This window comes from Mesorhizobium sp. WSM4306 (genome assembly GCF_007003975.1).
In the GTDB taxonomy this organism is placed as follows: Bacteria; Pseudomonadota; Alphaproteobacteria; order Rhizobiales; family Rhizobiaceae; genus Mesorhizobium.
Genome location: NZ_VFTC01000007.1, coordinates 114,869 through 210,881 on the forward strand (window position 1 = coordinate 114,869; position 96,013 = coordinate 210,881).

The following is a 96,013-nucleotide window of genomic DNA, read 5'->3' on the forward strand; positions in this document are numbered from 1 at the left end:
CACCGCCGCTCTGCTGCACCGATGCCGACATCGATGCGATCATCGAGCGTACGCGCCGGACCCTCGACCAGACGCTGGACGATCCAGACGTCCGCCAGGCCCTGGCATGATGGCGGCGAAATATGTCGTGTCTCGAAATATCGCAGGGGCAGACGATTTCGCAATTTTGTGCCGCCTCCTTACGCCTTTTCGGCGAATCCAGCGCGGGGGAAGTGCCAGACTGCTGCGAAGACAAGGCCAGAAAGCCCGGATTTACGGGCCTTCAAAAAGGGCCGACGCCCCGGACAGCACGGAATTTTGTTCTGTTCAACACGTGCAATTCGGCCGCATGCAGAGGAGACCCGGTCTTGGCCAGGGGCTTTAGCGAATTCAAATACATGACCTTCGATGTGGTCGGCACGCTGATCGACTTCGAAGGCGGGATCACGACCTGCCTGGCGGAAATTGCCGCCGAGGCCGGCGTTTCGATCGATGGCGAGGAGGCGCTGGCCCTTTACCGGCAGGCCCGCTACATGCCCGATGCGAGCCTGTTTCCCGACGATCTCGTGCGTGTCTACACGGTCATCGCACCGCGTCTCGGCCTGCCTCCCGAGGAGAAATACGGCATGCGCCTGCGGGACTCCGCTAGTGTCTGGCAAGGCTTTCCTGACAGCGCGGCGGCATTGGCGGACCTTGGGAAGTCGTACCGATTGATCGCCATGACCAATGCCCGGCGCTGGGCGCTCGACCATTTCGAGAAGCAGCTCGGCTCGCCCTTCTTCGCCACCTTTACGGCCGATGATACTGGCACCGAGAAACCGGACCCGGCCTTCTTCCGGAAGGTTTTCGATTTCGTGGCCTCCCGGGGCGACAGCAAGGACAACATCCTCCACGTGGCGCAAAGCCAGTACCACGATATCGGCATATCCCGGGCGCTTGGCATGACCAATTGCTGGATCGAGCGCCGGCATGCCCAGAAGGGTTACGGCGGCACGATCGAGCCCGAGCGTTTCACCGCGCCTGACTACCACTTCACGTCAATGGCGGCCCTTGCCGCCGCCGTGCGGGAAAGCCTGAAGCAACGAACCTGAGCCCAAGCCCGGAAAAGCCGCAGCAAGACGAGCAACCCGGAAAAACAAACAGAAAGGGGAATGATATGACCGACAAAATCACGAACTGGACCAGCGCAGACGATGCCATGGTCGAAAACGCCATTCGGCGGGGCGCGAGCCGCCGCGAACTTCTCAAGATGCTGTTGGCCGGCGGCGCCGCGGTTGCCGCGGGCAGCCTGGTGCTCGGCCGCGCCACCCAGGCCGTCGCCGCCGAGCCGGTTTCCGGCGGAAATTTCAAGGCGGCCGGCTGGTCGTCATCGACCGCCGACACGCTCGATCCTGCAAAAGCGTCGCTCTCCACCGACTATGTGCGCTGCTGCTCGCTCTACAACCGCCTGACTTTCCTCGACAAGGATGGCGTCACGCAGATGGAGCTGGCCGAGAGCTTCGACAGCAAGGACGCCAAGACCTGGACCATTAAGCTGCGCAAGGGCGTCACGTTCCACGACGGCAAGGACCTCACCGCCGACGACGTCGTCTTCTCGCTGAAGCGTCATCTTGATCCGGCGGTCGGCTCCAAGGTCGCCAAGATCGCCGCCCAGATGTCCAGCTTCAAGGCGGTCGACAAATCGACCGTCGAAATCACGCTGGCCGACCCGAATGCCGACCTGCCGACCATCCTGGCGCTGCACCACTTCATGATCGTCCAGGATGGCACCACGGACTTCTCCAAGGGCAATGGCACCGGCGCCTTCGTGCTGCAAACGTTCGAACCGGGCGTGCGTTCGGTGGTCACCAAGAACAAGAACTACTGGAAGTCGGGCACGCCACATCTCGACTCCTTCGAGTTCATCGCCATCAGCGACGACAGCGCCCGCGTCAACGCTCTGCTTTCCGGCGACATCAATTTTGCCGCCTCGATCAATCCGCGCGCGATGAAGCTCATCGGCGGCCAGCAAGGCTTCGAATTGTCGAAGACGACCTCGGGCAACTACACCGACCTCAACATCCGGCTTGACATGGATCCAGGCAGCAAGGCCGACTTCGTTGCCGGCATGAAATACCTCGTCAACCGCGAGCAGATCGTCAAATCGGCATTGCGCGGCCTCGGCGAAATCGGCAACGACCAGCCTGTCTCGCCGGCAAACATCTTCCACAATGCCGACCTCAAACCGAAGGCTTTTGACCCGGACAAGGCGAAGTTCCACTTCCAAAAGGCGGGCCTGCTCGGACAGTCCATCCCGGTGGTCGCCTCCGATGCCGCGACGTCGTCGATCGACATGGCGGTGATCATCCAGGCCGCCGGTGCCGATATCGGCATGAAGCTCGATGTCCAGCGCGTGCCGTCCGACGGCTACTGGGACAATTACTGGCTCAAGGCGCCGGTCCATTTCGGCAACATCAATCCGCGCCCGACGCCCGACATCCTGTTCTCGCTCCTCTACGCCTCCAACGCGCCCTGGAACGAAAGCCAGTACAAGTCCGAGAAGTTCGACAAGCTGCTGGTCGAGGCGCGCGGCTCGCTCGACCAGGCCAAGCGCAAGGAAATCTACGGCCAGATGCAGACCATGGTCTCCGAGGAGGCCGGCACCATCATCCCGGCCTACATTTCCAACGTGGATGCTCTCTCCAGCAAGGTGAAGGGTTTGGAGGCGAACCCGCTCGGTGGCATGATGGGCTACGCAATGGCGGAATATCTCTGGCTCGAAGCCTGAGAGGCGCCTGCCAGGGACCGTCGGTCCCTGGCACCTATTGCGCAACATGGCTTGGCCGAACGCAACCGCAGGAGCGCTTCCATGACGTCTGGGGTTCTAAACCTCGTGCTGAAGCGGCTGGCGATCGCGGTCGTTACACTTCTGATCGTCCTTTTCGCCGTGTTTTTCGCCACCAGCATGCTGCCTGGCGACACCGCGTCGATCCTGCTCGGCCAGGCGGCTACACCCGAAGCCGTCGCCGGCCTGCGCGAGGCCATGCATCTCAACGATCCGGCAATCCTGCGCTTCCTGCGCTGGCTTCTCGGCCTGCTCCACGGCGATCTCGGCACTTCCTATGCCAACGAGATGCCGGTCACGGCGCTGATCGGCGGGCGCTTCGTCAACACCATGGAGCTCGCCGGCATCACCACGCTGCTCTCGGTGCCCCTGGCGCTGACGCTCGGCATCACCGCCGCCATGCTGCGCGGTTCGCTCTACGACCGCACCGTCACCATTCTTGCGATCGGCGTCATCTCGGTGCCGGAATTCATGGTCGCGACCCTCGCGGTCCTGCTTTTCGCCGTTTATCTCAAATGGCTGCCGGCGCTGTCCTCGGTCAATGAGGCGCATACGCTGACCGATCTCGTGCGCATCTATGCCATGCCGGTGATCACGCTGACCTTCGTCATCTCGGCTCAGATGATCCGCATGACCCGCGCCGCGGTGATCGAAACGCTGTCCACGCCTTACGTCGAGATGGCGCTGCTCAAAGGCGCCTCACGCGGCCGCATGGTGCTCAAGCACGCACTTCCCAATGCGCTCGGGCCGATCGTCAACGCGGTTGCGCTGTCGTTGTCCTATCTGGTCGGCGGCGTCATCATCGTGGAGACGATCTTCAACTATCCCGGCATCGCCAAGCTGATGGTCGATGCGGTCGCGACCCGCGACCTGCCGTTGATCCAGAGCTGCGCAATGATCTTCTGCCTCGGCTACCTCCTGCTCATCACGATCGCCGACATCATCGCCATCATGTCCAACCCGAGGCTCAGATGACGATGGCGCGCGTGGCAGCTTCCCGACGGTCCCTCCTGGGCCACAGCTACAATCTCGTGGGCGTCGTCGCCTCGCTGGTCATCCTGGCGTGGACGCTGATCGCCATCTTCGCGCCCACCATCATTCCCCATTCGATCGGCGACATCGTCGACGACGATTATTTCGGCCCGATGCGACAGGGCCTATGGCTCGGCTCGGACTATCTGGGACGCGACATGCTCTCGCGGGTGCTGATGGGTGCGCGCTACACCGTCGGCATATCGCTCGCCGCCGTCTGTATCGCCTGCTTTTCTGGCGTCGTGCTGGGGATGATCGCGGCCGTCACCGGCGGCTGGCTCGACACCTGCCTCAGCCGCTTCCTCGACGCCATGAACTCCATCCCCAGCAAGCTGTTCGGCCTTGTGGTCGTTGCCGCGGTCGGCTCGTCGATCCCAGCGCTGATCCTGACGCTCGCCGTCATCTACATACCGGGCGCCTATCGCTTCGCGCGGGCGCTCGCCGTCAACATCAACACCATGGACTTCATGACCGTCGCTCGCGTCCGCGGCGAAAGCACCGCCTATCTCATCGGATCAGAGATCCTGCCCAATATCATGCGCCCGGTGCTGGCCGACTTCGGCCTGCGCTTCGTCTTCATCGTGCTCTTGCTGTCCGGCCTGTCCTTCCTCGGGCTCGGCCTGCAGCCGCCGCTCGCCGACTGGGGCGCGCTGGTGCGCGAGAACATAGGCGGCCTGCCCTTCGCGGCTCCCGCTGTCATCGTTCCCTCGCTGGCGATCGCCAGCCTCACCATCAGCGTCAACCTGCTGATCGACAACCTGCCGCAGAAGATCAGGGACAGGGACGCATGACCAATCTCGTCGAGGTCAGGAACCTGAGGATCGAGGCAACGACCGACGCCGGTCGTGTCGTCGACATCATCAAGGGCGTCAGCCTCGACATCGCCGACGGCGAGATCGTCGCCCTGATCGGCGAGAGCGGCTCCGGCAAGACGACGATCGCGCTCTCACTGATGGGCTATGCGCGGCCTGGCTGCCGGATCACCGGCGGCGAGATCAATGTAAACGGCAAGAACATGGCCGCACTTACCGAAAAGCAGCGCGCCAAATTGCGTGGCACCGACATCGCCTATGTTCCGCAAAGTGCCGCCGCCTCCTTCAACCCTTCGTCCACCATCATGGAGCAGGTGATCGAGGTTACGCGCATCCACGGGCTGATGGCGCCCGAGCAGGCACGAAAGCGCGCGGTCGAGCTGTTCCGGGCGTTGTCGCTGCCGGACCCGGAAGGCATCGGCGCCCGTTATCCGCACCAGGTTTCAGGCGGGCAGTTACAGCGGCTGTCGGCGGCGATGGCGCTGATCGGCGATCCCAAGCTGATGATCTTCGACGAGCCGACGACGGCACTCGACGTGACGACGCAGATCGACGTGCTGAAGGCATTCAAGTCGGTCATGCGAGCCGGTGGGATAGCGGGTGTCTACGTTTCCCACGACCTCGCGGTCGTCGCCCAGATCGCCGATCGCATCGTTGTGCTGAAGGGCGGCGAAGTGCAGGAGGCCGGCACCACGGCCCAGATCCTTTCGGCTGCCCAGCACCCCTACACGCGCGAATTGCTGGCTGCCTTCGAGCCGAAACCCCGGCAAGCACATGCGGACGCGGATGCCGGCACGAAGGCGTTGCTGCGTATCGACGATGTGACCGCCGGCTATGGCTCGGTGCGGGCCGACGGACTGCCGCTTATCCGCGCTGTCAATTCCGTCAGCCTGGTCGTCGAGAAGGGGCGCAATCTTGGCGTCATCGGCGAATCCGGCTGCGGAAAATCGACGCTGGCGCGCGTCATCGCCGGCATCCATCCGGCGGCGGCCGGCGACATCGTCTTCGACGGCAGGCAACTGGAGCGCGCCGCAGGGAAGCGCAGCCAGAACCAGCTGCGCGAGATGCAGATCGTGTTCCAGTATGCCGATACCGCGCTCAATCCGGCCAAGCCTGTGGAGGACATCATCTCCCGGCCGCTGGCCTTCTATCATGGACTCGACCGGCAGGCGCGCTCGAAGCGCGTCGACGAACTGCTCGATATGGTTCGCCTGCCCAGGACGTTGCGCTACCGTCGCCCGTCGGAGCTCTCGGGAGGCCAGAAGCAGCGCGTGAACTTCGCGCGCGCTCTGGCGGCCGGACCCAAGCTCATCATCTGCGACGAAATCACCTCGGCGCTCGACACGGTGGTGGCGGCCGCCGTGATCGAACTGCTCAAGGAGCTGCAGCGCGAGTTGGATCTTTCCTACATTTTCATCAGCCACGACCTCTCCGTCGTCGAAGCGATCTGCGACGAAATCATGGTCATGTACAATGGCGAGCGGGTGGAGCAGATCACGCCCGACAGACTGAAGGCGCCCACCCACCCCTATTCGAAGCTTCTGTTCTCCTCCGTGCCGAAGCTCGATCCGACGTGGCTCGATGGTCTCGTCCGCGACCCCGAGCTGGTCAGCCAGTACGGCCATCGCTAATGCATGTCGCCCCGAAGTGTGCAGCGGTTCTGGGGCAACGACATGCATCAAAGCAAAAACTAAAGGCGGCAGAGCCTCACCTTGGAAACAGGCTGGGCAACGGCATATGCGCCTTGACGATGGGAGATTTCAGCACCACGAAGCTGAAACACTTGTCGATGCCGATATCCATGTCGGTGAGCCGCTCCACGATCGCCTGATATTCGGCAATCCCACCCGTGACGAATTTCAAGAGATAGTCGTAGCGGGCGGAAACGCGGTGGCATTCGACGGCCGCCTCAACTTTATCCACGGCGGCAAGGAAACGCGCGAAGTCGATCTGACGATGGTTCTTTAGCGTAATTTCAGTGAAGACGGTGAGCGTCCGTCCCAGCTTTGCGATGTCGATCTGCGCCGAATAGCGCACGATATAGCCTTCAGCCTGCAGCTTCTTTACCCGCATCAGGCATGGGCTGGGGGAGAGGCTGACCAGTTCCGCCAGCTCTACATTTGTGATGCGGCCGTTCTTCTGCAGCTCGTACAGAATCTTGATGTCAATCCGATCGAGCTTCATTGGCTAACGTGCTTCCTGTCAGGGCAAATCGGCCTGCCGCAGCCGGCTTTCACCCTGTCTACAATTGCGAGCAGAGCCGGTAGGCCTCATAGATCGACGAATAGATGTCCCGGCTGGCGACTGCGTCTCCAATGCGGTGCAGGACGAACGAACCAGCAGCCTGGGGACCATTGTCCGTTTTCGATTCCGTTCCGGTCATGAGTGCTATGTCGGTGACGCCGTTGTTGGCGGAGCGGCCCCGCAATTCCTGGTAGGTATCGTCCATGGGTACCGTACCGCGCTCGACAATGAGTTGGGCCGAGGTCATTTCCGTTTCCGCACCGGTGAGTTCATGCCGGAACGTGGCGGCGATCCCGTTGTCCTGGCGCGCTGCCTTGACCAGGCGCACATCGCTGACGACGCGGATGCCGCGTTCCGAGGCGCGTTTGCGGAAACTCACCCGGTCCGGATAGGGCGTCTCGATCGCCAGCGTGTCGTCCGCCATAGCCAGGCTGACCACGCGCCCCGGACGTGCAAGATGCAGGGCGCAGGAGACTGCCGCCTGGCGACCAGTCTCATCGTAGATGAGCACGTCGTCCTTCGCCGGCACGACCCCGGTCAGGACGTCCCAGACGCTGTCGCAATGCTCGGCGCCCTCCAGCCGTTCCATATCCGGAATGCCGCCGGTGGCGATGATGACCGCATCCGGTTTTGCGGCAAGGACGATTTCTGCGTCCGCATAGGTGTTGAGACGGACTTCCACACCCAGGCGAGTGAGCTCACCGGTACGCCAGTCGACTATGCCGATGAGATCCTTGCGATCGGAGGCCGAGGCCGCGACAAGCACCTGCCCACCGAGCTGCGGTCCAGCTTCAAGCAGGCTCACCTTGTGCCCGCGCTCGGCGGCGACCCTTGCCGCTTCCATGCCACCCGGTCCACCGCCGACCACGACCACACGTCTCGGCCTTTCGGCCCGGGCGATGGTATGGCTGATGATCGTTTCATGGCCGCTGGCCGGGTTGTGAATGCACTGCACCTTCTTGTACAGGCAGTAGGATGCGCCGACACACGGGCGAATGCGTTCTTCTTCGCCGCGCATCACCTTGTTGACGATATGGGAGTCGGCAATATGCGCCCGAGTCATGCCGACCAGGTCGACAAGGTTTTCGCGGATAGCATGCCGCGCAGTCGCTATCTCCCGGATGCCTGCAGCATGGATCACGGGCAGCCTGGTTTCCCGTTTGAACTGCCCGACCAGCGGCAGAAACGGCGCGCTCTTGGTGAACATGCCGGGCATGTTCTGCTCGGCCAGCGACAGATCGGTGTCCATTCGGCCGAATATGCAGTTGAAGAAGTCGACATGACCTTCCCGCTCGAACAGCCTGGCGAAGGCAAGGCATTCCTCGAAATCCGACCCGTCCTCGGACGCTTCGTCGATGACCAGTCGAATGCCGACAACGAAGTCGTCGCCAACCGCTTGGCGGATCGCCTCATGAACCATCAAGCCGAAGCGCGCGCGGTTTTCCAGTGAACCGCCGAAACCGTCCGTGCGTCTGTTGGTTCTGCGCGAGAGGAATTGCCCGATCAGATGGCCGCCGGTGACGGTTTCGACACCATCCAGATCGCCGTCCAGGCAGCGCCTGGCGGCACTGGCGTAGTCCTTGATGATCCGGTCGATGTCCGCGGTGTCCATCTCCTTCGGAAAATTCCGATTTCGCGTCTCGCGAACGCGTGACGGCGCCACGGGCGGCAGCCAGTTCCCGGCATAGGCGGTGGCACGCCGGCCAAGGTGTGAGACCTGGCACATGACGGCAGCGCCGTGGCGATGCACTCGCTGCGACAACGACTGGAGATGCGGGACGATGCGATCGCTCGAAAGGTCCAGCTGACCGCCGCCCCAACTCGAATCGGGCGAGGTCATCGCCGAGCCGCCCGCCATCGTCATCGCCAGGCCGCCGCGCGCTTTCTCTTCGTGGTAGCGCTGGTAGCGTTCTAGCGGCAGGCCGCCTTCGTCCAGCATCGAGGCATGGCTGGTACTGACGACACGGTTGCGCAGCGTTAGACCCTTCAGCCGAAATGGCTGAAGCAGAGGATCGCCGGATGTGCCGCCTGCTTGAGATGCCGCCATCTTCACGTCCTGCTCCGCCCCATTCATGAGGGTTATAGTTCGTCATTTGCGGAGCTGGAGAAAGCTTGAAAATTGTTGGGGTGGCTATACGCTGGGCGTATGGCTGGTTACGCAAAACTCGTTCCTTCCGCGCGCGGACTGCTGGTTTTCGAAGCGGCTGTCCGGTCGGGCAGTTTCACCGCTGCCGCGCGCGAATTCAACGTCACGCAACCATCGATCAGCCGCAGCATTGCGCAGCTCGAGGCCGATTTCGGTGTTCCTCTTTTCACGCGAGGTCCAACGGGATTGGCCCCGACGGCAGAAGGACGTGCCCTCTATTCGGCTGTGCGGGAGGGATTTGACGGCATCGCGGAGGTGATCCGGAGGATCAAGCAGAACAGCGCTGCAAAGCCGGTGGTGACCCTTTCACTTTCGAGTTCTCTGGCAACCTATTGGTTCGTTCCCAGGTTAGGGGCATTCAACACGAGATTTCCTGACGTCGACCTGAGGTTCGAACTGATCGCGGGCGTTCTGCGAGGACCAGCCGAGAATGTCGACCTTGCCACGAGAATCCTGGCCGATGACGACACCCACTATCACCACTGGGCATTCTCGCCGGAAATCATAGTTCCGGTATGCAGCCCATCCTATTTGTCGGCCCACGGTCGGTTGATCCATGCCGGAACCGGGGAAGGTCATGCCCTGCTTCACCTGACCGACGCCAAGGAGCGGTGGCTGGACGCATGGGGCAGTGTGGCGGACCGCAAGACCAGCAAGGCAAAGTGGCTCGAATTCTCGGACTACGCGGTCGTGCTTCAAGCCGCCATGAACGGGGAAGGCGTGGCGCTCGGCTGGCTCAGCAACGTTTCAAGGGCGTTGCTTCAGGGAACCCTTGTCCCGGCCTCGGACAGACAGATCAAGACAGGCCGGATCCATCAGCTGATTGCACCGCGCTCAAGGCCGGTACGGCCTGTCGTCTCCGACATCTGCGCGTGGATGATCGCCGAGATGCAAGCCGAATTGAAAGCGCTGCACCCGATATTGCGGCCGGACACCTTGTAGCGGGCGACAAGCGCAGCGCGCTCGTCGTTGACTACCTCGGAAACAGGCTGGGCAGCGGCATGTGCGCCTTGACGATCGGGGACTTCAGCACCACGAAGCTGAAATACTTGTCGATGCCGATATCCATGTCGGTCAGCCGTTCCATGATGGTCTGGTACTCGGCGATGCCGGCGGTCACGAATTTCATCAAATAGTCGTAGCCGCCCGACACGAGGTGGCATTCGATGACCTGGTCAATCTTCTCCACAACGGCGAGAAAGCGGGCGAAGTCCACCTGGCGATGGTTCTTCAAGGTGATTTCGGTGAACACGGTCAGCGTCTGGCCGAGCTTGCCGATATTGACCTGCGCGGAATAGCCTTCGATGTAGCCTTCCGACTGCAATTTCTTCACCCGCATGAGGCACGGGCTCGGCGACAGATGCACCAGATCAGCCAGTTCCACATTGGTGATGCGGCCGTTCTTCTGCAATTCGTGAAGAATCTTGATGTCGATCCGATCCAGTTTCATGGCCGTCTCCGCAGAACGCATGCCACAGCACAAAATGCTGCCTTGCTCATAGGCATTGACACTACCACAGCCCGTTGGCCTGTCCATCCAAGCGGACAGCGCTTTGAAACGCAGCGGCTCCCGATTTTGACCGGCCTGCCGGAATAAAATTCTGCTTCAGCTTCAACTGCGGCAGCGACTGCCTGCACAACGCGGTAGATTGGCGCGTCAAGGCAGAGAGACCATGCGCGCTCAATTGCAGCAAATCGAGACATCTGGCGAACTGCCACAGTCCGCGGACGCGGTGGTGATCGGCGGCGGCATCGTCGGCGTCTTCGCGGCCTATTATCTGGCCAGGCGCGGCATGCAGGTCGCTCTCGTCGAAAAGGGCCGCATCGGCGCCGAACAATCATCCAGGAACTGGGGATGGTGCCGCCAGCAGAACCGCGACGCCCGCGAGCTGCCAATGGCAACCCGAAGCCTCGATCTGTGGAACAGCTTCGCGGCGGAAACCGGCGAGGACACCGGCTTTCGGCGCTGTGGCCTGCTCTATCTCAGCAATGACGACGCGGAACTGGCCGGCTGGGCGCGCTGGCGTGACTTCGCCAAAACGGCCGGCGTCACCACGCACATGCTTGACGGCGCCGAAGCCAGCGAACGGGGCCGCGCCACGGGCCGGACCTGGAAAGGCGGCGTCTTCTCGCCGACCGACGGCACCGCCGATCCGTCGCGGGCCGCGCCCTCGGTCGCCCGCGCTATCCTCAAGCTCGGGAGCTCCGTGCACCAGAATTGCGCCGCGCGCGGTATAGAGACCGAGAGCGGGCGCCTGAGCGGCGTGGTCACCGAAAGCGGAACGATCCGGACGAAGCTGGCGGTCCTGGCCGGCGGCGCGTGGGCGTCCTCCTTCTGCCATCAGTTCGGCTTCCGCTTTCCGCAGGCGTCGGTCCGATCCTCCATCCTGTCCGTCTCGCCCGGCGCTGAGGGCCTGCCGGATGCGCTGCACACGGCACGGATTTCGGCCACGCGTCGCGGCGACGGCGGCTACACGCTCGCCATAAGCGGACGCGGCCGCGTGGACGTCACGCCGCAGCAGCTGCGCTTCTCGTCGCAGTTCCTGCCCATGTTCCTGAAGCGGTGGCGAAGCCTCGCGCCCGGCGGTCTGCAGGGCGTGCGCTCGGGCCACGAAACGCTCCGGCACTGGCGGCTCGACCAGCCGACGCCAATGGAGCGGATGCGCATCCTCGATCCGGCCCCGGACCAGGCGACCATCCGCCTGACCCACGCCCGGGCACTCGAGCTGCTGCCGGCACTGCGCCAGACCAGGATCTGCGCAGCCTGGGCCGGCTACATCGACAGCACGCCGGACGGCGTGCCTGCGATCGGCGAGATCCATAGTGTTCCGGGTTTCTTCCTGGCCGCCGGATTTTCGGGACACGGCTTCGGCATCGGACCCGGCGCCGGATACCTCGTCGCCGATCTGGTGACCGGGTCGCAACCGATCGTCGACCCGACGTCCTACGATCCTCGGCGCTTCGATGCTTCCGTGTGGGGGAAGGTCGCCGACTTCTAATCCAAAGTTCGGCATGTTCCGGCAGCCCTGCGGAGATCACTGTGGAACCGCATCAGCCGTCCCGCAGAAAAGCGCCGACGGGCGCCGGGCGGACAAGCGCTTGCTCGCGCAACCGGCCTACTGTAGCAGGCGTGCAGCCGGTCTGCGCCGCGATGAGTTCGACGGCGGCCAACTGACAATAGCGTCCCTGGCATCGCCCCATGCCGACGCGCGACAGCGATTTCACCCTGTTCGCTTCGCCGCCGCCGAAATCCACACTTTCGCGTACATCTCCGGCGGTCACGTTCTCGCAACGGCAGACGATCGCGTCGTCGGGGAGCGCCCGTGTCATCGCTGCCGGCCAGGGAAAGGCGCAAGCCAGGCCACGGGCAAAGCGCTCGAACCGCGCAAGCTTGCGCAGATCGGCGCCGGCGGACGGCGCTGGAAATCCAAGATCGGCAAGGCACGCCACTGCCGCCAGATGCCCCGCGATCTCCGCGCCGTCTGCTCCCAGAAGACGAACTCCATCGCCCGCGAGATAGACTCCGTCGCCAGCGCGCCCCATCTGGTCGGTCTTCGGCAGCCATTGCCGCCACCGCTCGTCATAGGTGAAGGCGCATCCCGCCAGGTCGGACAGATGCGTCTCCGCCCGCAGGTGCCAGCCCATGCCTATCATGTCGCAAGGAGTGCGGTGCTCCCGGCCGCCGGCGTCGCGCCAGCGCATCGCCGTGACACCTTTTTCGTCAGCCTCGATCCGCTCGAGCGTCACGCCCGCATGGTAACGGCCGCCGAGCCTTGCCCGCAGGGCCAGACCGCGCAGCGTGACGAGCGGCCGGGCGGCAAGCTGCCAGAGCCCCCGCATCTGCTGATGCCAGGGAGAAGTGTCCAGCACCGCCGCCACATCGGCTCCAGCTTTGACGAGCTGGGCGCCGACCAGCGTCAGCAAAGGCCCCGATCCGATCAGGACGGGGCGCCGCCCAAGCGCCACGCCCTGCGCCTTGAGCGCGATCTGCGCCGCGCCGAGGCTGTAGACGCCGGCGCTCTGCCAGCCCGGGACCGGAGCGACACGGTCGGACGCGCCGGTGGCAAGGATCAAGCGGTCATAGCTGACTAGCTGCACGCCGCCCTCCCCCAGCACGTGCAGTCGCCCGTTCTGCGCGGCGATAACCGAACTCGCCGCGCAATGGGTGAGCCGCCTCTCTTTGGCCAGCCAGTCGAACAGCGCATGCAGCGCGTCCGCCTTCGCCGCCTCCGACCCGTAGAGCTGCTTCGCGGTGCGGGTGAACCCGGCGGGCGGGCGGCGATAGATCTGTCCGCCTGCGCGCTGCCCTTCGTCGATCACCACCGGGTGGAGCCCGGCCTCCACAAGCGTCGCGGCGGCCCTTATGCCAGCCGGACCGGCGCCCACGATCACGATCCACGGCGGCGGGGTCTCGCTCACAGCCAGCTCTCCGATGGCATCGTGCGCAACCGCATGCCTTCGCTGAGAAGTGTCGAGCACGCCCGCAGGCGCGGTCCCTCGTCCTGCCATACCCAGCAATCCTGGCAGGCTCCCATCAGGCAGAAGCCAGCGCGCGGCTCGGCTCCGAACTCGGACTTTCGCAACGCGTGCCCTGACGCCAGCATGGCGGTCAGCACGGTGTCGCCCGCAAGCGCGCCGTGCATCTCACCGTCGAGAAAGAAATGCAGCTGCGCCCGGTGGCGTTCGGCCAGCCGGACGATGCGGCCGTCGATGATCATTCCGCGGCCTCTCGTACGGGGCGCGGACGCGGCAGTTCGGGGAACCGTTCGCAGACCGCATCGAACGCCGCCTGGACGCCTTCCGGCCCCGAGCGCCCCTTCATGCGGCGGAAGATCTCCGTCTTGGCGAAGAACCGCCAATGGATCGGCAAGTCCCTCAGTATGGCGGTGAGCCGGTCGTAAGCCAACGGCGTCCACTGCGCTTCGTAACCGTCGCGCTCCGGACCGAAATGGAAATGGCCGGCGGCCGGCTCCTGCCGCGCACGCAGTTGCCCCGTTGCCAGCTCGTCGATCTCGCCGCCACGGATGACGACGCCATAGTCGTGCTCGGCAGCTGTCGTCGAGACGTAGCCGCGCCGCACATCCTGTGCGACCCGCCAGGGTTCGCGTTGATGTGGATCGCCGCGTCCGCCGCCTCCGGCGGAGCGGATCTCAAGCACATCGCCGGGCTGCAGCACAGTGGTGTCAATGTTGCCCAGCCGCCGCTCGTGCTCGGTCCCTGGATTGACGATCATGTCCGACAGGCCGGCCGCCTTGCCGCCCAGCACGCCCCAGGGACGGAAGAAGCTGCGGTCGCGGTTGCGGGCCGTGATCCTGGAATCAGGAGCGAAGACGCGGAAGGCCATCTCTGTCGCCAGCCCGCCGCGCCAGCGGCCCGCGCCGCCACTGTCCCTGGCGAGCCCGTATTTCACGAATTCGACCGGAGTTTCGGTCTCGGTGATCTCGATCGGCGTGTTCTTGAGATAGGCTGCATCCGCGCCTGATCCATTGGTCCCATCGCGATGCGGCATCGCGCCGCCGCCGCCGACCACGGGGTTCACCGCCGTGATGACGGTCCGGCAGGTGCGCTCATCCGTGGTCATGACGTTAACGATGCAGTTGTTGCCGGCCGGCGCCGCGGGCAGGCGCTCAGGCATCACCTGCGAGAAGGCACCGAAGATGACCGACCGCAGTCGGGCGCAGGTGAGCGAGCGCATGCCTACGGCGGCGGGGTGTACCGGGTTCAGCACGGAGCCCCGGGGCGTGATGCAGGTAAACGGCCGGGTCAGGCCGGTGTTGAGCAGAATCTTGGGGTTGAGCGTATAGAGCACGTAGTAGACACCCACCAGCAGCATGGTGTGTCGCGGGTCGCCGCCGGAAGGCACGTTGAGCGAGGAACCGAGCTGCGGATCCGAGCCAGTGAAGTCGAGCACCGCCGCATCGCCCTTGATCGTCAGCGTCAGCTTCAGCCGGCACGGATTGGCCTCGACGGAATCCTCGTCGGCATAGTCGGCGAATTCCCATGTGCCGTCGGGCATGGCGCGAAGCACGTCGCGCGCCTGCGCTTCCGCCTGGTCGAGAAGCGCGGCAACGCCTTCGATGAAGCCGGCCTTGCCGAACTTCCGCACCATTGCCTGGATCTTGCGCTCGCCGGTGTTGAGCGCACCGACCAGCGCTTTGATGTCCCCGATGTTAAGGTCGGGCTTGCGCACATTGGTGCTCATGATCCGCAGGATCGACTCGTCGAAGATGCCCTCATTCACCAGCTTCATGGGCGGAAAGCGGATGCCTTCCTGATGGATTTCAGTCAGCGCCCGGCTGAGCGAAGCCGGCACCGCGCCACCCATGTCGGTGTTGTGGATATGGCCACCGGTCCAGGCGACGATGTCGCGGTCGACGAAGACCGGCTTCCACAGATGCGTGTCGGGCGCGTGCGTGGCGACGTGGCCCGAATAGGGATCGTTGGTGAAGGCGACATCTCCCGGCCGGTAGTCGTCGACCATCGCGATCGCACGGTGATACGAAAGCCCCGGATACCAGGTGGCGCCGAGTTCCATTGGCACGGCGAAGGTGGCGCCTGAACGGTCCATCAGCATCACGGTGAAGTCCTGCGTCTCCTTGACGAAGGCGGAGTGCGCGGTGCGGTGCAGCGTGTGCGCCATGTTCTCGGCGGCCGCGCGGGCATGGTTCGCCAGAACCTGAAGGTTTGTCCGGTCAAACATGGCGTCACTCCGCGAAGGTCAGCAGAAGATTGAGATGGCGGTCGACCCGCGCCTGCGCTCCCGCGGGAATGGCGAAGGTCGTGTCTTCCTGAACGACCACGGCAGGCCCGTGGAACGTGCTGCCCGGCACGAGGGTCTGCCGGTCGTGGAGGTCGACGGTCTCGACGCTCGCGCCCGTGTAGACGGGAAGACGGCGCGCCGGGATGGCCGGAGCGTCGATCTCGTCGGTCTCCGGGAGGGAGAGCTTCGGCCCCGCGCCCACTGCGGACAGCCGCACGTTCACGAGTTCGATCTCGCCATCAACGTCGTGGAAGTCGTAGAGCTGCTGATGGGTGAGATGGAAGGCCTTCGCGATGGTGGTCGCATCACCATCTGCCAACCATTGCGGCGACAGGACAACCTCGATCTCATAGCTCTGCCCGACATAGCGCATGTCGCAGGAGAAAGTGAGGTCCGCGGCCGCGTCGTGCCCCTGCGCCGCAAGCCAGTCGCGCCCCTCTTGCGCCAGCGCCTCGAAGGCCTTGCGAATTCCGGCGAGCGACACGCCCGAGAGCGGGGTGAAGATGGTGCGAATGAAATCCCCGCGCAAATCCGCCACCAGTCCGCCGAGCGCCGACACCACGCCGGGGCGGCGCGGCGCCATCACACGCTTCATGCCGAGTTCACGGGCAAGAAAAGCGCCGAGCATCGGCCCGCCACCGCCGAAAGGCATCAGCGTGAAGTCGCGCAAGTCGACGCCGGCGCGCGAGGCGAGCTTCTCGACCTCGACGAACATCTCCGACACCGCGATATCCAGGATCGCCTGCGCGGTCTGCTCGATGGGGCGGCCGAGCCGGGTGGCAAGCTCGCCGACCGCGCGATGCGCCAGGCCGGTATCGATTCTGAGCTGGCCATAGGCCATCTCGCTGTGACCGAGCCATCCGCACACCACCATGGCGTCCGTCACCGTCGGCCTCTCGCCGCCACGGCCGTAGCAGGCCGGTCCCGGCGTCGAACCGGCCGATTCCGGTCCGACCCGCAGCACCCCCTGCGCATCGACACTGGCGATCGAGCCGCCGCCGACACCGATCGAGCTGACCGACACGGAGGGGATATGGAGCGGAAATTCGCCGATCAGCTCGCCGGTGCCGAACTGCGCCTCGCCGCCGATGATGAGCGCGAAGTCCGCCGAGGTGCCGCCGATGTCGAGTGTAAGAACCTTGTCTTCGCCTGCCTGACGCGCCAGCCAGGAGGCGCCGATGACACCGGAGGCCGTTCCCGACAAAAGCATGTTCACGCAGGCGCGCTTGCCCTCGGCAGCGTTCATCAGGCCGCCATTCGACTTCGTCAGCATCGGACGCGCCGGTACGCCACGGCTTTTCAACCGCTGTTCCAGCGCCGTCAGATAGCCGGAGACGCGCGGATGGACATAGCCGTTGAGGATGGCGGTCGAGGTGCGCTCGTATTCGCGGATGACCGGCCAGACCTCGGCCGAGGAGAAGACGAAGAGGTCGGGCGCAAGACGCGCGATCGTCGCCTTCACGGATGCTTCCTGCGCGGCATTGCGCCAGGAATGGAGGAAGGACACGATGATCCCCAGCGCCCCGTTCGCTTTCGCCAATGCCACCGCCCTTTCCACCGCCGCCATGTCCGGCGCCCGGGATTCGCTGCCATCGGCACGCATGCGCGCCGGAATGCCGAAAACCATGTCGCGCGAGATCAGCGGGTCCGGCCGCGCGCAAAACAGCGAATACATGTCCGGCATGCGCAGCCGCGCCAGTTCGATAACGTCCTCAAAGCCGGCATTGGTGAACAGCGCGAGCGGTGCGCCCTTGCGCTGGATGATCGTGTTGATGCCAACCGTCGTACCGTGCACGAAGTGTGTCATACGGGTAGGATCAAAGCCTTCGCGTTCGGCCAGAAGCGTGAGGCCCGTCATCAGCTCGGCGCCCGGATCCTCCGGCGTCGTCAGCACTTTCAGCGAGGCGACGCGACCGGAGCGGGCTTCCAGCGCGCAGAAATCGATGAATGTGCCGCCGATATCGACGCCGACCTTCCAGTCGGTTTCGTTCCGCGCCTCGTTGGCCGCGATGACACCATCCATGATGCGTCCCTTCCTGTCTGCCAACCAAAGCTGACACGACAGGATGGCCAGGGTCCAAGACGTATGAAGAGGAACGATATAAGTCTTGCTTATGCCCTGGCACCGCCGAGCACGACGGAACAGGCGGTGCGGATCTGGTCGCGCATCATTTCATCGACCCGCGAGAGAGCCCTTGTGCGCGAGGTGAGCAGCGCGATCGGAAATTCCGGCCCATTCGCGAGCGGCCTAACGGCAAGCCCGGCAAACTGATGCCAGGGCAGCAGCGCGTCGACCAGGGCGACACCCAGGCCGGCCTGGACGAAGCCGACCGCCGAGATGGAGACGTCGATCTCGAGCGACGGCGAAAGCGCCACACCTTGCGCGCGGGCCGCGTGGGCCAACTCGTCGGCGGGGCGGGTGTTTCCGCGATAGGATATCAACTCTTCCCCGGCGAGATCGGCGAGGCTCAACTCGGTTTTCCCGGCCAATGCATGCCCGGCGGGCAGCAGGCAGGCGAAGCCGACGCTGCCGATCACCTCTGCATCGATATCGGGAGGCAGCCGGTCGTCCAACGCCACGCCGAGGCTGGCATCGCCGGCGCGCAGCATGTCGACGATCGCGGCGATCGGCGCGCTATGGGAACGCAGCAGAATATCGGGATGCTGCGCCCGGAAGCTGGTGAATGCGCGCGGCAAGATAGCCATGGCCGGCGGCGGCGAGGCCGCGACCCGCACCAGCCCCGTCCGGCCCAAACGCAGGTCTGTGGTCTTGCGGCGCAAGCCCTCCAGCCCCGCCGACAGCCTCTCGGCATCGGCGAAGATCTCAAGTGCCTCCGGGGTCGGCCGCAGCCGGCCCTTAACCCGCTCGAACAGCGTGAAGCCGAGTTCGTCCTCGGTGTGGAGCAGGATCTGGCTGAGCGCGGGCTGGGAGATGTTCAGCATCCGCGCCGCGGCGGTCACGGTGCCCGCGCGCATGACGGCGATGAACACTTCGAGCTGACGGGCACGCATCGCCACTCCATAGGCTAAGCTTATGGCTGTTGTCCAAACCCATCTTTGACGCAATGAAGCGGTGCCGACAAGATCGGCGCCTTCAGGGATTGTCCGCTCCGCGCTAGATGAGGATGACATTTGGTCGAATAGCCGTCATCTAGCTCTTTGTTGGAGCATGATCTCTGGACAAACGGAAACCGTTTGTCCGAGAAAACCGGTTCCCACTTTTCGGGATCATGCTCTAGGGAATAACCATGGATGTGATCGTGCTGGGCGGCGGACTGATGGGGACGGCTTCGGCCTATTTCCTCGCCCGGCGCGGCGCGCGCGTGACGCTGATCGAGCGCAATCGGGTCGGCACCGGAGCGACAGTCGCCTCCTTCGGCAACATCCGGCGCACGGGACGCCATCTGTCCCAGCTTCCGCTGGCCCACCGCTCGCTTCGACTGTGGGGCGAAGCCGAAAAGATGCTTGGCCGCGACGTCGAGTTCCGCGCCACCGGTCATGTCCGGCTGATCTTCGATGAAGGAAGCCTTGCCGACATGCGGGCCTATGCCCAAGCCGCGCAGCCCTGGGGCCTCGAGCTGGAAGAACTCGGCCCACGAGAGATTAGCGCCCGCTTTCCCGGCCTCGGCACCGACGCGATCGCCGCGTCATTTTCTCCGCATGACGGCAGCGGCAATCCGCGGCTGATCGCGCCGGCCTTTGCGGCGGCGGCCCACAAACTGGGGGCGCAAATCATCGAGGGAGCCGAGACCGAGAAGATCACCTATACCGGCTCCGGTTTCCTAATTACCAGTTCGAAGGGCTCATTCGCCTCGGAGTGCCTGCTCAACACCGCCGGAGCCTGGGGCGCGCGCATCGCCGCTGAGTTCGGCGAAGAAGTCCCGCTCGACGCCCGCGGTCCGCAAATGGGCGTGACCGAACCGCTGCCGCATCGGATCCTGCCGGTGGTCGGCATCTGGACCCGCGACAAGGACCATGGCGCCTATCTACGCCAGGTCGAGCGCGGCAACATCGTCTTCGGTGGCGCGGCAGAAAGGGTGAGGGTGGACCTCGATCCGGGCCATGCGCTCGCTGATCCCATGCGCCTCCCGTTGCAACTCCGCGCCGTCGCGCGGCTGCTCCCGGCAATCGCGAAGGTCGCGGTCATCCGCACCTGGTCCGGATGCGAGGGCTATGTTCGGGATATGCTGCCGGTCATGGGACGCTCAGCGACGACGCCAGGCCTGTTCCACGCCTTCGGCTTCAGCGGACATGGCTTCCAGCTCGGCCCGGGCGTGGGCGACGCCATGGCCGAGCTCATGACGACCGACCGTTGCGAAACACCACTCGACGATTTCAGGGTCGATCGCTTCGGCCGCGCCGCCTGGAGGGATTCGGCCGACGGCATGTGGACCAAGCCCACTGGATGAATGTGTCGAAATCCCACCGGTCCGCAACATCGAGTCCGAATGCGCTTTTGTAGAACCTGACCGACAGGTTCTCGTCCACCACCCGGATCATCGAGTGAATTGCTTTCGCCAAAGGAACCTCCAATCTGCCGGGTGTTCTCGGATGCCGCCGACGATGGCTCATTGGTGGCAAAAAGGGGTGGCAGCCGGTTACCACGTCAGGAAATTGGCGTAAGGCTGGTTCACGCACTAAGGTCCGATTGTAGTCACTGCAAATTGAGCGGAAAATGCGCTTCGGGTTGGTATCATATCGGCGAATGGGCCCAGAAGCCGCGCCAAAGCAACATCAAACGGGAGGTCTTCGCATGTGTAAGGTCTTTGCCGGGCAGGATCCGGAAGGGTATCGGCTAATCAATCGCTCAGTTCGAATAGGTGGCCATTCGACGAGCATCCAGCTCGAGGCCACTTTTTGGACCCTGTTGGACGAAATCGCCCATGGACAGGGGATGACGGCGCCGAAATTCCTCTCGACGCTTTACGATGAAGCGCTGGAGATCAACGGCCATATCCCGAACTTTGCCTCTATGCTGCGCACCACGTGCGCACTCTACCTGCGCAACAGGCAACCATTTGACAGCGACCGCTCGGAATTGACGAACAAGGCAGCCTGACACGGGCATGACTCAAAACGCCCGATCCCGTGTAGCAGCCGCCTGCTACCGACGACCCGAATTTTGGCGCTATGGGATAGGAATGGCGAACTTCACCGAGGCGGTGTAGAGTTCACCTCAAAAGAGGAACAAGCCGTACCAACGGCGACGCCAAGCGAATCTGGGAGGATTCATGGTTGAAATTATCTCCAAGCGGGATGGCCCGCGGCGCGAGGACGTACAAGTCAAGAGATTGATTGAGCAGAACCGCTCGACCATCGTTCGCCTTGCCGACCAGATCAGCGGCGGCGGCTATTCGGCTTCCAGGAAGCCGCGCCAGCAACCGAAGGCGGAAGGCCTGATCATCCATGTTGGCGCCAGTGCCGCGCCTGTGGCCGAAGCCAAGCCGTCCATCCAGGTCACCATCAACGGCCGCGTGATCTCGAAGGATCAGAACACGGGCCGCCAGCTTCACCATATCGGCGACGTCCGCAACCGGAATGGAGACCAGATCTTCGTGCTGGCAAAGAAGCAGAATGGCTTTTTCTCACCGGTCGACGAAACCATCGCCGAGGCGCTTGCCGGGTTGGATGGATCGCGGCTGACCGCGACTTATACCGAAGAGCAGCTTGCGGCCGATATCGGTGCGAAACTAGGAATCGACTAAGGACTGATATCCGGGCGTCGCTGTGCACGTCCTATCCGCGACAGCATACAGAAATGGCATACCCCAAAGGTACTGTGATGACTGAATGAAACACCCGAGCGGGCCCAATCCGATGAAAACCGATGCTCTTCCGACGCGTGCGTCGATGGCCACCGGGCAGCTGGTTCTAGACAAGATCGACTATGATGAGCGCGCCACCATGCGCGCGTGGGAGAGTTTTCTTTCCGACGAGCCGGCATGCGCTCGCGATCCGATCCACGTTCGCTCCCTGATCCACGATTCCTGGTATCGCAGCGCCACCGGCGGTATCAATGCGCAGGGCATCGAAGCACCGTTGAGCAGCGACCGTGACGAAATCGAATACCTGACCCGGGCCAATGCCGAGCTGCTTTCGGCGGCGCGGCGATCGTTCGCTTCCCTTGGCCAGTTGCTGGACGGCACGGGAGCAATGCTGGTGCTTGCCGACAGCGACGGCGTGCTGATCGATGCCATCGGCGACAAGAAGACGCTGCATGACGGCATGGACATTCATCTAGGCATCGGCGGCAAATGGAACGAGGACGCCGTCGGAACCAATGGCATCGGCACCGCGCTCTGGACGGGCGAACCGATTTTCGTCCACGCGGCCGAACATTTCTGCGCCGGCATCAAATCCTGGACCTGCGCCGGTGCGCCGATCCGCGATCCCCTGGATGGCAAGATCATCGGCGTCGTTGATCTGTCAGGCTATTCGCCGATCTTCCGGCCGCACAACACGGCGCTAGTTGCCGCCACCGCCCGGCAGATCGAAAAGGCACTCGCCGAACAGCAGCAGGAGCAGCGCACGCGCCTGCTCGAAGCCTTCATTTCCTCGGCGCCCAGCTACCGCCGGAAGGACGGGTTGGTCATCGTCGATCATCGCGGCCGGGCGATTTTCTGCAACAACGTGCCCAACGGCGACACGACGGAGATGATGGACGGCCCGATGGAACCCGGGCGCGGCCGTTGGCTTATGAACCTGCCGGCCTCCGGCTCGGAGACCGATCTCGCAAAGGCCCTGCCGGCGCATCTGCGTTCCTGCCATGTCACGCCGCTGAAGCTTGATGGCGACCTGCGTGGCGCGGCGCTGGTATTCCCTTCTATGCCCGCCGTTTCGAGCGTGATGGTGATTGACCGGCAGGCGGACAAACAGCTGCAGACGGCCGCCGCAATGATCGTCGGCGAAAGCGAAAAGCTGCTGGCTGCGGTCGATGTCGCCTCCCGCGTGGCGCGGTCGAACGGCGTCACCTCGCTGCTGATAGAAGGCGAAACGGGTGTTGGAAAAGAGCTGTTTGCGCGGCTTGTCCATGCCGGCAGCCGGCGCACGGATAATGACCCGTTCATCGCGATGAACTGCGGGGCGATAACCAAGGAATTGTTCGGCAGCGAACTGTTCGGGCACGTGGCCGGGGCCTTCACCGGGGCCTCGCGTGAGGGCAAGCCGGGCATCTTCGAAATGGCCAATGGCGGCGTGCTCAGCCTTGATGAAATCGGCGAGTTGCCGCTCGAGATCCAGCCGTTCCTGCTGCGTGTACTGGAAGAGCGTGTGGTCCATCGCATCGGCGACTCGAAGGGTCGACCGGTGGACGTCCGGCTTGTCGCCTCGACCAATCGCGACCTCAAGCAGGAAGTCGCTTCCGGGCGCTTCCGCAGCGACCTCTACTACCGCATTGGGGCGGTCTCGATTCATGTCCCGGCGCTGCGCGAGCGCGGCGACGACGTCCTGTTGCTGATCGAGCATTTCAATCGCCAGATCGCCGCGCTGGCCGGCAATGATCCGCTGGAATTTTCAAACGACGCGCTCGATGCGCTGCTGGCCTATCGCTGGCCGGGCAATGTCCGCGAGTTGAAAAACCTGGTCGAGCGTCTGCATGTGCTCGCGCGCGGCGGCACCGTTGAACTCCAGGATCTTCCCGGCGAAATCAGTGCGGGCAACCGCAACAACACGGCCATCCACAGCGACCATCCCGCAGCCATGCTCGAGGCACCGGTATGCACATTCGAGGATGCAGAACGCCAGGCGATCAAGAACGCGCTGGCGGCAGAGAGCGGCAATCTCAGCAAGGTCGCCGTCAGGCTCGGTATCTCGCGGCCGACGCTCTATCGCAAGCTCGGCCAATACGGCATTCGGCGGGGCTTCCTCTAGATCAGGCCTGCCACGGGCAAAAAAGCCCGCGGCATTCGCGCCACGGGCTCGGGAATGTTCGGCGACTGAGTTGCCCGGAAGCAGTGGTCGCCGGGATGATCAGGTCTTTACGACAGCACCAGTCACTTTCTCGGAGACATAGCCAAGGACATTGCCGATGATCAGCGAGATCACCACGGCGGTTGCGACCTTGATTATGCCGCTGGCACCTTCGCCATAGGCGGCGGCACCAAGCAGAAAAAGTGCGGCGGTCGTTGCGTAGCCATAGACCGCTGACGGAATGGCGCTGAGCAACGGCAGCTTGGCGGCGAGAATCAGGAGGACGATTGAAATACCGACGCAAATGCCGGCCATGATCGCCGTAACCCCGATGGACGTCAGTGCTATCAATGCGGCGGCCGCACAGATCGCCCCCCAGAGATTTGCAACCGCCGAATTCCTGAACCCGGCTTCCTTGCCGCTACAGTGATAAAAGCTGCCCCAGCCGACAAATACCGCCCAGATCAGCAGATAAGGACTGCCGATCGTGATTGCCGCCCATGTTGCAATGCCACCCATGATGCCGATGACCACGGCCAGTCCTGTAATAAGATCCATGTTGTCCTCCCGTTTTTCCAAACCTCGAAGCAAAGACATTCGTTTCAGGATCGCGCTTCGCTGACGTCCCCGACACGCAAAACGCCATGGCGTCCGCCACGGGGTTGAAGAAGATTTGCAGGCCGGATCCGGCAAGCAATCAGGCCGGCTGCGCCGCCGTTTCGGCCGTGCCGATTACGCCAGCGCGCAATGCCAGCCCGGCGGCGGCGGCGCCCAGGCAGGGCGCCACGATATAGAGCCAGAGCTGCGATAGCGCCGCTCCGCCAGAGAACAGAGCCGGACCGAGCGAGCGGGCCGGATTGACCGATGATCCGGACACAGCAATGCCGGCTAGATGGATCATGACCAGCGTCAGGCCGATCGCCAGACCAGCCAGAGGACCGGCGCCGCCTTCGGCGGTGGCGTGCAGGATCACCAGCAGAAACAGGAACGTGGCGATCGCCTCGAACAGGAAGGCCGAAGTTGCGGAATAGGCAGACCAGCCGTTCTGGGCAAAGCCATTTGCCGCCACGTCGTAGCCGCCGCCCTTGCCTTGCACGATCACGTAGAGCACCGCCGATGCAACGATCGCCCCCGCGCATTGCGCGACCACATAGCCGATGAGATCATTGGATTTCATTCGGCCGGCGACGAAGAAGCCGAGGCTTACCGCCGGATTGAGATGGGCGCCTGAAATGGGCCCAATCGAATAGGCCATCGCCACCACCGACAAGCCGAAGGCCATGGCGACGCCCAGGAGGCCGACTTCGGAGCGCATGAACAGAACCGTCGCGCAGCCGAAGAAAACCAGCGCGAAGGTTCCGATGAATTCACAGACGTATTTGTTCATATGTATCTCTCCCTCTGGATGATGGTGTGAACCGGACACCGCACGCGCCCGCGCGAAGTCCGGTTCAATGTTTCAGGGTACGATGACGCCGCGGCCGGTGAATCGCCGGTTCTTGAAATCGTCGAGCGCGGTGTTGATGCTGGCGAGGTTGTATTCGGTGTAGTGCATCTTCACCTTGCCGTCGGCGTTGAGTTCCATCAGTTCGACAAGCTCGGTGAAATTGCCGACCAGGCTGCCGCCGATGTTGATCTCCTCGATGACGAGGTGCGCGGTCGGCACGTTGATATTGCCGCCATAGCCGACGACGAACAGTTGCCCGCCCTTGCGCACCATTTTCCAGCAGATGTTCTCGACGCCGAGCTCGCCGACGAAGTCGATGACCACATGGGCCCCGCCGCCGGTGATCGCCTTCACCTCCTCGACGACATTTGGCCCGCCATCGAGAACGAAGTCGGCGCCGAGATCCTTGGCCAGCACGCGCGCGGCCGGCTCTCGGTCGACGGCAATGATGCGGCAGCCTGAAATCGCATGCAGGGATTGCAGCGCAATGTGCCCGAGCCCACCGATGCCGAGCAGGACGCAATAGCTGCCCGGCCGCAAAAGCTTCGCCGCTCGTTTGGCTGCCCGATAGGCGGTGATGCCGGCGTCGGCCAACGGCGCCACTTCGATCGGCGTGACATTGGCGTTCAGCTTGATCAGCGAGCGCTCGCTGGTGATGAAGTACTCGGCGAAACCGCCGTTCATGCCAAGGCCGGGGAACTGGCCATTGTCGCAGTACATGTCCTCGCCATGTCGGCAGTTGAGGCAAATGCCGCACGAGCGGAAGGGATGGCAGATCACGGCGTCACCACGCTTGACCGACCTGACGCCGCTGCCGACCTCCTCGACCCAACCGGCATTCTCGTGGCCCATGATGTAAGGCAAGAGGGTGCCTTCGGGATCCATGGTCGGTTTCCACACACCCTCGATGATGTGCAGGTCGGTGCGGCAGAGGCCGGCGGCGCCGACCCGCACGATGACCTCATCGGGGGAAGTGATCGTCGGGGCCTTGACCTCCTCGATCTTGAGCTGGACGTTCATCTTAGGGTCGTATTCGTAGAGTCTGGCAGCTTTCATCGTCGTATCCTTTCGACGTCGAGAATGTTCGGATTGCTTCAGGCGCGGCCGAGCTTTTCAGAGCCGCCGCCGCGAGCTGGGCCGGCTGTCGGGTCCTCGTCCTCGGCGAGATGGCCGATAAGCGTTTCGGTGGTCAGGATCAGCGTCGCCACCGAAGCTGCGTTGGCGAGTGCTGTGTAGGTGACGCGCACCGGATCGATGATCCCCGCCTCGAACATGTTCTGGTAGCTGCCGGCAGACGCGTTGTAGCCGTAGCCGCCGTTGATGCGCGTGACTTCCGCCACGACTGCTTCGGGATCGGCGCCGGCATTGGCGGCTATGCGCCAGAGCGGCCGCGACAGCACCGAGCGCACCAGGCGCACGCCTTCGGCGACGTCGCCGCCGACATCGGCCGCCACCTTGTCGAGCAGCGGTGCGATCTGGGCAAGCGCCGAGCCGCCGCCGGCGACCACGCCCTCCTCGGATGCGGCGCGCACCGCATTGAGCGAATCCTCGATGAGCTGAATGGTTCGCTTCTGCTCGACCGGCGTGACACCGCCGGCATAAAGAATCGCGGTGCCGCCAGAGAGCTTGGCCAGACGTTCGCGCAGCTTGTCCTGGTCGATGTTGGGCGGCGAGGCTTCATACTGCCGCTGCACCTGGGCGCGGCGCGATGCGATTGCGGCATGGTCGCCGCCGCCCCGAATGATCGAGGTGTAGGACGAACTGGTCTTCACCCGATCAGCCGTTCCGAGATCGTCTGCGGTGATGTCCTCCAGCCGACCGCCGAGGTCGCGAGCGATCACCTTGCCCCCGGTGATGATGGCCAGGTCCTCCATCATCGCCTTGCGCCAATGGCCGTATTCCGGCGGATGGACAACGAGGTATTTTCCAGGCCCCTGCTTACCGAGCAGTGTCACCACCACTTCCGGCGACATTTCCTCGGACACGATCAGCAGCGGTCGACCGTCCTCGTCGGCAATGCGGCGCGCCGCATCGAGCGCCTCGGGTTCCTTGATCTTGAGATCGGTCATCAGGATGTAGGGGCGGTCGAGAACAGCCTCCATCTTCTCCTGGTCGGTCACCATGTGGTGAGAGAGATAGCCGCGTTCGAAGGACATGCCCTCGACAACGTCGAGCGTGGTCTCGGTGGTGACGCTGAAGTCCGTGGTGATGACGCCTTCGGCTCCGACGCGCTGATGGGCTTCCGCCACCAGTGCGCCAAGCTTGGTGTTGGTCGCCGCGATGTTAGCGACCGAAGCCAGGATGCCGTTGCCCTTTGCCGGCTTGGCCGAAGCCTTGAGGGCGGCCACCACCGCGGCCACCGCAAGATCGATGCCCTTGCAGAGATCGACCGATTTGACGCCTCGCTCATTCGCCTCGATGCCACCCTGGATGAGCGCGTTGGCGAGCACGATGGCAGTCGTGGTCCCGTCGCCGGCGACCTCGTTGGTCTGCATCGACACTTCACGGACGACCTGCGCACCCATGTTTTCGAAGCGGTCGTGCAGTTCGATCTCGGAGGCAATGCTGACGCCGTCGCGGGTCACCATCGGCGTGCCGATCGGCCGGTCGATCATGGCGTTCATGCCTTTAGGGCCGAGCGTCGGCTCGACGGCAGCGGCCAGGCGAAAGACGCCGCGGGCAAGAGCCCGGCGGGCCTCGGAATTGTGAAGCATAATTTTGGGCATGATTCCTCCTTCCGCCTTACGGGCGGGTTGTTGGTTAGGGGCCTCGTGCGAGGGAGGCCGTTGTTGTCAGTTCAGCCTCAGGCGGTCGGCGCGGCTCGAGCCGGCACGCGATCCATGATGAAATCGACCAGCGTCGGTTCGCCGTCGATCACATCCAGTTCCTTGTATCGGGTCTGCTTGAGCCCCCGGCAAAGCGCGCCGTTGAACTCCATGTTGATGCGCACACCGCGCAGCTCGGCGAGGTGGGCACTGAGTGCGCTCGGCGGGATTTTCTGCCCTTCCCAGGTCACGAACACAGGGGCGTCGGCCCGGCGGTCGGGAAAACGCTCGAGCAGAGCCGCCCGGTACCGCGGCTGCTGTTTGGCCGCCTCGCCCGGTTCGAACCGCGCGACGTCGTATGCCGGCAGGTCCATCCCGATGATTTCGCGATCGGTCAGACCGTGCGCCTTGAGGCCGCGCAAGACTGCCTCCTGGCGCCGCTTGAATGCCTTCATCCTGAAGGTCTCACGCAAAGCGCCAAGATCCTGATCCTCGGCAAGCACGGCAAAAATGTCGCCGAAGGTCTTGCCGGCTTCCATGCCGCGATTGACCTCTTCCGCGAACATGTGATCGTGCAGCTTGACGCGATAGGCGGGCGCCCAGGAGAGCTGGTCGAGCGCCTTGCGGACGCCGTCTAGCATCAGGAAGGCAAAGTTGGGCGAGCACCAATAGGTCGGCAGGCGGAAGTCTATCTCCACGCTGCCATCGCCCGCCATCGCGGCCCGCTCGACGAAGCCCATCTCGGTAATCGGTTCGTCGAGCTCAGGGTCGTTGACCTCACCAAGGCGCCGCCAGAGTTCCTTCTCGCGGCTGCTGGAAACGCTGGCGGTTGCCATGGCCCCTACTCCGCCGCGATGCTGAAGGGCGAGCTGGCGAGTACCTTCTTCTTGGCCTCGACATCGATGTTGTAGAGACGCGCAGCGTTGAGGCCGAGGATCTTCTCCTTGATCTCGTCGGTCAGCTGCACACCGCGTTCCGCGGCGATGTCGTCCGGGATCTGATAGGCCCAGAATTTCTCGACCAGCCAGCGCGGCGTCCAGATCGCGTAGTCGGAACCGAACAGGATTTTCTCCGGCCCGATCCAGAACAGCAGTTCGGCGATCACCTCGCCGAAGTAGCGCGGGCGGGAATGGATGAAGGGCAGCGCCACGGCCAGGCCGCCATAGACGTTGGTTTCCTGCGTTGCGATCCAGCAGAAATCGTCGAGGCGCGGCAGGCCGCAATGCTCGACAATCCAGTTGAGGTTCTGGAAATCCGTCGCCGCGTGGTCGACGTCATGCACGTCGAAGGCATCCTTGCTGAGCGGGATGATGGTCGGACCCTTGTGGACGTGGATGTTCCTGATGCCGAGCTTGTCGCAGAGTTCGAAGCATTTGTAGGCATCGGGGTCAGTGAGCTTCCAGCCTTTGGAGGCGCCGTTCCATTCGGCCGTGTACATCTTCACGCCCTTGACGTCGTAGGTCTCCTTGAGGAAGTGGATGTACTCAAGCGCCTTCTCACCGTCGCGCGGATCGAAGGCGCCATTGACGATGAAACGCTCCGGATAGCGCTTGGCCACCTCGGCGTTGCGCTCGATCGTGTTGAAGCCGTTCTTGTAGAAGTCCTTGAGATAGGTCGACTGGACGATCGCCACATCATCGGGACCGTCGATGAACAGGTCGCGATAGAGGTCGTCGGCACTGTATTTCTCGAACTTCGACTTCTCCCACAACTGGTCCTTGGGGCTCAGGCCGGTGTGATAGGCATAGAAGCACTCGATGAACTGCTTGCCGTGGATGTTCTTCTGGTTCTCGGGGCTGCCGTCCCAGAAATGGGTGTGGCCGTCGACCACGAAAATATCCTTGCCTTCCGGTGTTCTAAACATTCTTCCCTCCGCAGGATGGCGTTGATCGGTTCGGCGCGCAGCACGTCGGCGGCGCGCCCATTTTTTGGCGCCTACTCGATGTATTCGAACATCTCGTCCATGTTGCCGAACAGGATCACCGTGTTGTCGTCGACACGAACCATGCGGCCGTAGTGGGTGGAGGTGTTGACCTCGAAGGTCTCGGCTGAAATTTCGCGGCCGAGGTATTCACCGATGGCGTCCATCTTGAAGATCAGTTTGCCGTCACCGTCGATGCGGATCAGCGCCGGCTGGTAGGTGATCGTCACCCCAGGCTTCTTGCCCATGAATTCAGCGATGGCCCTGGCTTCGACGGAGTCGTTCATGGTGACGCCGCACTGGTGCGAAATCGTCTGTTCGAAGGTGATGTCCTTCATCTCCTTGAAGATGTTGGAATGCGTGGCATCGCGTGCTGATAGTGACATGACAATTTCCCCTTTTTTCAGCGCTTGAGGCCGAGTTCGCCAAGGATCTGGCCAATCCGTTCGTCGGATTTGGCACGGACATCCGCGAACGCGACCGGCTTGGAATGCGGCATCGACCAGATCGGCTGCAGGCCGGTGGCTGCCTTGTCGGCGAGCGCGCCGTGTTTCTTGACCCAACCCTGGAAGAGCTTGCGGTTGGCGGCGCCATGCGTTTCGTCATTGGCGAGGAGGTGCATGAGGTCGATCGTGTTGGCGAGGTTGCGCTCATAGTCGGCTTCGGCCGCCGAAATCACCGCCGGTGTTATGAAGTCATGGTTGGCGGCGGCGATCTGCATCAGGAAGCCGGAGCGGAACACTTCGCCGACCAACGGCTCGAAGATGATGTTGATGGCGAAATACTGTTCGAGATAGTCGGTCGCGCCCATGATGGTTTCGATCGCTTCGCGCGTGCCTTGCCAGTTGTTGTCCTCGAGCCAGGTCTTCTTGCCGAGTTCGTCGTCCCAACCGGGAAGGTCCATGCCGATCTCGGCAAGGTAGAGCGTGATGTCCTGCGCAAGCCTGAGCTTGTAGGACGAGTTGGTCAGCGTCGCGTTGTTGATCATCTGGGTGTAGCCGTAACGCTGCGCCTGCATCAGCGAGGTACCAAGCCCGAATTCGGCATGCTTCCAGGCGCCGAGCTGGGCCTGAAGGATCTTGACCCAGGCCTTGTCGAAGGTCTTCGGTGCACCGGACTTGCGCGCATTGTTAATGACGCTCTGCACCATCGTCTCGATCTTCGACTGGCGCTGGTAGTGCGTGCGCTCCCATTCCTGATCGGGGGCGCGGAAGGCATGCCAGTTGGAGCTCTGCGCGGCGGTGTTCTGCTTGACGTAAGCGCCCTTGCCGTCGGCGAAGGAAATGATCCAGTCCTGGATCAGGTAACGCTCGGGATCGGGCTGCACGTCGACCGTCATGTCCTCATAGTGGGTGGCACGCTGGCCCTTCGGGTCGAAATACCGGTACTTCCGGCTGTCGGAGTCGGCAAAGATCGCCGCACCGGCGGCTCCTGATCCGACTGAACTCGAGGTTGCTGGCATAGTTCTCTCTCCCTTGTTGCAGTTGTGATTGGCTTTGCGTGGCCGCCCCTCAATGGGCCGGGGTTGCGCCTGCCGATGTGGTGAACTTGTCGAAGAAGATCCGCTCCGTTTCGAACCCGTTCATGAACAGGACCGGCTGAAGCGCATCGATCATCGGCGGCGGGCCGCAGGCATGGACATCGCCCTGCCCATCGACCGCCAATTGCTTGAGCGTGGCATCGACACTCTGGTGTATGAAGCCGCGTTCGCCTTGCCACTCGGCGTCATCGTTCGCGTGCGACAGCACGGGAATGAAACTGACCTCCGAATGTTGGCCGACAAGCTCGGCGATCCTGTCGAGATAGAACAGGTCGTTGCGCGTCCGGGCGCCGTAGAAGAAATAGACCGGACGTTTCTCGCCGCTTTTCAGATGGTCGTTGAGGATCGACCAGATCGGCGACATGCCCGAGCCGGCTCCGACCAAGATTAGGGGTCCTTGCCGTTCTTCCCTTCGGAAACAGGTTCCATAGGGTCCGACGACGGTGACCTCGGCTCCGACCTTAATGCCTCCGGAATCGAGTTCCCCGGAGAATTTTCCCTCAGGGTATTTTTTGATGATGAAGCAGAGTTTTTCGGTTTGGTCCGGCGTATTTGCCATGGAGAACGAGCGCGTAATCGTCTCCCCTTTTTGCGTGGTAACCGTGATGTCGACATATTGCCCCGCCCAGAACTTTATCGGGGAGCCGAGTTCGATCTCGATGCCGCGAATGTCGTGGGTCAAATGCTCGATCAGAGCAATCCGGCCCTTGAACGTCTTTACGGCGATGGCTTTCGCCAAAATCTCCTCGTCGTAGTTGAGAAGCTCGACTTCCAGATCGGAGTAGGCGATGCAGCGGCACAAAAGGACGTGGCCGCTCTCCTTCTCCATGTCGTTCAGTGCGAAGGTCGAGTATTTCAGCATGTCGGCTTCGCCGTCGAGCAACACGCTTTTGCAGGCCGAGCATTGCCCTTCCTTGCAGCCATGCGGCAGGGCGATTCCCTGGCGGAACGCGGCGTTGAGCACCGTTTCACCATGCTCGACCTCGAAATCGACGCCGACCGGGCTAAGTCTGACCGTGTGGGTTTCCGACATGCGGACCTCCAGTTGGATGAGCCGGGGGCGGGACGAACCCGCCCCCTTGGCCTGATCAGTTGCAGGGGGTGATAGTGAAGCCCTTGGCGTAGTCCGCCAGGTGCTTCTCGCGGTCCGCTGGCGACATGCCACGCAGCGCGTTCAGCGGCGATCCGAGCTTGTTGCCGCGCACGTCGTCAAGCGTCCACATCTCCTTGTCGTCAAAGCGCATATGCGGCTGCGGAACCAGCGTCTTGCCGTCGGAACGGACGAAGTTCAGGTCCTTGATCGCATCGGCCAGATCCCAGCCGTCATAGAGCGTCTCCCACTCGCGCTTGCCGCTGAAGCGGCCCATGGCAGGTGTCGGACGGCCCTGATACTCGTCGGCGAAGGCCACCGTCGCGGTCCACTTGTCGAGTTCGTGGGCGAAGGTGTGCAACTGGCCGTCGATCTCGCCGACCACCATGTCCTCGCGGATCAGGCAGGGAACGAGGCAGGACCAGCAGCGGTGCGGATAGACGTAGCCGACGTCGCTGTTGAACAGCAGCACCTTCTCGCCCTTGTGGCTGAGCTTGGCGTACCACTTCCAGAAATCGCCGAACTCAGCGTACCAGCCCGGATACTTGTGCTCGAACCACTCGAAGTCCTCGTCGGTCTGGGCTTCGATGCGCCAGAAGTTGACCGGCCAGCCGACCGCGAAGAACTGCCCGACCTTATGGACGTAGTTCTTCTTGGTGATGCGTTCCCAGGCAGCCTGGACGTCGTCGTGATGGACCTTGATGCCGTATTTCTCGAGCGGCAGCATGTAGGTGCGGTAGTAGTCCTCATAGATCCAGCGGTGCCACATTTCCGCGTAAGACTCCTTGTTCTTGTCGCGGTTGGTGGTGCCGTATTCGATGAAGGTGCCGATGGCGGCATCGACGATCGCGTGGTTCTGCCAGAAGGCGTAGCGCAGGTCGCGCTCGAGCAGCAGGTGGTTTTCCGGTTCCTTGAGCGCCGCCATCAGCAGGGAGTGGCCGTTGCCGATATGCCGGCTCTCGTCCGATTGCACCGACAGGAAGACGGTCGGAAGCGCATAGTCACCGTTGCGGGCGGCCTCCGAAGGCATGGCGACGAACAGCGTGTTGGTGAAAGCGGTTTCGGCCACCACGGTCAGGTACATGCAGGCGGCGGTCATGGTGTCGCCGGTGATGAAGCCTTCGGCGAACTGCCGGCCGATGGTGGTGGCGTAGCACTTTCCGAAGGCTTCTTCGGTGATGTCGAAGCCGGCCGGATCGATGTAGTTCTCCATATACCATTTCTTCAGGTTCATCTGGATCGTCGAGTGACGGAACTCGTCGATCATCTGCATGGTGAAGCCGGTTCTGAGTTCCTCGCCGGGCGCGATGCGGGCGACCATCGCCATCGAGCGCGCGGCGGAGATTTCCGGGAAGGGAATGATGGCCAGGAAGAGTTTCATCCACTCGACCCAGCGAGGTTCCACATTGCGGAACATGTCGCCGCGCAACGCTGCATCGAGCGCGCCATAGACACGGTTGTCCTTCTCTTCCTGCATTGGGAAATAGGACCGCAGGACCTGCTTCATCGGGTCGCGCGGCGTCTTGTTGATCTTGTAGTCGGTCGGAAACGTCATCGCTTCCTGGACGTAGGAAGGATTCCAGCCGAGGTCGGCGATCTTCTTGGTTGCTTCGCCCACGGAGATTCCGCGTTGCGAGGTGATCTTGTTGAGCGTCAGAGACGTCATCGTCATAAGCCTCCACCAGGTTGAGCCGCGGGTCCCTTGACCCCGGCATGAAGCGGCGCACGGCACCGCCAGTGAGAGTGCGAACGGCACGACAAAGGGTTGCGCATTCAGGCGCGACTCATGGTCCGGCCATTCAAGTGGATCGCGGCAAAGGTTTTCGAGGTGTCTGGCAGGGGGCCGCGAGACGCCAACCGCATTTTGCGATGGCGTATCGAAGCGGATGTACCTGTCCTGCTTCCTCCGGTCCTTCGTTCTTTTGGCACCGCGTCAAGCGCGATGGGCTTCTTATGCAAATAGGTAAAGCAATCGCCGTGCCAGTTTGAAAACAGGGGCCGTGAGCCACGCGCTGAGCGAAACCTCAGCCCGTTCCGCTCATAAACGCATGGGCAACTGTAGCGATATTTTACACATGTATATTACGAATGTAACATTTATGCATGTTTGCACTGCAATATATTCAGTTAGCTTCTGCAAAATAATCAAATTCTTTCGAGATCTATTCATTTTACGATCATTCTCTACTATCTAGAGGCAGGCGTTGGACGGGCGCGGTGCCAGAGAAAGATGATGCCGAACGACAAAGACAACCGGGGCTCAGCCCCGCCAATCTCCAACCAGGCCGACGGGGTGACCGGAGATCTGGTCAGGTTGATGCCGCGCGACCTGGTTTTCGTCATGCGTTTCATGGGCGAAAGCCAGTACCGGCTGCAAAGCCATTTCCAGGACTTCATCCGGGCCGAGCTTGCTGCCGGTGGCGTCACCCCGCAAACCCATCCGATGATCCATCTGTTCATCGAGAGCCATGCGATCCTGCTACGCGACTTCGTGTTTTCCGGCGTTTCGCTGACGCGCCAGTTCCGCGTCGACGAGATCGAGCGCCTCACCGGCGACACCACATCGATGATCCGCGTCGATATCTGGGATCAGCTCAAGAGCCACATCGAAACGGCCGAGAAGCAGTTCCAGTCGGAGCCTAAGCTGCTTTCGGCTTTCGAAAACCCGACCGGGCCGGCAGCCGGGGAGGACAAATGATGGCGGGTTCGGTGAACAGGCAAGCCACTACGCGAGAGGCGCTGCTCGAGCGCCGGCTGGCTCTTGTCGGAAACGTCTCGGCGCTCACCGCCGAAGCATTGCGGCTCAATCAGAAACTCGCTGGCCTCGAGATGGATCTGCTGCGCGTGGAACTGGAGATCGGCAGGAGCGGCGCCAGCGCGCAACTGGTGCAGGATTTGCATGAAGCGGAAGAGAGCGCCAAGGCGATCATGAACTCACGCGCGGCGTGTGAGACTCGCATCGCCACTGCCGAAGGCCAGATCGCGGATGTCGATCGCGAGCTTGCGGCGACAGTGAACGAAGACTGATGGGAGAGACACAAGTGAACCAGCAGACGATGCAAAACCTGACCCTGTTCGACCTGCTGGCACGCAGCTGGCGTCGACCGTCGGCGGTCGCTGATCTGTGCTTCAGCGCCGATGGTTCGACCGTTGCTTTCACATCCGTGGACGGAACCGTCGCCATAGCCGCGGTTGCTGACAGGGAACCGCCGGAGGCGCGCATCAGGGTAAGCGGCGATCTCGGCCAGACGACCATCCGCCCGCGCGAGAAGCCGCCGGTGCCGTTGATCGCCTCCGCGGTATTTGGCGAAGGCGATGCCCTCCTCGCCACCTATCTGGATTCCAGCTTCCTCATCGGAACGGCGGCCGGCAAAGCAGTGCATCTGACGGCTGACGGCGAAGCTGCGGAGACGCCGATCAAGATCGAAGGGCCCATCGTCGCCATCGATCATAGTGCCCGGACAGCCGTGACGGCGGTCAGCGACGGGCGCGATGTCTTCCTGTCCCGCGATCTCGGCGATGTGACGAAACTGGAACGCGGTGCAACATCGTCGACGGACGCACTGGCCTTCTCCCCCGGTGGACGCCGCCTCGCCTGCGGCTTGGGCAATGGGCTGTCGATCTGGGCGGTCGAAGGGCCTGCCAGCCTGATCCGAGACTTTGCCTTTCCGGCGCGCCCGACATCGATCCGTTGGAGCGGCGATGGCACATGGCTGGCCAGCGGGCTCGAAACGGGCGGCTTTGCCCTGATCAGCATCGCCGATGGTCTTAGCGGCGTCATCGCGGGATTTCCCTCGCCGGTCCGCACAGTGTGCTGGAGCCAGCCGGCGAACGCGCTGCTTGCCTCGGGTGCGTTCCGGATTGCCGGTTGGTCGATGACCGCACCGCCGCTTGACGGCGAAAGCGCCGGAGCACTGGAGACCGGTCGCGCCGGTCTCGTTCTGGTAGAAACGGCGGCGGCGCATCCGGAGAAGAAACTCGTCGCGGCGGGTTACGCCAACGGCCGGATCACCGTCGCCCAGATCGGCGGACGCGACGAGCTTCTCGTCCGGCCCTTGGGCAGTGGGGTAACCGCGCTTGCCTGGTCCGGCGACGGACGGCATCTGGCTGCGGGCATGGTCGACGGCACCGCGGCCATCATCACCTTTCCAGCGCAGATGTTCAAATAGCGGACGCGGTCCGCGTGAAAGAGGAGGATAGAATGCAGACCGAAATCACCACCGAGGAAGAGAGCAAGGACGCGTTCTTCGAACAACTCGCCAAATTGTCGGAAGAGATGGTCGCCAAGCACGGTAAGGATTTCAGCATGGGCGCGCTGGTGCTCGCTGCGCGCTGGATCGCCGAAAACCGGATTGGTCAATTGAAGACGAACTAGCGTCGGGGAGAGCCGGCGGATGTCGTGATCTACGCCCAGAACCTCGATTCCGGCGCGCGGAGGTGCGTCCCAGAGAAATGTTTGCGCCAGCCGACGCATTCGATCGCACAGCCAACGCCGTTAGGAAGCAAAACGGTCTCCTCTGGTGCTCGCCTACTGCGGAGCCGGTCTCGGAACCCAAATTGTGACAACCGTTCCGGCTATTCAAGTAGAAATATCCATTCGAACTTCTGAATATTGCTCTCGACAGAGCGTTTCTTAGGTTGTTTGGCTCACCAAGCGGTGGCATAAAATTCGTGGGCACCTTGGGGTACACGCCACAGATGGCACTTTTTCGTTATCTTAGTGATGACGCATTTCTGATCTTCTCACGCAAATTCCGGTTCCTCTACGAGGCGGCGTTGCTGGACACCTACGAGCGCTTCTTCTCTCGTGGAGCGTCCTTCCCCACCCCCCAGGAGGTCGTCCATGCAATCTACGATCTCATCAAGCGAATGCCCGAGCTACTTGCCGAGGGCGACGACGTTGGCGAAGGTCTGCCTGACCTAGTGTCTAAGCGTCGTCGGCGCCTGAAGTTCGCAGGCGAGGCGAACGAGGCTGCGGAGGCTGCGTTGCGGGTCGCGAGCGTTGCCTACCAGAAACTGCTCCAGACCGGTTGGCTCGAAGAGGAAGAATATGGGCTAAGGGTGACGGTAGATATGCCCATGGGAGCAAGCTTGGTCATGCAGCTCCTGTCCAGCCTGAAATCCGACGTGAGCCAGCGCTTCGGCGGCATCGTCGTCAACGTGAAGCAGAGTCTGGAACTAGCGGCGAGACTCCAGTCGGGCTCTTCCGGAAAGGAGGCCGTGGATGCTGCATATGCCGTGGTGCAGGCTAGAGAACAGGCCACCGCCTTTCTTAAAACGCTCAGGGCGATCCTATCCGACCTGAGGCGTATCCGCCGTACCATCATGGAATCACGGAGCATGCGCGAGAGAGTAGACGCCTATTTTCAGGAATTCATCGGCGAGTTGGTTCTGAAGGACTTCCAAGCGATCCACACTTTCAACCACCCCTTTAGGTTCAAGGATCATATCCTCGATCTTGCCCGCGACATTTCTCTCGATCCTGGAACCATGAGGACGATCGCTTCGGGGTATGTTGAGAACGGGATGGCCGATACACTTGAGAATGGGCTTAGAATAGCTGAGACCGATCTTCTATCGATCCAGGAGGTCTTTGATGGGATCGGCGAGATGTTCGATCGAATCGCCGTCTTCCGGCGGCAGCTAGAACAGCGTCTCCGGAACACGGTCAAGTATGCGGAGCAAGGAAGCAGTGGTATTTCAAGCCGGGCCTCGCAACTCGTGCGCCGGCTCCACAAGGTGATGGACCAGCGCCCCGCTCTCTCTGAATACGCGTGGGTTCCCCTGCCGGTCGAACCGATGGATACGCCATGGTCGGAAAGGCATCTCGCGCAACCGCGGCAACCCCGCAAGGCCTTGGAGTCAATGGCGGTTCCACCCAAATTGGTGGATCCATTGCTGGTGCTGCGCAAAAGGCTCAAGAAGGAGTACATGGAAAGAATCGTTCCAGACGAGATACGATTGCTCCAATGGCTGCATGAGAACGTCCCTCTTGCGGTGACGAAAGAGGCGCGCTTCCTTGAGATCGAAGACGTGGACTCATTCATTGCATTCGATGCGATCCGAAGGTTCACCAAGCCGGGCGATATTCCGCCCTCTATCGCGGTGGCGTTCGAGATCGTGGATGACGCTGACGGACCGCAGCACGATAGCGATTGGATCAGGTGCGGGAATTTCCTCATCCGGAGAAGGTCTGTCCCGGCTGGAGGCGTCGATGCTGGCTGAGTTCGAAGAAGTAGAGGCCCGATTCGGGGCGGACAAGGGCGCCGATCTTCGCAAGGCGTGCCGATACCTGCTGCGTCATCAATTCGTGTATTCGGGCGACCGGGGCGTGGCAACTATCTACGATGTAATTATGGATAGTCGCTTCAGAAGACTGATTGACGAATTCTTTGACTGCATCGGCTACCGCCTCCACCGCGAGCAAGAGGAACAGTGGGCCGGGATCGTGCTCTGTGACGAAGAGATGTCGTCAACGCCAAAAATGAAGGCTGATGAGACCATCGTTCTCCTGGTGGCGGCGGCTCACTGGCAGGACGAAGCGAACCAGGGCAACGTTGAGGAGCGCGCGACGGTCTTGACCACGTTCAACGTCCTTTACGAGAAGTACAGGGAAATGGCCGAAAGAGGCACAAAGATGCTGGTAGCCCAGTCAAGGTTCCAAGATATTCTCGAGGATCTTGCTGCCCGCAACCTGATCTGGCTTGGAGAGTTCGACCGCGCCCTCCAGGACCGGGAGGTAGTGGTCCGGCCGATAATCAAGCTTGTTTCCGGATCCGACGCGCTAAAGCGGATTGAGGAGCAGGTTGCGCTGGAAGATTACGAGCCTCGCCAGTTAGCACCCGCTGGGGAGAATGTCCAATGATGGAACTCGTGCACCTCGCGCTGGTGAACTGGCATGCGTTCAACGTCGAAGATATCCCGGTTTCTGGCCACGTCGGTTTCCTCGGTGAAAACGCCTCGGGCAAATCAACAATCCTCGACATGATCCAAGTGGTGCTCACCGGCGCCAGCGGACGGTACATGAACCTCAACCCAGTCGCTGGTGAGAGTCGCCGCAGAAGCGGTCCGAGACGCACGGTACAGGCGTACTGCCTCGGTGCCCATGGAGAGGGTGATTTTCGGCGCGAAGCCTGCCTTACCTACGTGACTATCAGTTTTCGCGACGCCGATGGAGTGAAGCCCGACTTGACGGTAGGCCTCGCCATGGAGGCGAGGAAGACACAGCCAGCAGAAACTGTACTCGGCCGTTTCGTCGTCCGCGGCAAAATATTGAAGACGACGGATTTCCTGCGTGAGCGGGAAGGACGGCAAGAATTCGCGCAATGGGAGGAAGTCAGGCAATCCCTGGAGAGGGAATGCGGTGGCGGCTTCGTGAATCATCGCGACAGCGCCACGGATCACATCCGCGAGTACATGCGCGACTTGGTTCCAAGATCGGCGCCGACCGCGGGAAACGCCGGCGCACTTGCAAAGGCGATTGTGAACGGCATGACTCTTAACCAAGGCCTATCCGCAACAGACTTCGTCAGGAGCTATATCCTCGAGGAATCCCCCATGAGGATTGGTGAACTGCGAGAGTCACTGAAGACTTATCGGCAAGTCAATCAGACCATCAAGAACATGCGTGAGCGCGCGAAGCGGCTGAAGGTGGTCAAAGCCCGTGCGGAAGAATTCAGAAATGCTCTCAACGAACACGACGAGGAGGATTGGATTAGTCGCAAGGCGAAGTATCTAGCGGCCTCGGCGGCAATGCGGGCACTTGAAGAAGAGATCAAGGAAGCCGAGGCATCTCTCCTAGCCGAGAGCGAGGAAATCACCGACCTGAACCACTCGATCACTGAAGCGAACCAGGATGTGCATCGCATCATAAAGCAGATCGAAGCGATCAAAGCGAGGACGGGCATCGACGATCTGAAGAAGATGGCAGAAAGCCATTCCTACTCCGCCACAGATTGCCTCAATCGGGTCTCCGAGCGAGTGAAGCACATGCAGCGGATCGCCGCGGCGGCCGAAGCACTCGGAAAGGGTGAAGTAAGCTCCCGCGAATTGGCCGCTCATGCCTCCGCGCTGGCCGAGGCCGTCAGGTGTGGCAATACAGAAGCCACGGCGGTCATCGAACAAGCCTTCCTGGCATCGCTCCCCGTCATCGCCGAGAGAATTGGGAGAGCGCGCAGCGAGGCGGAAGCGACTTTGCATACCAAAACTGAGGACGTCGGTAAGCTGTCTCGGTCTATCGAGGCGGCCGCTTCCGGTTCCCGGGATTCTCACCTCGGCGACCATACCCGCGAGTTGATGAGGCTCTTTCGAATGGCCGGGATGATTCCGAGAGCGCTTTGCGACATCATTGATCTTACGGACAAGGACTGGGCGCAAGCGGCTGAAGGTCTTCTCGGTCGGGACAGGGAGGCGATCTTCGTCGATCGCGATCACATCCACGGGGCAACGGCCATCCTGAGGGAAAATAGACGGGAGCTCCGCCAGGCGTCCTTGGTCAGCCTAAACAAGCTTGAGCGATACCAAGATCCGGCTCAAGCAGGTTGGTTCCCGTCTCTTTTCAGGTCCGATGACAAAGACGCGCTCGCCTTTCTGCAGCGCAGATATGGCAATGTGCGGCTGGCCCGCACCATGGAAGGATTCAATCAGCCCGGCCGCGCCGTTATGGCTGACGGCCTGTATGATGATGGGCTGGTACGGGGGACCCGACTGGAGGAAGCCTCCCGCCTCAAGATCGGCAAGACGGCCCAGGAGCAGCTGCTCCTCGAGCAGAAAAGGCGTTTGGAGGAATTGCAGGAGGAAATCGAAACCCTGTCCCAGCGCAGGCGCGTCCTTTCCGAGGTTGACCGCTCCGCTGCCATCTTGGCTTCGACTGCGGACGGCGAGACAGTAGTAGGCCTGCTTGCCAGGGCGCAGGATCAGGAGGGGTTGGCACAAGAGGCTCGGTCCAGATTGGAGGCCGTGGATCAGGGCGACCTGAAGCGCCTTTACGAACTTGAGGAGAAGAAGAAAGTTCAACAAGCCTACATTCAGGCCAGGAACGGCGAGCTCACGTCGATCCAGAAGAGGCAGGGAGCCTATCAGAAACAGGCCGAAACCGCGAGAAAGACGCTCGAGAGCCTTACAAGCCAAGAGGGATCGCGCCATTCGCGGAACCTCTCCCGCCGCCTGTTCCACTATAGTTGGCGCCTGACGGCCGCAGTGCCCGCCAACCGCAGGTATAGGGAGCGGATGGCGGATAAACAGATCCCAAGCTTTTCATCTGCCCGCTACGCAGCATTGGCCGGGATCCATCGTGCGATCGGACAGCGCGCGGAGGACCGCTCCAAGCAAGCTAGGGACAGAATGATGGAGGCCGACAGAGGCGTGCGAGCCGCCATGAGGAGCTACTTTGACATCGCCCCCTTGAGTTCTGTGGCTGGAGTAGAAAGCGACATCCTGAAGGACATCTTACCATGGGCAGAAGCCACGATTCGCGATATCGAAGAGAACGAGCTCACACGGCATGAAGCGTTGGCGGATGAGGCTTCCGAGCGGGTCTCATCCATCTTTCGTGGTGAGTTCGTCAACTCCCTCCATTCACGCATCTCTAAGCTGAAGAGAGATATCGACGCGCTGAACCATAGTTTGCGCAATCACACGTTCCACGGCGAGCGATATTCGTTCAGCAGGATGCAATTGGCCCAGTACTCGCCCATCCTGAAAGCTGTCGAGATTTACGTGACGTCCGAGGACGCACTAGATCTTTTATTCAAGGGCGAAATTCCCGAAGACTCTCCCCACAAGCCCGTGCTCGATGAGGTGAAGCGCATCCTGGAGGATCCCGACACCGACTTTGACAATTTTGAGGACTATAGGAACTTCTTCGTATTCGAGGTCCACATGGAAAACCTCGATACCGGGCACAAGACACGCTGGGAAACTCGGCGCGGAACGGGTTCCGGAGCCGAGCAACAAGTCCCGCTTTACGTTGCCATCGGTGCCTCGCTGGCTTCTGTTTACGGAACCGCCGAGGGAAGATTCGGATCGCGACTTGGAATGGCCCTTGCCGTCTTCGACGAAGCCTTTGCCAAGCTCGACGGCAAGAACCAGCGGCAGATGATGAAGTTCTATGAGAGCCTTGGCCTGCAGGTGATCGTGGCTGCGCCACCCGAGCGGCGGCCTTCCTTGCTCGGCTACATGCATGCCATCGTCGAGGTAGACAATATTGGCAACGGGCAGTCAGAGACGACCGTAGTTCAACTGAAGGAGAAGGCCCGCAAGGAACTGCTGCGGATCAACCCCGAGCTCATGGACGATGATGCGTTGCGCAGGATGGCAGCGGAGTGAGATTCACAGATCCAACCGCCCTTCTCTCTCATCTCCTGAACAGGCACGAGGATGGTCGAGCGGGCGCCCGCGCTTATCCGGACAACGGTGCTTTTTCGAGCATCGTCGAGGCCGACCGCTTTCGGAAGAAGTTGGAGGAGGCAAGTCGGGCGGGTGCGATCGAGCTACGGATGGATGAGGGGCGGCGAGCCGGCGAGGTCAAATTCGTGCGCATCGCTGACGCGGCGAGCCTGTATCGTTTCGTCGAACGAATTCCTTCCGGTCAGCGCTCGGCGTCAGCACTCGAGGACCTGTTTCGCCGCGCTGAGCTGTCTGCCCCGTTCGCTGAGTATGCGCGGGAGGCTGCCGGAGCCTGGTCCAGGAATCGGCGGTGGGCTGGCATTGCTCCCGGCGATATAGGTTCGCTCGAGCGTACGCTCACCCTCGCGCAAGCGATTTATAGACAGCAACACGTCGGACTGGACTATCGCACTTTTTCTAGGAGGGCTGTTTCTGACAGCAAGGCATTGGAGCGGCTGGAGGCAGCAGTCGCAAGGGTCCTGCGCGGCGTTGGCGCAGACATCCCGGAGGGCGCTACTCCCCGAGAGGCACTCGGTGCGATCGGGCTGGAAAAGGTGTCTCCTCCCCTCCTCCTTTCTGGCCCCATCGCCTTGAGAGCGGCCCAACCGGACGTTTCCTTCCTTGGCTTCCCGGCCGATGCAATCGATACCATCGCCTTCAGCCGGACGCCGGAATATGTCCTCGTGGTGGAGAACTACACGAGCTTCGTCAGGCATGTGACTGAGGCAGATCCGGATCGCCGAGGACTCGTCCTGTACGGAGGCGGCTATCCTTCCGCTGGAATTCAGAAAGCGTTCGGCTTGATTGCCCGTCGCTTCCCCGACGAGGTACCTTTTTACCACTGGTCCGACATCGACCCTGATGGCATCTGGATCTTCCTGACAGTTGAGAGAGCATTCGGTCGCAGGCTGCTCCCGCACCTCATGACCGTCGAGTTGGCCGAAATGCACGGTAGTCCGCCGGAGCAAACGGCTGGCAGAATTGCTAAGGCAGACCGATCGATTCTCTTTGAGCTGACCACGTACCTTTCAAAACCCGGTGCAAAACACTTGGAACAGGAGGAACTCGATCCTGTAGTTCCGCGCCTGTACGAAAGTACGCAGAGAGCCTCGTCACGTTGATCAATCTCTGTGCGGCCTCCAAATCGGCGTCGACATAATCGGTGAAGTCGCCACTCCCGCGGCCGTGTTCGTGAACATCGAAGGCGTCAACCATAGTCGGCAGTGTCTCGGTCACCATGTGCCCCGCGGGGGATATCTTTGAAACTCCGAAGCCTCTCAAGTTCTTCAGGCTCCATACGCGAGGCAGAGAGTTCCTCGTCGACGCGCGCGTAGAGTCGCGGGATGTCAATCAGACTCTGGTACGCCTTGGTGTCGACTTTAACGGTCTGCCGCTGGATCCGGTCACCCATACCGAACGACCATGAGGATGATGGCATCTGCTCCGCTAGCGCGAGAAGAAATTCTGGTTGTGAGAGGGCGGCGTCGGTCCAGGCCCGAACTTCGCGAACACCTTCAGTCCCGGCGAACCTTCGCCATTCGAAAAGGAGGGAGGCCATATCTTGAGTGCAGATCAATGAGCCGTCGTTCGCCGCGTCCCTCAATCGAGCAAGCGCAATGTTCTTGAACTCCCCCGCGACGGCTTCGCCGACAATCGGCTCGAAAACGCACCAAAACTGGCGGACTTAATGGTGGGCCCGGAGGGACTCGAACCCCCAACCAAGCGGTTATGAGCCGCCGGCTCTAACCATTGAGCTACAGGCCCCACGCGCGCTGGATTAGTGTTTTTCCTTACGCGGCACAAGGCTTTCCGGACGGGCTGGCCGAGATCGCCCAAATCAGCCCATATTCGCATCCTAGTCGGCAGGCGCGACTGGATCGCAGACCGAGGAGATTTTCATGACCAGACATCTTTTGCCGCTCGCACTTGCCGCGGCGATCGCTTTTCCGGCTATTGCCACCGCCGCCGATTCGCTGCCCCCGCCCCGCATCATCGTGTCGGGGGAAGGCCAGTCGACTGTAGCGCCGGACCTGGCGCTGCTGACGCTCAGCGTCATGCGCGAGGCTAAGACCGCACGCGCCGCACTCGACGCCAACAACGATGCCATGGCCGCCGTGATCGCGGCAATGAAGTCGGCCGGGGTCAAGGACCGCGACCTGCAAACCGCCGGCATCCAGATCAACCCGCGCTACAACTACACCAACAAGCCCGACGGCAGCCAGGAAGCCGAACTTGTCGCCTACCAGGTGACCAACACGCTCTCCGTACGCATCCGCGACATCGACAAGACCGGCGAGATTCTCGACAAGGCGGTGTCCCTCGGCGTCAACCAGGGCGGCGGCATCTCGTTCTCCAACGAGGATCCGAAGGCTGCCGTCGCCGAGGCCCGCAAGAAGGCGGTCGCCGACGCCATGACCAAGGCCAAGACGCTGGCCGAGGCTGCCGGCGTGAGCATCGGCCGGGTGCTGGAAATCACCGACCAGAACATCGCGCCGGCGCCGATGCCGATCAATGCCAAGGCCTTCGATGCGGCAGGCGCCGCGGTACCGGTGCAGGCCGGCGAGAATGCCTACGCGGTGCAGGTCACCGTCACCTTTGAGCTCAAGTAGGCTTATCCAAATCAGCAAAGGCCCGCGGCAGCTGCTGCGGGCCGAACTGGCCGCTATTTTAATTGGCACCAAATATGAAAAACCCCGGAGGACACGGTCCTTCGGGGTTTTCTTCGAGCCGCACCCTTCCGCGCTATGGGAAAGGGGGCTCCTGGCCGACCCTCGCAGAGGATCATGCCGCTATCACAGGCTGATCCTCGCAGAGGATCATGCCTCCAGACTGATCTTCATCGGCAGATCAGTCTCCTGCCTTAGCGATAAATAACCGGGCAACCGCGCTCATTGGCGAACACGACCACCACGCGATCGCCATACTGGCGGCCGGCGACCTTCACGACGCGGCGATTGACGTCGACGAGGCGGACGCGGTGCAGGCCCATGCGCTCGGCCTTGTCGAGGGCGCGCTCCGGCGAACAGCGGCGCCAATAGCGCTCGCGGCGAAAGCCTTCATCGTCGTCGCCGGTATAGACGCCGACGCGGCGGTCGTGGTTGTTGCCGAAGCCGAGATAGATCGAGTCCGCATGGGCGGGCACGGCGGTAAGCGTGCCGAGGGCTACGAGACCCGAAAGGGCCGCCGTTTTGATCGTGTTGAACATTGTCTTCTCTCCTTATTGAGGGCTGGCGCCCGTCTTCGTCGAACCGATGGGGGGAGAATGCTCCTTGCAATCTGAACTCTTTGCGAACCGGCCGTTCATTTTCGGTTAATCTGCCGGACAGGTCGAAAGCAACCTCCCCTTCCACGCTGCAAACGACTTGGAGTGTCAAAAACGTCCGGTCATCCCAGAACGGGCGGCGGCTACATCCGTTCCAGACGCTTGAGCATGAAGCCGAAAAGTGTGACGCGGTTTTCTCGGACAAACAGTGTTTGTCCAGACATCCTGCTCTATAACTTTGAATCTAGGGCTCGTCGTCGAGCATATAGTCGAAATAGTCGTCCGGCTCGGCAAGATCGGTCTCGCTGGCGCGGACGCGGCCGCGCATGGAAATGCCGGCCTCATGCACGGTCTCGGCACTTCCCGACACCAGCCTGTGCCACCAGTAGAGATCGTGGCCCTCGGCAACCAGCCGGTAGGCGCAGGTTTTTGGCAACCAGCTGATGGTGCGCACATTCTGCGGCGTCAGCCCGACGCAGTCCGGCACGCGCGCCAGCCGGTTGGCATAGTCCGAACAGCGGCAGGTTTGCCCGTCGAACAGACGGCAGCCGACTGATGTCCAGTAGATTTCGCCGGTATCTTCGTCCTCGAGTTTCGACAGGCAGCATTTACCGCATCCGTCGCAGAGCGATTCCCACTCGGCCGGCGTCATTGCTTCCAGCGTCTTGGTTTTCCAGAACGGGGTTTCCATCATGGGCTGAGATGTGGCCCTCGATGGCGGTGAGGTCAAGCTGTACCGCCGCCGCAAATGCCGCCCGCACCATACGAAAAACATGAAGTTGCCTTCAAAAGGCCGGTCAATCGTCCTTCGTTGTCGGTAATGCTCGCGAACCGGAACCAATCCGGCTGATGAAAGTTTGGGCAGGGATGGGACCCCACAAGGAGAATTCGTGATGAAACGCCAACCACGGGTACTGGCAGGTACGGCACTCGGCCTGCTGATGGCATCCGCGCCGTTGGGCGCATCCCCGCTGCAGGGCAACGCCGTTTTCGGCCCCTTGCAGCACACGGCCGCGCCATTGATCCTGGTCCAGGACGACCCTGCTGCAGATGGTCAGCAGACCGACCAGGAACTGCGCAAAAAGAAACGCAAGCAGGCTGAACAGGCACCGGCCGAACAGGCAGCGCCACCCGCCGAGCAGGCTGCACCAGCCGAGGAACAACAGCCGCGCAAGAAGAAGCATCAGCAACAGCAGCAGGTCGAGCAGGCCCCTGCTGAACAAGCCGCTCCGGCCGAAGAGCAGCAGCCGCGCAGGAAGAAACGCAATCAGCAACAGCAGACGGAGCAGGCCCCCGCCGAGCAGGCCGCTCCGGCCGTGGAGGAACAGCAGCCCAGGCCGCGCAAGAAGAAGCGTGAGCAGCAGCAGCAGATCGAGGCAGCGCCGGCGGAACAGGCAGCGCCTGCTGCCGAGCAGCCCGCCCCCACTGTTGATGAACAGCAGCCTAAGCCGCGCAAGAAGAAGCGCGACCAGCAGCAGCAGATCGAGGCGGCCCCGGCTGAACAGCCAGCCCAGCAGCCGGCTGAGCAAGTGGCGCCCACTGAACAGGCTGCGCCGGCAAACGACAACAATCCGCGCAAGAAAAAGCGCAAGCAGGACCAGCAGCAGATCGAGGCCGCACCCGCCGAACAGGCGCCAGCCACCAAGGTTGCCCCTGCCGGAGAAGCCGTGCCGAAGGCTGAACCTGTTCAGCCGCCGGCCGATCAGCAGGCCGCTCCCGCTGAGGGCGAACAGCCAAAGGACCAGGCCAGGAAGCACGGCAAGAAACCTGTCGGCGAACAGCCGGCGACGGGCGAACAGCAGCCTGCGGCCGGCGAACAACAACCCGCGACGGGTGAGCAACAGCCCGCCAATGCCGAGCAGCCGGCGCAAGGCGAAAAGCCGGCGCAGGGCGAAGCTGTGGCCAATCCCGACGAAGCGCCCATTCTGGACAGCCAGAAGGATGCCAGGCGCAAGCACCGCAAGGACCAGGGCGGCCAAGATGTCGGTGGTGGCCAGAATGCGGGCGGCCAGACGGGCGAGCAGCCCGCGCAGGACGGCACCCAGGCGCAGAACCCGAAGCCGGCTCCGGCTCCGGTCGACCAGGGACCGCCGCCCACCGACGACAAGTCGGCCCAACAGGCAATCCAGCCTGAAAAGATCGCGCCGGTGACGGAGGAAAAGGGCAAGCGCGTAGAGCGTGCACCCGATGAGAACGTTCGCGACCGCCGGCGTCCGAAAGGCGTCGACGTCGTCAGGGAACTCGGCGACCGCGTCATCCTGCAGTTCAACAACCAGACATTCGTCCAGAGCAATGACGCCCCGCGCATGACCCGCGGCGCCAGGAACGTCTACTACGAGGATCTGTCGGGCGATCGCACCCGGGAAATCGTCGAGCGTGACAACGGTGTCCAGATCGTCACCATCCGCAACCGCTATGGCGACGTCATCCAGCGTTCGCGCATTGCGCCGGATGGACGCGAATATGTGCTGAGCTATGTCGACGAGCGGCACTATGAGGATGATAGCGACTGGCGCGATCCCGGCGACGATCTACCGCCGATGCGGCTCACCATTCCGCGCGAGGAGTATATCCTGGACTCCGAGGATGTCGAGGACCCGGACGACTACTACACCTTCCTCGAACAGCCGCCGGTGGAGCGAGTCCAGCGCCTCTACTCAATCGACGAGGTCAAGCGTTCGGCCCGCGTGCGCGACATTGCCCGCCGCGTCGATCTTGATACGCTGAACTTCGAGTTCGGTTCGGCGTCGATCTCCGACACCGAGGTGCAGAAACTGGAAGGTGTCGCCAGCGCCATGGAGAAGTTGTTGAAGAAGAACCCGGCCGAAACCTTCCTGATCGAAGGCCATACCGACGCCGTCGGCACACCGGAGGCGAACCTTGCTCTGTCCGATCGTCGGGCCGAAGCGGTCGCCGAAGCGTTGACCAATGCCTTTGGCATCCCGCCGGAAAACCTGACCACGCAGGGCTATGGCGAGGAGTACTTGAAGGTCAACACCCCGGCGCCCAACCGCGAGAACCGCCGTGTCGCCATCCGCCGCATCACCTCGCTGGTGGCGCCGGTGGCGAGCAACAATTGACCTGAGTTTCCAGAGACTTAATGGATCTTCTGGAACCAGATCGGCAAGGAAACCCATCCCGGCGAACCGGGATGGGCAGATCTATCCCGTTCAACAAGAATTGTAGCGATATTAGAACCGGCTCATTGAACCACGGGGCGGCAAACCCCAGATTCGGGGCTGGGCGTTCCCTGCCCCGTCCCGACTCCAGCGGGATGCATTGAGCCCCGCCGGCCCTCCCGGCGGGGTTTTTTGCGTCGCAATGAACGCAACGCGCTTTGGCCTTGCAAACCGCGGCAAGCTGGACCGAATACCCCATTCGATGATGTCAGCTAGTAGATGCTTTTGACCTTCGTCGGTGAATTGGCGAACACGTCGTCCGGCACGAAGAAGTCGCCGGCCAGCGATCCTGTCGCACCGGGCGAATAGATCGAAAAGTCCGTCACGCCCTCGGCGCGCAGCACCTCTTCGTCGATGTAGAAATTGCCTGACGTCTCGCGCGATGGCCGCACGAAGATGGCATGTGCGGCATCGGCCATGATATCGGGCAAACGGCTCATCGCCGCCACCGTCGCGCCGCCGAGCAGGTTGCGCACCGCCGCCGTGTCGATGGTCGAGATCGGCCACAGCGAATTGACCGCGATGCCGTCCTTGGCAAACTCGGCGCTCATGCCCAGCGTGCACATCGACATGCCGAACTTGGCCATCGTGTAGGCAACGTGGTTCTTGAACCACTTGGCCTTCATGTCGAGCGGCGGCGCCAGATTCAGAATGTGAGGATTGCTTGCCAACTTCAAGTGCGGAATGCACATTTTCGAGACCAGGAAAGTGCCGCGCGTGTTGATCTGGTGCATCAGATCGTAACGCTTCATGTCGGTCTCCAGCGTGCCGGTGAGCTGGATGGCGCTGGCATTGTTGACGCAGATGTCGATGCCGCTGAATTTTTCCACGGTTCTAGCGACTGCCTCCGCAACCTGCGCCTCCTCGCGGATGTCGCACAAAACCGGTAGCGCCTTGCCGCCGGCCTGCTCGATTTCTTCGGCAGCCGTGTAGATCGTGCCCGGTAGCTTCGGATGCGGCTCGGCGGTCTTGGCCGCGATCGTCACATTGGCGCCGTCGCGCGCCGCCCTGAGCGCAATCGCCAGCCCAATGCCGCGCGACCCGCCGGAGATGAACAGCGTCTTTCCCTTCAGCGACATGTCTAGGCACCTCCCTTGCGACATCACTGGCGCGAACCTTTGCGCGGCGACAATGCAGTGCGCAAGGCCCTAGCAGTCTCCAAGCGGGTTACGCAGCGTAGGGTCAATCGGAAAGAGGCTCAGACGAGCACCAGGCCCTGCCGCATGGCAATCGCGATCGCATCGGTGCGGTTCGCCGCGCCGAGCTTGATCAGGATCGCGGCGACGTGGAACTTTGCCGTGTGCACCGAGATGTTCAGCCGTCGCGCGATCACCTTGTTGGGCGCGCCCTCGGCAAGCAGTGCCAGCACTTCGGCCTCGCGCGGTGACAGTGCCGGTCGGGAGGCATGTTCATCGGAGAGGTCTTCCTCTAAAGGCTCGCCATCGCCGGCATGAAAATCCCCATGGCGCCCGCCACCGCCGTCGCCCGAGACGCGATAGCCAGCCGCCGCCAGCCGCACCGCCGCGGCGATCAGCAGATCGTCCGCGCCGGCAGGCATGACCGCCATCACCTCGCCGGCAGGCCGTTCGCCGCCCGCACGCCCAGACAGTAGCACCCGCGGCGTGGCGGACGGCACGGCATCAGCGCCGCTGCCGTCGATGATGGCGACGTCGGCCGCACCGCTGCCGGCCGCGACCGGCAACAGATCGTCGCTCGCGGCAAGCGCGGCGGCCAAGCGCTCAGCGCGAACAACGTCGCCAAGCGCGATCAACACCACCAGCCGCCGCGAGGCGGGGCCGTCAGCCATGATCCGATCGTTGGCGAATGTGTCCATCAATTCCTCAGCTCAGCGGCTTCTCGCCGACGGTCAGCGCGACATCGCGCTGCTCGCCGCCGCGCACCACGCCAAGCGTCACTGCGGCACCGGCGCTATCGGGCCCAAGCTTGCGGATCAGCTCGCGCGGCCCATGTACGGCCTCGCCGTTCCACGCCACGATGATGTCACCAAGAGCAAGACCGGCGGCCTTGGCCGGGCCATTGTCGTCGAGGCTCATCACCATGGCACCGCGCGCCGCGCCGTCACGGATCGGGTGCAGGCCGGCGCCGAGATAGCCGCGCGCGACATGGCCCTTTTCACGCAACGTCTCCACCGCCCGCTCGATCGTCTCATAAGGCATGACCAGGGCCCGGCCGCGCGGCCCGAACAGCAGCATGCCAATCAGCGCGCCCTTGGCGTCGAGCACCGGCCCGCCCTCGAAACGGCCGCCGGCATTGACGGCAAGATTGATGCGCCGGTCGATGCTGCCGCCCCGCATCGAGCGCCATGCCGGACCGACCTCACCGACTGAGCCCGACACGGCCAGAGCCGAGCCCTGGCTGCTGCCGATGGCAATGGCCAGATTGCCGGGCCGCACCGCATCCGCTTTGGCAAACGCAGGCGCCGTGGCCGCACCGGCCGGCTTCAGAAGCGCTACGCCGGTCGAGGGGTCGCGGCCGACCAGTTCGGCCTTCACCGTCTCGCCCGAGGCCAATGTCAGTTCGATCTCTTCGCCGGCCTCGACGGCTTCCTCGGCGGTGACGAAATAGCCATCCCGCCAGTGGAAGGCGCTGGCCGTGCGATGGTGATGGGTAGCGAAACTTGCCGTCGCCGGCGCAGCCGTTGCCGCGACATCTGCGATGGCCTCGGAAAAGGTGTTGAGATTGAAGTCGCTCATTTTGGTCTCCTGGGTTTCTTGCATGCCCCAGATATCGCGCGACAGCTGGCTCGCAGATACTCGCCTGACGGCTAGTTCATGGTTTCACTGGCCATCTGGTCAGGTCGCGGCGGTTCCGGCCGCTCCGCACATATAGTCACGAACAAGCCTGAAAACACGGAGCCCACCGATGGCCCTCGCCGCCGCCAAATTCCAACCGGACGACACACTGCTCGACGCCTATTCGACGACGGTGGCCGACGCGGTCGACCGCATCGGCCCCGCCGTCTGCCGCATCGAGCGCATCGGCGGCCAGGGCGGCCACGGCTCCGGCTTCGTCATTGCGCAGGACGGCTTGGTCGTCACCAACTTCCATGTCGTCGGCGACGCCAGGACCGTGCGCGTCTCGATGCCCGACGGCGCCTCCAGAGAAGGCCGTGTTCTCGGCCGCGATCCCGATACCGACATCGCCTTGGTGCGCGCCGACGGCAGCTTTGCCGATGTCGCGCCGCTTGGCGATTCCAAGCGGCTGCGGCGCGGCCAGATCGCGATCGCCATCGGCAATCCGCTCGGCTTTGAATGGACCGTCACCTCCGGCGTCGTCTCCGCGCTCGGCCGTTCGATGCGCGCCTCGACCGGGCGGCTGATCGACGACGTCATCCAGACCGATGCCGCGCTCAACCCCGGCAATTCCGGTGGGCCGCTGGTGTCGTCGGCCGGCGAGGTCATCGGCGTCAACACCGCCATGATCCATGGCGCGCAAGGCATCGCCTTCGCGGTTGCCTCCAACACCGCCAACTTCGTCATCTCGGAGATCATCCGCTTCGGCCGCGTGCGGCGCGCCTTCATCGGCATCTCCGCCGACACAACCAACCTGCCGCGCCGCGCCGCGCTCCTGTCACAGGTGTCGACCAACACCGCGGTGCGGCTGCGCAGCGTCGAGAAGAACGGCCCCGCGGCCAAGGCCGGCCTGAAGGAGGGCGACATCATCGCGGCCATCGACGGCCGCCCCGTCACCGGCGTCGACGACCTCGTGCGCATGCTCGACGCCGAACGCATCGGCCGCGAAACGCTGTGCACCGTGGTACGCCGCACCGGCGTCAGCCAGGTCACGGTGACGCCGGTGGCAAGGGCGAGCTGAGGCCTATCGCTGATTAAGCACCCGCCCGAGCAGCGACACCAGCAGCCGCGCCAGGTCGCCCGTCGGGTCGAGGTCGGGATCGAAGATCGTCATGTCCATGCCGATGCAGCGCTTGTCCGCCACCAGCGCCGACAGGGTGGCAACCAGATCGTCGGGATCGATGCCGGGACTGCCGGGTGAATCCACCGCCGGCATCACCGTCTGGTCCAGCACGTCGACATCGAGATGCAGCCAATAGGGACAATCGGCGCGCGCCAGCGTCGCTCTCGTCGTCTCCACCACCTTTACAGCGCCCAATTCCCGTGCCGTAAAGACGTCAATGCGTGTGATGGAGGTCGCATCGATGTCGGGCCAGGCAAAATCGACATCGCGGCTCTCGCGCTCGCCAATCTGCACCACCGCCTCGTCGGCGACAAGCGGACCGGCAATGCCGGGCCACTCCGTCAACAAAGGCTCGCCGCGCCCGGTGGCGAGCGCAAGGTCCATGCCGGCGGCGGAGCCGAGCGCGGCATCGACATCGTAATTGCCGGGATGGCGGAAATCGCTGTGGCCGTCGACATGCACCAGCGCGACCGCGCGGGACCGCCGCGCGGCCGCCAGCGAGCCAAGCAGGATCGAGCAGTCGCCGCCGATGACCAGCGGGAACTCGCTTTGCCCGAGCGCACCGGCGATGATCTCGGCAAGGTCTAGGTTGAAGCGGCGGATCGCCGGACCATTACGCAGGCGTGTGTCCGGTTGCGGCTCGGTGCTGTAAGCGGGCCGCTCGAGATCGACCACCCTTGATGGCGCAAGCACCTCGACCAGACCAGCTTCGGTCAGCGCCTGCGGCGCCCGCCAGGTGCCGGGCACGTGGCCCGGCCGCAGGGGCCGAAGGCCGAGATTGGATGGCGCACGAACAAGGCAGATGTCACGCATGCAACAGGACCAGCTTCAGCATCATCCAGCATAGACTGCATAGCAGGACCCCGGCCACATGGGCTGGAGCCGCTGCCGACATTTGCTGCCATCGGGCACAGGTTCAGGCTGCGGCGCCCTCCACGAATTGCGCCTGAAACTCCGGGCTGAGCGGGATTGGCTTGATGACGTCGATCAGCACGCCATTGGGATCCCTGGTGATGAAATGGCGCTGGCCGAAGGGTTCGTCGCGCAGGCTGCACAGGATCGGCAGGCCGGCGGCAAGGATCCGCTCATAGACGGCGTCAGGATCCTTGACCTCGAAATTGATCAGCAGCCCTGATGTGCGGCCCCGCCCCTCCTCCGGGATGGTCTCGTGGTCGCCGTGGACGATGCCGAGATTGACGCGCCTGTCTTCGGCCGACTGCAGATGCACATACCAGTCGCTCGCAAACAGCGGCTTGAAGCGGAAGTGATTGACATAGAAGGCTTTCGTGCCGGCCACGTCGCCAGTCATCAACACTGGATAATAGCTCGTCGCCTTCATCTTTCTTTCTCCTCTCAGCTAACATACAGTCTGCATGTAAATTGAAATAACATACAGGCTGCATGTATGCAACGAGAAATCGCTCGCCGTTCGAACCGGGACCGCACCGAAGCGACGCGCGCCGACCTGATCGCCGCCGCGCGCAAACTGTTCATTGAAAAATCCTATGCCGAGACCGGCACGCCGGAGATCGTAGCGGCCGCCGGCGTCACCCGCGGTGCGCTCTATCACCACTTTGCCGACAAGCAGGCGCTGTTTGCCGCCGTGGTCGAGCAGGAGGCAGAAGCTGTCGCCGCTGAGATCGATCGTGCCTCGCCGCCATCGCTGTTTTCCCGCGATGCACTGATTGCCGGATCGGACGCCTATCTCGCCGCCATGCGCCTCCCCGGCCGCACCCGGCTGTTGCTGCTCGACGGGCCGGCCGTTCTCGGCCGCGCCGCCATGGATGCCATCGACAACCGCCATGGTAACCGTTCGCTGCGCCAGGGCCTGGTCGCGGCAATGCGCGAGCAGTCGATGACGAGACTACCGGCCGACGCGCTGACTGCTTTGCTAGCCGCTGCCTTCGATCGGGCGGCGCTCGCCGTCGAAGCCGGCGCCTCGGCCGAGGATTACCGTGCCGTGCTCATGGCGCTGATTGCCGGATTGTCTCCGGCTCCTCGCCAGGCACCTGGCCCGGCTCGAACTCGTTGAAGCGGCCGAGCTGGCGTTTGAACTGGTCGATCAACCAGGCCGCCGCCGGCTTTGGGCTGCGGTCGACGCGATGCATGGCATAGAGCGATGAGCGCACCTCGCTGTAGGGTTCGAGGTCGAGTTCCACCAGCCGGCCGCTGGCCAGATCGTCGGCGATAAGCCAGCGCGGCAGCCCGCCCCAGCCCAGGCCCTCGCGCATCAGAATATGCTTGGTGCGCACATCCGTCAGCCGCCATGTACGATAGGCAAAGACACCAAAGTCGCGTCCCTTGGTGCGTTCGGACTGGTCGGTGACAACGAGTTGGGTGTGTTCGCGCGCATCTTCGAGCGCCACCGGCTTCGGCAGCCGGGCCAGCGGATGGCTGGGCGCGGCAGCCAGCACGATCGACATGAAGCCGATGCGCACGAGATGCACGTCGACCTCGCCCAGCAGGCCACCAATGCCAAGATCGGACTGTCCGCTGACGACATGATCGGGGATCAGGCCGAGCGAACCGATATGCAGGCGCAGCATCACGGTTGGAAACTGCGCCTCGAATGCCTTCAGTACACGAACCAGCACTGGCGAAGGCAGCGTCGCGTCGACCGACAGGGCGACTTCCGCCTCCAATCCCTGATGGTGGCCGTCGACGCGCGAGCGGATGCGCTGCAGCACGCCGACCATGCGCCGCGCATCTTCCAGCATCGCCCGGCCGATCTCGGTCAGTTGCGGTTCGCGTGTGCCCTCCCGCTCGAAGAGCTTCAGCCCAAGCTGCGCCTCGAGATTGGCGATGCCATAGCTGATGACGGATTGCGCGCGGTTCAGCTTGCGGCCGGCGGCCGAGAAACTGCCGGTGTCGGCCACGGCAACGAGGATCTGCAATTGGTCGAGCGTCGGATTGGGTTGCATGAAATATCTACTTTATGGATTGATTATATAGAAAATATACCAGTTTTTTGAATAGATCGATAGGCCCATATCAGCGGGGACAATTCAATTCCCACTGGAGAGAACCGCTATGTCCATACTTCTTGTAACCTCGAGCCCGCGTGGCTCTGCTTCGCACTCGACCCGCATCGCCACCGAGTTCGCGCAAAAGCTTGTCGCCGCCGATCCGTCGGCTGAGCTTGTCGTGCGCGACCTCGTCGCCAACCCGCTGCCGCATATCGACGCCGACTACTCGACCGGCATCTACACGCCTGTCGAAGCCCGCACCGAGCGTCAAGCCGAAGTGGTCGGCGTTTCCGATGTCGCGCTCGACGAACTGTTTGCCGCCGACACAATCATCCTTGCCACCGGCTTCATCAATTTCGGCATCTCGTCGACCCTGAAGTCCTGGGTCGACCATGTCGCCCGCTCCGGCAAGAGCTTTGCCTATGGCGAAAACGGCCCGAAGGGCCTGGTCACCGGCAAGAAGGTCTACATCGTGCTGGCCTCGGGCGGCATCTACTCCGAAGGTGCGGCCGTGCAGTTCGATCACGCCATCCCCTATCTGCGTGGCGTGCTCGGCTTCCTCGGCATGACCGACGTCGAAGTCATCCGCATCGAAGGCGTCGGCATGGGCGCCGATGCCGTCACCGCAGCTCTGGCCAAGGCGACGGCCAAGGTCGACGCCGTGGTTGCCGCGACCCGGCAGATTGCTGCAGCAGCGTAAGCGCACGCCATTCCAGACCTGAGTTGAAAAGGCAGGCGCTCCGGCGCCTGCCTTTTTGTTGTTCCACGAACGTCGACCGGAACGAAGCAGCGCGTGTATTGAAACGCGCCGCGAGATCGCCACGTAACCGTGTGCGCGTTGTCGGGCGAACCCTCTTCACATGTGTTTGATTATTCAGATAAGTTCCATTTTGAGTTTTATGCCAAGTACAGAATGCGCAAGTCACATGCGTCATAAATGACAAGCCACCTCAAAATCTCTCATGGAGACCTGTTTGTCTGAGTTCCCAATTCTCGGCATTGACCTTGGCACGACCAATTCGTTGGTAGCTCATTTTACCGACGAAGGCCCCATATTGATCCCCAATGCTATCGGCGCTTTTCTGACGCCTTCTGCCGTAGGGCTTAGCGACAGTGGTGACTTGTTGGTCGGCCAGGCAGCCAAGGACAGGCTCGTGTCCAATCCCGATATAAGCACGGCACGATTCAAGCGTTATATGGGCACGGACCACATGGTTCATCTCGGCCGCAAGACATTTCGCCCGGAAGAGTTGTCCGCGTTCATTCTGCGCTCCTTGAAAGCGGACGCCGAGGCGCATCTCCAGCACCCTATTGACGATGCGGTTATTTCCGTGCCGGCCTACTTCAACGATGTGCAACGCAAGGCAACGATCGCTGCCGCACAACTCGCGGGCCTTAAGGTAAGCCGGCTGATCAATGAACCGACCGCAGCGGCCTTGGCTTATGGCCTGCATCGCAAGGACGATGAAAGCACCTTTCTTGTCGTGGATCTTGGCGGCGGCACATTCGACGTTTCAATTCTGGAGATGTTTTCTGGCGTCATGGAGGTACGGGCGTCGGCCGGGGACGCATTTCTGGGCGGAGAAGACTTCACGGATATCCTTGTAGCGTTGCTGGGCAAGGATCTTGGCCGTGATGATTTAGGAAAGGGAGATCTGTCACGGCTGCGTGCGCTGGCTGACGAAGCAAAGCATAAGCTTTCAATCAGCAAAGACGCAGATATCCGATATGTCCTGGACGGCGAACAGAAGCAGCTTTCTGTCTCTGCAGATCGTTTTGAGGAGGCAACGACGCAGTTAGTCAACCGGATGAAGGCCCCTTTACAGCGCGCGATGCGCGACGCAAACCTAGGCAACGATCAGATCGATCGGATCATACTCGTTGGCGGCGCAACGAGAATGCCAATCATCAAGTCTGCAATAACCAAGCTTTTCAAGCGTTTTCCGGAACATGATCTCGACCCCGATCATGTCGTGGCCCTGGGCGCGGCGGTACAGGCCGGGCTTGCTTCCCGGCATCAGGCACTCGACGACATCGTCATGACCGATGTTTCACCCTTCACCTTGGGTATCGAGACAAACCATCAAGTCGGACCGAACGGCCAAACCCTGCCCGGATATTTTGCTCCAATCATTGAGCGCAATACGGTTATTCCAGCGAGCCGGGTTGAGCGTTTCAATACTGTAGTTCCTGGCCAGCAGAAAGTGGAAATCAATGTCTTTCAGGGCGAGGCGCCGCTGGTACGCGACAATGTGAAGATAGGCACATTGAGCGTTCCTATTCCTGTCAACCGCAACGCAAATGAAGCAGTCGACGTGCGCTTTACCTACGATACGTCCGGAGTGCTCGAAGTCATCGCAACGGTCGTCACCAATGGCAAGGCTCATCGACTTGTCATAGAGGGCAATCCGGGCGCTCTTTCGCAAAAAGACATTCTGCAACGCCTGAAGGAACTTGAACGGATCAAGATCCATCCACGCGAAGAAGCGGTTAACGCGGCGCTTGTCGCGCGCATCACGAAAGCTTTTGAAAATGCCTTGGGGCCGCAACGCAAGGTGTTGTCGGCACGGCTTGGGGAATTCGAGGCGATCCTTGCCCGGCAATATCCCAAGGAAATCGCCGCCGTGCGATCCCAAATCACGGAAGAACTCGAAGCGTTAGAGAAGTACGATGTTTATTGATGCGTTTTCCATGCTCGGAATATCCGACCGGGAAGACGTAACCGAACGCGAGATCAAGCGCGCCTACGCTACAAAGCTCAAACTGATCAACATCAATGAGGATCGCGACAGTTTTATTGCATTGCGTCAGGCATTCGAGCAGGCGCGCGATCAAGTCAACAGGCGGGAGTATTTCAAGGAAATTACTTCCCCTGACGGGGCACAAATTGCCGAAGACACCGACGCGCCCGCGTTGAAGAACGTGCCACTATCCAACGAGAGTGCGGTTCCCGCTATCCTCGAAGCACACGCTTTGCGGGCCATGGAAGATGATATCGAGACGCTCCTTATCGAAAATATCGAACCAGATGCACCGAAAGAAGCGGCTCCTGCCCGCACGGCTTCAATTGCCATCGAAGCGCCTGCCCTGCGTGCCATGAAAGCTGTCGAGTCGCTTATCACCGAACCATGGAAATGGCAGAGAATAGACAGCTGGCTGGCAATTCTGGATGGCGAACTCCTACAGACGATTGATGACATTCAAGAGTTTGAAACCCGTATGCGGACCTATGTTTGCGAGCAATCAGGCTTCGGCGAGCGGCAGCGTCCGTTGGCCAAGCCCTGGATGGTTCAACGCTTGCTTGACCTGTTTGACGAACGCTTTGGCTGGACACGCAATCGCGGATCAAACTATTGGGAGCGTCAACAGCTTGACTGGTTGCACGCGCTAATCGATCCTGAGACGGCGCCCCAGTATCGTATGGCGTCCACGCCGCAACAGGACCCTGAGCCCGAAACGATCGCACCATCGAGCCAAACCACCGGTTCGGCGCGTCAATCACCTGTTTCCGGGTGGGTATGGGTTATGATCTTCTTTGTGCTTGTTAAACTTGCCGCCGCTCTTTCGGGCTCAAATGAGCCCGCGAAAACATTCCCACGGCCCGGTGCCACACAACAAGTGCCCGCAGGCGTTCTTCGCGACCTCTGTCGTAATCTGTCGTTTGACGAATGTTTCAAGAAGATGAGTGGGATGCCGGAGCCATAGGCCGAAAAATTATCAAACGGAAATCGGGGGAAAGATACAGCCGGAACAACGTTGGCCACCGGAGGCTCTAGCCGAAAATCTTCTCGCCCTGCTCGTCGACCAGCTGGATGCCCTTCTTGATCGAGATGTCAACGGCGTCGTCCAGTCCCGCGAACCGGTCGGCGCGGATGAAGCGGTGCTCCTTCATCACGCCACCGACTTCCTTCGAAACCACGCCGCAGGTCTGGTACTGGCCGTCCGCCTTGTAGGGCGTGGCGCTGATCAGAAATCCCTTGTGCTCGATCTGTTTTGCCGGGGCGGCGCTTTTAGGCCCGCCGGCGTCACCGCCGCCACCACCGCCGAAAAGACGTTTCAGAAATGACATGAGCGCCCTCCTACGGCGATCATCCCGCACGACAGGGTGTGGTGCAGGATGATTTTCAGTACCGTTCCTCAGTCGAACGAGCAAGGGCCGACGACCCCGCCAGAGCTCAGCCGCGCGACAGCGCTTCGAGGGCTTCGGCGGCCTCTTCCAGTATGGCGATTGCTTCGGCCTGCTTTTCGGCCGGTGCGTCGACGATGTCGCCAAGGGCAGCGCGCAGCCGGTGGCGCACGGCGCGGAACTCGTCGCGGGCTTCCGAACGGCCGCCGCGGCCACGCCGTCCGCCCTCCTCGCTGTCGTCGTTCCAGCCAAACCACTCGCGCGCCTTGGCCATCTTCCGGCCGAAGCGCTCGAGATGCTCGAGCACACCGTCGATCATTTCGCGGTTTTCGGTGAGATGCGCCTGGCCCGCCTCGGTGATCGAAAACACCTTCTTGTTGCCGTCGGCCGCAGAGACGGCATAGCCGGCCTCTTCGAGGAAAGTCAGCGTCGGATAAACGACGCCCGGGCTTGGGCTGTAGATGCCGCTGGTGCGCTCTTCCAGCGCCTTGATGATGTCGTAGCCGTGGCGCGGCGCCTCGGCCAGCAGCGACAGGGTGATCAGCTTGAGATCGCCGTCGGCCAGCATGCGTCCGGCGCGAAACATGTCGCCTGGGCCGCCGCGTCCGCCGCCGCGACCACCATGTCCGAACGGCCCGAACCCGCCGCCACGCCCGCCAAACTTGCCGGCCATATGCAGGAATGCGCGCTCGGCGCGCTCGCCAAAGGGATGATGTCTGTGCATTGATTGCTCCTTGAGTTCTATCTTTCGATATATCTTAAGTAGGTGCATGCGTCCCATGAGTCAAGATATATCTTACGATGTATCGAAAGGCAGCGCCAGCGTCATGCGCCGGTCAAGGTTCGGGGATGTCTGCGGGGCTTTCCCGAACTACCAGCGGCCGTTGCGCCGGTTCCACGCATAGAGCAGGTCGGCGAAGCGATCATAAGCGAAACGCGTCAGCGGCAGCACGACCGGATTGCCGAACAGCGCCGCCAGCCAGCCCTCGCCCGGCGTCGCCCTCCAGACGGCGACCGCCACATCGGCGCCGACCAGCAGCCTGTCGTTGTTGTCAGTGGCATGCAGCCGGCGGCGGATATCCTCCAGCGAGGCGCCGTGGCCGGCGAGCGCCGCCGGTTCGAGGTTGATGTCGCGGAATTCGATCCGCCCGGCCTTGATCGCTTCGATCAGCCGCCGTTTCTGCCTGGTGATGCCGCCATCGCAGACTGGGCAGCGTGTGTTGTACCAGACGGTAAGCGCAGGCTTGGGCATGGCTTTCAGACCGCGACCTGAGGGACGGAACCGACTATCCCTGCAATGCGATCGGCCCGCAACATGGCGAAGCGCCGCGCTTGATCAGAACTCGTAGCCGAAGCGCTCGAAGTCTCTGAGATAGAGCCGCCGCACGATCGCTTTCGCCTCCTCATCGTAGAGGGCGCGATAGTCGACCGGCGCCCCGACATTCAATCGCGGAAGCTCGCCGGGAAGGCCGAGCCGCTCGGCCAGAACATTGAACTGCTCGGCCAGTGTTTCGAAGCGCAGGACCTCGTCGACGATCAGCTTTCCATCCCTGTCCGAAATCCAGCTCGTCTGGTCCACCCGCGCCAGCCGGTTCTTGCGTTCGAGGTAGCGCAGGAACGCCTTGAAGTCCCAGCGCTGCGCCTGGCGATGCCGGCGCCGCGAGGTTTTCCGGCGCAAATGCTGGTAGTTGGAAACCACCAACTCGAAAGGATTGCGCACCACGGCGAATTTGTAGGCGCCGGCATAGAGATGGGCCGGCAATTTGCGCCGCAACCAGGCGGCTCTGTCATGCTGCCTGAAATTGATCCTCACCGGCGCCTCTGGCACCGGCAGCCTCGACAGCAGACGCCGCCACTGCGTCGGTTTCGGCTTCAGGCACCATGGCCGCAGCGCACGAGTGATCGAGGTCCCGGCCGTTTTCGGGATGTGGATGAAAATGAAGTTCTTCTCGAGCGAGAGGAGCATTTCTCCTCAATATCGGCAGCTCAGGCGCCGTCAAGCGGCACCCGCACCGACCGCCAGGAAATGCGTCCGACCGCGTTGTCTCAACCAGCGCGCCTATCCAAGCGAGGTGATGATCTCGCGATAGGCAAATTCGGGGAAAGCCTTCAGCGTTCGCGTCTTGACGCTACCACCCGCCCCGAGCATCAGCGCAAAACGCGCCAACACTGCATCGTCGGGCGCCTCGACCACGGCCACCATGTCGCATTCACCCATGGTGAGATAAAATGCCTTGAACGATCCGCCCATGTCAGCCAACTGCTTCTTGGCGGCATCGAGCCGTTTCGGCGACTCGCGCACATTCCTGGAGCCCTGTTCGGTCCAGTTCATCAGCAGGATGTAGGTTGTCATCGCACACCTCCCTCCGGCGCCACGGAGCACGGCTGAGAGTCTCAGCCGGGGCGGGTATCCGGTTTGTCGCCCAGAACATGGCATCCGGCTTGGGAAGTATCCTCCCGACGGAGATGGGCGGCAAGACGATCGCCAACAATAAACGACGATCTCCGCGCCCCTCGAAAATTGCCCCGTGGCGCCCGCTGTTCAGGAAGCACCAGAACTTGAGCAGCCGGCGGCCTGCCAAAGCAGTCGAGGCTCTATGCGGTTGAATAGAACGAGTAGGCGTAGGCTTAAATTCCAGAGGAATCGCAATCAATCAGCGCCCGAAGCGAAAATCGCGCTGGTGGCTTTACACATCATTTCTGGAGGGACACAATGGAAGCAATAACAAGGGGAGAGGGTGATGGAAACACCAGGGGCAAGAAATATAGGATTTGGGTTACTTTGGTTTGTTGGCGGGGCTCTCGTCACAATAATCACATATGGGGCGGCACCCGGAGGCTATTTTGTAGTCGCTTCGGGGGCAATTGTTGGCGGGCTTCTCCAGTTCTTCGTTGGGCTATTTCAATATCTCAACCATGTATCAAAGAATAAAGTGGATCGACTGATCCCCGGACCGGAACTGCGCGCCCTCGTCCGTGCCATGATGGCGATGGCCAAATCGGATGGCAACGTTGAGAAAACAGAGCTGGATTCGATCAGGAATATCATCAACAGCGTTACAAAAAATCAGATAGCATGGGCAACAATAGACGAGGTCTGCAAAGAGCTTTCCTTGGAAAAAAAGTCCATACCCAACTACCTCGCCGACAATGCGGCAAATTTCGAGGACAGTATCAAAGAACTCATCATACATTGCTCGGTGATGATCGCGGCGGCTGACGGCCGCATCACAGAAGACGAATTCGCACTTGTCTCAACGATGGGTCAATCGATGAGAATGCAGGCTGCCGATGTCTTGAAAATTCTAGAGGGCCTTTTGGCGCCACCGGAACCTGTGCAGAAGTCGGCCGGGGCCTGAATTCTTGTGTTCATACTGATGCCGGCGAAAATGGCGTCGTCGGCATCAATCGGCAACTCCTGGTCCATCCAGCGAGCTCTCTCAGCCCGCTGATCGAACACCGGTCATTTGCCAGCGACCGTCCTGATCAATTCATCTTCGGCAAGGTCGACTTTGTCCCGAAGCGTGTATCTATGGCCAAAGCCAACAGCATCCTCTGAAAAGCCGATAAAAGCAGCGAGTTCGGCATGGAGGTCGAGCGGATTGATGTAGTCTTTCGCTCCATTCATACCCAGAATCTGGAGCAGGTCGTCAAGCGCGGCCGGCCTGCCGATTGTCGCCAGCAGCGCGGGCGCATCGTCGATCGTGGGCAGCATATCGTCGTCGCCGGGATCTTCCATCTCAATGCCAGGACAGGAATTGTAGCGCGATTCCAGACGGCCATGCCTAGCAACGCTTAAATTCAACACCTCCTCGTCATAGACGGTGACGGCGATGCCGACGCACGCCAGATCGAGGGTCAGACTTTGCAGCAGGCCCTCTGCCCAATGCATGTCCTGCCCGTCTGTCTGCCGATCGGAAAAGGTGACCCAGCCGTTCTGCTCGGCACCCACGAATGCATCGATGTTCTTCGATCGGAGCCAAGCGACCAACGCGGCCTGCGTTGGCCCCTTTGTGCTGATGTTTCCGTAGGTCGACCCCACGCCGAAGCCCCCGGTCGGCAGTGTCAGCTGTCGAGGAAGCTGCGCAGCTTGCGCGACCTGCTCGGGTGCTTGAGCTTACGCAGCGCCTTGGCTTCGATCTGGCGGATACGCTCGCGGGTGACCGAGAACTGCTGGCCGACTTCTTCCAGCGTGTGATCGGTGTTCATGCCGATGCCGAAGCGCATTCTGAGCACGCGCTCCTCGCGCGGCGTCAGCGAGGCAAGCACGCGCGTGGTGGTCTCGCGCAGATTGGCCTGGATCGCCGCGTCGATCGGCAGGATCGCCATCTTGTCCTCGATGAAATCGCCGAGATGCGAATCCTCCTCGTCGCCCACAGGGGTTTCGAGCGAGATCGGCTCCTTGGCGATCTTCAGTACCTTGCGGACTTTTTCGAGCGGCATTGCGAGCTTTTCGGCCAGTTCCTCAGGCGTCGGCTCGCGGCCGATTTCGTGCAGCATCTGGCGCGAGGTGCGCACGATCTTGTTGATCGTCTCAATCATGTGCACCGGGATGCGGATGGTGCGCGCCTGATCGGCGATCGAACGCGTGATCGCCTGCCGGATCCACCATGTCGCGTAGGTCGAGAACTTGTAACCGCGGCGGTATTCGAATTTGTCGACCGCCTTCATCAGGCCGATATTGCCTTCCTGGATCAGGTCGAGGAACTGCAGGCCGCGATTGGTGTATTTCTTGGCAATGGAGATGACGAGGCGCAGATTGGCCTCGACCATTTCCTTCTTGGCGATTGCGGCTTCGCGCTCGCCCTTCTGCACCTGATTGACGATCTTGCGGAATTCCAGGATCGAGATCGCCGTTTCGGTGGCGAGGTTCTGGATCTCCGAACGCAGCTCCTTGATCGCGTCCTTCTCGTTCTTGGTGAATTCCTTCCAGCCGCGCGAGGTAAGATTGCCGATCGAGCGCGTCCAGTTCGGATCGAGCTCGGAACCCTGATATTCCTTGAGGAACTCCTCGCGGCGCACGCCATAGCTTTCGGCCAGGCGCAGCAGCTTGCCTTCGTTCTGCACCAGGCGCTTGTTGATGTCGTAGAGCTGCTCGACCAGCGCTTCGATGCGCGCGGTGTTGAGCGACAGCGACTTCACCGCCTTGATCAGCTGGTCTTTCAACTCCTTCAAGCGGCGGTCCTGGCTGGGCGACAGCGTGCCGGCGGCAGCCAGACGGTTCTCGACCTGCTGGTCCTGCAGCTTCCTGAGCTTCTTGTAAGTGTCGGCGATGACGTCGAGCGTCTCCATCACCTGCGGACGGAGTTCCGCTTCCATCGCCGCAAGCGACAGGCTGGCCTCGTCCTCGTCTTCCTCGTCGTCATCCGTCAACCCGCGCGTGTCGGCGCCGACATTGGTGATGTCGTCTTCCTCGTCGCGTCCACGCCGCGGCTTGTCCTCGGGCTTTGGGGTCTCCTCGATGCGCTCGACCACCGGCGCCTGCTTGGCTTCGGGCCCGGCATAGGTGGCTTCGAGGTCGATGATCTCGCGCAGCAGAATCTTGGATTCGTTGAGCTCGTCACGCCAGATGATGATGGCCTGGAAGGTCAGCGGGCTTTCGCACAGGCCCGCGATCATGGTCTCGCGACCGGCCTCGATGCGCTTGGCGATCGCGATCTCACCCTCGCGCGACAGGAGCTCGACCGAGCCCATCTCGCGCAGATACATGCGCACCGGGTCGTCGGTGCGGTCGGTCGGCTCTTTCTTGGTGGTCGTGGCGGCAACGGCGGTACCGGTCTGCTCGGCCAGTTCGTTGGCGTCTTCCTCGGCATCGGCATTGCTGTCGGCGGCCTCAGGCTCCTCGCCCTGATCGTCGTCCTCGACCACGTTGATGCCCATGTCGGACAGCATCGCATTGATGTCTTCGATGCGATCGGGATCAGTCTCTTCCGACGGCAGCACCGCATTCAGCTCGTCAAGGGTCACATAGCCGCGCTTCTTGGCGGCCTTGATCATCTTCTTGACAGCATCATCGGAAAGGTCGAGCAGGGGGCCATCGGTGGCGCCTTCGCGTTCGGTCTCGACCTCTTCCTTTTCCTTTGTCGCCATAGTCTTTATCTTCTCCTAGCGGCCGAACATCGAAGCCGCGTAAGCTGCCGCACCGGTCAAATTATGCGCTCGTGACGAAACGCGCTTCACCGGGCCGGTAACCGCATCAACTCTTTTGTTTGGTTCATATCGTGCCCCAAAACCGGTTTTCACTTTTGGGCGACATGCATTAAGTCCAGATTAACCCTGATATCTGTGGCAGGCTAACAGCCTGTCCAGTGATCAGCACCTCACATCGCTGCATTTCCCATCGACGCCGGCACGGGTTAAGGTTTCGAATCGTCCTGATTCCGTCATTCTGCCAGAAGGTCAAGCGCCTCTCGCATGATTCGCATCAAAAAAGCGAATCAATTACCCGACTTAGAGGCGTCGATTCGACGCGCTGCACGTTTCAACTTCATTCTTGCGCAGGTTTCAACCTACACGCGCCCAGCCTTGCCCGAGGACACGCCGAACCCTTCGATCAGCGCTTCCGTTGCCTGCACATCACGAAATTGCGCCTGAATCTCGACGAGATGCCGGTAGTTTTCGTCTGTGGGATCGCTGGCGAGCGCTGCTTCCGCCTGTTTCAGTTCCTTATGTAAGGTGCGCGCGCTGCGCTGCAAGTGTAGCGCCTGGTTGAAGGCGTCGCGGGCATCGTCAAGGGCGGCGGTTTCCAGCGCCGGCCATTGCCGGGCGCGTTTGATCAGCATCACCGCCCGCCCCCAGATATCGCTGCAGCCGGCGCGCTCGATCGTGGCGATCACCGCGTCGCGGTCATTGGCCATGTCATGCGCCATGGCGTCGAGGATGGCCGCGTGCAGCCGCTTCAGGTCGGTGTTGGCGAGATCCAGGAACTCGACATGGGCGAAATTCTCGTCGATCAGCGCCGGATGGTTGACCAGTGCGACGATGATCGTCGCCTCGCGCACCGACATCATCTCGCCGCCGCGCTTGACCATGGCGGAGCGGCCGAGGCTCTCGGTGATCGCGGCGCGCGCGCCGACGCCGCCGCCTTTCGCGAACTGCCCGCCGGGTGCGGCCGTTTTGCCCTGCCCCGGTTTCCAATCCTGGCGGCCCTGGCGGGCACTGCGCTGCGAGCCGAAAAAGTTCAGCACGCGCTCGCGCATTTCCTGCTGGTAGTGGTAGCGCAGGCTCTCGTCGCGGATGCGGCTGGTCAGCTCGCGCAGCGTCTTTTCCAGCTCCGCCCGCCGCTCCGGCGTGTCGAAGACACCGCCCGCGGTCTCGCGCATCCACAAAAGGTCAGCCAGCGGCCGCGCTTCGGCGAGCACGGCGCGAAAGGCGTCCGGCCCTTCCGCCTTGACCAGATCGTCGGGGTCCTTGCCCTCGGGCAGCAGGGCAAAGCGCGCCGAGCGTCCCGGCTGGATCGACGGCAGCGCCATGTCGGCGGCGCGCCACGCCGCCTTCAACCCGGCCTGGTCGCCGTCGAAGCACAGCATCGGCTCGGGCGCCATGCGCCACAACAATTCAAGCTGGTTTTCGGTGAGCGCGGTGCCAAGCGGCGCCACGGCATTCTCGAAACCGGCCTGCGCCAGCGCGATGACGTCCATGTAACCTTCGACGGCAATCACCGTACCGCCCTTTGCGAGCGCTTTGCGGGCGCGGGCGAAATTGTAGAGCACATTGCCCTTGTGGAAGAGCTCGGTGTCGGGCGAGTTCATGTATTTGGCCAGCGCATCGGCGGCCAGCGCGCGACCGCCGAAGGCGATGATCTTGCCCCTGGAATCCGGGATCGGGAACATGATGCGGTCGCGGAACCAGTCATAGGAGACGGGAATGTCGTCGCCATGGCGCACCAGCCCGCAGGCCTCGATATCGGCCTTGGGCACGCCCTTGGCGGCAAGATGCTCCTTCAGCGCGTTGCGGCTGTCCGGTGCAAAGCCCAGCCGGAACGATTGCTGCGTCGCCGGCGTCAGCCCGCGGTCACGCAAATAGGCGCGGGCTTTCGCCCCTTCCGGTCCCTGCAGCCGCTCCTGGAAGAAGACAGTCGCCATCTCCATGACGTCGGTCAGGCTGGCGCGTTCCTTCTCGCGCTGCTCCTCCCGCTCGTCGCGCACCGGCATCGGCACGCCGGCCATCTCGGCGATCTTCTCGACCGCTTCGGGAAAACTCATGCCGTCGAGCTCGGTCAGGAATTTGAAATGATCGCCCGACACCGAGCAGCCGAAGCAGTGGTAGCGGCCCTTCTTGTCCTCGCAATGAAAGGACGGGCTCTTCTCGCCATGGAACGGGCAGCACGCCCAATAGTCGCCGCGCGACGCGTTGGTCTTCTTCCTGTCCCACGCGACGCGCTGGCCGATAACCGATGAAATCGGCACACGGTCGCGTATCTCATCGAGAAAGGCGGGTGGAAAGCGCATCGGGGAACTCGTTTCCCCACCATATAATCATGCCGGGGAAATCCGACGACCCTTATTGCGGACCGTACCCGGTTTCCACAGGCCAAAAAGAAAGGCGGCCGTCGCCGGCCCCCTCCTTTCAAGCTTCAGCAGTGTGCTGGTCAGACTTAATGCGCGGCGTTGGCGCCGAAGATGATGCCGGACAGGATGCTGACCAGCACATAGTCATTGCCGACGCGGATCCACTCCTGGCCGCCGCCGGGACCATGCAGACCAGGTTGTCGCCAAAGGCGCGGCAAACTTCGCCAATCCACTGTCGTGCCATGAATCCGCCGTGCAGTCATCTGCGCATCCGTCCATTTTCCGACACGGCCTGTCGCGTCGCGACGCCCCTTGGAATCGACAAATTTTATTATCCGGCTAAAATATTCCAGCTAATATAAGCGACTGTCATGACCATGATTCGCATCCTCGTTGTCCCCTCCAGGCGTCGCGCTGTCAGCATCGCACGTCCTGTCCGCATGCAGGCGTCGACATGAGCGGTTCGGTCGTTCTCCTGCATCTGGCCGGCGCCGTGGCGCTGATGCTGTTCGCCACCCGGCTGGTCAAGACCGGCGTCGAGCGCGCCTATGGCGATGTGCTGCGCCACCGGCTGCGCGCCACCATGCGCAATCCGATGATGGCGGTTCTGGCCGGCTGCGGCCTGTCGATTGCGTTGCAGAGTTCGACCGCCGTCACGCTTCTCGTCGGCTCCTTCGCCGGCGCCGGCATCGTCTCGGGGATGTCGGGTCAATTGGCGGTGCGCGGCGCCGAGATCGGCTCGGCGCTGGTGGTCAAGCTGTTGACCTTCGATCTCTCGCTGCTGGTGCCGATCTGCCTTGTCGCCGGCACCGTCATGTTCATGGCCACCGAGCGGCGCGACTGGCGCCAGTCCGGCCGCATTCTGGTCGGCATCGGCCTTTTGCTTCTGTCGCTGGAGATGATCGGCCAGGCGTCCGAGCCGCTGCGCCAGAGCACACTGATGCCGCTCATCGTCAACTATTTCTCAGGCGATTTCGTCACCGCCTATCTGCTCGCCGCACTGATCACCTGGCTCTTCCATTCCTCGATCGCCGCGGTACTGCTCCTCGTCACGCTCGCCGGCCGCGGCTTCATCCCGCCGGAACTCGGCATCGTGCTGGTGCTCGGCGTCAATCTCGGCTCCTCGATCATCGCGCCGCTGCTCACCCGCAACGCCGAGCCTGGCGTGCGCGTCGTGCCGATCGGCAATCTGTTGATGCGCGGCATGGGCTCGCTGGTGATGCTGATCCTGTTCATGACGCTGAAGCCGCCGGTCGCTTTCCTCGGCGCCACCGTGCCCGACCAGATCGTCAACGCCCACATCCTGTTCAATGTGCTGATCCTGCTCGCCGGCCTGCCGCTGGCCAGTCTGGTCTATCGCGTTTCGGAGAAGATCGTGGCGATGGGCACCAAGTCCGAACCGGCCGCAGCTCTCGACGTCATCGAGCTTTCCGCGCTCAACGACAGCGCGCTCGATGTGCCGAGCCAGGCGCTGGCCAACGCCACCCGCGAGGTGGTGCGGGTCTGCGAAACGGTCGAGATCATGCTCAAGCGCATCATCGAACTCTACGAGAGCGCCGACGCCGACAAGATCAAGGCGCTGGCCGCACTTGACGACCGTGTCGACAGGAAGCACGCGGCGATCAAGCTCTATCTGGCCAAACTGACCAGGAACTCGCTCACAGAGGACGAGGCCCTTCGCTGCCAGGAATTGATCGGTGCCTGCGTCAAGCTCGAGCAGGTCGGCGACATCATCGTGCGCAACATGCTGGTGCATGTGAAGAAGAAGCTTGAGCGCGGGCTGGAGTTCACGCCCGAAGGCTGGCGCGAACTCAGCGCCTTCCATGCCTCGGTGCTGGCCAATGCCAGGCTCGCCTTCAATGTGCTGGTGTCGCGCGATCCGGAGGCCGCGCGCCAGCTGGTGCTGGAAAAGGACCGACTTCGCGACCGCGAGAAGGAAACCAGCGCCAGCCATTTCGTGCGCCTGCGCGACGGCACCGCCAAGAGCGTCGAGACCAGCTCCATCCACCTCGACACCATCCGCGACCTGAAACAGATCAACTCGCTGCTGGCGTCGATGGCCTATCCGGTGCTGGAGGAACGCGGGTTGCTTGGTGGGTCGCGGCTCAAGGCCAGTTGAGCCCGGACAAGCGCCTGCTGCGGTGAAATTAGTCTTTGCGCGTCCAGCCCTCCCTCGGCTAAGCATCGGGTCAGTCCACCGGGAGGATAGTCTTTGGATACCCATTCGCGCAGCTTTGCCAAGGCGCTATCGTGGCGCGCCACCGGCACCATCGACACGATGATCATCTCGCTCGTCATCACCGGCAGCATCAAGCTTGCCGCGGCCATCGGCGCCACCGAGGTCGTCACCAAATCCTTGCTGTATTACCTTCATGAGCGGGCGTGGCTGAAAATCCCCTACGGCAGGAAGAACGCCGCTTAGACTTGGCGGGTACCGCCAGCTGGAATGGGCCGGATCAAGAAAACCTAAAGCGGCGTCGACAATTTCTGCATTGCCGGCAAGCGCCATCCATGATTTGAGGCGACCTCGTCTGAGGATCGCTTCCGCGCCATGCTTCCGCTCATTGCCCTGTTCATCGCCGCCTTCGCTTTCGGTACCACCGAATTCGTCATCGCCGGTGTATTGCCGCAAGTGGCCGACGGCCTCGGCGTTTCGATCCCGACCTCCGGCTATCTCGTCTCCGGCTATGCCGGCGGCATCGCGGTTGGCGGGCCGTTGTTGGCGCTCGCCACCAAAGGCATTTCCCGCAAGACCTTGCTGCTTGGCCTGACCGTCGCCTTCACCATCGGCCAGGCCGCCTGCGCGCTGGCGCCCGACTTTGCCTCGATGCTGCTGCTGCGCATTGCGGTCGCCGTCGCGCACGGAGCCTATTTCGGCGTCGCCATGGTGGTGGCGGTCGGCCTTGTGCCCGAGGACAAGCGCGGCATGGCTGTCGCCGTCATCCTCTCCGGCCTCACCGTTTCCAACGTCATCGGCGTGCCGGCCGGCACCGAGATCGGCAATCTATGGGGCTGGCGCGCCACCTTCTGGGTGATGTGCGCGCTTGGCGTGGTGGCATTTGCTGCGATGGCCGCCCTCTTGCCGCGCAAAACGGGCGCGTCGAGCCCGCCAGCCAACCTTGGCCACGAGGTGCGCGTGCTGGCGCGCCAGCAGGTCTGGACCTCGCTGATCCTGATGCTGATGCTGATGATCGGCCAGTTCGGCCTGTTCACCTACATCACCCCGACGCTGCTTGAAGTGACCCATCTCGACGAAAACCTGATCCCCTGGGTGCTGCTGCTCAACGGCGTCGGCGCCACCATCGGTGTCTTCCTCGGCGGCAAGCTTTCCGACTGGAAGCTGATGCCGTCGCTGATCACCATGCTTGCCCTGCAGGCGGTGATGCTTGGCGTGATCTATGCCGTCAGCCCCTATCCCGTGCCGATGGTCGTTGCGATTTTCATCTGGGGCGGCCTCAATTTCGCCATCGGCACGCCGATCCAGACCCGCATCCTGGCCTGGACGGCGGACGCCTCCAATCTCGCCTCCTCGCTCATACCGTCGGGCTTCAATGTCGGCATCGCGCTCGCCGCATCGCTGGGCGCCGCCATGCTCAATGCCGGTTACGGCTATCGCAGCCTGCCGATGGTGGGCGCTGCTGCCATGCTGGTCGCGGTGGCGGTGGCGCTTGCCTCCCACATCTGGGAAGGGCGCAGCCGGGCAGCCCCTCCGCTGCCAGCCGCAGCCGAGTAGCGCCCCTACAAATCGATCCGGAACAACAAGCTCTCGGCGCCGCCATAGGCGGCGTCCTTGATGAACGGGCCGATCAGCCGGCCGCCATTGGCCAGCACCACCTTCTGCGAGGCCGGATTGTCGAGGTCGGTGGTGAGATCGACGTAGGGCAAGCCGACCGCCCTCGCCTCGGGAAGCATCAGCCGCAGCGCTTCGGTAGCATAGCCGCGGCCGCGCTTCCACGGCACCACGGCATAGCCGATATGGCCAAGAACATGCGACGGCAGCGCCGACGTTCCGGGCTGCCAGCGAAAGCCGATCGAGCCGGCGGCCTCGCCGTCCCAGATCCAGCGCCGGAAGCCGGGCAGCCGCGGCACGGTCGTGCCATCGGGCAAGGCGATCGGCGGCCCCTTCGCCTCGGGATCGTCAAGGCTGGCAAGGAACGCCACCGGATCCTCCTCGATAGCGGCAAGCTGCTCACGCGTCGCTTCCATCAGGCGGACATTATCCGCCGACCAGCCGCGCTCGAGCGCCGCCTTGTAGGACGGCAGATGTTCGAGCGCGGGTTTGACGATTTCGATCATGGCGACAGGCCACTTGGCGCCCAACCCGCAAGCTCTCGGCGTGGCAGCAGAGAACCTCTACTGCAGCAGGCCCTTGACGATGCCGCTTGCCTTGCCAAAGTCCATCTGGCCGGCATATTTCTGCTTCAGCGCGGCGATCACCTTGCCCATGTCCTTCTGGCTGGCCGCGCCCGTGGCTGCAATCGCCTCGCGGGCCGCCGCAGCCACGGCCGCATCGTCCAGCTGCGTCGGCAGGAAGCCGCGGATGATCTCCATCTCGCCGCGCTCTTGCGCCGCCAGTTCCGGCCGCTTGCCGTCTTCGAACGCCTTGGCCGATTCCTCGCGCTGCTTCACCATCTTGGCCAGTATCTGCAGGATCTCCTCGTCGCTGGCGGGCTCCTTGCCCGAGCCGCGATTGGCGATGTCGCGGTCGTGGATGGCGGCCTGGATCAGCCGCAATGTCGGCAGCCGGTGCTTGTCCTGCGCCTTCATCGCGCTCTTCAGGGATTCGGCGATTTTTGCGCGCATGATGCTTTCTCCTTCGAACGGCGCGGACAATAACCGTGGCGAACTCGTAAAGCAAACGCGCCAAGCCCCTGATATCGTTCGACGAAACAAATGCCCGCCGATTTGGCCGGGCATCATTGACCGCTCTGGCGCCTTCCCCTATGTACTCGGCCTTGCATAAGACAATGAACTGATGCGTGCAGGCTCGAGAGATCGGCCGCGCCGTTTGCTGCGCAGATGGCCCGCCATCGAAGCGCGCAACCTGAAAGGAGCGCCGCCATGGCCGAGATGACGCCCGCGTTGACCCCCGCCTGGGCAACCGAAAAGCCGACCGCCCTTCTGGTGCTGGCCGACGGCACCGTCATCGAGGGTCGCGGCCTCGGCGCCGCCGGTTCGGCCGTTGCCGAAGTTTGCTTCAACACCGCGCTCACCGGCTACCAGGAAATCCTCACCGACCCGTCCTATGCCGGCCAGATCGTCACCTTCACCTTCCCGCATATCGGCAATATCGGCACCAATGACGAGGACATCGAGGACCTCAATCCGGTCGCCCGCGCCGGCGCCGTGGGCGCCGTGTTCAAGGCCGATGTCACCAACCCGTCCAACTACCGCGCCGGCACCGGCCTCGACCAGTGGCTGAAGAAGCGCGGCATCGTCGCGCTGTCCGGCATCGACACCCGCGCGCTGACCGCGCTGATCCGCGAGAAGGGCATGCCCAATGCCGTCATCGCCCATGCTCCCGACGGCGTGTTCGACCTCGACGATTTGAAGCGCCGCGCCGCCGCATGGTCGGGCCTGATCGGCCTCGACCTTGCCAAGGAAGTCACCTCCGGCCAGTCCTCGGTCTGGCGCGAAACGCCTTGGGTCTGGAACGAAGGTTTTGGCGAACAGGCTGAGCCGTCCATGCACGTCGTTGCCATCGACTACGGCGTCAAGCGCAACATCTTGCGCCTGCTTTCCGGCCTCGGCGCCAAGGTCACCGTGGTTCCGGCCAGCACCGGTTCGGAAGAGATCCTCGCCATGCAGCCCGACGGCATCTTCCTCTCCAACGGTCCCGGCGATCCGGAAGCAACCGGCGATTACGCCGTGCCGGTGATCCAGGATCTGCTCAAGACCGACATTCCGGTGTTCGGCATCTGCCTTGGCCACCAGATGCTGGCGCTGGCGCTGGGCGGCAAGACCGCCAAGATGCACCAGGGACATCACGGCGCCAACCATCCGGTCAAGGACCATACCACCGGCAAAGTCGAGATCGTCTCGATGAACCACGGCTTTGCCGTCGACGCCGACTCGCTGCCCGAGGGCGTCGAGGAAACCCATGTCTCGCTGTTCGACGGCTCGAATTGCGGCATCGCGCTCACCGGACGTCCGGTGTTCTCGGTCCAGCATCACCCCGAGGCCTCGCCCGGCCCGCAGGACTCGCACTACCTGTTCCGCCGCTTCGTCAATTTGATCCGCGAGAAGCGCGGCGAGGAACTGCTGGCAGAGCGGGCCTAGATAAAAGCCGGCCCGAAAGCTGCCTCCTACGTCGCTTTCCACCAGCTCACACTTCGTCGGCGACCGCTTCCTGCGCCTGCAGGCGCTCGACTTCCTTCGCCGCCGGCCGCGCAACTTTGGTGACAAAGACAATGACTGCAAGCGTGAGGAAACACGCGCCGAGCAGATAGGGCGCGCCGCCGAAGGTCACCGGTGCATTCGGCCCGGTGAACCAGGAAAAGATCGCGGTATAAAGCAGCGGCGTGATGATCGAGGTGATCGAAAAGATCGAGGTCATCGCGCCCTGCAATTCGCCTTGCGCCGAAGGCGGCACCTTGGCGGCGGCGAGGCTTCTCAGCGGCGGATCTGCCAGCGCCTCGAGGCAGCCGACGACGATCACCGCATAGATCATCCAGCCTTGCGAGGCGAAGGCGTAGCCGAAGGCGCTGGCCGCCGTGAATGTCAGGCCGATGACCGCCGTCCTCCATTCGCCAAGTCTAGGGATCACACGCGGCAGCACCGTCGCCATGACGATCGCCCCGCACAGGCCGAAGGCCCCGAGCGAGAAGCCGATCTGCTGCTCGCTCCAGCCATAGCGGTAATTGGAGACGAACGACCACACCGCCGGATACATCATGTGGCCGAGCGTCATCAGGAAGAAGGCGAGCCCGATCCAGCCGATGCCCTGGTACTGGCGCATCTGCAGCAGCGTGCCGACCGGATTGGCGCGTTTCCACTCGAAACGCCGGCGGTGCTTTTGCTCGAGCGTTTCCGGCAGGAAGAACAGCGCGATCAGGAAATTCACGAAGGCAAGCCCGGCGGCGAAATAGAACGGCACGCGCGGCCCGAACGTGCCGAGCAGCCCGCCCAGCACCGGCCCGATGACGAAGCCGACGCCGAAGGCGATGCCGAGCAGGCCGAAATTCTTCGCCCGGTTCTCATCGTTCGAGATGTCGGCAATGAAGGCCGATGTCGTGGAATAGCTGGCGCCCGAAATACCAGCTAGCACGCGGCCGATGAACAGCATCGGATAGGACCAGGCGATGGCGCAGATCAGATTGTCGATGGAGAAGGTGAGCACCGAGGCAAGCAGGATCGGCCGCCGTCCGAAGCGATCGCTCAAGCCGCCCATGATCGGCGCGAAGAAGAACTGCATCGCCGCATAGACGAAGAACAGCCAGCCGCCCTCGATCGCCGCTTCGCTGATGCCGACGCCGCTGAGCTCCCTTAGGAAAGCCGGCAACACCGGCATGATCATGCCGAAGCCGATAATATCGAGCAGCAGCGTGGTGAAGACGAGTGCAAGGCCCCGCCTGGCGGTTTTGGGGTCGATCATGATGGTGCTTGCTCCCTGGGCCGCCTTTGGGCGAAGGCGGGCGCCCCTTATAGGCGAGGCGTCATTCCGGAACAATAAGGGAACGCGCAGGAATCGTTGATCCTGACATTCCCTGACGGCAAGTAGGCGGTTGGTTTATGCTGGGAACTGCGGGCCCGAGACAGTCTCGTCAGATTGGACCGGTCAGCGTGTTGCAATCCGAAAGCTTGCCGCTTTTGTAGCCGCGCGCCAGCCAGGTCTGCCGCTGCTGCGACGTGCCGTGGTTGAAGCTTTCCGGCACGACATAGCCCTGCATCTTCTTTTGCAGCGTGTCGTCGCCGATCTGCTTGGCGGCGTTCAGCGCCTCTTCGATGTCGCCCTGTTCCAGAATGCCCTTCTGCCCGGTGAAATGCGCCCACACGCCGGCGAAGCAGTCGGCCTGCAGCTCGATCCGCACCGACATCTGATTGGCCTCGGCCTCGCCCATGGACTGCCGCATCTGGTTGAACTTGGGCAGGATGCCGGTGAGGTTCTGGACATGGTGACCGACCTCATGGGCGATCACATAGGCCTGGGCGAAATCGCCCGAGGCACCGAACTGCTGGTCGAGCTGCTGGAAGAAGGTGGTGTCGAGATAGACCTTATGGTCGCCGGGACAATAGAACGGACCGGCGGCCGTCGAGGCGGAGCCGCAGGCCGAGCGGATCTGGCCGCTGAACAGCACCAGCTTCGGGTCCTCGTACTTCAGGCCCTGTGACTGGAAGATGCCGGTCCAGGTCTCTTCGGTCTCGGCCAGCACGGTCGCCACGAACTGCTTCATCTCGTCGGAAGCAGGCGTGCCGGCACCCTCGTCCTGGCCGCCGCTGTTGTCGGTGATCTGGCCGCCGCCCCCCGGCAGCACACCGCCGCTGTCGCCGCTGCCCAGGATCTGCGACGGATCGAAGCCGAAATACCATCCGGCCAGCACCACAAGGATGACGAGCAGGATGCTGCCGCCGCCACCGGTGCGGCCGCCGATCGGGACGCGGAATTGGCCGGGGCTGCCGCCGCCGAAACCACCGCCGCCGCTGTCGCTGCGCTCGTCCTCGACATTGTCACTCTGACGGCGGCCCTTCCAGAGCATGGCAACTCCCCGTATGCAAAATTCCAGGCAGACCTGGCCGATGTCGTGGCCGGTCCGACCCAACAAACGAATATCCCAATGGTTGCACCAAGTCACAGTATTTTTCGTGCCGCGGCATCGCGGCTTCGCGCTCTGGTCGAGGCGGCCTGCGCGCTGTAGCATCCGGTTCGAACGGGGGTATCAGGGGCTTGCGGACGATCGGCCGATTTCTGTTGCTGGCGGCGCTGCTGTGCCTCGGCCCGTGGCCGGCGCGCGCCGTGACGCTCGATTCCAGCGTCGCCGTCACCGATCCCGACACATTGCAGGCGCTCGAGCGTGGCGGCCTGTCGATCAGCCGCCTGCTCGGCCCGGCGCTGGGTCTCACCCGCGAGGTCGACAATCGCGGCCTGTTTTCGGTGCGCGCGCTGACCCCCGTGCGCAACGCCGTCAAGCAGGAGATCGCCGACGAGCCCGCCGGCAGTCCCGACCCCTATGTCGCCGCTATGGCGAAGACGAAGGACCCCAGCCAGAAATTCAACCCCAACTACATCGACGATGACGGCTCGACGCTCGATCTGACTGGCGTCGTCAACCGCATGGACCGCGGCTATCTCGGCCACACCGAATGCGGCGAGATCAGGCTGATCTACCGTTTCCATTATTCGGTGGCGGAGAAGCCGGCGAAAGGGAAGACGGCACAACGCATTTCGTCGCGCCTGCCGCTGACCATGAGCCTGGTCTTCAACGCCAAGCCCGGCGAGGCTCGCGCCCGCGCTTCGAGAGACCGTCCAAGCGCCACCGCCGTGTCGTGTGCCGATGTCGCCAAGCGCTGGCTGGCCGCCGGGCAAAAAGACCTTCCGCCCGATCAGCTGGCGGCCTGGCTGCGCTCCGATGAAGGTCCGCTGTCTAACGCCATGCTGAATTCATCGCAGATCATGCGGCTCGAACTCAACATGCAGGTTCTCCGGCTATCGGCCTCGAGCCGGCGCGACTTCGGCGGCCATGCCGAATATCTCCTCAAGATCTTCAAATGGGATCCGGCGACGTCCACCTTCCAGGAATCGAAGATGGAGAACCAGATCGACAGGAAGATCGTGCTGGCCGACCGGCCGGCCTTCGCCAAATGGCTGCTAACCGACCGCAACATTTACGATCTCGATCGCGGCCGGCTGGTGATCAACGACAAATTCCTGGCGACCAGCGCCGTCTCGGTCGCGCCCGGCGGCATGAGCCGATCACAAAACAACATCGCCTATGGGCTGCTCGACGATGCCGATATCGACAAGGCGCTGCAGGACTATGTCGCCAGGGGCAACGAGCTGCGCAGCGTGAAATCGGTGGCCGGCTTCAATCTTCGCCTCAATGAGATGACCTGCACCGGCTGCCACCAGACGCATGGCATTGCCGGCTTCCACTATACCGGCGCCGATCCGGCGAGCGAGCCGCGCCGCAATGCCGTCTTCGTGCCGGGCTCGGCTGTGTTCTTCGCCGACCTGCCGCGCCGACGCGCCATCGTCGAGGACTTCGCCGCCGGCGGTCATCCCGATTTCTCCCGCGGCTTCGCCGCCCGTCCGGACGCCAAATTCGCCGAGGCGCTGAAAGACACCGACCTCTACAATGGCTGGGGTTCGATCTGCTATAGCGGGCAGGATGCAAGTTTCAAGGACTGGAACTGCGGCGACGGCCTGCGCTGCGCCGGCGTCCATGAAAGCGCTATCCATCCAAGCTTTGGCACCTGCGTCAGCGAGATGGGCACCGCCGTCGGCGATCCCGTCGAGTTCGGCGAGATCAAGATGTCGAGTTGGGGCAGCGACAAATATTGCCGCCTGTCACCGGCTACCGCAAAGGCCTGCGCCATCGATCCGGCGCGCGACAAGAAACCGCCGATAAAACTCGCCGGCTATGGCGCGGCGCGCCAGCGCTACGACAATCCCGAGCAGAAGACCGGCGGCTTTCCCGGCGGCATGCTGCGCAAGGCCAGCTGCGAGAAGCTGCCCGACGAGGCAAGCTGCGGGCGGCTGGCCAAGACCGGCTTCAACGACTGCATCGCCTCGGGCAAGGACCACAAATTCTGCACCAAGGAATTCACCAAGACCGCCGGCCTGCGCGCCTGCGACAAGGCCCATCCGTGCCGCGAGGACTATATCTGCACCGCCGGCTACGACGATCTGGCCGAGGCCAAGCCCGGCAAGGGCACCTGCATTCCGCCCTATTTCATCTTCCAGTTCCGCGTCGACGGCCATCCGCGCAGTTGGGTGCAGGACACCGAGGAGTAAGCGGCGCCGTTGTCGCCTTTCGAGCGAGAACTCAGCTCTTCTGCTTGGTGCCGGCGCTCTTGCCGTCCGAGCTTTTGGAGCGTTCCTCGAAACGCGCGGCGCCCTTCTTCAGCGGCCGGCCGGTTTCGGCTTCGGTCTTGCGCTCATCCTTTGCAGCCGCCTGCTTCAATCCTCTGGCAGCTTGCTTGCCCTTCGCGTTCGGTGCCTGTTCAACGCCCATCGTTTCCTCCCTTGTCGCGCACCAATCGCGCGACGTCAGGAGCAACGTGCGTAAGGTGTGGAGGTTCCGGTGAACTTCGAGCGAGCGGGGCTTTAGCGTGGCGCGATCATCGCCTTGCGAAACGCTTCCAGCGTCTCGGCGCTGACATGATGCTCGATGCCTTCGGCATCGATGCGCGCCGTCTCGGCGCTGACGCCGAGCGAGCGTAGAAACGCCTCCACCGTCTGGTGGCGGATGCGGCTTTCCTCCGCCACCTTGCGGCCGGCATCGGTCAGGAACACGCCGCGATACGGTTTTCTGGAGACCAGCCCGTCAGCGCACAGCCTGGTCAGCATCTTGGCCACCGTCGGCTGGGCGACACCAAGCCTTGCCGCGATATCGACCTGACGCGCCTCATTGCCGTCCTCGATCAGGTCGGCGATCAGCTCGACGTAGTCCTCGACCAGCGCGCTGCGGCGCGCCTCGCGCGTATGCCGGAAGCCTTCGGAATGGACATTGGCATCCGGAAGCGGCTCCTCGCGTCGAACCGGTTTGTGCTTCAGCGCCAATACGCGCTCCTTCCTGGCTTTCGACAAATCAATCAGCCTTTGCCATTCATAGCACGGGCTTAACTGCTCCAGCCGTTTATTTGCATTCCATGGCAGGCGCAACCGGCGTTTGCGATCCACCTTCGTCCACTCACCGATGAGGCCATGAAAAGCACATACAATGAAATATAGCATATTGCATAATGTTGAGCCCTGGCATAGATAGGATGGCAGATACCAATCCATTCAGTGGAAAGCCGTACATGTCCGAAGCCGACGCAACCGTTGGATCAACCTGGCGATTTGACAGGGCGGAAGACAATCCGCCCAGCCTGCGCGAGGTGAATTCGACGATCGCGGTGCCGCAATCCGGCGTCTGGTTCCGCCGTCTGTTCGCCTTCATCGGGCCGGGCTACATGGTTTCGGTCGGCTATATGGACCCGGGCAACTGGGCGACCGATCTCGCCGGCGGCGCGCAGTTCGGCTACACGCTTTTGTTCATCATCATGCTGTCCAACCTGATGGCGATCCTGCTGCAGGCGCTCGCCGCCCGGCTTGGCATCGCCACCGGCCGCGACCTCGCCCAGGCTTGCCGCGCCTACTATCCGCGTCCCGTCAGTTTCGTGCTGTGGATCGCCTGTGAACTGGCCATCATCGCCTGCGACCTCGCCGAAGTCATCGGCACGGCGATTGCGCTGCAGCTTCTGTTCGGCATTCCGCTGATCGGCGGCGCCGTGCTGACGGCGCTCGACGCCTTCATCGTGCTTTTGTTAATGAACAAGGGTTTCCGCTATCTCGAAGCCTTCGTCATCGCGCTTCTGATCATCATCTTCGGCTGCTTCGCCATCCAGATCTTTGCCGCCGCTCCGCCGGTCGGCTCGATCCTGCATTCGATGTTCGTGCCGTCGACGGAGATCGTCACCAACCCGGCGATGCTCTACATCGCGATCGGCATCATCGGCGCCACGGTCATGCCGCACAATCTCTATTTGCACTCCTCGATCGTGCAGACACGCGCTTATGAGCGGACCGAAAAGGGCAAGCGCGACGCCATCAAATGGGCGACGACCGACTCGACCATCGCGCTGATCCTGGCGCTGTTCGTCAACGCTTCGATCCTGATCGTCTCGGCTGTCGCCTTCCACGGCACCGGCCATCAGGACGTCGCCGAAATCGGCCAGGCCTTCGAACTCCTCTCGCCGCTGCTTGGCCTCGGCATCGCCTCGATCCTGTTTGCGGTGGCGCTGCTGGCCTCCGGCCTCAACTCGACGGTTACGGCAACGCTTGCCGGTCAGATCGTCATGGAAGGCTTCCTGCGCCTGCGCATCCCGCAATGGGCGCGCCGGTTGCTGACGCGCGGCATCGCCATCGTTCCAGTGGTGGTCGTCACCGCGCTCTATGGCGAAAAGGGCACCGGCCAGTTGCTGGTCTTCAGCCAGGTGATCCTGTCGATGCAGCTTCCCTTCGCGGTCATCCCGCTGGTGCAGTTTGTCTCCGACAAGAAAAAGATGGGCAACCTTGCCATTCCGCGCGGCGTGGCGGCCCTCGCCTGGGTGGTCGCGGCGATCATACTGGTGCTCAACTTCAAGCTGCTCTACGACACCGTCTTCGGCGTCGGCTGAATTTCCCCTTCCCGACCGCGACAAACCGGCGGCCCGCGCTATCTTATCCCCCACCATGACCGAGGTCGAAGACGCCAGGAAATTCTATGCGCGGTTGATGGCGGCCAGTGCCGGCTCGGCCGATCCGCGTCTCGAACAGGCTTTCGCCACGGTGCCGCGCGAGGCCTTTCTCGGCCCCGGACCGTGGACGGTCGTCGCCGGCAGGGCGCTGATCACCGGCAACGGCAAGATTATGACGCCGAGCGCCGATCCGGTTCACATCTATCAGGACGTGCTGGTGGCGCTCGATGCCGACAAGGGCATCAACAATGGCGAGCCCTCCCTGCACGCCATGTGGATCGGCAGGATCGCCCCCAGACCGGGTGAGGCCGTCACCCATGTCGGCGCCGGCACCGGCTACTACACCGCCTTGCTGGCACGGCTGGTTTCGCCTGGCACGGTCACCGCCTTCGAACTGGAGGCCGACCTTGCCGCCAAAGCGACAAAGAACCTCGAAACCTATGACAATGTCAGCGTCATTCACGGTGATGCCGTCACGAGCGATCTGCCGCCTTCCGACATCATCTATGTCAACGCTGGCATCATCGCCCCGCCGGTTGCCTGGCTGCGAGCGCTAAAGCCCGGCGGCCGCATGATCTTTCCCTGGCGCCCGTCCCAGAGCGTCGGCCTTGCCGTGACGGTGACCCGCACCGATAAGGGCTTTGCCTGCGACCCGTTCATGCGCTCATGGTTCATCCCTTGCGTCGGCGCCTCGGTCGCCAACTCGGCGGCGAAAATCCCCGACCTCCAGCTAGCGGCGCGAAGCCGCTCCATCTGGCTGACATCAGACAGGGCGCCGGACCGCACCGCCACCGCTGTCATCGGCGACGTCTGGTTTTCGTCGCAGGCGCTTGGCGGCAGGCGACAGCGGCAATAGGTATTTTGCATCGGCGAGCGGCGATTTTTTACCCGGGCCTGTCGGACTGCCGCCTGCCCGTCCGTCCTTGGATCGAAGTCCGGCCCGACGGCCCGGGCCAAAGAGAAGGAAAAATCCAATGAGGAAGATCATCGCCGCCACCTTCGTCAGCCTAGACGGCGTCATGCAAGCGCCAGGCGGTCCGGAAGAGGATCCGGTTGGCGGCTTCGAGTTCGGCGGCTGGACCTTCCATTATTTTGACGAGGTCGCGGGCGTCGCGATGGAAGAACTCTTCTCCAAACCCTTCGCGCTGCTGCTCGGCCGCAGAACCTACGACATCTTCGCCGCGTACTGGCCTTACCAGAAAGATGCGATCGGAGATGCCTTCAACCCTGCGATCAAATATGTGGCGACGCATCGGCCGGACAGCCTGACCTGGGAGAACACACAATGGCTTGGGGAAGATGTCGTCGCGGCATTGCGCCGCCTCAAGCAGGAAGATGGACCTGACCTGCTCATCCAGGGTTCGGGCGAGCTGATCCAGACTTTGCTGGCCAACGGGCTGATCGACGAGATACGGCTGATGATCTTCCCGCTGCTGCTGGGCAAGGGCAAGCGGCTGTTCGGCGACAACGCGATGCCGGCCGCCTTCAAGCTCGTCAAGTCGCAAGCCACCACCACCGGCGTCATCATGGCGACCTACGAACGATCAGGCGAGATCAAGGTTGGATCGTTTGTCACGCAGGAGCCGTCCGAGGCTGAACTCGAGCGGCGCAAGAACTGGAAGTGATTGGTTCTTTCTCCCCGTCACTATACGGGGAGAAATGCCCGGCAGGGCAATGAGGGGCAGCGCTGCCCTCGCCAATTCACGAAACGTCTGTGGAGCTAAAACGGATCGGTTCGCGCCGCCCCTCATCCGCCTGCCGGCACCTTCTCCCCGTATAGTGACGGGGAGAAGGCCGTACCCTCAAGCCGCCACCGCCCGTCGGGCTAGTCCATCCCGGATATACCGCGCGAACTCCTGCGCGGCCGGCGCCACGCCAAATCTTGGCAGGTGCAGATTGATCGAGAAATTCGGCAGCGACGGCAGGCCTGAATCGAAAGGCAGAATGTCGAGGTCGGCCGGCACGGTGGAGGCGAGCCACGTGGTGACGGCGAGGTCGGAGCGTACCGTCGCGGTCGTGGCATCGATGTTACCGTTTTCGAACACGGTGCGCCATTCCAGCCCGTGTTCGTTCAGCGCCGACAGCACCACCGGGCGGAAGGCGCAGGTGTCGGCGACGATCGACACCGGCAGCGGTCGCTTGGCGCGGGCAACGCCGCCCTTCGCCCCGACCCAGACCAGCCGCTCGATGGCGAGGCACTCGCCGGCCGACGGGCCAACCCGTTCTTCGATGACGGCAAGATCGATGGTGCCGGCCGCAAGGGCAGCAGTAAGGTCCGGCGAGGCAGCACAGAGCAGCGAAATCTCGACCCGCGGATAGGCCTCGGCATAGGCCTTCAGCACCGGCGCCAGCAAGGTGCCGACAAGGTCATAGGGCACGCCGAGCCGCACCTGGCCGGCAACTTCCGTGCCCGCCATCTCGGTCCAGATTTCGTCATTGAGGCCAAGCAGCCGCTTGGCCTTGCCGAGCAATCGCTCGCCGGCCCGCGTCAGCCGCAAGCCGCGCCGGTCGCGCTCGAACAGGCTGCAGCCGAGCGCCTCCTCCAGCCGCTTGACCTGCTGGCTGACGGCGCCTTGCGTCAGGTGAAGGGCGTTCGCCGCCGCCGTCATGCTGGCCTTGTCGGCGACGATGACGAAGGTGCGGATTAGCGCCATGTCGAGATTGCGGATCATGATTAGCATTATATCTGCTAATGCCAGCCATCGCAAACATTGCATTTACTGAAGTAGGCGGCGGTCTAACATGGGGCCTTCTACGAAGGACGCCCCATGCTCCAGCCCATCCTGCCGCTCATCCTGTTTGCCTTCGTGGCTACCGCCACGCCAGGCATCGCGACCACCTTGTCCACCGCTTCGGGCGCGCAGTTCGGCTTTCGCCGTTCTGTGCCGCTGATGGCCGGCAGTGCCGCCGGCCTTGCCACGGTAACGGGTGCCGCCGCCGCCGGGCTCGCCGGCCTGCTGCTCGCCATGCCGTCGCTGCAGCTGGCGATGAAGATCATCGGCTCGCTCTATCTCATCTGGCTGGCCGTCAAGATCGGCCGCGCCGGGCCGCCCAATCTCGATGTGACGATGGCCAAGCCGAACAGCTTCTTCGGCGGCGCCGGCATCCAATGGATGAACCCGAAAGGCTGGGCGATGGGATTGGGTGCCGCGGCCTCGTTCGCGGCGCTGGCCGACGGACCGGGACAACTGGCTTTGCTGCTCGGCTCGACCTTCGGCCTGACGGCTGCGATCTCGCTGTCCGTCTGGTGCGTGGCGGGCATGGTGCTGGCACGGCTGCTCAAGACCGAATGGCAATGGCGCGCGCTCAACATCGTGCTGGCGCTGGTGCTGGCGGCCTCGATCATTCCGATGTGGCGAGGGGCTTGAGGTGCGAGGCCTGGCAGGACTGGGGTTCCTCGCCCCCGCAAAGCGGGGGAGAGGTGGCCGCGAAGCGGACGGAGCGGAGGCAGCGCGGCGGGTGAAAACCAGGTGCGTTTCTTTCAACGCCTCTAGCTTGACGTAGGGCGTCCCCCTCTCCGTCTCGGCTTCGCCGAGCCACCTCTCCCCCACATCCGTGGGGGCGAGGAACCTGCTCCCTTCAACTCAAGCCGCGTAGCGGGCGGCCGGTTTGTCGGCGTGCAGGCTGCCGTAGAAAGCCTGCCTTGCGCCGAGGAACGTATCCAGTTTGGCCGCATCGGCAAGCGCCGGCACGGTCACGGCTTCGCCCCTGGAGAGACCGACAAGGGCGGCATCGACCATATCGTCGGCGCTCATGATGATTTCCTTCGGCAGGTTGTCGATGTCGCTGCCGGCAAGCTCCCAGAAATCGGTGCGGGTCGCGCCCGGCAGCACCGCCTGTACCCTCACTTTGGTGCCGGCGACCTCGCGGTGCAGCCCCTCGGTGAAATTGACGACATAGGCCTTGGTGCCGCTGTAGATGCCGCCGAACGAGGTCTCATAGGCGAGCACCGAGGCGATGTTGACGATGGCGCCGCGGTTGCGCGCCAGAAGCCCCGGCAGCACGGCGCGGGTCAGGCGGGTCAAGGCGATGACGTTGACCTTGATCATGCGCTCGGCCTCGTCAGCGTCGGCGGTTGCCACCACCTGCTGGCCGCCAATACCGGCATTGTTGACCAGCAGCGTCACGCTGTCGTCGGCGGCGATCGCCTGCTCGACGCGGCGCACATCATTGTCGTCGGCGAGATCTGCGGCAATCACACTGACCTTGCGCTTGTAGGCATAACGCAGCTTTTCAGCCAGTTCCTCGAGCCGGTCGGCGCGCCTCGCCACCAGCACCAGATCGTAGCCCTGCCCGGCCAGCCTGTCGGCGTAGACCGCGCCGATGCCGGCCGACGCGCCGGTGATGACCGCGGTGCCCTTGTTGTCCTGTCCACTCATTGTCCTGTTCCTTTTTTAGCTGCCCGGCGAGATGGGATGTCCCCCGTTCGCCGCCTGATTTTCAATTAGTGGCATATACCACTATTCCGGAAATAGGTATATGCCACTATCTTGTCAACGGCTGCGGCAGAAACTATTTCTGCGGCAGGCCGACAGACGCTTTTTGCCGGCGCGGAGCCGTGATGACCAAGACTGCGATGCCGGGATTTAGCCCTTGCAACAACGCCACGCTGCGGCGCGCCGCGCGCAAGCTCAGCCGCTTCTATGACGATGTGATCGCGCCTTCGGGCCTGAAGGGCACACAATACGGCCTGCTCTACCAGATCTATGTCGGCAGCGAGCCGGCGATGGGCACCATTGCCGAAGAGATGGTCATGGACTTGTCGGCGCTCGGTCACACGCTGAAACCATTGATCCGCGATGGCTATGTCGAGACATTCGCCGACAAGGACGATCGCCGCGTCAGGCGGGTGCGGCTGACACTCCTAGGCCTCGCCAAGCTCGAGGAGACGACGAAATTGTGGAGCTTTGCTCAGCAGAGGTTCGAGGCGCTGGTCGGCCAGCAACGAGCGGCCGATCTGCGCGCCATGCTGGATGAAGTCACGGAGCTGGATTACGAAGTACCACCGGCCGCCCCTTCAAGCTGAAGAAGCGGCCGGCGATCATATCTGGAAAAGCAATTCCAGGAAAAGTGTGCAGCGGTTTTCCGTCCGGAATTGCTTCAAACTAGTAAGTCTACTCCGCCGGCATCGCGACCGGCCGAGCCGCCCAGCGGCCGGCCAGCACCACACCAAGCCCGATCAGCGGGAAGATGGCGGCGATGAGGCCGAGATCGGCCGGCACGCCGTAGCGCAGCACGGCGCCGCCGACCACCGCGCCCAGCGCCACGCCGAGGTAGAGCGCCGAGGCGTTGAGCGACAGCACGATCGGGGCTGCGTCGGGCGCCAGCTTGATGATGCGGCTGGCCTGCGCCGGCGGGAACGCCCAGCCGACCATGCCCCACGGCACCATCATGGCCATCAGCGCCGGCCCGGCGATGTGCTGAGGCAGAAAGGTCGGCACGACCGACAGCAGGACCAGCATGGCTGCGCTCAGCGCCAGCGACCAGCCGACGGTGCGTGTCGCGCCGAACCGGTCGGCGACCTGACCGCCGGCAATGTTGCCGATGACGGCGCCAACGCCGAAGGCGAGCAGCATGCCGGGCAGCGCCAGCGGGCTCAAGCCGCCACTTTGGATGGCAAGCGGTGCGATGAAGCTGAAGACGGCGAAGGCGCCGATCAGGGCGAGCGCCGTGGTGAACAGGATCGGCATGACGCCGGGGCGCAGGGCAGCTGCCAGCCGCCGGCGCAGAGGCAGTTTGGTGCCGATGATGCCGCGCGGCAGGCGGTACCACAGGATGGCGCCTGCCAGCGCGCCGAGCCCGGCAATGGCAAAGAAAGTGCCGCGCCAGCCGGCAAAGGCGGCGACAAGCGCGCCGAGCGGTGCGCCGAGCGCAACCGCTACCGTTGTGCCGCCGACGACGACGGCAATGGCGCGCGCCCTGTGATGGTCATCGACCAGCGCCACCGCCGTGCCTTGCGCGGTCGACGCGAATAGGCCCGACGACAGCGCCATGATGATGCGGGCAATGAGCAGCAGTTCGAAGGATGAGCTTAGTGCTGCCACCAGATTGCCGATGACGAAGAACACCAGCGTCCACAGGATGACGCGGCGCCGGTCCCATTCGCCTGTCAGCGTCGCCAGGATCGGCGTGCCGAACGCATAGGCGAGCGCAAAGGCCGTGATCAGCGTGCCGGCGAGCGGAATGGAAATGCCGGCATCGCCGGCGATATCGGGCAAAAGGCTGGAAATGACGAAGCCTTCGGTCGAGATTGCGAACGATCCGAGCGCCAGCCAGTAGATCCGCTTATCCATGGGTCAGTGTCCTTAGTTCAAAAGTTATTGAACAATTGGACATAACAGGGCATGATGTCAATGAAGCCAGACGAAAATAGCTGAACCCTGCTGACAGCCCTGTGTCAGGACAACCGGTGGGCTCGCTGACGAAACGGAGAAACACTGTCTATGCGCAGCACATGATGGACGCGTTGAAATCGCCACCGACTGTGCTTAGTTTCGGGCCATGACCTTGCCGCATCCCAACACAGACCAAATCAGCCTGCCGATCGTGCTTGCCGTGCTTGGCGACCCGACCAGGCTCGCCATCGTGCGTTATCTCGCCAGCAAGGAAGGCGTGCCGCTGAACTGCAGCCAGTTCCTCGACTTTGGCTCGAAGACCAATCTCAGCTATCACCTGGCCAAACTGCGCGAAGCCGGCGTCACACGCGCCGAAGTGGTCGGCACCAACCGGATGATCACGCTGCGCCGCACCGATCTCGACGCCCGCTTCCCAGGCCTGCTCGACAGCGTCATCGCCGCGGCTGGCGACGATCCAGGCCTGCCCGCGGTCGGCGGCCACGACATCGAACTGCCGGCCTGAGGCGGCAGGTTCGAAAGTAAGATTTCTGTGCTCCTAGCGCTGCCAGAAACCGATATGCGGGGCGAGAAGCTCCTCGTCCATCTCGGGGAAAGGACCGTGGACCTCGACCGGCTTCTGCCCGGAGGCGAGGACCGTGCGCGACGACAGGCTCATCGTCGGATTCTCGGCATGGTCGCCGGTCAGCGCGAGAAGCTTGGTCTCCTCGTAGCCGTAGACCAGCCGGCCGATATTGGCCCAGTAGAGCGTTCCGGTGCACATCGCACAGGGCTCGCCGGTTGTGACCAGCGTGCAGGACCACAGGAATTCCGGTGGATAGGCGTCCGCGGCACGCCGGGAGAGTTCAGTTTCCGCGTGGCGTACGGCATTGATGTTGCCTTGCCGCATCAGGATGCGATCGTAGGGGCCGACCAGCACGCAGCCGAAAGGATGATGCCCGTGCGCGGCAGTCTCGCGCGCCACGTCATTGGCGGCGCGCAAGTGGGCAACCATCTGGTCGCGGGTCATCGCCTGGTCCCTCCAAGGCTGTCTTGAGCAGATCTCCCCCCAGACGAACTCTGGACGGCGTGGACGGTAGCAGATGGAGTGCTTCCGCGAAAGCCGAGGGTGAGGCTCCCGGCTGTCCCGAACAAGGGCTTGATACCGAAGGCAAGAGCTTGATAACGAAGACCGGCCGCAAGCCCCACCGGGCTGTACCAGGGAGCCCGCCGCATGCGCATTGCCGTTTTCGCCGACATCCATGGCAACGTCCTGGCACTGGATGCCGTGGTCGCCGATCTCGAGCGGCGCGGCGGCGCCGATCTCACCATCAATCTCGGCGATTGCGTCTCCGGCCCGCTCTGGCCGCGCGAGACGTTCGAGCGGCTGGAAGCGCTCGACCTGCCGACCCGTGCGCGGCAACCATGATCGCCGCGTCGCCGTTGATCCGGCCGACGATACGATGTGGGCTTCCGACCGCTACGCGCAGGAGCGGCTGACGGAGGCGCAGCGCGAAGCCCTCTTCGCCCTGCCCTTCACGCTGGAGATCATTCCCGGCGTGGTCGCCTTTCATGCCCGGCCCGATCATGACGAGAAATATCTGCTCGACGCGATCGTCGATGGCCAACTGGTGCGCGCACCGCTTGCCGCTATTCAGCGGCGGCTGAAGCCGCTCGACCCCACTTGCCGCATCGTGTTGTGCGGCCACAGCCATCGCCCGGAGCTGATCCGCATCCCCGGCGGCCCCGTCCTCTTCAACCCCGGCAGTGTCGGCGCCCCTGCCTATGACGACGATACGCCGCCGGCGCATGTTTCGGAGCAAGGCAGCCCGCATACGCGCTACGGCATCGTCACCTTGGATGGTGAAGGACCCGACCGTTTCGAGACCATCGCCGTCGACTACGACCACGAAGCGGCGGCCAGGCAGGCTGAACAGGCGGGGCGGCCGGAATGGGCGCATGCGCTCAGAACCGGCTTCATGCCCAAATCCTCTGGGCAAGGCTCCGTTTGACGGCACAGCCGTGCCCTGCGCCGCCCTCCCGGCACCAAACATCGGACGCATTTTCGGACTTACATGGCGCCGTATCGTCCCTTATAAAACCGCCTCGGCATGCGGCAGAACCTGCTGCGGCAAAGGTACAGAGTATCAGTGCACGGCCAATGATGAGGCGCACAGTTACGCTCCGAACAAGTCTGCTTGCGCTGATTGCCGCTCCGCTGCTGATGGCGGCGTGGTCGGCTATTGTCCCGGCCCACGCCGAAGACGCGCCCTTCATCTCCATCGTCACCGGGCTTGCCCCCGACGATCTCCTCAACATCCGCGCCAAGCCATCGCCGATGGGCAAGACTGAGGCGCGGGTGGCTGCCGGCGCGAGCGTGCGCAACCTCGGCTGCAACGACATTGACGGACATCCCTGGTGCAAGATTGTTTCAGACAATCCCGCCGCCACCGGCTGGGCGCCGGCGCGCTATCTCGTTCCGGTCAATCCGGCGACCGTGCCCGACTCTGACCAGCCGGCGGATGCGCCAGCTGTCGCCAGTGCCGGTCAGACACCGGACGCCACGACGCCACAAGCTGGCCAGGCACCAGATGCCGTCAGCGGAGCGGCACCAGCCGCCGAGGCTGCGATGCCGTCCGCTCCGGCTGCGTCTGCGCCGGCTGCCCCTACCGCATCGCCGCCCGACCTGAAGTCGCGGCTCGGCGAGGATGCGCCGCGATCGGCAGGACCGCCATGGAGGACGCCTATGGCCTGGCCTTCGCGGCGGTCGAGCCATCCCCTTTCCCGCCCGCCCCAAGCATCCCCTGCGCCCGCCATGTCGGCGAGCCGATGATGCAGTGCCAGATAAACGTCGCCCATACCGGCGGCGACAGCGCGGTGACCGTGACGTGGCCGGATGGCGGAGCGCGCATCATCAGCTTTCAGGGCGGCCTGCCTGTCGGCTCGGACTCTCCCGACGAATTCCGCTTCACCCGCGAGGGCAGCTTGAACATGATCCGCATCGGCGTGGCCGAACGGTTCGAGATTACGGATCAGCTGGCGTTTGGGAATTGAGCTGAGAAGGCAGCGGGACAGCGCCCCCCTCTGTCCTGCCGGATATCTCCCCCACATGGGGGGAGATTAGCAGTTTCGCTGTCGGCGCCTTTTCCAACACTGAAAATTGGCGAAAGCAGTCGCGCCATCGATCTCCCTCCTTGTGGGGGAGATGCCCGGCAGGGCAGAGGGGGCGCGAAGGAATGGGGCGCTCGCAACCGAAGCCCACAATCCCTCATTTTCGGGGTTACATCCGCCAAAACTCTTCCCTATAAGGCCCTCCTAGCCTGATACCAGAATCGCAAGCACAACCGGCCGGGTCTTCCCGTCCCGGTTTTTCGTGCAAGCCGCTCGCCGAACGGAACTCATAACGATGCCAAGACGCACCGACATCAAGTCGATCCTGATCATCGGGGCCGGCCCCATCGTCATCGGCCAGGCCTGCGAGTTCGACTATTCCGGCACCCAGGCCTGCAAGGCGCTGAAGGAGGAAGGCTTCCGGGTCATCCTGGTCAATTCCAATCCGGCCACCATCATGACCGACCCGGAACTGGCCGACGCCACCTATATCGAGCCGATCACGCCGGAGGTCGTCGCCAAGATCATCGCCAAGGAGCGCCCCGACGCGCTGCTGCCGACCATGGGCGGCCAGACCGCGCTCAACACCGCCTTGTCGCTGCGCCGCATGGGAGTGCTCGACCGTTACAATGTCGAGATGATCGGCGCCGACGCCACGGCTATCGACAAGGCCGAGGACCGCGCTTTGTTTCGCGAGGCGATGAAGAAGATCGGCCTGGAAACGCCGAAGTCGATGCTGGCCAACGCCACCGACGTCAAGAACACCGACCGCAAGACGCATGAGGCCGAACGCGCCGCGCTCAAGGCCGAAAAGCCTGCCGATCTCGACGCAGCGCTCGACGCGCTGGAAACCCGCTGGAACCTCGGCGAAGGCGACCGCAAGCAGCGCTACATCAGCCATGGCATGGCGATCGCCGCCCAGGCGCTCGACCATGTCGGCCTGCCGGCCATCATCCGCCCCTCCTTCACCATGGGCGGCACCGGCGGCGGCATCGCCTACAACCGCGCCGAATTCTACGACATCGTCCAGTCCGGCCTCGACGCCTCGCCGACCACCGAAGTGCTGATCGAGGAAAGCGTGCTCGGCTGGAAGGAGTATGAGATGGAGGTCGTCCGCGACAGAGCGGACAATTGCATCATCGTCTGCTCGATCGAGAACATCGACCCGATGGGCGTGCACACCGGCGACTCGATCACCGTCGCCCCTGCCCTGACGCTCACCGATAAAGAATACCAGATGATGCGCAACGCCTCGATCGCGGTGCTGCGCGAGATCGGCGTCGAGACCGGCGGCTCCAACGTGCAGTTCGCCGTCAACCCGGCCGATGGCCGCCTCGTCGTCATCGAGATGAACCCGCGCGTCTCGCGCAGCTCTGCCCTGGCTTCCAAGGCAACCGGTTTCCCCATCGCCAAGATCGCGGCCAAGCTCGCCGTCGGCTACACGCTGGACGAGTTGGAGAACGACATCACCGGCGGCGCGACGCCCGCCTCCTTTGAGCCGAGCATCGACTACGTCGTCACCAAGATCCCGCGCTTTGCCTTCGAGAAATTCCCCGGCGCCGAGCCGGTGCTAACCACCGCCATGAAGTCGGTCGGCGAAGTCATGGCCATCGGCCGCACGTTCCAGGAGTCTTTGCAGAAGGCTTTGCGTGGTCTCGAGACCGGCCTCACCGGTCTCGACGAGATCGAAATTCCCGGCCTTGGTCATGGCACAGCGCCCGCCAGCCACGTCGACGACCGCAACGCCATCCGCGCCGCGCTCGGCACGCCGACACCCGACCGGCTGCGCATGGTGGCGCAGGCGATCCGTATGGGCACGTCTCTCGAAGACGTCCACGCCATGTGCAAGATCGACCCGTGGTTCCTCGAACAGATCGCCGGCATCCTCGCCATGGAAGACCGCATCCGCGAGCACGGCATTCCGCAGGACGCCGTCAATCTGCGCATGCTAAAGGCGATGGGCTTCTCCGATGCCCGCCTCGCGTCGCTGACGAAGACCGACGCCGAAGTGATTGCGAAGACTCGCGAAAAGCTCGACGTTCATCCGGTTTATAAGCGCATCGACACCTGCGCAGCCGAGTTCGCCTCGCCCACCGCCTACATGTATTCCACCTACGAGGTTCCGTTCGCCGGTGCGCTGGCTAATGAAGCGCAAGTGTCATCGCGGAAAAAAGTCGTCATCCTCGGCGGCGGTCCGAACCGCATCGGCCAGGGCATCGAGTTCGACTATTGCTGCTGCCATGCCGCCTTTGCGCTGCGCGACGCCGGCTATGAAGCGATCATGATCAACTGCAACCCCGAGACGGTTTCGACCGACTACGACACCTCCGACCGGCTCTATTTCGAACCGCTGACGGCGGAGGACGTGCTGGAGATCCTGCGCGCCGAACAGGCGTCGGGCGAACTGGTCGGCGTCATCGTCCAATTCGGCGGCCAGACGCCGCTGAAGCTGGCCGACGCGCTGGAGAAGGCCGGCATCCCGATCCTCGGCACGTCGCCCGACATGATCGATCTCGCCGAAGACCGCGACCGCTTCCAGAAGCTCCTGCACAAGCTCAACCTCAGCCAGCCCAAGAACGGCATCGCCTATTCGGTCGAGCAGGCCCGCCTCGTCGCCGGCGAGCTCGGCTTCCCGCTGGTGGTGCGCCCGTCCTATGTGCTCGGCGGCCGTGCAATGCAGATCATCCATGACGAGGGCATGCTGCAGTCCTATTTGCTCGACACCGTGCCCGGCCTGGTGCCGGAGGACATCAAGCAGAAATACCCCAACGACAAGACCGGCCAGATCAACACACTCTTGGGCAAGAACCCGCTTTTGTTCGACACCTATCTCAGTGGCGCCATCGAGGTCGATGTCGACTGCCTCTGCGACGGCAAGGACACGTTCGTGTCGGGCATTCTGGAACACATCGAAGAGGCCGGCATCCATTCGGGCGACAGTGCCTGCTCTCTGCCGGTCCACTCGCTGCCGTCGGAACTGGTCGACGAGCTGGAGCGCCAGACGGCGGCGCTTGCCCGCGCGCTCAATGTCGGCGGCCTGATGAACGTGCAGTACGCGATCAAGGACGGCACGGTCTATGTGCTGGAGGTCAATCCGCGTGCGTCGCGCACCGTGCCCTTCGTCGCCAAGACCATCGGCCGGCCGATCGCCAAGATCGCCGCCCGCATCATGGCCGGCGAGAAACTGGAAGACGCCTTCGCCCATTACGGCGCCATGCCCGACCCAAGGAACCCCGGCCACATCGCGGTCAAGGAAGCCGTCTTTCCTTTCGCCCGCTTCCCCGGCGTCGACATATTGCTCGGCCCGGAAATGCGCTCGACCGGCGAGGTCATGGGCCTCGACCGCGATTTCGCGCTGGCCTTCGCCAAGAGCCAGTTAGGCGCCGGCGTCGACCTGCCGCGCTCCGGCACGCTGTTCGTCTCGGTGCGCGACGAGGACAAGAAAGGCATATTGCCGGCGGTCAAGCGCCTCGCCGGCCTCGGCTTCAAGGTGCTGGCGACCTCGGGCACGCAACGCTTCCTCGCCGAAAACGACGTCGTCGCCGAAAAGATCAACAAGGTCCTGGAAGGCCGCCCCCACATCGAAGACGCCATCCGCAACCGCCAGGTGCAGATCGTCTTCAACACCACGGACGGCCAGAAGGCGGTGTCGGACTCGAAGTCACTGCGCCGCGCGACGCTGATGCAGAAGGTGCCGTATTACACGACGCTGTCGGGGGCAGCAGCGGTGGCCGAGGCGATTGCGGCGCTGAAGGCGGGAAGCCTGGAGGTCAGGCCGCTGCAGGAGTATTTCGCTTAGGCGATTAGCTCCTTCTTCCCCGTCACTATACGGGGAGAAGATGCCGGCAGGCAGATAAGGGGCAGCGCCACTCGTATCCGAAAGGTCACCTAGGACAACAGACAGGCGGCGTCGGTTACTTTGGTAGTTTCAGAACACCTTGCTTCCACAAGACTCGAAGCCGATTTCTGATATTCATTGCGACCTGTCCAGCGTTTAGCTGGTCGTATTTGGAGCGTGTGTCCATCAGCCCGTTGAACCGTGCAATTTCATGAAGCGCCTCTAAGTCCGCAACGCGGTCAGGTCGTTTGTAGTAGGGAGCAATAATCGCTTCCCATTCGCCATTCTCAGGACGCTTTGACCATGCATCGCGTTGATCAGCTGTAATGTCCATCGTTCTCCCCATCTTTCAGATCTGATTTGAGCTTAGCGCGAAGTCAGCCGCAGCAGAAGCGCGTCGTCGGGCGCGGCTGCGGGAGCGATGCGGCGGCAGGGCTCGAAGTCGGTTGTGTGCGTCAAGTTCTGCAAAAAGGGGCGGCCATGTCGCTGGTCATGCGGCTTGGCGCAGAGCGAGCTTCT

Annotated in this window: 89 protein-coding genes, 1 tRNA gene and 2 pseudogenes (1 of these 92 only partly in view); 43 read left to right on the forward strand and 49 right to left on the reverse strand. The window is 62.7% G+C overall.

From position 1 onward, the window contains the following. From FJV77_RS11255 to FJV77_RS11280, 6 genes are all read left to right on the forward strand, one after another. Positions 1-110, forward strand: partial view of an aspartate aminotransferase family protein gene (locus FJV77_RS11255; RefSeq protein WP_142866880.1) — the end only. 1,264 nt of this gene lie to the left of the window's left edge; only the last 110 of its 1,374 coding nucleotides appear in the window; its start codon lies beyond the left edge, outside the window; its stop codon occupies positions 108-110. Positions 111-347: 237 nt separating this feature from the next. Further along, entirely contained in the window at positions 348-1,070 is a 723-nt protein-coding gene (locus tag FJV77_RS11260; protein WP_142866962.1) for an HAD-IA family hydrolase, read from the forward strand. A 65-nt stretch (positions 1,071-1,135) separates the two neighbouring features. Continuing rightward, a complete protein-coding gene (locus FJV77_RS11265; RefSeq protein WP_142866881.1) occupies positions 1,136-2,746 on the forward strand; it encodes an ABC transporter substrate-binding protein in 1,611 nt (536 codons plus the stop codon). An 81-nt stretch (positions 2,747-2,827) separates the two neighbouring features. Continuing rightward, entirely contained in the window at positions 2,828-3,778 is a 951-nt protein-coding gene (locus FJV77_RS11270) for an ABC transporter permease (protein ID WP_142866882.1), read from the forward strand. Beyond that, positions 3,775-4,626: an ABC transporter permease gene (locus FJV77_RS11275; RefSeq protein ID WP_142866883.1), complete on the forward strand. Its 852-nt coding sequence runs from the start codon at positions 3,775-3,777 to the stop codon at positions 4,624-4,626. Before FJV77_RS11270 ends, FJV77_RS11275 begins: the two co-directional genes overlap by 4 nt. Further along, the gene (locus FJV77_RS11280; RefSeq protein ID WP_142866884.1) at positions 4,623-6,278 is read left to right on the forward strand and encodes an ABC transporter ATP-binding protein; all 1,656 of its coding nucleotides are present in this window, start codon (positions 4,623-4,625) and stop codon (positions 6,276-6,278) included. Before FJV77_RS11275 ends, FJV77_RS11280 begins: the two co-directional genes overlap by 4 nt. 76 nt (positions 6,279-6,354) lie before the next feature. Here the strand turns inward: FJV77_RS11280 and FJV77_RS11285 are convergent, their stop codons facing one another. Then, complete coding sequence (locus FJV77_RS11285; protein WP_142866885.1) at positions 6,355-6,831, reverse strand: Lrp/AsnC family transcriptional regulator; 477 nt, start codon at positions 6,829-6,831, stop codon at positions 6,355-6,357. A 58-nt stretch (positions 6,832-6,889) separates the two neighbouring features. Beyond that, the gene (locus FJV77_RS11290) at positions 6,890-8,938 is read right to left on the reverse strand and encodes an NADH:flavin oxidoreductase (protein WP_246691219.1); all 2,049 of its coding nucleotides are present in this window, start codon (positions 8,936-8,938) and stop codon (positions 6,890-6,892) included. A 99-nt stretch (positions 8,939-9,037) separates the two neighbouring features. Here FJV77_RS11290 and FJV77_RS11295 point away from each other — a divergent pair, with 99 nt between their 5' ends. After that, entirely contained in the window at positions 9,038-9,979 is a 942-nt protein-coding gene (locus FJV77_RS11295) for a LysR substrate-binding domain-containing protein (protein ID WP_142866887.1), read from the forward strand. A 31-nt stretch (positions 9,980-10,010) separates the two neighbouring features. Here the strand turns inward: FJV77_RS11295 and FJV77_RS11300 are convergent, their stop codons facing one another. Next, entirely contained in the window at positions 10,011-10,487 is a 477-nt protein-coding gene (locus tag FJV77_RS11300) for an Lrp/AsnC family transcriptional regulator (protein WP_038644676.1), read from the reverse strand. A gap of 223 nt (positions 10,488-10,710) precedes the next feature. On the opposite strand from FJV77_RS11300, the gene FJV77_RS11305 reads away from it, so the two are divergent. Then, positions 10,711-12,036, forward strand: a complete 1,326-nt coding sequence (locus tag FJV77_RS11305; RefSeq protein WP_142866888.1) for an FAD-binding oxidoreductase — start codon at positions 10,711-10,713, stop codon at positions 12,034-12,036. 52 nt (positions 12,037-12,088) lie between these two features. Here FJV77_RS11305 and FJV77_RS11310 read toward each other — a convergent pair whose 3' ends face one another. From FJV77_RS11310 to FJV77_RS11330, 5 genes are all read right to left on the reverse strand, one after another. After that, the gene (locus FJV77_RS11310) at positions 12,089-13,456 is read right to left on the reverse strand and encodes an FAD/NAD(P)-binding oxidoreductase (protein WP_142866889.1); all 1,368 of its coding nucleotides are present in this window, start codon (positions 13,454-13,456) and stop codon (positions 12,089-12,091) included. Next, positions 13,453-13,755: a (2Fe-2S)-binding protein gene (locus FJV77_RS11315; RefSeq protein WP_142866890.1), complete on the reverse strand. Its 303-nt coding sequence runs from the start codon at positions 13,753-13,755 to the stop codon at positions 13,453-13,455. The genes FJV77_RS11310 and FJV77_RS11315 overlap by 4 nt, the downstream gene beginning before the upstream one ends. Next, on the reverse strand, positions 13,752-15,737 hold the full coding sequence (locus tag FJV77_RS11320) for a hydantoinase B/oxoprolinase family protein (protein ID WP_142866891.1): 1,986 nt from the start codon (positions 15,735-15,737) through the stop codon (positions 13,752-13,754). The genes FJV77_RS11315 and FJV77_RS11320 overlap by 4 nt, the downstream gene beginning before the upstream one ends. Positions 15,738-15,741: 4 nt before the next feature. Then, positions 15,742-17,820, reverse strand: coding sequence for a hydantoinase/oxoprolinase family protein (locus FJV77_RS11325; protein ID WP_142866892.1), 2,079 nt, complete (start codon positions 17,818-17,820; stop codon positions 15,742-15,744). Positions 17,821-17,909: 89 nt separating this feature from the next. After that, positions 17,910-18,809 (reverse strand): LysR family transcriptional regulator, encoded by a 900-nt coding sequence (locus FJV77_RS11330; protein WP_142866893.1) that lies wholly within the window; start codon positions 18,807-18,809, stop codon positions 17,910-17,912. A gap of 236 nt (positions 18,810-19,045) precedes the next feature. Between FJV77_RS11330 and FJV77_RS11335 the strand changes: the two genes are divergently transcribed. Beyond that, positions 19,046-20,206 (forward strand): FAD-binding oxidoreductase, encoded by a 1,161-nt coding sequence (locus tag FJV77_RS11335; protein WP_142866894.1) that lies wholly within the window; start codon positions 19,046-19,048, stop codon positions 20,204-20,206. Here the strand turns inward: FJV77_RS11335 and FJV77_RS32645 are convergent. After that, a pseudogene (locus FJV77_RS32645) lies at positions 20,205-20,318 on the reverse strand (lactoylglutathione lyase); the annotation flags it as partial. The gene FJV77_RS11335 and the pseudogene FJV77_RS32645 overlap by 2 nt on opposite strands. A 232-nt stretch (positions 20,319-20,550) precedes the next feature. Here FJV77_RS32645 and FJV77_RS11345 point away from each other — a divergent pair. From FJV77_RS11345 to FJV77_RS11355, 3 genes are all read left to right on the forward strand, one after another. Continuing rightward, positions 20,551-20,856, forward strand: a complete 306-nt coding sequence (locus FJV77_RS11345; RefSeq protein ID WP_142866895.1) for a ribbon-helix-helix domain-containing protein — start codon at positions 20,551-20,553, stop codon at positions 20,854-20,856. 172 nt (positions 20,857-21,028) lie between these two features. Continuing rightward, complete coding sequence (locus FJV77_RS11350) at positions 21,029-21,502, forward strand: hypothetical protein (RefSeq protein ID WP_142866896.1); 474 nt, start codon at positions 21,029-21,031, stop codon at positions 21,500-21,502. Positions 21,503-21,614: 112 nt separating this feature from the next. Further along, on the forward strand, positions 21,615-23,666 hold the full coding sequence (locus tag FJV77_RS11355) for a sigma-54-dependent Fis family transcriptional regulator (RefSeq protein ID WP_246691220.1): 2,052 nt from the start codon (positions 21,615-21,617) through the stop codon (positions 23,664-23,666). A 99-nt stretch (positions 23,667-23,765) separates the two neighbouring features. On the opposite strand, the gene FJV77_RS11360 is transcribed toward FJV77_RS11355, so the two are convergent. From FJV77_RS11360 to FJV77_RS11405, 10 genes are all read right to left on the reverse strand, one after another. Further along, the gene (locus FJV77_RS11360; protein ID WP_185970274.1) at positions 23,766-24,239 is read right to left on the reverse strand and encodes a DUF1097 domain-containing protein; all 474 of its coding nucleotides are present in this window, start codon (positions 24,237-24,239) and stop codon (positions 23,766-23,768) included. 163 nt (positions 24,240-24,402) lie between these two features. Continuing rightward, positions 24,403-25,092, reverse strand: coding sequence for an MIP family channel protein (locus FJV77_RS11365; protein ID WP_142866899.1), 690 nt, complete (start codon positions 25,090-25,092; stop codon positions 24,403-24,405). 72 nt (positions 25,093-25,164) lie between these two features. Then, positions 25,165-26,208, reverse strand: coding sequence for an NAD(P)-dependent alcohol dehydrogenase (locus FJV77_RS11370; RefSeq protein WP_142866900.1), 1,044 nt, complete (start codon positions 26,206-26,208; stop codon positions 25,165-25,167). 38 nt (positions 26,209-26,246) lie between these two features. Further along, on the reverse strand, positions 26,247-27,878 hold the full coding sequence (locus FJV77_RS11375) for a molecular chaperone GroEL (protein WP_142866901.1): 1,632 nt from the start codon (positions 27,876-27,878) through the stop codon (positions 26,247-26,249). 77 nt (positions 27,879-27,955) lie between these two features. Further along, entirely contained in the window at positions 27,956-28,753 is a 798-nt protein-coding gene (locus FJV77_RS11380; RefSeq protein ID WP_142866902.1) for an iron-sulfur cluster assembly protein, read from the reverse strand. A gap of 5 nt (positions 28,754-28,758) precedes the next feature. Continuing rightward, positions 28,759-29,781 (reverse strand): amidohydrolase family protein, encoded by a 1,023-nt coding sequence (locus tag FJV77_RS11385; protein ID WP_142866903.1) that lies wholly within the window; start codon positions 29,779-29,781, stop codon positions 28,759-28,761. A gap of 71 nt (positions 29,782-29,852) precedes the next feature. Then, positions 29,853-30,224 carry an MmoB/DmpM family protein gene (locus FJV77_RS11390; RefSeq protein WP_140756853.1) on the reverse strand — a complete coding sequence of 124 codons (372 nt, stop codon included), beginning with the start codon at positions 30,222-30,224 and terminating at the stop codon, positions 29,853-29,855. A 17-nt stretch (positions 30,225-30,241) separates the two neighbouring features. Further along, on the reverse strand, positions 30,242-31,300 hold the full coding sequence (locus FJV77_RS11395; protein WP_142866904.1) for an aromatic/alkene monooxygenase hydroxylase subunit beta: 1,059 nt from the start codon (positions 31,298-31,300) through the stop codon (positions 30,242-30,244). Positions 31,301-31,349: 49 nt separating this feature from the next. Next, entirely contained in the window at positions 31,350-32,411 is a 1,062-nt protein-coding gene (locus tag FJV77_RS11400; RefSeq protein ID WP_142866905.1) for a 2Fe-2S iron-sulfur cluster binding domain-containing protein, read from the reverse strand. 55 nt (positions 32,412-32,466) lie between these two features. After that, positions 32,467-34,140, reverse strand: coding sequence for an aromatic/alkene/methane monooxygenase hydroxylase/oxygenase subunit alpha (locus FJV77_RS11405; RefSeq protein ID WP_210246348.1), 1,674 nt, complete (start codon positions 34,138-34,140; stop codon positions 32,467-32,469). A gap of 561 nt (positions 34,141-34,701) precedes the next feature. Between FJV77_RS11405 and FJV77_RS11410 the strand changes: the two genes are divergently transcribed. The 8 genes from FJV77_RS11410 to FJV77_RS11440 all read left to right on the forward strand — a co-directional run bounded on the left by FJV77_RS11410 (position 34,702) and on the right by FJV77_RS11440 (position 43,975). After that, entirely contained in the window at positions 34,702-35,166 is a 465-nt protein-coding gene (locus tag FJV77_RS11410; RefSeq protein WP_142866907.1) for a hypothetical protein, read from the forward strand. Then, a complete protein-coding gene (locus FJV77_RS11415) occupies positions 35,163-35,495 on the forward strand; it encodes a hypothetical protein (protein WP_142866908.1) in 333 nt (110 codons plus the stop codon). The genes FJV77_RS11410 and FJV77_RS11415 overlap by 4 nt, the downstream gene beginning before the upstream one ends. A gap of 14 nt (positions 35,496-35,509) precedes the next feature. Next, positions 35,510-36,637: a WD40 repeat domain-containing protein gene (locus FJV77_RS11420; protein WP_142866909.1), complete on the forward strand. Its 1,128-nt coding sequence runs from the start codon at positions 35,510-35,512 to the stop codon at positions 36,635-36,637. Positions 36,638-36,669: 32 nt separating this feature from the next. Continuing rightward, positions 36,670-36,843 (forward strand): hypothetical protein, encoded by a 174-nt coding sequence (locus FJV77_RS32325; protein WP_185970275.1) that lies wholly within the window; start codon positions 36,670-36,672, stop codon positions 36,841-36,843. Between the two features lie 323 nt (positions 36,844-37,166). After that, on the forward strand, positions 37,167-38,693 hold the full coding sequence (locus tag FJV77_RS11425) for a Wadjet anti-phage system protein JetA family protein (RefSeq protein WP_142866910.1): 1,527 nt from the start codon (positions 37,167-37,169) through the stop codon (positions 38,691-38,693). Beyond that, positions 38,683-39,333 carry a DUF4194 domain-containing protein gene (locus FJV77_RS11430; protein ID WP_142866911.1) on the forward strand — a complete coding sequence of 217 codons (651 nt, stop codon included), beginning with the start codon at positions 38,683-38,685 and terminating at the stop codon, positions 39,331-39,333. The genes FJV77_RS11425 and FJV77_RS11430 overlap by 11 nt, the downstream gene beginning before the upstream one ends. Then, the gene (locus FJV77_RS11435) at positions 39,330-42,794 is read left to right on the forward strand and encodes an SbcC/MukB-like Walker B domain-containing protein (protein ID WP_142866912.1); all 3,465 of its coding nucleotides are present in this window, start codon (positions 39,330-39,332) and stop codon (positions 42,792-42,794) included. The genes FJV77_RS11430 and FJV77_RS11435 overlap by 4 nt, the downstream gene beginning before the upstream one ends. Then, complete coding sequence (locus FJV77_RS11440; protein WP_142866913.1) at positions 42,791-43,975, forward strand: Wadjet anti-phage system protein JetD domain-containing protein; 1,185 nt, start codon at positions 42,791-42,793, stop codon at positions 43,973-43,975. The genes FJV77_RS11435 and FJV77_RS11440 overlap by 4 nt, the downstream gene beginning before the upstream one ends. 567 nt (positions 43,976-44,542) lie before the next feature. Here FJV77_RS11440 and FJV77_RS11445 read toward each other — a convergent pair. Then, a tRNA-Ile gene (locus FJV77_RS11445) sits at positions 44,543-44,618 on the reverse strand. Between the two features lie 134 nt (positions 44,619-44,752). Between FJV77_RS11445 and FJV77_RS11450 the strand changes: the two genes are divergently transcribed. After that, complete coding sequence (locus FJV77_RS11450) at positions 44,753-45,463, forward strand: SIMPL domain-containing protein (RefSeq protein WP_142866914.1); 711 nt, start codon at positions 44,753-44,755, stop codon at positions 45,461-45,463. A gap of 251 nt (positions 45,464-45,714) precedes the next feature. Here FJV77_RS11450 and FJV77_RS11455 read toward each other — a convergent pair whose 3' ends face one another. The 3 genes from FJV77_RS11455 to FJV77_RS32890 form a co-directional block, all read right to left on the reverse strand. Then, positions 45,715-46,059, reverse strand: a complete 345-nt coding sequence (locus tag FJV77_RS11455) for a hypothetical protein (protein WP_142866915.1) — start codon at positions 46,057-46,059, stop codon at positions 45,715-45,717. A gap of 301 nt (positions 46,060-46,360) precedes the next feature. Continuing rightward, positions 46,361-46,807 (reverse strand): YcgN family cysteine cluster protein, encoded by a 447-nt coding sequence (locus FJV77_RS11460; RefSeq protein ID WP_112563363.1) that lies wholly within the window; start codon positions 46,805-46,807, stop codon positions 46,361-46,363. A gap of 106 nt (positions 46,808-46,913) precedes the next feature. Continuing rightward, positions 46,914-47,645, reverse strand: a complete 732-nt coding sequence (locus FJV77_RS32890; RefSeq protein ID WP_246691221.1) for a hypothetical protein — start codon at positions 47,643-47,645, stop codon at positions 46,914-46,916. On the opposite strand from FJV77_RS32890, the gene FJV77_RS11465 reads away from it, so the two are divergent. After that, positions 47,646-49,196 carry an OmpA family protein gene (locus tag FJV77_RS11465; protein WP_246691222.1) on the forward strand — a complete coding sequence of 517 codons (1,551 nt, stop codon included), beginning with the start codon at positions 47,646-47,648 and terminating at the stop codon, positions 49,194-49,196. A 311-nt stretch (positions 49,197-49,507) separates the two neighbouring features. On the opposite strand, the gene FJV77_RS11470 is transcribed toward FJV77_RS11465, so the two are convergent. From FJV77_RS11470 to FJV77_RS11480, 3 genes are all read right to left on the reverse strand, one after another. Further along, positions 49,508-50,374, reverse strand: coding sequence for an NAD(P)-dependent oxidoreductase (locus tag FJV77_RS11470; RefSeq protein WP_142866917.1), 867 nt, complete (start codon positions 50,372-50,374; stop codon positions 49,508-49,510). Positions 50,375-50,493: 119 nt separating this feature from the next. Beyond that, on the reverse strand, positions 50,494-51,129 hold the full coding sequence (locus FJV77_RS11475; protein ID WP_142866918.1) for a helix-turn-helix transcriptional regulator: 636 nt from the start codon (positions 51,127-51,129) through the stop codon (positions 50,494-50,496). A gap of 7 nt (positions 51,130-51,136) precedes the next feature. Next, positions 51,137-52,009, reverse strand: a complete 873-nt coding sequence (locus tag FJV77_RS11480; RefSeq protein ID WP_142866919.1) for a S1C family serine protease — start codon at positions 52,007-52,009, stop codon at positions 51,137-51,139. Positions 52,010-52,178: 169 nt separating this feature from the next. Here FJV77_RS11480 and FJV77_RS11485 point away from each other — a divergent pair, with 169 nt between their 5' ends. Next, complete coding sequence (locus tag FJV77_RS11485; protein ID WP_142866920.1) at positions 52,179-53,129, forward strand: trypsin-like peptidase domain-containing protein; 951 nt, start codon at positions 52,179-52,181, stop codon at positions 53,127-53,129. A gap of 3 nt (positions 53,130-53,132) precedes the next feature. Here FJV77_RS11485 and FJV77_RS11490 read toward each other — a convergent pair whose 3' ends face one another. Next, on the reverse strand, positions 53,133-54,044 hold the full coding sequence (locus FJV77_RS11490) for an arginase family protein (protein WP_185970276.1): 912 nt from the start codon (positions 54,042-54,044) through the stop codon (positions 53,133-53,135). A 103-nt stretch (positions 54,045-54,147) separates the two neighbouring features. After that, positions 54,148-54,570, reverse strand: a complete 423-nt coding sequence (locus tag FJV77_RS11495) for a VOC family protein (RefSeq protein WP_142866921.1) — start codon at positions 54,568-54,570, stop codon at positions 54,148-54,150. Positions 54,571-54,636: 66 nt separating this feature from the next. Between FJV77_RS11495 and FJV77_RS11500 the strand changes: the two genes are divergently transcribed. Continuing rightward, positions 54,637-55,263 carry a TetR/AcrR family transcriptional regulator gene (locus tag FJV77_RS11500; RefSeq protein ID WP_142866922.1) on the forward strand — a complete coding sequence of 209 codons (627 nt, stop codon included), beginning with the start codon at positions 54,637-54,639 and terminating at the stop codon, positions 55,261-55,263. On the opposite strand, the gene FJV77_RS11505 is transcribed toward FJV77_RS11500, so the two are convergent. Continuing rightward, the gene (locus FJV77_RS11505; RefSeq protein WP_142866923.1) at positions 55,196-56,152 is read right to left on the reverse strand and encodes a LysR family transcriptional regulator; all 957 of its coding nucleotides are present in this window, start codon (positions 56,150-56,152) and stop codon (positions 55,196-55,198) included. The two genes, FJV77_RS11500 and FJV77_RS11505, sit on opposite strands and share 68 nt — an antisense overlap. 109 nt (positions 56,153-56,261) lie before the next feature. Between FJV77_RS11505 and FJV77_RS11510 the strand changes: the two genes are divergently transcribed. The 3 genes from FJV77_RS11510 to FJV77_RS11520 all read left to right on the forward strand — a co-directional run bounded on the left by FJV77_RS11510 (position 56,262) and on the right by FJV77_RS11520 (position 59,902). After that, on the forward strand, positions 56,262-56,897 hold the full coding sequence (locus FJV77_RS11510) for an FMN-dependent NADH-azoreductase (protein WP_142866924.1): 636 nt from the start codon (positions 56,262-56,264) through the stop codon (positions 56,895-56,897). A 274-nt stretch (positions 56,898-57,171) separates the two neighbouring features. Then, positions 57,172-58,878, forward strand: coding sequence for a molecular chaperone HscC (locus FJV77_RS11515; protein WP_210246350.1), 1,707 nt, complete (start codon positions 57,172-57,174; stop codon positions 58,876-58,878). Beyond that, positions 58,868-59,902, forward strand: coding sequence for a hypothetical protein (locus FJV77_RS11520; RefSeq protein ID WP_142866926.1), 1,035 nt, complete (start codon positions 58,868-58,870; stop codon positions 59,900-59,902). Before FJV77_RS11515 ends, FJV77_RS11520 begins: the two co-directional genes overlap by 11 nt. Positions 59,903-59,969: 67 nt before the next feature. Here FJV77_RS11520 and FJV77_RS11525 read toward each other — a convergent pair whose 3' ends face one another. The 5 genes from FJV77_RS11525 to FJV77_RS11545 all read right to left on the reverse strand — a co-directional run bounded on the left by FJV77_RS11525 (position 59,970) and on the right by FJV77_RS11545 (position 62,676). Then, positions 59,970-60,266 carry an HlyU family transcriptional regulator gene (locus tag FJV77_RS11525; protein WP_142866927.1) on the reverse strand — a complete coding sequence of 99 codons (297 nt, stop codon included), beginning with the start codon at positions 60,264-60,266 and terminating at the stop codon, positions 59,970-59,972. A gap of 106 nt (positions 60,267-60,372) precedes the next feature. Continuing rightward, positions 60,373-61,047: a PadR family transcriptional regulator gene (locus tag FJV77_RS11530; RefSeq protein ID WP_142866928.1), complete on the reverse strand. Its 675-nt coding sequence runs from the start codon at positions 61,045-61,047 to the stop codon at positions 60,373-60,375. Between the two features lie 147 nt (positions 61,048-61,194). After that, positions 61,195-61,575, reverse strand: coding sequence for a DCC1-like thiol-disulfide oxidoreductase family protein (locus tag FJV77_RS11535; RefSeq protein ID WP_142866929.1), 381 nt, complete (start codon positions 61,573-61,575; stop codon positions 61,195-61,197). Between the two features lie 84 nt (positions 61,576-61,659). Further along, entirely contained in the window at positions 61,660-62,289 is a 630-nt protein-coding gene (locus tag FJV77_RS11540; RefSeq protein WP_142866930.1) for a sulfotransferase family 2 domain-containing protein, read from the reverse strand. 93 nt (positions 62,290-62,382) lie between these two features. After that, the gene (locus tag FJV77_RS11545; protein WP_142866931.1) at positions 62,383-62,676 is read right to left on the reverse strand and encodes a GYD domain-containing protein; all 294 of its coding nucleotides are present in this window, start codon (positions 62,674-62,676) and stop codon (positions 62,383-62,385) included. 388 nt (positions 62,677-63,064) lie between these two features. Here FJV77_RS11545 and FJV77_RS11550 point away from each other — a divergent pair, with 388 nt between their 5' ends. Continuing rightward, positions 63,065-63,682 carry a TerB family tellurite resistance protein gene (locus FJV77_RS11550; protein ID WP_142866932.1) on the forward strand — a complete coding sequence of 206 codons (618 nt, stop codon included), beginning with the start codon at positions 63,065-63,067 and terminating at the stop codon, positions 63,680-63,682. Between the two features lie 104 nt (positions 63,683-63,786). Here the strand turns inward: FJV77_RS11550 and FJV77_RS11555 are convergent, their stop codons facing one another. The 4 genes and pseudogenes from FJV77_RS11555 to FJV77_RS11570 form a co-directional block, all read right to left on the reverse strand. Then, positions 63,787-64,365 carry a hypothetical protein gene (locus FJV77_RS11555; RefSeq protein ID WP_142866933.1) on the reverse strand — a complete coding sequence of 193 codons (579 nt, stop codon included), beginning with the start codon at positions 64,363-64,365 and terminating at the stop codon, positions 63,787-63,789. A gap of 23 nt (positions 64,366-64,388) precedes the next feature. Beyond that, positions 64,389-66,413 carry an RNA polymerase sigma factor RpoD gene (gene rpoD, locus FJV77_RS11560; RefSeq protein ID WP_142866934.1) on the reverse strand — a complete coding sequence of 675 codons (2,025 nt, stop codon included), beginning with the start codon at positions 66,411-66,413 and terminating at the stop codon, positions 64,389-64,391. A 419-nt stretch (positions 66,414-66,832) separates the two neighbouring features. Beyond that, positions 66,833-68,773: a DNA primase gene (gene dnaG, locus FJV77_RS11565; protein WP_142866935.1), complete on the reverse strand. Its 1,941-nt coding sequence runs from the start codon at positions 68,771-68,773 to the stop codon at positions 66,833-66,835. A gap of 146 nt (positions 68,774-68,919) precedes the next feature. After that, positions 68,920-69,027 (reverse strand): annotated as a pseudogene (locus FJV77_RS11570) (RcnB family protein); the annotation flags it as partial. 260 nt (positions 69,028-69,287) lie between these two features. Between FJV77_RS11570 and FJV77_RS11575 the strand changes: the two are divergent. From FJV77_RS11575 to FJV77_RS11585, 3 genes are all read left to right on the forward strand, one after another. Beyond that, positions 69,288-70,952 carry a Na/Pi cotransporter family protein gene (locus FJV77_RS11575; RefSeq protein WP_142866936.1) on the forward strand — a complete coding sequence of 555 codons (1,665 nt, stop codon included), beginning with the start codon at positions 69,288-69,290 and terminating at the stop codon, positions 70,950-70,952. 93 nt (positions 70,953-71,045) lie between these two features. After that, positions 71,046-71,255 carry a DUF2061 domain-containing protein gene (locus FJV77_RS11580; protein ID WP_142866937.1) on the forward strand — a complete coding sequence of 70 codons (210 nt, stop codon included), beginning with the start codon at positions 71,046-71,048 and terminating at the stop codon, positions 71,253-71,255. A 129-nt stretch (positions 71,256-71,384) separates the two neighbouring features. Then, entirely contained in the window at positions 71,385-72,566 is a 1,182-nt protein-coding gene (locus tag FJV77_RS11585; protein WP_142866938.1) for an MFS transporter, read from the forward strand. A gap of 5 nt (positions 72,567-72,571) precedes the next feature. Here FJV77_RS11585 and FJV77_RS11590 read toward each other — a convergent pair whose 3' ends face one another. Both FJV77_RS11590 and FJV77_RS11595 read right to left on the reverse strand, forming a co-directional pair. Next, positions 72,572-73,129, reverse strand: coding sequence for a GNAT family N-acetyltransferase (locus FJV77_RS11590; protein WP_142866939.1), 558 nt, complete (start codon positions 73,127-73,129; stop codon positions 72,572-72,574). A 57-nt stretch (positions 73,130-73,186) separates the two neighbouring features. After that, positions 73,187-73,636 carry a GatB/YqeY domain-containing protein gene (locus FJV77_RS11595; RefSeq protein ID WP_142866940.1) on the reverse strand — a complete coding sequence of 150 codons (450 nt, stop codon included), beginning with the start codon at positions 73,634-73,636 and terminating at the stop codon, positions 73,187-73,189. A 258-nt stretch (positions 73,637-73,894) separates the two neighbouring features. Here FJV77_RS11595 and carA point away from each other — a divergent pair, with 258 nt between their 5' ends. Beyond that, the gene (gene carA / locus FJV77_RS11600) at positions 73,895-75,112 is read left to right on the forward strand and encodes a glutamine-hydrolyzing carbamoyl-phosphate synthase small subunit (protein WP_142866941.1); all 1,218 of its coding nucleotides are present in this window, start codon (positions 73,895-73,897) and stop codon (positions 75,110-75,112) included. Between the two features lie 46 nt (positions 75,113-75,158). Here carA and FJV77_RS11605 read toward each other — a convergent pair whose 3' ends face one another. Continuing rightward, positions 75,159-76,427: a TCR/Tet family MFS transporter gene (locus FJV77_RS11605; protein WP_142866942.1), complete on the reverse strand. Its 1,269-nt coding sequence runs from the start codon at positions 76,425-76,427 to the stop codon at positions 75,159-75,161. A gap of 169 nt (positions 76,428-76,596) precedes the next feature. Next, positions 76,597-77,529: a neutral zinc metallopeptidase gene (locus tag FJV77_RS11610; RefSeq protein WP_142866943.1), complete on the reverse strand. Its 933-nt coding sequence runs from the start codon at positions 77,527-77,529 to the stop codon at positions 76,597-76,599. A 188-nt stretch (positions 77,530-77,717) separates the two neighbouring features. Between FJV77_RS11610 and FJV77_RS11615 the strand changes: the two genes are divergently transcribed. Then, positions 77,718-79,784: a hypothetical protein gene (locus FJV77_RS11615; RefSeq protein ID WP_142866944.1), complete on the forward strand. Its 2,067-nt coding sequence runs from the start codon at positions 77,718-77,720 to the stop codon at positions 79,782-79,784. 31 nt (positions 79,785-79,815) lie between these two features. Here FJV77_RS11615 and FJV77_RS11620 read toward each other — a convergent pair whose 3' ends face one another. Together FJV77_RS11620 and mntR are read right to left on the reverse strand one after the other, a co-directional pair. Then, positions 79,816-80,004, reverse strand: coding sequence for a hypothetical protein (locus FJV77_RS11620; RefSeq protein ID WP_142866945.1), 189 nt, complete (start codon positions 80,002-80,004; stop codon positions 79,816-79,818). 92 nt (positions 80,005-80,096) lie between these two features. Beyond that, positions 80,097-80,552 carry a manganese-binding transcriptional regulator MntR gene (mntR, locus tag FJV77_RS11625; RefSeq protein ID WP_142866946.1) on the reverse strand — a complete coding sequence of 152 codons (456 nt, stop codon included), beginning with the start codon at positions 80,550-80,552 and terminating at the stop codon, positions 80,097-80,099. Positions 80,553-80,794: 242 nt separating this feature from the next. On the opposite strand from mntR, the gene FJV77_RS11630 reads away from it, so the two are divergent. The 3 genes from FJV77_RS11630 (at position 80,795) to FJV77_RS11640 (ending at position 83,838) form a co-directional block, all read left to right on the forward strand. Then, positions 80,795-82,153: an Nramp family divalent metal transporter gene (locus FJV77_RS11630; protein ID WP_142866947.1), complete on the forward strand. Its 1,359-nt coding sequence runs from the start codon at positions 80,795-80,797 to the stop codon at positions 82,151-82,153. A 55-nt stretch (positions 82,154-82,208) separates the two neighbouring features. Further along, positions 82,209-83,069 carry a protein-L-isoaspartate O-methyltransferase gene (locus tag FJV77_RS11635; protein WP_185970277.1) on the forward strand — a complete coding sequence of 287 codons (861 nt, stop codon included), beginning with the start codon at positions 82,209-82,211 and terminating at the stop codon, positions 83,067-83,069. Between the two features lie 118 nt (positions 83,070-83,187). Next, positions 83,188-83,838: a dihydrofolate reductase family protein gene (locus tag FJV77_RS11640; RefSeq protein WP_142866948.1), complete on the forward strand. Its 651-nt coding sequence runs from the start codon at positions 83,188-83,190 to the stop codon at positions 83,836-83,838. A gap of 177 nt (positions 83,839-84,015) precedes the next feature. On the opposite strand, the gene FJV77_RS11645 is transcribed toward FJV77_RS11640, so the two are convergent. Then, positions 84,016-84,885 carry a LysR family transcriptional regulator gene (locus FJV77_RS11645; protein WP_142866965.1) on the reverse strand — a complete coding sequence of 290 codons (870 nt, stop codon included), beginning with the start codon at positions 84,883-84,885 and terminating at the stop codon, positions 84,016-84,018. Between the two features lie 96 nt (positions 84,886-84,981). On the opposite strand from FJV77_RS11645, the gene FJV77_RS11650 reads away from it, so the two are divergent. Then, complete coding sequence (locus FJV77_RS11650) at positions 84,982-85,581, forward strand: LysE family translocator (RefSeq protein ID WP_142866949.1); 600 nt, start codon at positions 84,982-84,984, stop codon at positions 85,579-85,581. Positions 85,582-85,797: 216 nt separating this feature from the next. Here the strand turns inward: FJV77_RS11650 and FJV77_RS11655 are convergent, their stop codons facing one another. Continuing rightward, the gene (locus FJV77_RS11655; protein ID WP_142866950.1) at positions 85,798-86,592 is read right to left on the reverse strand and encodes an SDR family oxidoreductase; all 795 of its coding nucleotides are present in this window, start codon (positions 86,590-86,592) and stop codon (positions 85,798-85,800) included. A 182-nt stretch (positions 86,593-86,774) separates the two neighbouring features. Here FJV77_RS11655 and FJV77_RS11660 point away from each other — a divergent pair, with 182 nt between their 5' ends. Next, on the forward strand, positions 86,775-87,239 hold the full coding sequence (locus FJV77_RS11660) for a MarR family winged helix-turn-helix transcriptional regulator (RefSeq protein ID WP_142866951.1): 465 nt from the start codon (positions 86,775-86,777) through the stop codon (positions 87,237-87,239). Between the two features lie 88 nt (positions 87,240-87,327). Here FJV77_RS11660 and FJV77_RS11665 read toward each other — a convergent pair whose 3' ends face one another. Next, positions 87,328-88,506, reverse strand: a complete 1,179-nt coding sequence (locus FJV77_RS11665) for an MFS transporter (RefSeq protein ID WP_142866952.1) — start codon at positions 88,504-88,506, stop codon at positions 87,328-87,330. Between the two features lie 208 nt (positions 88,507-88,714). On the opposite strand from FJV77_RS11665, the gene FJV77_RS11670 reads away from it, so the two are divergent. Continuing rightward, the gene (locus tag FJV77_RS11670) at positions 88,715-89,071 is read left to right on the forward strand and encodes a helix-turn-helix transcriptional regulator (protein ID WP_142866953.1); all 357 of its coding nucleotides are present in this window, start codon (positions 88,715-88,717) and stop codon (positions 89,069-89,071) included. 33 nt (positions 89,072-89,104) lie between these two features. Here FJV77_RS11670 and FJV77_RS11675 read toward each other — a convergent pair whose 3' ends face one another. Beyond that, complete coding sequence (locus FJV77_RS11675) at positions 89,105-89,575, reverse strand: nucleoside deaminase (protein ID WP_142866954.1); 471 nt, start codon at positions 89,573-89,575, stop codon at positions 89,105-89,107. A 204-nt stretch (positions 89,576-89,779) separates the two neighbouring features. Here FJV77_RS11675 and FJV77_RS32895 point away from each other — a divergent pair, with 204 nt between their 5' ends. The 4 genes from FJV77_RS32895 (at position 89,780) to carB (ending at position 95,455) form a co-directional block, all read left to right on the forward strand. After that, positions 89,780-89,974: a metallophosphoesterase gene (locus FJV77_RS32895; RefSeq protein ID WP_246691224.1), complete on the forward strand. Its 195-nt coding sequence runs from the start codon at positions 89,780-89,782 to the stop codon at positions 89,972-89,974. After that, positions 89,958-90,557, forward strand: a complete 600-nt coding sequence (locus FJV77_RS11680; protein WP_246691225.1) for a metallophosphoesterase family protein — start codon at positions 89,958-89,960, stop codon at positions 90,555-90,557. Before FJV77_RS32895 ends, FJV77_RS11680 begins: the two co-directional genes overlap by 17 nt. Positions 90,558-91,278: 721 nt before the next feature. After that, a complete protein-coding gene (locus FJV77_RS32330; RefSeq protein ID WP_185970278.1) occupies positions 91,279-91,599 on the forward strand; it encodes a hypothetical protein in 321 nt (106 codons plus the stop codon). A gap of 352 nt (positions 91,600-91,951) precedes the next feature. Further along, positions 91,952-95,455, forward strand: a complete 3,504-nt coding sequence (carB, locus tag FJV77_RS11695; protein WP_142866955.1) for a carbamoyl-phosphate synthase large subunit — start codon at positions 91,952-91,954, stop codon at positions 95,453-95,455. A gap of 115 nt (positions 95,456-95,570) precedes the next feature. On the opposite strand, the gene FJV77_RS11700 is transcribed toward carB, so the two are convergent. Then, positions 95,571-95,828 (reverse strand): hypothetical protein, encoded by a 258-nt coding sequence (locus FJV77_RS11700; protein WP_142866956.1) that lies wholly within the window; start codon positions 95,826-95,828, stop codon positions 95,571-95,573. Between the last annotated feature and the right edge of the window lie 185 nt (positions 95,829-96,013).

What these genes read in the sequence shown, in the direction of transcription:
- FJV77_RS11265 (WP_142866881.1), top strand. Translation starts at nt 1,136, where the DNA reads ATGACCGACAAAATCACGAACTGGACCAGCGCAGACGATGCCATGGTC.
- FJV77_RS11270 (WP_142866882.1), top strand. Translation starts at nt 2,828, where the DNA reads ATGACGTCTGGGGTTCTAAACCTCGTGCTGAAGCGGCTGGCGATCGCG.
- FJV77_RS11275 (WP_142866883.1), top strand. Translation starts at nt 3,775, where the DNA reads ATGACGATGGCGCGCGTGGCAGCTTCCCGACGGTCCCTCCTGGGCCAC.
- FJV77_RS11280 (WP_142866884.1), top strand. Translation starts at nt 4,623, where the DNA reads ATGACCAATCTCGTCGAGGTCAGGAACCTGAGGATCGAGGCAACGACC.
- FJV77_RS11285 (WP_142866885.1), bottom strand. Translation starts at nt 6,831, where the DNA reads ATGAAGCTCGATCGGATTGACATCAAGATTCTGTACGAGCTGCAGAAG.
- FJV77_RS11290 (WP_246691219.1), bottom strand. Translation starts at nt 8,938, where the DNA reads ATGGCGGCATCTCAAGCAGGCGGCACATCCGGCGATCCTCTGCTTCAG.
- FJV77_RS11295 (WP_142866887.1), top strand. Translation starts at nt 9,038, where the DNA reads ATGGCTGGTTACGCAAAACTCGTTCCTTCCGCGCGCGGACTGCTGGTT.
- FJV77_RS11300 (WP_038644676.1), bottom strand. Translation starts at nt 10,487, where the DNA reads ATGAAACTGGATCGGATCGACATCAAGATTCTTCACGAATTGCAGAAG.
- FJV77_RS11305 (WP_142866888.1), top strand. Translation starts at nt 10,711, where the DNA reads ATGCGCGCTCAATTGCAGCAAATCGAGACATCTGGCGAACTGCCACAG.
- FJV77_RS11315 (WP_142866890.1), bottom strand. Translation starts at nt 13,755, where the DNA reads ATGATCATCGACGGCCGCATCGTCCGGCTGGCCGAACGCCACCGGGCG.
- FJV77_RS11320 (WP_142866891.1), bottom strand. Translation starts at nt 15,737, where the DNA reads ATGTTTGACCGGACAAACCTTCAGGTTCTGGCGAACCATGCCCGCGCG.
- FJV77_RS11325 (WP_142866892.1), bottom strand. Translation starts at nt 17,820, where the DNA reads ATGGATGGTGTCATCGCGGCCAACGAGGCGCGGAACGAAACCGACTGG.
- FJV77_RS11330 (WP_142866893.1), bottom strand. Translation starts at nt 18,809, where the DNA reads ATGCGTGCCCGTCAGCTCGAAGTGTTCATCGCCGTCATGCGCGCGGGC.
- FJV77_RS11335 (WP_142866894.1), top strand. Translation starts at nt 19,046, where the DNA reads ATGGATGTGATCGTGCTGGGCGGCGGACTGATGGGGACGGCTTCGGCC.
- FJV77_RS11345 (WP_142866895.1), top strand. Translation starts at nt 20,551, where the DNA reads ATGTGTAAGGTCTTTGCCGGGCAGGATCCGGAAGGGTATCGGCTAATC.
- FJV77_RS11350 (WP_142866896.1), top strand. Translation starts at nt 21,029, where the DNA reads ATGGTTGAAATTATCTCCAAGCGGGATGGCCCGCGGCGCGAGGACGTA.
- FJV77_RS11355 (WP_246691220.1), top strand. Translation starts at nt 21,615, where the DNA reads ATGAAAACCGATGCTCTTCCGACGCGTGCGTCGATGGCCACCGGGCAG.
- FJV77_RS11365 (WP_142866899.1), bottom strand. Translation starts at nt 25,092, where the DNA reads ATGAACAAATACGTCTGTGAATTCATCGGAACCTTCGCGCTGGTTTTC.
- FJV77_RS11370 (WP_142866900.1), bottom strand. Translation starts at nt 26,208, where the DNA reads ATGAAAGCTGCCAGACTCTACGAATACGACCCTAAGATGAACGTCCAG.
- FJV77_RS11375 (WP_142866901.1), bottom strand. Translation starts at nt 27,878, where the DNA reads ATGCCCAAAATTATGCTTCACAATTCCGAGGCCCGCCGGGCTCTTGCC.
- FJV77_RS11380 (WP_142866902.1), bottom strand. Translation starts at nt 28,753, where the DNA reads ATGGCAACCGCCAGCGTTTCCAGCAGCCGCGAGAAGGAACTCTGGCGG.
- FJV77_RS11385 (WP_142866903.1), bottom strand. Translation starts at nt 29,781, where the DNA reads ATGTTTAGAACACCGGAAGGCAAGGATATTTTCGTGGTCGACGGCCAC.
- FJV77_RS11390 (WP_140756853.1), bottom strand. Translation starts at nt 30,224, where the DNA reads ATGTCACTATCAGCACGCGATGCCACGCATTCCAACATCTTCAAGGAG.
- FJV77_RS11395 (WP_142866904.1), bottom strand. Translation starts at nt 31,300, where the DNA reads ATGCCAGCAACCTCGAGTTCAGTCGGATCAGGAGCCGCCGGTGCGGCG.
- FJV77_RS11400 (WP_142866905.1), bottom strand. Translation starts at nt 32,411, where the DNA reads ATGTCGGAAACCCACACGGTCAGACTTAGCCCGGTCGGCGTCGATTTC.
- FJV77_RS11405 (WP_210246348.1), bottom strand. Translation starts at nt 34,140, where the DNA reads ATGACGATGACGTCTCTGACGCTCAACAAGATCACCTCGCAACGCGGA.
- FJV77_RS11410 (WP_142866907.1), top strand. Translation starts at nt 34,702, where the DNA reads ATGCCGAACGACAAAGACAACCGGGGCTCAGCCCCGCCAATCTCCAAC.
- FJV77_RS11415 (WP_142866908.1), top strand. Translation starts at nt 35,163, where the DNA reads ATGATGGCGGGTTCGGTGAACAGGCAAGCCACTACGCGAGAGGCGCTG.
- FJV77_RS32325 (WP_185970275.1), top strand. Translation starts at nt 36,670, where the DNA reads ATGCAGACCGAAATCACCACCGAGGAAGAGAGCAAGGACGCGTTCTTC.
- FJV77_RS11425 (WP_142866910.1), top strand. Translation starts at nt 37,167, where the DNA reads ATGGCACTTTTTCGTTATCTTAGTGATGACGCATTTCTGATCTTCTCA.
- FJV77_RS11430 (WP_142866911.1), top strand. Translation starts at nt 38,683, where the DNA reads ATGCTGGCTGAGTTCGAAGAAGTAGAGGCCCGATTCGGGGCGGACAAG.
- FJV77_RS11435 (WP_142866912.1), top strand. Translation starts at nt 39,330, where the DNA reads ATGATGGAACTCGTGCACCTCGCGCTGGTGAACTGGCATGCGTTCAAC.
- FJV77_RS11450 (WP_142866914.1), top strand. Translation starts at nt 44,753, where the DNA reads ATGACCAGACATCTTTTGCCGCTCGCACTTGCCGCGGCGATCGCTTTT.
- FJV77_RS11455 (WP_142866915.1), bottom strand. Translation starts at nt 46,059, where the DNA reads ATGTTCAACACGATCAAAACGGCGGCCCTTTCGGGTCTCGTAGCCCTC.
- FJV77_RS11460 (WP_112563363.1), bottom strand. Translation starts at nt 46,807, where the DNA reads ATGGAAACCCCGTTCTGGAAAACCAAGACGCTGGAAGCAATGACGCCG.
- FJV77_RS11470 (WP_142866917.1), bottom strand. Translation starts at nt 50,374, where the DNA reads ATGTCGCTGAAGGGAAAGACGCTGTTCATCTCCGGCGGGTCGCGCGGC.
- FJV77_RS11475 (WP_142866918.1), bottom strand. Translation starts at nt 51,129, where the DNA reads ATGGACACATTCGCCAACGATCGGATCATGGCTGACGGCCCCGCCTCG.
- FJV77_RS11480 (WP_142866919.1), bottom strand. Translation starts at nt 52,009, where the DNA reads ATGAGCGACTTCAATCTCAACACCTTTTCCGAGGCCATCGCAGATGTC.
- FJV77_RS11485 (WP_142866920.1), top strand. Translation starts at nt 52,179, where the DNA reads ATGGCCCTCGCCGCCGCCAAATTCCAACCGGACGACACACTGCTCGAC.
- FJV77_RS11490 (WP_185970276.1), bottom strand. Translation starts at nt 54,044, where the DNA reads ATGCGTGACATCTGCCTTGTTCGTGCGCCATCCAATCTCGGCCTTCGG.
- FJV77_RS11495 (WP_142866921.1), bottom strand. Translation starts at nt 54,570, where the DNA reads ATGAAGGCGACGAGCTATTATCCAGTGTTGATGACTGGCGACGTGGCC.
- FJV77_RS11500 (WP_142866922.1), top strand. Translation starts at nt 54,637, where the DNA reads ATGCAACGAGAAATCGCTCGCCGTTCGAACCGGGACCGCACCGAAGCG.
- FJV77_RS11505 (WP_142866923.1), bottom strand. Translation starts at nt 56,152, where the DNA reads ATGCAACCCAATCCGACGCTCGACCAATTGCAGATCCTCGTTGCCGTG.
- FJV77_RS11510 (WP_142866924.1), top strand. Translation starts at nt 56,262, where the DNA reads ATGTCCATACTTCTTGTAACCTCGAGCCCGCGTGGCTCTGCTTCGCAC.
- FJV77_RS11520 (WP_142866926.1), top strand. Translation starts at nt 58,868, where the DNA reads ATGTTTATTGATGCGTTTTCCATGCTCGGAATATCCGACCGGGAAGAC.
- FJV77_RS11525 (WP_142866927.1), bottom strand. Translation starts at nt 60,266, where the DNA reads ATGTCATTTCTGAAACGTCTTTTCGGCGGTGGTGGCGGCGGTGACGCC.
- FJV77_RS11530 (WP_142866928.1), bottom strand. Translation starts at nt 61,047, where the DNA reads ATGCACAGACATCATCCCTTTGGCGAGCGCGCCGAGCGCGCATTCCTG.
- FJV77_RS11535 (WP_142866929.1), bottom strand. Translation starts at nt 61,575, where the DNA reads ATGCCCAAGCCTGCGCTTACCGTCTGGTACAACACACGCTGCCCAGTC.
- FJV77_RS11540 (WP_142866930.1), bottom strand. Translation starts at nt 62,289, where the DNA reads ATGCTCCTCTCGCTCGAGAAGAACTTCATTTTCATCCACATCCCGAAA.
- FJV77_RS11545 (WP_142866931.1), bottom strand. Translation starts at nt 62,676, where the DNA reads ATGACAACCTACATCCTGCTGATGAACTGGACCGAACAGGGCTCCAGG.
- FJV77_RS11550 (WP_142866932.1), top strand. Translation starts at nt 63,065, where the DNA reads ATGGAAACACCAGGGGCAAGAAATATAGGATTTGGGTTACTTTGGTTT.
- rpoD (WP_142866934.1), bottom strand. Translation starts at nt 66,413, where the DNA reads ATGGCGACAAAGGAAAAGGAAGAGGTCGAGACCGAACGCGAAGGCGCC.
- dnaG (WP_142866935.1), bottom strand. Translation starts at nt 68,773, where the DNA reads ATGCGCTTTCCACCCGCCTTTCTCGATGAGATACGCGACCGTGTGCCG.
- FJV77_RS11575 (WP_142866936.1), top strand. Translation starts at nt 69,288, where the DNA reads ATGAGCGGTTCGGTCGTTCTCCTGCATCTGGCCGGCGCCGTGGCGCTG.
- FJV77_RS11585 (WP_142866938.1), top strand. Translation starts at nt 71,385, where the DNA reads ATGCTTCCGCTCATTGCCCTGTTCATCGCCGCCTTCGCTTTCGGTACC.
- FJV77_RS11590 (WP_142866939.1), bottom strand. Translation starts at nt 73,129, where the DNA reads ATGATCGAAATCGTCAAACCCGCGCTCGAACATCTGCCGTCCTACAAG.
- FJV77_RS11595 (WP_142866940.1), bottom strand. Translation starts at nt 73,636, where the DNA reads ATGCGCGCAAAAATCGCCGAATCCCTGAAGAGCGCGATGAAGGCGCAG.
- carA (WP_142866941.1), top strand. Translation starts at nt 73,895, where the DNA reads ATGGCCGAGATGACGCCCGCGTTGACCCCCGCCTGGGCAACCGAAAAG.
- FJV77_RS11605 (WP_142866942.1), bottom strand. Translation starts at nt 76,427, where the DNA reads ATGATCGACCCCAAAACCGCCAGGCGGGGCCTTGCACTCGTCTTCACC.
- FJV77_RS11610 (WP_142866943.1), bottom strand. Translation starts at nt 77,529, where the DNA reads ATGCTCTGGAAGGGCCGCCGTCAGAGTGACAATGTCGAGGACGAGCGC.
- FJV77_RS11620 (WP_142866945.1), bottom strand. Translation starts at nt 80,004, where the DNA reads ATGGGCGTTGAACAGGCACCGAACGCGAAGGGCAAGCAAGCTGCCAGA.
- FJV77_RS11630 (WP_142866947.1), top strand. Translation starts at nt 80,795, where the DNA reads ATGTCCGAAGCCGACGCAACCGTTGGATCAACCTGGCGATTTGACAGG.
- FJV77_RS11635 (WP_185970277.1), top strand. Translation starts at nt 82,209, where the DNA reads ATGACCGAGGTCGAAGACGCCAGGAAATTCTATGCGCGGTTGATGGCG.
- FJV77_RS11640 (WP_142866948.1), top strand. Translation starts at nt 83,188, where the DNA reads ATGAGGAAGATCATCGCCGCCACCTTCGTCAGCCTAGACGGCGTCATG.
- FJV77_RS11645 (WP_142866965.1), bottom strand. Translation starts at nt 84,885, where the DNA reads ATGATCCGCAATCTCGACATGGCGCTAATCCGCACCTTCGTCATCGTC.
- FJV77_RS11650 (WP_142866949.1), top strand. Translation starts at nt 84,982, where the DNA reads ATGCTCCAGCCCATCCTGCCGCTCATCCTGTTTGCCTTCGTGGCTACC.
- FJV77_RS11655 (WP_142866950.1), bottom strand. Translation starts at nt 86,592, where the DNA reads ATGAGTGGACAGGACAACAAGGGCACCGCGGTCATCACCGGCGCGTCG.
- FJV77_RS11660 (WP_142866951.1), top strand. Translation starts at nt 86,775, where the DNA reads ATGACCAAGACTGCGATGCCGGGATTTAGCCCTTGCAACAACGCCACG.
- FJV77_RS11665 (WP_142866952.1), bottom strand. Translation starts at nt 88,506, where the DNA reads ATGGATAAGCGGATCTACTGGCTGGCGCTCGGATCGTTCGCAATCTCG.
- FJV77_RS11670 (WP_142866953.1), top strand. Translation starts at nt 88,715, where the DNA reads ATGACCTTGCCGCATCCCAACACAGACCAAATCAGCCTGCCGATCGTG.
- FJV77_RS11675 (WP_142866954.1), bottom strand. Translation starts at nt 89,575, where the DNA reads ATGACCCGCGACCAGATGGTTGCCCACTTGCGCGCCGCCAATGACGTG.
- FJV77_RS32895 (WP_246691224.1), top strand. Translation starts at nt 89,780, where the DNA reads ATGCGCATTGCCGTTTTCGCCGACATCCATGGCAACGTCCTGGCACTG.
- FJV77_RS32330 (WP_185970278.1), top strand. Translation starts at nt 91,279, where the DNA reads ATGGAGGACGCCTATGGCCTGGCCTTCGCGGCGGTCGAGCCATCCCCT.
- carB (WP_142866955.1), top strand. Translation starts at nt 91,952, where the DNA reads ATGCCAAGACGCACCGACATCAAGTCGATCCTGATCATCGGGGCCGGC.
- FJV77_RS11700 (WP_142866956.1), bottom strand. Translation starts at nt 95,828, where the DNA reads ATGGACATTACAGCTGATCAACGCGATGCATGGTCAAAGCGTCCTGAG.